At 42.2% G+C, this 115,343-nt stretch carries 115 protein-coding genes, 1 tRNA gene and 13 pseudogenes (2 of these 129 only partly in view); 81 read left to right on the top strand and 48 right to left on the bottom strand.

Annotated features, from left to right (window positions below; all coding sequences use genetic code 11):
* Positions 1–221, bottom strand: partial view of a DNA topoisomerase (ATP-hydrolyzing) subunit A gene (gyrA, locus tag WDV74_RS05700; protein ID WP_338885083.1) — the start only. It extends 2,398 nt beyond the left edge of the window; only the first 221 of its 2,619 coding nucleotides appear in the window; its start codon is at positions 219–221; the stop codon falls past the left edge of the window.
* 208 nt (positions 222–429) lie between these two features.
* On the opposite strand from gyrA, the gene ubiG reads away from it, so the two are divergent.
* The 6 genes from ubiG (at position 430) to WDV74_RS05730 (ending at position 7,918) form a co-directional block, all read left to right on the top strand.
* On the top strand, positions 430–1,164 hold the full coding sequence (ubiG, locus tag WDV74_RS05705) for a bifunctional 2-polyprenyl-6-hydroxyphenol methylase/3-demethylubiquinol 3-O-methyltransferase UbiG (RefSeq protein WP_189758196.1): 735 nt from the start codon (positions 430–432) through the stop codon (positions 1,162–1,164).
* Positions 1,165–1,592: 428 nt separating this feature from the next.
* Positions 1,593–3,884, top strand: coding sequence for a class 1a ribonucleoside-diphosphate reductase subunit alpha (gene nrdA, locus WDV74_RS05710; RefSeq protein ID WP_338885084.1), 2,292 nt, complete (start codon positions 1,593–1,595; stop codon positions 3,882–3,884).
* Positions 3,885–3,896: 12 nt separating this feature from the next.
* Complete coding sequence (gene nrdB / locus WDV74_RS05715; protein ID WP_189758198.1) at positions 3,897–5,027, top strand: class Ia ribonucleoside-diphosphate reductase subunit beta; 1,131 nt, start codon at positions 3,897–3,899, stop codon at positions 5,025–5,027.
* Position 5,028: 1 nt separating this feature from the next.
* Positions 5,029–5,295 (top strand): class I ribonucleotide reductase maintenance protein YfaE, encoded by a 267-nt coding sequence (yfaE, locus tag WDV74_RS05720; protein ID WP_273570365.1) that lies wholly within the window; start codon positions 5,029–5,031, stop codon positions 5,293–5,295.
* 185 nt (positions 5,296–5,480) lie between these two features.
* Entirely contained in the window at positions 5,481–6,254 is a 774-nt protein-coding gene (locus WDV74_RS05725; protein ID WP_338885546.1) for an N-acetylmuramoyl-L-alanine amidase, read from the top strand.
* Positions 6,255–7,483: 1,229 nt separating this feature from the next.
* Entirely contained in the window at positions 7,484–7,918 is a 435-nt protein-coding gene (locus WDV74_RS05730) for a lysozyme (RefSeq protein WP_338885086.1), read from the top strand.
* 221 nt (positions 7,919–8,139) lie between these two features.
* Here the strand turns inward: WDV74_RS05730 and WDV74_RS05735 are convergent, their stop codons facing one another.
* Positions 8,140–8,535: a VOC family protein gene (locus WDV74_RS05735; protein ID WP_338885087.1), complete on the bottom strand. Its 396-nt coding sequence runs from the start codon at positions 8,533–8,535 to the stop codon at positions 8,140–8,142.
* Positions 8,536–8,785: 250 nt separating this feature from the next.
* Positions 8,786–9,379 carry a lytic polysaccharide monooxygenase gene (locus WDV74_RS05740; protein ID WP_338885088.1) on the bottom strand — a complete coding sequence of 198 codons (594 nt, stop codon included), beginning with the start codon at positions 9,377–9,379 and terminating at the stop codon, positions 8,786–8,788.
* Between the two features lie 440 nt (positions 9,380–9,819).
* Here WDV74_RS05740 and aac(3) point away from each other — a divergent pair, with 440 nt between their 5' ends.
* From aac(3) to WDV74_RS05765, 5 genes and pseudogenes are all read left to right on the top strand, one after another.
* Positions 9,820–10,641 (top strand): aminoglycoside 3-N-acetyltransferase, encoded by an 822-nt coding sequence (aac(3), locus tag WDV74_RS05745; protein ID WP_338885089.1) that lies wholly within the window; start codon positions 9,820–9,822, stop codon positions 10,639–10,641.
* 157 nt (positions 10,642–10,798) lie between these two features.
* Positions 10,799–11,020, top strand: a pseudogene (locus WDV74_RS05750) (hypothetical protein); the annotation flags it as partial.
* Complete coding sequence (locus tag WDV74_RS05755) at positions 11,017–11,361, top strand: hypothetical protein (RefSeq protein WP_338885090.1); 345 nt, start codon at positions 11,017–11,019, stop codon at positions 11,359–11,361. The pseudogene WDV74_RS05750 and the gene WDV74_RS05755, both read left to right, overlap by 4 nt.
* Positions 11,315–11,761, top strand: a complete 447-nt coding sequence (locus WDV74_RS05760; RefSeq protein ID WP_338885091.1) for a hypothetical protein — start codon at positions 11,315–11,317, stop codon at positions 11,759–11,761. Before WDV74_RS05755 ends, WDV74_RS05760 begins: the two co-directional genes overlap by 47 nt.
* 135 nt (positions 11,762–11,896) lie before the next feature.
* A pseudogene (locus WDV74_RS05765) lies at positions 11,897–12,256 on the top strand (DUF2612 domain-containing protein); the annotation flags it as partial.
* 113 nt (positions 12,257–12,369) lie between these two features.
* Here the strand turns inward: WDV74_RS05765 and WDV74_RS05770 are convergent.
* Complete coding sequence (locus tag WDV74_RS05770; RefSeq protein WP_338885092.1) at positions 12,370–12,930, bottom strand: IS982 family transposase; 561 nt, start codon at positions 12,928–12,930, stop codon at positions 12,370–12,372.
* 437 nt (positions 12,931–13,367) lie between these two features.
* Here WDV74_RS05770 and WDV74_RS05775 point away from each other — a divergent pair, with 437 nt between their 5' ends.
* The 3 genes and pseudogenes from WDV74_RS05775 to WDV74_RS05785 all read left to right on the top strand — a co-directional run bounded on the left by WDV74_RS05775 (position 13,368) and on the right by WDV74_RS05785 (position 15,432).
* Positions 13,368–14,144, top strand: coding sequence for an MW1434 family type I TA system toxin (locus WDV74_RS05775; protein ID WP_338885093.1), 777 nt, complete (start codon positions 13,368–13,370; stop codon positions 14,142–14,144).
* 304 nt (positions 14,145–14,448) lie between these two features.
* A pseudogene (locus tag WDV74_RS05780) lies at positions 14,449–15,281 on the top strand (transposase).
* On the top strand, positions 15,199–15,432 hold the full coding sequence (locus WDV74_RS05785; protein ID WP_338885635.1) for a hypothetical protein: 234 nt from the start codon (positions 15,199–15,201) through the stop codon (positions 15,430–15,432). The pseudogene WDV74_RS05780 and the gene WDV74_RS05785 overlap by 83 nt, the downstream one beginning before the upstream one ends.
* Positions 15,433–15,434: 2 nt before the next feature.
* Here the strand turns inward: WDV74_RS05785 and WDV74_RS05790 are convergent, their stop codons facing one another.
* Both WDV74_RS05790 and WDV74_RS05795 read right to left on the bottom strand, forming a co-directional pair.
* Positions 15,435–15,809, bottom strand: coding sequence for a transcriptional regulator (locus WDV74_RS05790; protein ID WP_338885094.1), 375 nt, complete (start codon positions 15,807–15,809; stop codon positions 15,435–15,437).
* A 3-nt stretch (positions 15,810–15,812) separates the two neighbouring features.
* On the bottom strand, positions 15,813–16,115 hold the full coding sequence (locus tag WDV74_RS05795; protein ID WP_338885095.1) for a type II toxin-antitoxin system HigB family toxin: 303 nt from the start codon (positions 16,113–16,115) through the stop codon (positions 15,813–15,815).
* A gap of 86 nt (positions 16,116–16,201) precedes the next feature.
* Between WDV74_RS05795 and WDV74_RS05800 the strand changes: the two genes are divergently transcribed.
* From WDV74_RS05800 to WDV74_RS05825, 6 genes and pseudogenes are all read left to right on the top strand, one after another.
* Entirely contained in the window at positions 16,202–17,254 is a 1,053-nt protein-coding gene (locus tag WDV74_RS05800; RefSeq protein WP_338885096.1) for a DNA circularization N-terminal domain-containing protein, read from the top strand.
* Positions 17,235–17,576, top strand: a pseudogene (locus WDV74_RS05805) (phage tail protein); the annotation flags it as partial. The gene WDV74_RS05800 and the pseudogene WDV74_RS05805, both read left to right, overlap by 20 nt.
* A gap of 158 nt (positions 17,577–17,734) precedes the next feature.
* Positions 17,735–17,920, top strand: a complete 186-nt coding sequence (locus tag WDV74_RS05810; protein ID WP_338885097.1) for a hypothetical protein — start codon at positions 17,735–17,737, stop codon at positions 17,918–17,920.
* Positions 17,921–17,965: 45 nt separating this feature from the next.
* A complete protein-coding gene (locus tag WDV74_RS05815) occupies positions 17,966–18,172 on the top strand; it encodes a hypothetical protein (protein ID WP_338885636.1) in 207 nt (68 codons plus the stop codon).
* Positions 18,099–18,746, top strand: coding sequence for a hypothetical protein (locus WDV74_RS05820; protein WP_338885098.1), 648 nt, complete (start codon positions 18,099–18,101; stop codon positions 18,744–18,746). Before WDV74_RS05815 ends, WDV74_RS05820 begins: the two co-directional genes overlap by 74 nt.
* A gap of 125 nt (positions 18,747–18,871) precedes the next feature.
* A complete protein-coding gene (locus tag WDV74_RS05825) occupies positions 18,872–19,081 on the top strand; it encodes a tail fiber assembly protein (RefSeq protein WP_338885547.1) in 210 nt (69 codons plus the stop codon).
* Between the two features lie 48 nt (positions 19,082–19,129).
* Here the strand turns inward: WDV74_RS05825 and WDV74_RS05830 are convergent.
* The 3 genes and pseudogenes from WDV74_RS05830 to WDV74_RS05840 all read right to left on the bottom strand — a co-directional run.
* Positions 19,130–19,207: pseudogene (locus tag WDV74_RS05830) on the bottom strand (tail fiber assembly protein); the annotation flags it as partial.
* A 58-nt stretch (positions 19,208–19,265) separates the two neighbouring features.
* Positions 19,266–19,547 carry a helix-turn-helix domain-containing protein gene (locus WDV74_RS05835; protein WP_338885099.1) on the bottom strand — a complete coding sequence of 94 codons (282 nt, stop codon included), beginning with the start codon at positions 19,545–19,547 and terminating at the stop codon, positions 19,266–19,268.
* The gene (locus WDV74_RS05840; protein ID WP_338885100.1) at positions 19,544–19,864 is read right to left on the bottom strand and encodes a type II toxin-antitoxin system RelE/ParE family toxin; all 321 of its coding nucleotides are present in this window, start codon (positions 19,862–19,864) and stop codon (positions 19,544–19,546) included. The genes WDV74_RS05835 and WDV74_RS05840 overlap by 4 nt, the downstream gene beginning before the upstream one ends.
* Positions 19,865–20,242: 378 nt before the next feature.
* Between WDV74_RS05840 and WDV74_RS05845 the strand changes: the two genes are divergently transcribed.
* Entirely contained in the window at positions 20,243–20,476 is a 234-nt protein-coding gene (locus tag WDV74_RS05845) for a hypothetical protein (RefSeq protein ID WP_338885101.1), read from the top strand.
* On the opposite strand, the gene WDV74_RS05850 is transcribed toward WDV74_RS05845, so the two are convergent.
* The 3 genes from WDV74_RS05850 to WDV74_RS05860 form a co-directional block, all read right to left on the bottom strand.
* A tRNA-Pro gene (locus tag WDV74_RS05850) sits at positions 20,455–20,531 on the bottom strand. The two genes, WDV74_RS05845 and WDV74_RS05850, sit on opposite strands and share 22 nt — an antisense overlap.
* A 75-nt stretch (positions 20,532–20,606) precedes the next feature.
* The gene (yejM, locus tag WDV74_RS05855) at positions 20,607–22,346 is read right to left on the bottom strand and encodes an LPS biosynthesis-modulating metalloenzyme YejM (protein WP_338885102.1); all 1,740 of its coding nucleotides are present in this window, start codon (positions 22,344–22,346) and stop codon (positions 20,607–20,609) included.
* Positions 22,347–22,376: 30 nt separating this feature from the next.
* A complete protein-coding gene (locus WDV74_RS05860; protein WP_338885103.1) occupies positions 22,377–22,604 on the bottom strand; it encodes a YejL family protein in 228 nt (75 codons plus the stop codon).
* A 275-nt stretch (positions 22,605–22,879) separates the two neighbouring features.
* Here WDV74_RS05860 and yejK point away from each other — a divergent pair, with 275 nt between their 5' ends.
* Positions 22,880–23,884 carry a nucleoid-associated protein YejK gene (gene yejK, locus WDV74_RS05865; RefSeq protein ID WP_338885104.1) on the top strand — a complete coding sequence of 335 codons (1,005 nt, stop codon included), beginning with the start codon at positions 22,880–22,882 and terminating at the stop codon, positions 23,882–23,884.
* Between the two features lie 81 nt (positions 23,885–23,965).
* On the opposite strand, the gene rplY is transcribed toward yejK, so the two are convergent.
* Positions 23,966–24,247 (bottom strand): 50S ribosomal protein L25, encoded by a 282-nt coding sequence (gene rplY / locus WDV74_RS05870; protein ID WP_338885105.1) that lies wholly within the window; start codon positions 24,245–24,247, stop codon positions 23,966–23,968.
* 178 nt (positions 24,248–24,425) lie between these two features.
* Positions 24,426–26,183 carry a DEAD/DEAH box helicase gene (locus WDV74_RS05875; RefSeq protein ID WP_338885548.1) on the bottom strand — a complete coding sequence of 586 codons (1,758 nt, stop codon included), beginning with the start codon at positions 26,181–26,183 and terminating at the stop codon, positions 24,426–24,428.
* Between the two features lie 270 nt (positions 26,184–26,453).
* Here WDV74_RS05875 and rsuA point away from each other — a divergent pair, with 270 nt between their 5' ends.
* The 3 genes from rsuA to WDV74_RS05890 all read left to right on the top strand — a co-directional run bounded on the left by rsuA (position 26,454) and on the right by WDV74_RS05890 (position 29,347).
* A complete protein-coding gene (gene rsuA / locus WDV74_RS05880; RefSeq protein ID WP_338885106.1) occupies positions 26,454–27,161 on the top strand; it encodes a 16S rRNA pseudouridine(516) synthase RsuA in 708 nt (235 codons plus the stop codon).
* A 34-nt stretch (positions 27,162–27,195) separates the two neighbouring features.
* On the top strand, positions 27,196–28,386 hold the full coding sequence (locus tag WDV74_RS05885) for a Bcr/CflA family multidrug efflux MFS transporter (protein ID WP_338885107.1): 1,191 nt from the start codon (positions 27,196–27,198) through the stop codon (positions 28,384–28,386).
* Positions 28,387–29,002: 616 nt separating this feature from the next.
* The gene (locus tag WDV74_RS05890; RefSeq protein WP_193848728.1) at positions 29,003–29,347 is read left to right on the top strand and encodes a YejG family protein; all 345 of its coding nucleotides are present in this window, start codon (positions 29,003–29,005) and stop codon (positions 29,345–29,347) included.
* A gap of 95 nt (positions 29,348–29,442) precedes the next feature.
* Here the strand turns inward: WDV74_RS05890 and mepS are convergent, their stop codons facing one another.
* Positions 29,443–30,030 carry a bifunctional murein DD-endopeptidase/murein LD-carboxypeptidase gene (gene mepS / locus WDV74_RS05895; protein WP_338885108.1) on the bottom strand — a complete coding sequence of 196 codons (588 nt, stop codon included), beginning with the start codon at positions 30,028–30,030 and terminating at the stop codon, positions 29,443–29,445.
* A 344-nt stretch (positions 30,031–30,374) separates the two neighbouring features.
* Entirely contained in the window at positions 30,375–31,079 is a 705-nt protein-coding gene (locus WDV74_RS05900; protein ID WP_338885109.1) for a phosphatase PAP2 family protein, read from the bottom strand.
* Between the two features lie 556 nt (positions 31,080–31,635).
* Between WDV74_RS05900 and WDV74_RS05905 the strand changes: the two genes are divergently transcribed.
* Both WDV74_RS05905 and WDV74_RS05910 read left to right on the top strand, forming a co-directional pair.
* The gene (locus WDV74_RS05905; RefSeq protein WP_338885110.1) at positions 31,636–31,956 is read left to right on the top strand and encodes a type 1 fimbrial protein; all 321 of its coding nucleotides are present in this window, start codon (positions 31,636–31,638) and stop codon (positions 31,954–31,956) included.
* Positions 31,957–32,238: 282 nt separating this feature from the next.
* On the top strand, positions 32,239–32,550 hold the full coding sequence (locus WDV74_RS05910; protein ID WP_338885111.1) for a type 1 fimbrial protein: 312 nt from the start codon (positions 32,239–32,241) through the stop codon (positions 32,548–32,550).
* Between the two features lie 77 nt (positions 32,551–32,627).
* Here WDV74_RS05910 and yeiP read toward each other — a convergent pair whose 3' ends face one another.
* The 3 genes from yeiP to WDV74_RS05925 form a co-directional block, all read right to left on the bottom strand.
* Positions 32,628–33,200, bottom strand: coding sequence for an elongation factor P-like protein YeiP (gene yeiP, locus WDV74_RS05915; protein ID WP_338885112.1), 573 nt, complete (start codon positions 33,198–33,200; stop codon positions 32,628–32,630).
* Positions 33,201–33,330: 130 nt separating this feature from the next.
* Positions 33,331–34,575, bottom strand: coding sequence for a tryptophan permease (mtr, locus tag WDV74_RS05920; RefSeq protein ID WP_338885113.1), 1,245 nt, complete (start codon positions 34,573–34,575; stop codon positions 33,331–33,333).
* A gap of 141 nt (positions 34,576–34,716) precedes the next feature.
* Positions 34,717–35,136 (bottom strand): NUDIX domain-containing protein, encoded by a 420-nt coding sequence (locus tag WDV74_RS05925; protein ID WP_338885114.1) that lies wholly within the window; start codon positions 35,134–35,136, stop codon positions 34,717–34,719.
* 219 nt (positions 35,137–35,355) lie between these two features.
* On the opposite strand from WDV74_RS05925, the gene fruK reads away from it, so the two are divergent.
* Positions 35,356–36,294 (top strand): 1-phosphofructokinase, encoded by a 939-nt coding sequence (fruK, locus tag WDV74_RS05930; RefSeq protein ID WP_338885115.1) that lies wholly within the window; start codon positions 35,356–35,358, stop codon positions 36,292–36,294.
* On the opposite strand, the gene nfo is transcribed toward fruK, so the two are convergent.
* Together nfo and WDV74_RS05940 are read right to left on the bottom strand one after the other, a co-directional pair.
* Positions 36,295–37,137, bottom strand: a complete 843-nt coding sequence (gene nfo, locus WDV74_RS05935) for a deoxyribonuclease IV (RefSeq protein WP_338885116.1) — start codon at positions 37,135–37,137, stop codon at positions 36,295–36,297.
* Positions 37,138–37,232: 95 nt separating this feature from the next.
* Positions 37,233–38,315, bottom strand: coding sequence for a YeiH family protein (locus tag WDV74_RS05940; RefSeq protein WP_338885117.1), 1,083 nt, complete (start codon positions 38,313–38,315; stop codon positions 37,233–37,235).
* A gap of 188 nt (positions 38,316–38,503) precedes the next feature.
* Between WDV74_RS05940 and yieE the strand changes: the two genes are divergently transcribed.
* The 9 genes from yieE (at position 38,504) to dld (ending at position 50,427) form a co-directional block, all read left to right on the top strand.
* Positions 38,504–39,367 (top strand): DNA-binding transcriptional regulator YeiE, encoded by an 864-nt coding sequence (gene yieE / locus WDV74_RS05945; RefSeq protein ID WP_338885118.1) that lies wholly within the window; start codon positions 38,504–38,506, stop codon positions 39,365–39,367.
* A gap of 138 nt (positions 39,368–39,505) precedes the next feature.
* Entirely contained in the window at positions 39,506–40,993 is a 1,488-nt protein-coding gene (locus WDV74_RS05950) for an amino acid permease (RefSeq protein WP_338885119.1), read from the top strand.
* Positions 40,994–41,222: 229 nt separating this feature from the next.
* A complete protein-coding gene (locus tag WDV74_RS05955; RefSeq protein WP_338885120.1) occupies positions 41,223–42,356 on the top strand; it encodes an ABC transporter substrate-binding protein in 1,134 nt (377 codons plus the stop codon).
* A gap of 19 nt (positions 42,357–42,375) precedes the next feature.
* Positions 42,376–43,461 carry an iron ABC transporter permease gene (locus tag WDV74_RS05960; RefSeq protein WP_338885121.1) on the top strand — a complete coding sequence of 362 codons (1,086 nt, stop codon included), beginning with the start codon at positions 42,376–42,378 and terminating at the stop codon, positions 43,459–43,461.
* Positions 43,458–44,246: an ABC transporter ATP-binding protein gene (locus WDV74_RS05965; protein ID WP_338885122.1), complete on the top strand. Its 789-nt coding sequence runs from the start codon at positions 43,458–43,460 to the stop codon at positions 44,244–44,246. Before WDV74_RS05960 ends, WDV74_RS05965 begins: the two co-directional genes overlap by 4 nt.
* A gap of 259 nt (positions 44,247–44,505) precedes the next feature.
* Positions 44,506–46,464, top strand: a complete 1,959-nt coding sequence (locus WDV74_RS05970; protein ID WP_338885549.1) for a ligand-gated channel protein — start codon at positions 44,506–44,508, stop codon at positions 46,462–46,464.
* 457 nt (positions 46,465–46,921) lie between these two features.
* Entirely contained in the window at positions 46,922–47,134 is a 213-nt protein-coding gene (locus WDV74_RS05975; protein ID WP_338885123.1) for a hypothetical protein, read from the top strand.
* Positions 47,124–48,509, top strand: a complete 1,386-nt coding sequence (locus WDV74_RS05980; RefSeq protein WP_338885124.1) for an APC family permease — start codon at positions 47,124–47,126, stop codon at positions 48,507–48,509. Before WDV74_RS05975 ends, WDV74_RS05980 begins: the two co-directional genes overlap by 11 nt.
* A gap of 187 nt (positions 48,510–48,696) precedes the next feature.
* On the top strand, positions 48,697–50,427 hold the full coding sequence (gene dld / locus WDV74_RS05985) for a D-lactate dehydrogenase (protein ID WP_338885125.1): 1,731 nt from the start codon (positions 48,697–48,699) through the stop codon (positions 50,425–50,427).
* A 152-nt stretch (positions 50,428–50,579) separates the two neighbouring features.
* Here the strand turns inward: dld and sbcB are convergent, their stop codons facing one another.
* Positions 50,580–52,010, bottom strand: coding sequence for an exodeoxyribonuclease I (sbcB, locus tag WDV74_RS05990; protein WP_338885126.1), 1,431 nt, complete (start codon positions 52,008–52,010; stop codon positions 50,580–50,582).
* Between the two features lie 359 nt (positions 52,011–52,369).
* Here sbcB and tmaR point away from each other — a divergent pair, with 359 nt between their 5' ends.
* A complete protein-coding gene (gene tmaR / locus WDV74_RS05995) occupies positions 52,370–52,690 on the top strand; it encodes a PTS system regulator TmaR (RefSeq protein ID WP_074018717.1) in 321 nt (106 codons plus the stop codon).
* A 53-nt stretch (positions 52,691–52,743) separates the two neighbouring features.
* Here the strand turns inward: tmaR and WDV74_RS06000 are convergent, their stop codons facing one another.
* On the bottom strand, positions 52,744–53,376 hold the full coding sequence (locus WDV74_RS06000; RefSeq protein ID WP_338885127.1) for an NAD(P)-binding oxidoreductase: 633 nt from the start codon (positions 53,374–53,376) through the stop codon (positions 52,744–52,746).
* 171 nt (positions 53,377–53,547) lie between these two features.
* A complete protein-coding gene (rne, locus tag WDV74_RS06005) occupies positions 53,548–56,784 on the bottom strand; it encodes a ribonuclease E (protein ID WP_338885128.1) in 3,237 nt (1,078 codons plus the stop codon).
* A gap of 556 nt (positions 56,785–57,340) precedes the next feature.
* Here rne and rluC point away from each other — a divergent pair.
* Positions 57,341–58,297, top strand: coding sequence for a 23S rRNA pseudouridine(955/2504/2580) synthase RluC (rluC, locus tag WDV74_RS06010; protein WP_338885129.1), 957 nt, complete (start codon positions 57,341–57,343; stop codon positions 58,295–58,297).
* On the opposite strand, the gene WDV74_RS06015 is transcribed toward rluC, so the two are convergent.
* Complete coding sequence (locus WDV74_RS06015) at positions 58,291–58,884, bottom strand: nucleoside triphosphate pyrophosphatase (protein ID WP_338885550.1); 594 nt, start codon at positions 58,882–58,884, stop codon at positions 58,291–58,293. The two genes, rluC and WDV74_RS06015, sit on opposite strands and share 7 nt — an antisense overlap.
* A gap of 145 nt (positions 58,885–59,029) precedes the next feature.
* Here WDV74_RS06015 and yceD point away from each other — a divergent pair, with 145 nt between their 5' ends.
* The 19 genes from yceD (at position 59,030) to umoD (ending at position 75,394) form a co-directional block, all read left to right on the top strand.
* Entirely contained in the window at positions 59,030–59,554 is a 525-nt protein-coding gene (gene yceD / locus WDV74_RS06020; protein WP_338885130.1) for a 23S rRNA accumulation protein YceD, read from the top strand.
* Positions 59,555–59,566: 12 nt separating this feature from the next.
* Positions 59,567–59,737, top strand: a complete 171-nt coding sequence (rpmF, locus tag WDV74_RS06025) for a 50S ribosomal protein L32 (protein ID WP_004253223.1) — start codon at positions 59,567–59,569, stop codon at positions 59,735–59,737.
* A 29-nt stretch (positions 59,738–59,766) separates the two neighbouring features.
* Positions 59,767–60,819, top strand: a complete 1,053-nt coding sequence (plsX, locus tag WDV74_RS06030) for a phosphate acyltransferase PlsX (protein ID WP_338885131.1) — start codon at positions 59,767–59,769, stop codon at positions 60,817–60,819.
* Between the two features lie 6 nt (positions 60,820–60,825).
* Positions 60,826–61,779, top strand: coding sequence for a beta-ketoacyl-ACP synthase III (locus WDV74_RS06035; protein ID WP_338885132.1), 954 nt, complete (start codon positions 60,826–60,828; stop codon positions 61,777–61,779).
* An 18-nt stretch (positions 61,780–61,797) separates the two neighbouring features.
* Complete coding sequence (fabD, locus tag WDV74_RS06040) at positions 61,798–62,727, top strand: ACP S-malonyltransferase (protein ID WP_338885133.1); 930 nt, start codon at positions 61,798–61,800, stop codon at positions 62,725–62,727.
* Between the two features lie 11 nt (positions 62,728–62,738).
* Positions 62,739–63,473, top strand: coding sequence for a 3-oxoacyl-ACP reductase FabG (fabG, locus tag WDV74_RS06045; RefSeq protein ID WP_074018725.1), 735 nt, complete (start codon positions 62,739–62,741; stop codon positions 63,471–63,473).
* Positions 63,474–63,623: 150 nt separating this feature from the next.
* Entirely contained in the window at positions 63,624–63,860 is a 237-nt protein-coding gene (acpP, locus tag WDV74_RS06050; protein ID WP_012989255.1) for an acyl carrier protein, read from the top strand.
* A 74-nt stretch (positions 63,861–63,934) separates the two neighbouring features.
* Complete coding sequence (fabF, locus tag WDV74_RS06055) at positions 63,935–65,176, top strand: beta-ketoacyl-ACP synthase II (RefSeq protein WP_338885134.1); 1,242 nt, start codon at positions 63,935–63,937, stop codon at positions 65,174–65,176.
* Between the two features lie 68 nt (positions 65,177–65,244).
* Positions 65,245–66,072: an aminodeoxychorismate lyase gene (gene pabC, locus WDV74_RS06060; protein WP_338885135.1), complete on the top strand. Its 828-nt coding sequence runs from the start codon at positions 65,245–65,247 to the stop codon at positions 66,070–66,072.
* Between the two features lie 39 nt (positions 66,073–66,111).
* Positions 66,112–67,137, top strand: a complete 1,026-nt coding sequence (gene mltG / locus WDV74_RS06065; RefSeq protein WP_338885136.1) for an endolytic transglycosylase MltG — start codon at positions 66,112–66,114, stop codon at positions 67,135–67,137.
* Entirely contained in the window at positions 67,134–67,766 is a 633-nt protein-coding gene (gene tmk / locus WDV74_RS06070) for a dTMP kinase (protein ID WP_189758237.1), read from the top strand. Before mltG ends, tmk begins: the two co-directional genes overlap by 4 nt.
* A 19-nt stretch (positions 67,767–67,785) precedes the next feature.
* Complete coding sequence (gene holB / locus WDV74_RS06075; protein WP_338885137.1) at positions 67,786–68,775, top strand: DNA polymerase III subunit delta'; 990 nt, start codon at positions 67,786–67,788, stop codon at positions 68,773–68,775.
* Between the two features lie 22 nt (positions 68,776–68,797).
* A complete protein-coding gene (locus WDV74_RS06080; protein ID WP_338885138.1) occupies positions 68,798–69,583 on the top strand; it encodes a metal-dependent hydrolase in 786 nt (261 codons plus the stop codon).
* A gap of 53 nt (positions 69,584–69,636) precedes the next feature.
* The gene (hinT, locus tag WDV74_RS06085; protein WP_047767386.1) at positions 69,637–69,987 is read left to right on the top strand and encodes a purine nucleoside phosphoramidase; all 351 of its coding nucleotides are present in this window, start codon (positions 69,637–69,639) and stop codon (positions 69,985–69,987) included.
* 53 nt (positions 69,988–70,040) lie between these two features.
* Positions 70,041–70,610 carry a penicillin-binding protein activator LpoB gene (gene lpoB / locus WDV74_RS06090; RefSeq protein WP_338885139.1) on the top strand — a complete coding sequence of 190 codons (570 nt, stop codon included), beginning with the start codon at positions 70,041–70,043 and terminating at the stop codon, positions 70,608–70,610.
* A complete protein-coding gene (locus WDV74_RS06095; protein ID WP_338885140.1) occupies positions 70,594–71,469 on the top strand; it encodes a phosphotransferase in 876 nt (291 codons plus the stop codon). The genes lpoB and WDV74_RS06095 overlap by 17 nt, the downstream gene beginning before the upstream one ends.
* Before the next feature lie 39 nt (positions 71,470–71,508).
* The gene (nagZ, locus tag WDV74_RS06100; RefSeq protein WP_338885141.1) at positions 71,509–72,519 is read left to right on the top strand and encodes a beta-N-acetylhexosaminidase; all 1,011 of its coding nucleotides are present in this window, start codon (positions 71,509–71,511) and stop codon (positions 72,517–72,519) included.
* 200 nt (positions 72,520–72,719) lie between these two features.
* The gene (locus WDV74_RS06105; protein ID WP_338885142.1) at positions 72,720–74,024 is read left to right on the top strand and encodes an NAD(P)/FAD-dependent oxidoreductase; all 1,305 of its coding nucleotides are present in this window, start codon (positions 72,720–72,722) and stop codon (positions 74,022–74,024) included.
* A gap of 929 nt (positions 74,025–74,953) precedes the next feature.
* Positions 74,954–75,394: a UmoD family flagellar biogenesis regulator gene (umoD, locus tag WDV74_RS06110; RefSeq protein ID WP_338885143.1), complete on the top strand. Its 441-nt coding sequence runs from the start codon at positions 74,954–74,956 to the stop codon at positions 75,392–75,394.
* A gap of 132 nt (positions 75,395–75,526) precedes the next feature.
* Here the strand turns inward: umoD and mfd are convergent, their stop codons facing one another.
* On the bottom strand, positions 75,527–78,973 hold the full coding sequence (gene mfd / locus WDV74_RS06115; protein ID WP_338885144.1) for a transcription-repair coupling factor: 3,447 nt from the start codon (positions 78,971–78,973) through the stop codon (positions 75,527–75,529).
* Positions 78,974–79,170: 197 nt separating this feature from the next.
* Between mfd and lolC the strand changes: the two genes are divergently transcribed.
* The 5 genes from lolC to pepT all read left to right on the top strand — a co-directional run bounded on the left by lolC (position 79,171) and on the right by pepT (position 84,505).
* Positions 79,171–80,373 carry a lipoprotein-releasing ABC transporter permease subunit LolC gene (gene lolC / locus WDV74_RS06120; protein WP_338885145.1) on the top strand — a complete coding sequence of 401 codons (1,203 nt, stop codon included), beginning with the start codon at positions 79,171–79,173 and terminating at the stop codon, positions 80,371–80,373.
* The gene (gene lolD / locus WDV74_RS06125) at positions 80,366–81,070 is read left to right on the top strand and encodes a lipoprotein-releasing ABC transporter ATP-binding protein LolD (protein ID WP_338885146.1); all 705 of its coding nucleotides are present in this window, start codon (positions 80,366–80,368) and stop codon (positions 81,068–81,070) included. The genes lolC and lolD overlap by 8 nt, the downstream gene beginning before the upstream one ends.
* The gene (gene lolE, locus WDV74_RS06130; protein ID WP_338885147.1) at positions 81,070–82,317 is read left to right on the top strand and encodes a lipoprotein-releasing ABC transporter permease subunit LolE; all 1,248 of its coding nucleotides are present in this window, start codon (positions 81,070–81,072) and stop codon (positions 82,315–82,317) included. The genes lolD and lolE overlap by 1 nt, the downstream gene beginning before the upstream one ends.
* A gap of 56 nt (positions 82,318–82,373) precedes the next feature.
* Positions 82,374–83,204 (top strand): Sir2 family NAD+-dependent deacetylase, encoded by an 831-nt coding sequence (gene cobB / locus WDV74_RS06135; RefSeq protein ID WP_338885148.1) that lies wholly within the window; start codon positions 82,374–82,376, stop codon positions 83,202–83,204.
* 65 nt (positions 83,205–83,269) lie between these two features.
* Positions 83,270–84,505 (top strand): peptidase T, encoded by a 1,236-nt coding sequence (gene pepT / locus WDV74_RS06140; RefSeq protein WP_338885149.1) that lies wholly within the window; start codon positions 83,270–83,272, stop codon positions 84,503–84,505.
* A gap of 52 nt (positions 84,506–84,557) precedes the next feature.
* On the opposite strand, the gene WDV74_RS06145 is transcribed toward pepT, so the two are convergent.
* The gene (locus WDV74_RS06145) at positions 84,558–85,679 is read right to left on the bottom strand and encodes a cupin domain-containing protein (protein ID WP_338885150.1); all 1,122 of its coding nucleotides are present in this window, start codon (positions 85,677–85,679) and stop codon (positions 84,558–84,560) included.
* 160 nt (positions 85,680–85,839) lie between these two features.
* Between WDV74_RS06145 and WDV74_RS06150 the strand changes: the two are divergent.
* The 5 genes and pseudogenes from WDV74_RS06150 to WDV74_RS06170 all read left to right on the top strand — a co-directional run bounded on the left by WDV74_RS06150 (position 85,840) and on the right by WDV74_RS06170 (position 89,727).
* Positions 85,840–86,880, top strand: a pseudogene (locus tag WDV74_RS06150) (IS630 family transposase).
* Between the two features lie 41 nt (positions 86,881–86,921).
* A complete protein-coding gene (locus WDV74_RS06155) occupies positions 86,922–87,428 on the top strand; it encodes a hypothetical protein (protein WP_338885151.1) in 507 nt (168 codons plus the stop codon).
* Positions 87,429–87,438: 10 nt separating this feature from the next.
* Positions 87,439–88,412 (top strand): annotated as a pseudogene (locus tag WDV74_RS06160) (aldo/keto reductase).
* Positions 88,413–88,431: 19 nt separating this feature from the next.
* A complete protein-coding gene (locus WDV74_RS06165) occupies positions 88,432–89,391 on the top strand; it encodes an SDR family NAD(P)-dependent oxidoreductase (RefSeq protein WP_338885152.1) in 960 nt (319 codons plus the stop codon).
* Positions 89,392–89,598: 207 nt separating this feature from the next.
* Positions 89,599–89,727, top strand: a complete 129-nt coding sequence (locus WDV74_RS06170; protein ID WP_338885153.1) for a hypothetical protein — start codon at positions 89,599–89,601, stop codon at positions 89,725–89,727.
* Positions 89,728–89,814: 87 nt separating this feature from the next.
* On the opposite strand, the gene phoQ is transcribed toward WDV74_RS06170, so the two are convergent.
* The 7 genes from phoQ to rluE form a co-directional block, all read right to left on the bottom strand.
* A complete protein-coding gene (gene phoQ / locus WDV74_RS06175; RefSeq protein ID WP_338885154.1) occupies positions 89,815–91,317 on the bottom strand; it encodes a two-component system sensor histidine kinase PhoQ in 1,503 nt (500 codons plus the stop codon).
* On the bottom strand, positions 91,307–91,990 hold the full coding sequence (phoP, locus tag WDV74_RS06180; RefSeq protein ID WP_338885155.1) for a two-component system response regulator PhoP: 684 nt from the start codon (positions 91,988–91,990) through the stop codon (positions 91,307–91,309). The genes phoQ and phoP overlap by 11 nt, the downstream gene beginning before the upstream one ends.
* A gap of 443 nt (positions 91,991–92,433) precedes the next feature.
* A complete protein-coding gene (purB, locus tag WDV74_RS06185) occupies positions 92,434–93,804 on the bottom strand; it encodes an adenylosuccinate lyase (protein WP_273559980.1) in 1,371 nt (456 codons plus the stop codon).
* A gap of 82 nt (positions 93,805–93,886) precedes the next feature.
* A complete protein-coding gene (gene hflD, locus WDV74_RS06190; RefSeq protein WP_338885156.1) occupies positions 93,887–94,513 on the bottom strand; it encodes a high frequency lysogenization protein HflD in 627 nt (208 codons plus the stop codon).
* A 2-nt stretch (positions 94,514–94,515) separates the two neighbouring features.
* Positions 94,516–95,619, bottom strand: a complete 1,104-nt coding sequence (gene mnmA / locus WDV74_RS06195) for a tRNA 2-thiouridine(34) synthase MnmA (RefSeq protein WP_338885157.1) — start codon at positions 95,617–95,619, stop codon at positions 94,516–94,518.
* A 73-nt stretch (positions 95,620–95,692) separates the two neighbouring features.
* A complete protein-coding gene (locus tag WDV74_RS06200) occupies positions 95,693–96,145 on the bottom strand; it encodes an NUDIX hydrolase (RefSeq protein ID WP_338885158.1) in 453 nt (150 codons plus the stop codon).
* Positions 96,138–96,767, bottom strand: coding sequence for a 23S rRNA pseudouridine(2457) synthase RluE (gene rluE, locus WDV74_RS06205; protein ID WP_338885159.1), 630 nt, complete (start codon positions 96,765–96,767; stop codon positions 96,138–96,140). Before rluE ends, WDV74_RS06200 begins: the two co-directional genes overlap by 8 nt.
* A 140-nt stretch (positions 96,768–96,907) precedes the next feature.
* Here rluE and icd point away from each other — a divergent pair, with 140 nt between their 5' ends.
* On the top strand, positions 96,908–98,161 hold the full coding sequence (gene icd, locus WDV74_RS06210; protein WP_338885160.1) for an NADP-dependent isocitrate dehydrogenase: 1,254 nt from the start codon (positions 96,908–96,910) through the stop codon (positions 98,159–98,161).
* A 112-nt stretch (positions 98,162–98,273) separates the two neighbouring features.
* Here icd and WDV74_RS06215 read toward each other — a convergent pair.
* A pseudogene (locus WDV74_RS06215) lies at positions 98,274–98,999 on the bottom strand (tyrosine-type recombinase/integrase); the annotation flags it as partial.
* Between the two features lie 312 nt (positions 99,000–99,311).
* A pseudogene (locus WDV74_RS06220) lies at positions 99,312–99,605 on the bottom strand (transposase); the annotation flags it as partial.
* On the opposite strand from WDV74_RS06220, the pseudogene WDV74_RS06225 reads away from it, so the two are divergent.
* Positions 99,579–100,175 (top strand): annotated as a pseudogene (locus WDV74_RS06225) (IS110 family transposase); the annotation flags it as partial. The pseudogenes WDV74_RS06220 and WDV74_RS06225 sit on opposite strands and share 27 nt — an antisense overlap.
* A gap of 325 nt (positions 100,176–100,500) precedes the next feature.
* Here the strand turns inward: WDV74_RS06225 and WDV74_RS06230 are convergent.
* The 6 genes from WDV74_RS06230 to WDV74_RS06255 all read right to left on the bottom strand — a co-directional run bounded on the left by WDV74_RS06230 (position 100,501) and on the right by WDV74_RS06255 (position 103,710).
* Entirely contained in the window at positions 100,501–101,190 is a 690-nt protein-coding gene (locus tag WDV74_RS06230; protein ID WP_338885161.1) for a YqaJ viral recombinase family protein, read from the bottom strand.
* On the bottom strand, positions 101,180–101,947 hold the full coding sequence (locus WDV74_RS06235) for an ERF family protein (protein ID WP_338885162.1): 768 nt from the start codon (positions 101,945–101,947) through the stop codon (positions 101,180–101,182). Before WDV74_RS06235 ends, WDV74_RS06230 begins: the two co-directional genes overlap by 11 nt.
* Positions 101,944–102,219: a hypothetical protein gene (locus WDV74_RS06240; RefSeq protein ID WP_338885163.1), complete on the bottom strand. Its 276-nt coding sequence runs from the start codon at positions 102,217–102,219 to the stop codon at positions 101,944–101,946. The genes WDV74_RS06235 and WDV74_RS06240 overlap by 4 nt, the downstream gene beginning before the upstream one ends.
* Positions 102,216–102,560 carry a hypothetical protein gene (locus WDV74_RS06245; RefSeq protein WP_338885164.1) on the bottom strand — a complete coding sequence of 115 codons (345 nt, stop codon included), beginning with the start codon at positions 102,558–102,560 and terminating at the stop codon, positions 102,216–102,218. Before WDV74_RS06245 ends, WDV74_RS06240 begins: the two co-directional genes overlap by 4 nt.
* Positions 102,561–102,804: 244 nt before the next feature.
* Entirely contained in the window at positions 102,805–103,260 is a 456-nt protein-coding gene (gene tnpA / locus WDV74_RS06250) for an IS200/IS605 family transposase (protein WP_338882928.1), read from the bottom strand.
* 201 nt (positions 103,261–103,461) lie between these two features.
* A complete protein-coding gene (locus WDV74_RS06255; protein ID WP_338885165.1) occupies positions 103,462–103,710 on the bottom strand; it encodes a hypothetical protein in 249 nt (82 codons plus the stop codon).
* Positions 103,711–103,781: 71 nt separating this feature from the next.
* Here WDV74_RS06255 and WDV74_RS06260 point away from each other — a divergent pair, with 71 nt between their 5' ends.
* Positions 103,782–104,171 (top strand): hypothetical protein, encoded by a 390-nt coding sequence (locus WDV74_RS06260; RefSeq protein WP_338885166.1) that lies wholly within the window; start codon positions 103,782–103,784, stop codon positions 104,169–104,171.
* On the opposite strand, the gene WDV74_RS06265 is transcribed toward WDV74_RS06260, so the two are convergent.
* From WDV74_RS06265 to WDV74_RS06275, 3 genes are all read right to left on the bottom strand, one after another.
* Positions 104,168–104,533, bottom strand: coding sequence for a hypothetical protein (locus tag WDV74_RS06265; protein WP_338885167.1), 366 nt, complete (start codon positions 104,531–104,533; stop codon positions 104,168–104,170). The two genes, WDV74_RS06260 and WDV74_RS06265, sit on opposite strands and share 4 nt — an antisense overlap.
* Before the next feature lie 466 nt (positions 104,534–104,999).
* Positions 105,000–106,151, bottom strand: coding sequence for a type I restriction endonuclease (locus WDV74_RS06270; protein ID WP_338885168.1), 1,152 nt, complete (start codon positions 106,149–106,151; stop codon positions 105,000–105,002).
* Between the two features lie 9 nt (positions 106,152–106,160).
* Entirely contained in the window at positions 106,161–106,856 is a 696-nt protein-coding gene (locus WDV74_RS06275) for a S24 family peptidase (RefSeq protein ID WP_338885169.1), read from the bottom strand.
* 157 nt (positions 106,857–107,013) lie between these two features.
* Between WDV74_RS06275 and WDV74_RS06280 the strand changes: the two genes are divergently transcribed.
* The 9 genes and pseudogenes from WDV74_RS06280 to WDV74_RS06320 all read left to right on the top strand — a co-directional run bounded on the left by WDV74_RS06280 (position 107,014) and on the right by WDV74_RS06320 (position 111,664).
* Positions 107,014–107,154, top strand: coding sequence for a hypothetical protein (locus WDV74_RS06280; RefSeq protein ID WP_338885551.1), 141 nt, complete (start codon positions 107,014–107,016; stop codon positions 107,152–107,154).
* Positions 107,155–107,420: 266 nt separating this feature from the next.
* A pseudogene (locus tag WDV74_RS06285) lies at positions 107,421–107,764 on the top strand (helix-turn-helix domain-containing protein); the annotation flags it as partial.
* 200 nt (positions 107,765–107,964) lie between these two features.
* On the top strand, positions 107,965–108,465 hold the full coding sequence (locus WDV74_RS06290) for an ATP-binding protein (RefSeq protein ID WP_338885170.1): 501 nt from the start codon (positions 107,965–107,967) through the stop codon (positions 108,463–108,465).
* Positions 108,466–108,475: 10 nt separating this feature from the next.
* On the top strand, positions 108,476–108,865 hold the full coding sequence (locus WDV74_RS06295) for a recombination protein NinB (protein WP_338885171.1): 390 nt from the start codon (positions 108,476–108,478) through the stop codon (positions 108,863–108,865).
* Between the two features lie 49 nt (positions 108,866–108,914).
* The gene (locus WDV74_RS06300) at positions 108,915–109,163 is read left to right on the top strand and encodes a hypothetical protein (protein ID WP_338885172.1); all 249 of its coding nucleotides are present in this window, start codon (positions 108,915–108,917) and stop codon (positions 109,161–109,163) included.
* Positions 109,135–109,731: a recombination protein NinG gene (locus tag WDV74_RS06305; RefSeq protein ID WP_338885173.1), complete on the top strand. Its 597-nt coding sequence runs from the start codon at positions 109,135–109,137 to the stop codon at positions 109,729–109,731. The genes WDV74_RS06300 and WDV74_RS06305 overlap by 29 nt, the downstream gene beginning before the upstream one ends.
* The gene (locus WDV74_RS06310; protein ID WP_338882655.1) at positions 109,728–110,081 is read left to right on the top strand and encodes a hypothetical protein; all 354 of its coding nucleotides are present in this window, start codon (positions 109,728–109,730) and stop codon (positions 110,079–110,081) included. The genes WDV74_RS06305 and WDV74_RS06310 overlap by 4 nt, the downstream gene beginning before the upstream one ends.
* Positions 110,078–110,497, top strand: a pseudogene (locus tag WDV74_RS06315) (antiterminator Q family protein). Before WDV74_RS06310 ends, WDV74_RS06315 begins: the two are co-directional and overlap by 4 nt.
* A 399-nt stretch (positions 110,498–110,896) precedes the next feature.
* The gene (locus tag WDV74_RS06320; protein ID WP_338885174.1) at positions 110,897–111,664 is read left to right on the top strand and encodes an MW1434 family type I TA system toxin; all 768 of its coding nucleotides are present in this window, start codon (positions 110,897–110,899) and stop codon (positions 111,662–111,664) included.
* Between the two features lie 62 nt (positions 111,665–111,726).
* On the opposite strand, the gene WDV74_RS06325 is transcribed toward WDV74_RS06320, so the two are convergent.
* Positions 111,727–112,611, bottom strand: coding sequence for an IS982 family transposase (locus WDV74_RS06325; protein WP_338883561.1), 885 nt, complete (start codon positions 112,609–112,611; stop codon positions 111,727–111,729).
* Positions 112,612–112,952: 341 nt separating this feature from the next.
* Here WDV74_RS06325 and WDV74_RS06330 point away from each other — a divergent pair, with 341 nt between their 5' ends.
* Positions 112,953–113,714, top strand: coding sequence for an IS5 family transposase (locus tag WDV74_RS06330; RefSeq protein WP_338882689.1), 762 nt, complete (start codon positions 112,953–112,955; stop codon positions 113,712–113,714).
* Positions 113,715–114,083: 369 nt separating this feature from the next.
* On the opposite strand, the gene WDV74_RS06335 is transcribed toward WDV74_RS06330, so the two are convergent.
* Positions 114,084–115,109, bottom strand: a complete 1,026-nt coding sequence (locus tag WDV74_RS06335; protein WP_338885175.1) for an IS110 family transposase — start codon at positions 115,107–115,109, stop codon at positions 114,084–114,086.
* Positions 115,110–115,208: 99 nt separating this feature from the next.
* Positions 115,209–115,343 (bottom strand): annotated as a pseudogene (locus tag WDV74_RS06340) (tyrosine-type recombinase/integrase); its annotated part runs 705 nt beyond the window's last position; the annotation flags it as partial.

The following is a 115,343-nucleotide window of genomic DNA, read 5'->3' on the forward strand; positions in this document are numbered from 1 at the left end:
ATAACATCCCCAACAACGCGGGCAGATTTTTTATAAGGTTTATTCCAATCATTTCCCAATACATTCATTGCGAAAAGTACGCGGCGGTGTACTGGCTTCAGTCCATCACGAACATCTGGTAGTGCGCGTCCAACAATAACGGACATCGCATAATCCAAATACGAGCTTTTCAGCTCTTCTTCGATATTGACCGGTGTGATTTCTCTGGCAATGTCGCTCATGGAGCCACTGTCCCTCATACTCCGAATTCAAAGGCTTAAATTATACCATAAAATGGCAGTTTTATAAAAACCTGACACGGGTATTTCAAGGTTAAGGTATGTATAATAGTTTCCTATCACACATCCCCATAATACTGTTACATTTTCTGTGAATCAGTTTGCTGTGAACCAGTTTGCTGTGAAGCAGTGCCTAGGAGCAATATTGCTGATGAACGTCAAAACTCCCGATTCACACATTCAATCCCATGCCAATGTGGATCAGCAGGAAATCGAAAAATTTGAAGCCGTTGCCTCTCGTTGGTGGGATCTTGAAGGCGAATTTAAGCCATTGCACCGTATCAATCCACTGCGATTGAACTACATTTTGCAACATGCTGATGGCCTTTTTGGTAAAAAAGTGCTGGATGTTGGATGTGGTGGCGGTATCTTGTCGGAAAGCATGGCGCGTGAAGGTGCGACAGTGACAGGGTTGGATATGGGGTTTGAACCCCTGCAAGTTGCCCGTTTGCATGCATTGGAGTCCGGTGTTTCCGTTGCTTATGTTCAGGAAACGGTAGAAAGTCACGCAGAACAACACCAACATGCTTATGATGTCGTGACTTGCCTGGAAATGCTTGAACATGTGCCAGATCCAGAGTCTGTAGTCCATGCCTGTGCCAAATTAGTCAAACCTGGTGGTCATGTGTTCTTTTCAACGATTAACCGCAACCGCAAAGCCTGGTTGATGGCAGTTGTTGGCGCTGAATATATATTGAACATGGTGCCAAAAGGAACACATGATGCGAAAAAATTTATTCGACCTTCTGAACTGATCAGTTGGATTGATAAGACTACTCTGAAAGAGCAACATATTATTGGTTTACATTACAATCCGTTAACAGACAAATTTCGGCTTGGACATAATGTAGACGTGAATTATATGCTACATACTCGATCTGTCTGACAAAGACAGTTAAGGGATTAATAAAACAGCAACTAAATATTATTTTTAAGATTTTATTTTCCCTGTTTCGCCGATAGCCTTATGAAAGTAACATCAAGTAACTACGCAGGTTATCGGCTTTTTACCAAAATTAATCCTCAAGTTATCCACAAAACTTCTCGATCTTGTACACTTGATAAAACCCGAAAATAACATTATCTTGTTATTACCGTTTTAATTACCCCCTATATATTGTGTTTCTTGTCATCTTGTTGTAGCAACTTGTGATGTAGTCAGTATGTAGTAGCAAGTCGCAATAAGCAGTAGCAAAACAATAGTGAATTGTAGCTAAGCCCCAACTGGCCTTCAGCCATCTTGGGGGCATCGTGCTGTCAAGAGGTCAAGGAACAATATAGGTGGATACGAAAAGAGAGAAGGTGTATTTCCCCATGAACCAGAGTCTGCTAGTTACCAAACGTGATGGACATAAAGAACAAATTGATCTTGATAAAATTCACCGGGTTGTTGCCTGGGCTGCTGAAGGTCTGAAAAATGTCTCAGTGTCACAAGTAGAACTGCGTTCCCAGATTCAATTTTACGATGGCATCAAAACATCGGATATCCATGAAACTATGATCAAAGCTGCGGCTGACTTGATCTCCGGTGATGCTCCAGATTATCAGTATCTAGCGGCACGCCTGGCTATTTTTCACTTGCGTAAAAAAGCCTATGGTCAATTTGAGCCTCCTGCACTGTATGATCATGTCGTAAAAATGGTCAACCTGGGTAAATATGACAAACATTTGCTGGAAGACTATTCCAAAGAAGAGTTTGAGCAAATGGACAGTTTTATTGATCATTTGCGTGATATGGATTTCTCTTATGCAGCGGTCAAGCAACTGGAAGGGAAGTATTTAGTACAAAACCGTGTGACTGGCGAAATTTACGAAAGTGCCCAGTTCCTCTACATGCTGGTTGCTGCGTGCCTGTTTTCCACTTATCCGAAAGAAACGCGTTTGGATTATATCCGTCGTTTCTATGATGCAGTGTCTACTTTTAAAATTTCACTGCCAACGCCAATCATGGCGGGGGTTCGCACACCTACTCGCCAATTTAGCTCTTGCGTCCTGATTGAGTGTGGTGACAGCCTGGATTCTATCAATGCGACATCCAGCGCGATTGTTAAATATGTTTCCCAGCGTGCCGGCATTGGCGTAAATGCAGGTCGCATCCGTGCATTGGGTAGCCCAATTCGTGGTGGTGAAGCATTCCACACGGGGTGTATCCCATTCTACAAACATTTCCAGACTGCGGTGAAATCTTGTTCCCAGGGTGGTGTGCGTGGCGGTGCTGCAACACTGTTTTATCCACTTTGGCACCTGGAAGTTGAAAGCTTGCTGGTACTGAAGAACAACCGTGGTGTTGAAGGTAACCGTGTTCGTCATATGGACTACGGTGTACAAGTTAACAAACTGATGTATGAGCGCCTGATTAAAGGCGGAGATATTTCTCTGTTCAGCCCGTCTGATGTTCCGGGATTGTACGATGCATTCTTTGAAGATCAGGACGAATTTGAGCGTCTGTACACTCAATATGAAAATGACAGCAGCATCCGTAAAGAGAGCATTAAAGCGGTTGAATTGTTCTCTTTGATGATGCAAGAGCGCGCTTCAACAGGCCGCATTTACATCCAGAACGTTGACCACTGCAATACTCATAGCCCGTTTAATCCGGCTATTGCACCTGTACGTCAATCGAATCTGTGCTTGGAAATTGCACTGCCAACTAAGCCGTTGAACAATATTAACGATGAAAATGGCGAAATTGCGCTGTGTACGCTGTCTGCTTTCAATTTGGGCGCCATCGAAAATCTGAGTGAATTGGAAGAGTTGTCGGAGTTGGCCGTTCGTGCACTGGATGCCTTACTGGATTATCAAGATTATCCCATTATCGCCGCAAAACAAGGTTCAATGGGGCGTCGAACTCTGGGTATTGGCGTAATTAACTTCGCTTATTATCTGGCAAAACACGGCGTACGTTATTCCGATGGCAGTGCTAACAATCTGACTCACAAAACGTTTGAAGCGATTCAATATTACCTGCTAAGAGCCTCAAATGAATTGGCGAAAGAGAAAGGGGCTTGTCCGTGGTTTGGTGAAACCACTTATGCACAAGGTATTTTGCCGATTGATACTTATAAAAAGACACTGGATACCCTGACCAGCGAGCCTTTGCACATGGATTGGGAAGCTCTGCGCCGTGACATTCAACAATACGGCCTGCGTAACTCAACATTGTCTGCGTTGATGCCATCAGAGACTTCTTCGCAGATTTCTAATGCGACCAATGGCATTGAACCACCGCGTGGTTATATCAGTGTGAAAGCATCCAAAGACGGCATTTTGCGTCAGGTTGTACCAGATTACGAGCTTCTGAAAGGTGCTTACGAGCTGCTGTGGCAAATGCCGAGCAACGATGGTTACCTTCAGTTGGTAGGGATCATGCAGAAATTTATCGATCAGTCGATTTCGGCCAATACCAATTATGATCCGGCGCGTTTCCCTAATGGCAAGGTTCCGATGAACCAATTGCTGAAAGATTTGCTGCTTGCTTACAAATATGGTGTGAAAACATTGTATTACCACAACACCCGTGATGGGGCAGAAGACGTTCAAGGTGATCTGGAAGAAGTTGTTGAGTCAGCAGATTCCGATTGTGAAGGCGGCGCGTGTAAGATTTAATTTGAGGAAACTATGTCCTATACCACTTTTTCACAAGTAAAAAATGATCAGCTACAAGAACCGATGTTTTTCGGTCAGTCTGTTAATGTGGCGCGTTTTGATCAGCAAAAATATCCTATTTTTGAGAAGTTGATTGAAAAACAACTTTCCTTCTTCTGGCGTCCAGAAGAAGTGGATGTTTCCCGTGATCGCATTGACTATAACGCGCTGCCAGATCATGAAAAGCATATTTTTATTAGCAACCTAAAATACCAAACGCTATTGGATTCCATTCAAGGCCGTAGCCCGAATGTGGCTTTTCTGCCATTGATTTCCATTCCTGAATTGGAAACATGGGTTGAAACATGGTCGTTTTCAGAAACGATCCACTCGCGTTCTTACACGCATATTATCCGTAATATCGTGAACGATCCTGCTATCGTATTTGATGATATTGTGGAGAACGAACAGATTTTAAAACGCGCCAAAGACATTTCTGCGTATTACGATGATCTGATCGAAATGACTAACTATTACCATCTGTTTGGTGAAGGAACGCATGATGTTTCAGGTAAAACAATTACCGTTAATCTGCGTGAATTGAAAAAGCAACTTTACTTATGCTTGATGAGCGTTAACGCCCTGGAGGCCATCCGCTTCTATGTTAGTTTTGCTTGCTCGTTTGCTTTTGCCGAACGTGAATTGATGGAAGGTAATGCCAAAATTATCAAATTGATTGCTCGTGATGAAGCCTTGCATTTAACGGGAACACAACACATGTTGAACCTGTTGCGCTCTGGTCAGGATGATCCTGAAATGGCGGAAATTGCCAAAGAGTGTGAACAAGAGTGCTACGATCTGTTTGTACAGGCAGCAGAGCAGGAAAAAGAGTGGGCCGATTATTTGTTTAAAGATGGCTCTATGATCGGCCTGAACAAAGATATTCTGTGCCAGTATGTTGAATATATTACTAATATTCGTATGCAGGCGGTTGGCTTGAAGTTACCATTTGAAACCCGTTCTAACCCGATCCCTTGGATCAATTCATGGCTGGTTTCTGATAATGTTCAAGTGGCTCCACAGGAAGTTGAAGTCAGCTCTTACCTGGTTGGTCAGATTGATTCGGAAGTCAATACTGAGGATCTCAGCGGTTTCGAACTCTGATATGGCTGATTACAAAGTTACCCTGCCGTCACGGCAGGGTTTATATATCCATTACTCTTCAGGTTTGCACGACAATTTGTTGGAAGCATTGGAACACGGCAAAATTCAGCTTGAATACCAATGTCGGCAAGGATATTGCGGTTCTTGTCGTGTTCGTCTGGTGAAAGGGAAGGTTGGATATCCTTGTAAGCCACTGGCGTTTGTTAATGAAGGTGAGATTTTACCCTGTAGCTGTTATCCACTGACAGATATTGAAATTGAACCATAATTTTCTTTAATACTCTTGATTGTGGACATATCGCTCATCGCGACGGTATGTCCATATCCCCACTTGCCTTCTTCACGATATTCCGAAAATAAATAAACAAAACCTTTATTGCCATGTTTGTTCCTTTTATGCTGTTGGTAACAGCGGATTAGAACACACATCAAAACAAATGAAGGAGAACAATGATGTATAAAATTGATTATAATTCATATCGTTCAACCAAAAGTTTTAACAGACGCTCCCGCTTTTTAGTTATGCACTATACTGCTTTGAACTTTGAGAAATCTATTCAGGCATTGACTGGGGATCTTGTCAGTGCTCACTATCTCATCCCAAATCCAGATGATCCGACTTACCAGGCTGCTGGATTTGATAAAGTTCGCATATTCAATTTGGTTGATGAACTTGAAAGGGCCTGGCATGCAGGAATAAGTCGTTGGGATGGGCGAGAAGGGCTGAATGACACATCCATAGGTATTGAGATTGTGAATGAGGCGAGTGATGATGGCGGTGTTTTTACTTTCCCTCCTTATCATCCTGAGCAAATTACTGCAATCAAAGAACTAGCCACCAATATTTTACAACGTTACCCGGATATTAAACCGACTCATGTTGTAGGGCATTCAGATATTGCATGGCAAAGAAAGACCGATCCAGGCCCATATTTCCCGTGGAAAGAATTATATGATGCGGGGATTGGGGCATGGTATGACGAAGGAACTAAGCAAAAATATATTGAACAATTCGGGCATTGTCTGCCTGATGTTGCCAAGATTTTAGAAAAGTTCAAGCGTTATGGGTATGACATCACTGGGGCAGAAAAAGAAGAAAATTTTCAATCTTTAATTAAAGCATTTCAAATGCACTTCCGTTCGTCTTATTATGACGGTGTACCAGATATAGAAACCATCGCCATTTTATATGCCTTGGTTGAAAAATACGTTGATAATAAATCCTGATTTCTGATGGATATCAAATTGCAGCTCATTAATCGGGTTGCAATTTGGAAGATAAAGAAAATATAACTTAATTTAAAGCATATTTAGGGTTTTTTATAATCACAGGCATAAGAAAATTATGCCTGTGATTATGTCATCTGTCAGCGTTTATGCAGAGATCACACGTGTATGATTAATGCAATGCGCTATAATTTTATAAAGATAGACAAAATATAAAAGACCAAATGTAATAAAAGAGAGAATAGCCCAAATCACAACATATCCAATTATTTGGACTAAATTGATATCGCAATTTAATTTGCCTATAATTTGTCCGCTATCTCGATCGATAACATGTGTCTTACTAATGATAAATCGAGTCATATAGTAGGGAAACACGAAGGCACCTAACCCTAATGTAAATAAAATAATCAGGAACCAGATGACGAGATGTAAAATAATCTCAAGTATCCCTAATTCTGATTTTAACTTCAGACTACGAAAGTCTATCGAATTCATCGTATTCTCCTGATGTTTAAATAAATACGGCAAGCTAGTCAACATAGACATTTCATGAACACTATACCTTCATTTTGCCTTTACAAGTTGCTGCTTTGTTGGCTGTTCTTGCGCCTGATAACATATTCAATAAGTTGGCTATTATCTCAGCTGCTTAGGAATATTGTCTTGCCGCAGTATTACGACTTGAAATTTATTAGGCATATAAGACAAATTTTTCAGAACAGAAGTTCAATGAACAGTGTGTAAATAATGAAATAGGCAAGAAAGCATTTATCTTAGGGCTATAGTGACGATAAAAAAGCCAGTTTTCGGCTGGCTTGTTTTTTTATATTTTAGCAGCTCTTACATAAAACGAGTTGCTGATAACCGGATAACAACGCAGTGTACGTTTGAGAGGAAAGATTTTACAGATTTCATGATGATTTCCTTTGAGGAATTGAGGGTTATAAATTGTGATTTACTTCACGAAAATCTAAATTCTGAGGAGGATTTTATGCTCAAAAGCGAAAGAGTCAAGATATTTATTAAAATATTTTTTTAAAAATTAAAAAAATTTTGTAAAAAATAATAATTTGTTGATATTTAAAGTATTATTTTTTATTTTGTAGAGATTTCATCACTCAGTGTAATTGTAGCTTTTCTGATTGTTTTTTCATCTACACTTGATCTCAGGATTGTTTTTTAGACCAAAATAACTTTGATGCTCAATCTGGTAGTGGGAAAAATGAATGAAAATCAGTGAAGACGGCATTAATAAACTTAAAAGTTACGAAGGTTTGAAATTGAAAGCGTATCCAGATCCTGCCACTGGAGCAGAACCGTGGACAATTGGATATGGTCATACAAAAGGAGTAAAGCCTGGACAAGTGATAACTATGCAACAGGCTGAGGAATATTTGCATCAAGATCTTATCTCGGTTTATGCAGCCATTCAGCGATTAGTTAAGGTGCCTCTAACACAAGGACAATTTGATGCGTTATGCTCGTTTATTTTTAATTTAGGGATCGGTAATTTTGCTCATTCAACATTATTGAAAAAATTGAATACAGGTGATTACCAAAGTGCAGCAAAGGAATTTGTGAAATGGGATCGTGCCGATGGGAAAGCGTTGGCAGCTTTGCGTATGCGAAGGGAATCTGAGCAGAAAACATTCTTATCGTAACATGATCAAATAAACATGATGGTTATGGTGATTCTTTTAGGCTATCAGAAATAAAAAATATACTAATCTAAAAGATGCGTATGATTTCTCCCCGTTAAGCGGGGAGAAACCACGTTTCATATCGTGTAGTAAATTGCAACTTGAAGTTTAATGCGTATAGAAGTCTAATTAGATTATTACTAATAGCCTAATGAATAAATAATCAACCGTAAAATAAATAACTAAATCTCTGAAGTACCATGTTGTAATACAACACGATAACCATCGATATCTTCGAACGTTTTTCCGTTCTTATCCCAATAAGGATTATAAGAAGGAACGAGAATAAATCCGGCATTTTGCATTGATTTTATATGCTCTTGCCATTCAAATTCATCTTCTATATAAAATACTAATAAATTATCTTTAGTTGGGGCTTTACCAACATGTGTATTGTGGTGATGAGTGAATTCAAGATGCCAGGAATGGTTGGGATGTCCTAACATAATACCATCAAAACCATCGTGATCTTTAAATTCTCCTAGAGTGATAAAATCTAAGCCATGACAATACATTTCTGCAATTTTAGTAAGATTATCTGTTGGTCTGGCAATTCTAAGAATAGTTGATTTTTTCATATTTTCCTATTGAATAGCGCTGTGTTAGGTGAATATATCTTACCTGAAGAGTGTTTTAATTTTTTAGAAAAAAGTGCTGGACACTTTCCAGCACTTTTTGTGTTCATATAATATCTTATATACCAATCCAACTTCAAATTGCAGCTTGCAAATCAATGTGATTGTTTATATCTCCCCTTGTAGCGGGGAGATATAAGACGAATCTTGAAAGACGATTGGTATAAATAAAATGTCAGTTTAATTAAAAATATTATTTAATATCAACATCAATAACTTGATAGAAAGCATTGGTGGTATCAGCAATTGTCCATACACCGAGAATAACATGATAGCCTGAGCGATCAGGAATATCACAGTTCAATGAGACAGTTTGGCCTGGCCTTTTTCCATTATCAAAGCGCTCACAGAAGGGTTTTAGATCAAATTGAGCACGTGTTAGAGATTTGTTTGGATCCCAGTCAGGCTTGGTAATATAGAATTGCCATGAAGTGGTGCTATGCCGGGCTGTTATTGTCCATTTAAATTGGTTAATTCCTTTATTGATAGTGACGTGATGCCAGCGATCTGTACTTTGTTCATTGAGTTGTTTGAACTGACCAACACCAGCACTAGCGATTTGTCCGTCCGGTGGCCCTCCTTGAGGGAAGCCTTTGGGGCCTTCAACCGATTGTGGTTCATACGTGACAGGCCCACAGTTTTTATTGATGCTTTTTTTGCATAAAAGTGCCCTGCTTGGTGGTGTGTCGATATATCCATGATTGTAATCTGGGTCAGCAATACTAGAGAATGGGATAGCACCAAAGGCTGTCAATCCCACTAAAAGTAGAGACTTTTTAATATTCATAATGAATTTCCTATTTTTTCCTTACTTAACTGTAAAATAAGTGAATTTACTTTCTTATTATTATATTAATCATTAATGAAATTTAAATTTCTTATAAAGGAAGCGAACAGAAGTATTTATAACAAAATTAGTTAATTATAAATACTTAATTTATGATAGAGGTATTCCAGAAAGATATTGTTGAGAGATATCATTGCTATCATTGCCGTTGACCCTGATACGATTACAGATAGTAGGAAAATATTTTTTTATAAAATTTTCAACGACAAAAATCCCTCCCTGAATCCAGGGAGGGGAAGAGCGAAATAAGAAGCAAATGAGGGTGTACTAAATAAGTAGGATTTTAGTACACCTAAATAAGGTAGCCCTAAATGGAAGAATATGCAATAAACCAAACTTAAACAAAGAGTGAGGCAATAAATCAACATAGGATTAGATATATGATTAAAGTGGGTGAAGATCATTATTGGGTAAAATCGATGTTAGTTCAGCAGCTACAGAAGATAGGCATAAAACAAGGTGATGTGGTTATGGTCCATGTTGCTATGCGATCTGTTGGCAATTGTTTGAATGGTGCAGATGATCTTATCCAAGCTATTTTAACGGTCTTGGGCGTTGAAGGCGTATTATTGTGTTATACGAATTGGGAACAAAATTATGAAGATAGTTTGGACGTAAATGGTGATATCCCATCAGAATTAAAATCTGAAATCATGCCATATGATCGATCATGTTCACGAGCAAGCAAAGATCATGGTGTATTTGCTGAGTGTGTCAGGACAACCAAAGGAGCTATTAGAAGCCAAAACCCTGGTGCTTCCGTCGTCGCTATTGGAAATAATGCTGAGTATTTCGTAGAGAATCATTCATTAGATTATGGTTATGGTAATGATTCACCATTTGCAAAATTGGTAGAGCGTCAGGGAAAAATTCTTATGATTGGCGCTCCATATGAAACCATGAGCCTTTTGCATCATGCTGAACATTTGGTAAATATTCCCAACAAGCGTATTAGAAAAATGGAGATCCCATTATTGCAAAATGACCAAGTAGAATGGGTGGTATTAGAGGAGTTTGATACTGTAGATCCTGTTTGTGAACGATTTAATCAAGGTTATTTTAAAGATATTGTTGAACATTTTTGCCATGAGCATTCAGACGTTGTGATTGAAGGCACCATTGGATCTGCTAATACACTGCTTGTGCCTGCTAGAGAGATATTGGATTATGCAGTACATTGGATGGAGAATTATCGGTTTTGAAATCAATTCAAAAAAATATATCAATGCCTACAAACTCACCTGAAAACATCTTTTTTTGATCAAAAGCAGCGTCTTTTTGTTCTGAAAATGTATAGAAAAGAATAAATAAGCATTATTTTAATAAATTTTAATTTGAAATTTCCATCGACCATTTTTTTCGCTGCACAGCGATAAAGCGGTGCTGGACATGCCGAAATTGGAAGTGAACGCCCCAGAAACGATTTTCACCGGTAATGTCACCATCAATGGCAATCACTCCGTCAAGGGTAACAGCGAGTCGTCCAGTGGCACATTGCGCCATAATGGGCGTAATATCGGTGATACCCATCAGCACAGCGGCGTACAGACTGGCGAGGGTCACATAGGAGCGCCGTTATGATCACCTTTTCCGTGGATGCCAATAATGACCTGATGCTGGGCGATGATGGCAATTTGTCGCTATGCAAAAACGCCCAAGCGGTCAAAAATCTCTGTATTCACTACGCCCGTGCCCTGCGCGGGGAAATGCTGCACAACGTGGATAAAGGGCTACCGTACTGGAAAACCGTTTTCAGGCGACAGGCCGATATTCCGCTGTTTGAAGCGGCGTTTCGCGAGCGGATGCAGGAAGTCAATGGTGTTGAGGAAGTGGTGTCGTTTCAGGTGGAACTTCGGGATAACGAACTGCGTTATCTTGCGACGATCCACTCCGTTTACGGGAGTTTTACGTTCAATGGCTGATTATCACTACATTACCCGACAGGGTGTGATTGTACCGGACACGGCAGATTTGCGTCAGGGGGTGGAAAAGGACTTTTACGCCGCCTTCGGGCAGGACATCGATCTGTCACCAGAAACCCCACAAGGGGCGCTAGTGACGATGGAAATTGAAAACCGAGATGCGATGGTACGTAACAATGCGGAACTGGCGAACCAGATTAATCCTGATATTGCGGGCGGTATTTTTTTGGATGCAATCTGGGCGTTGATGGGGGCAGTTGTTTTGCGGCGATTCGCTCGATGCTTAGCAATGTGGAATTCGGCGGTGTGCCTGATACCGTTATTCCAAAAGGGTCACAGGCGTCCGGTTTTAAACGCTCAGCACGTTGATTATTGGCAAAGACGGCAAAACCACTGGTGATATGCAGGCGATTGAACCGGGTCACGTGGAATGCAAAACCGAACACTTTGAACGGATCGTCAGTTCGGTGTTGGGTTAGGAAACGATGCGAAATCCTACTCATGCCATGGTCGGGCGGGAAGTGTCACCGTTTGAAATTTCCGCCGAAACAGCGATTACACCCTGCACCTGACTACCGACCAGAAACGGCTGATTATTCGCATGCGTTACTTCAACTTGACGCAAAGCCCGACAGTCACGAATATTAACCACTTTTTACAACGCTTCTTCTGGCGTGACGACAGCAAAGTGTTTGTGCTCGATCCGCTCGACATGACCTTTATGTATTATGTCTTCAATTTCAAACCTGGCGAACAGTTACGGGTCTTACTCGAAAAATTCGATCTGATGCCACGCCCATCCGGAGTCGGCGTTAAATACCGCATCGTCACCAAAAAAGCCTTCGGTTTTGGCAGAAAACATACCAACTATTTACGCGGTAATTTTGGCACTTAAGTCAATGCGTCTGTGTTTCATTATGACCTGCTGCCAGAATAAATTTTGTTACTGCAAGACAGTCTGTTAAGTGCCATTCTCAGAAAACAAAAATGCAACAAGATGAATTAACCTCAACTTTGTTTAAGCATCACTATTTTCTTTACCGGCTGACGATCGTCAACATTTCCCGGTGTTAATTTAACGGATAAAATCTCACCGCAATCATCAATAATCAGATGGAGTTTAAAGCCATAGAACCACCCTGTGCTGGTTTTTCCTCGCTGCGCGACACCCTCAAAAACTTTATGACGAGAAATACGTAGGTTATGGCAAACCGCGATTTTAGTGGAATCGATAAAGGCAATGCCGTGTGATTTTTGTTGGCGTGAAGAAAGGAAAGCGCATAACGGAATAAGGGCTCTTTTCTTCAATGTTATTATTCGATTGTAGCCCACCAGACTGGGGAAACCTGCTTTGAGGTATTGCTGCACATACTCAGTATAAAACGCGTTAAAATGACGATAATGGCTCATGTGAAATAAAATGAGGAGAGTCATTATTTCGCTGAGAGACAGGGAAGTGGCGCGATGACGCTTGAGCTGATTATTCTCAATGAGCTGTTGTTCCCAAAGGGGAATAAATTTTTGGCAAAAGTCATCGACGCAACAGAAAAGTTCTTCTAAAGTAGTCATAGCCTGAGGATCCCCACGATTTTGTTTTCTAAGCAAAAACTTTGATCGTGCCTCAGGCACTTAGTTCCCTTTTGCCTTTCCTTTCTTAAGCGAAGTTTAGGTTTATTAGCTTTTCTCGACAGATGGGAAACAGTGACACAGTGTTATCATCTGGTTTGCTAATTTCAGACATTTTACCTCGCCATCGTGCGGGCTTTTTTATTGCCCTGTATTCAATAAAGGGTATTTATCAGCACTAAACTTCAAATTTACACCCCAACAGATTACTGACTTAGTGAATAGTTATATTTTATAATGCAATACCCTATATTAATGCGTATTAATCATTGTGATACTGCATCTCATTGAGATAAAAATCTGACTTAAGTAATATTAACTGGCTGGTTAGCAGTAGATGAAATGACCTTAAACTTTAACGATAAATAAGTGAGGAAATGATGTCTGACGTTAATAAGCTGGATAGTACACAGTGTTCGTTCGATCCTGAACAATACCAATATAAGAAGACGATTGATGTCGAAGTTGACAATGTGGCACCAGACGGTTCTTTTCCGTGGGCGTTAATTCAAGTATATGTCGGGAAATTAGTTCGCCGTAATGGTTGGGATGCACAAGTTGAATATATAAAACTCCTTCCTGCTTCAACAGAAAATAATACTCTGCCTCAGATCGAAGTGACAGATAAAGAAGGGACGACACCTTGGCAACCCATACAAGAAGACATGATAGCTTGTGATTGGAAGTTGCTAGAGTCAGTGTGTCCAGAAGATAATATGCTGGAGTTTGATCTTGAAATAGGGGTTGGTGGTAGTGATCTGAACTGGGGATATCTTGCTGACGATGAGTTTGTACCTACCGGTGAGCATCCTTTCGGTACATTGACTAACCTCCAAAATAAAACAGATATTAAGACATTTTCATATTTCGTAGGGTGGAATAATGATGAGCAATTAATTGATGTTAGAGTCTCTTCTGGTAACAATCAAGAAGGTTATCAGAAAATGAAGGAATTATTTGGAAAAGATCTCACTGTAATTGCCAATGGTGTACCTTATTCTCTTGGGCGTGCCACAGAAGGCAATCTACCTGGACAAAAAAAATACGAGTTTGTTGGGCGGTATTTTTACGGTAATGCCGGTAATGCAATAAAACTTAATACTCTCCTGAAACAAAACGTAGGTAATACATTGCATTTTTGCTTCCACTGGAAATAATCCCAAATCTACACCTTGAATTCAAGCCTCGCGAGTGCGAGGCTTTTTCATATCTACCAGTAGTCAACTCAGAGTTGACTACTAGATCGGGGTCAGGCAGCGCCTTGCATCATAGTTAAATCAGTGTGTTAGATGGGATTTTATTCAACTACCGAGGATTTTCAGGTAGTTCAAAATCCTGCACGTTCGGGATGTTTAGGGGAATATTTCAATTCCCCCGAATTCGAGGGAATCTAGTACTACAGCCGTGATCCGTATTGTGTCATGATGATTCTTTTCTTCCTCACACCAAGGGAGGTGTCCTATGACCTCACCTGTCAATCTCTGGAAACAGGAGCTACGAGGCCTGCATTCCCGTCTGGCTCCGCTGTTTCACTCTGTAGGCTCTCAACACCGTTGCCTGGCTTATCTTCGCGGACTGCTCAGTGAGCGACCCTCGATATCTTACGCGATGATGTGACTGAACATCTGGGTGATGAGCAAGGTATCCTCATCATCGATGAAACCGGTTTTGTCAAAAAAGGGCGCCACTCGGCCGGAATACAGCGTCAATACAGTGGTACTGCTGGGCGCATTGAAAACAGTCAGATAGGCGTCTTCCTGTGTTACGCCGGCAAGGGCGGCCATGCCTTTCTTGATCGAGCCTTATACCTGCCCGAACAGTGGGCTGAGGACCGGCCTCGCTGTGCGGCCGCGGGCATCCCTGACTCCAGTCTGACGCCTGACGATTGGGAAACCCAGTCCGCAGGGTTAGGGACAAAGGGAGAGCGTTGGTATGACTGGGCACGGATCCCGCTCTGGCGTCTGCAGATAAGTGAAGAGGAACGGCGTTATGGTCATTATCTGCTGGTCCGGCGTAGCCGGGATGAAAAGCAAGAACGGGCTGACTATGTGGTGTATGCCCGCAGAGACCAGGCTGACCTCAAGGCACTGGTTCAGGCGGCCGGACATCGTTGGGAAATTGAGAGCGGTTAAGGCGAGTGTGGGCTGGATCACTACGAAGTCCGGCAGTGGCAGAGTTGGTACTGGCATATTACGCTGTCGTTATTGGCCCATGCGGTCCTGGCTGTTTTGCGAATACAGGAGAAAAAAAACACCGGAGGAGCTGATAGCCCTGAGCGTATCGGAACTGCGTAATCTGCTGTCAAAACTGATGAAAAAGACAATGGAAACCGTCGAACAGATTTTATCTTGGTCAGATTGGCGACGACGACATCAGTACCGCGCACAACAATGTCATTATCGTCGCCGGGATAACCCTCTTATCCCAGAGCCATTACGGCTGTAGTACTAGGGGGCTATTTTGGTTGGCTTTATCAAAACATCTGCGGGAATACCGAACATGCAATGTAGGTTGCGGATCATGGGTAATGTCAGGTTACGCTTACGGTTCAAAACTTCATAAACGCGGTTCGATTTGCCGATAGCGGGTTCCAAATCTTTAACCGTCAGACCGGATTGCTCCATTCTGAACTTGATAGCCTCAATGGGGTCTGGCGGGTCTATTGGATAATGCTCGGATTCATAGGCTTCGATTAGCAGCATCATGACCTCCATAAAATCAAATTCAGGTGTGCCAATTTCGGGTTGGTTATCGAATAATGGCGCAATGACTTTCAGTGCGTCCTGATAGTCTTGCTCTGTTCTAATGGGTTTAATGTTCATTATTTACTCCGGCTCTACAGTGTTGGCATCTACAGCATCATATTGTTTATGTGTACCTATAAATTTGATGTACACCCAGCCCGCGGGATAAAAGATGGAAACTATCAGGCGGTAATCGTTCCCTTTGATGTTAAATACCACACGATTGTTTTTCAGTATGCTCGCATTGCGATATTGAGCCTTGATGTCAGCAGGTGTCTTCCAGGAGGCTTTTTTAGCCTCATCGAACCAAGCTCTTAGTGGTTGTTCTGCGTCGGGGTGTTTTTCCCAAAACGCTTTCAGTGATGCAACGGATATTATTTTCATAATTCAATCATAGTCCCGCTGTGGGACTTACGCAAGTGACAGTAAAATTTTTTATTCAAAGAGGGTTCATATGGCCTTTATTAAAGATGCCATTTCTTCCCTACTGGGGGGGCAGCGATACGTCATGGAACTGGGTTGAGTATTTGTGCCCAGCGTCATTTCGTGGTGTACCATTTGCCGTCATATCCGGTGAAAGTGTATTTGGTCGGCGTCAGGCTGTACATGAATATCCCTACCGCGATACAGCATGGATTGAAGATCTAGGTCGGGCAACCCGTAGGATTACTCTGCGTGGTTTTATTATTCAGGATAGCGTGATCTATAACGCACCGGATGTCATTACCCAACGTAAAAATCTGGTCGCGGCCTGTGAGACGGGTTCAACAGGCACGTTGGTACATCCGACGCTGGGCGAACTGACGGTCAGTGTGACGGAGAGCGGGTTACGCATGACGGAGAGCGTGGAATCAGGGCGGGTATTTGAGTTCACGTTGACGGTAATTGAATCCGGATTGATGGTTTTTGCTATTACTAATAGCACTAAATCCGCTACTGAGGTTTCAAAAAACTGGCTGCGAACGTTTACTACCACAGCAGCAAAATATATCGCGATGGTGAGGGGCGAGATTCGCTCGATAGTGCAGGGGGTTAATACCATCAAACAAACCATCAACCAGTGGATAGGTATGGTAACCGGTGTTATTGACGAAGTAACCAATTTCAGCGATATGCTGAAAAACACCTTTGGACTCAAACGGTATGGACGTTATCAGAGAGGGAAACTGGGTGGTACAGTATCGGGCGCAACAGGAATTCGCTCACTGGATGATGAACCTCGTAATGATGTGACGCTCATCAAAAAAAATACGGCTGAGATGGTGATGAGCCGTAAGGCCATTTTTGACAGCATTGAAAAATTAGCGACTGCGACGACCATAGAGGCAATCAGTGAATCGGTTGGTCAAGTGGTAAATGTGATTATCCAGTCCGCTGGTAGCACTGAGGGAAAAATTGCTATTTTTGAAAAACTCACTACGTTCAAAAACGCTCGTTATCATCAGGGGGCAGCCGAACAATATGTGACCGAAATGACGGTGTTGTTGTTAGTGACGTTGTCCGCGGGCGCAATATTTGGTTGATTGCTCAGCTAAATGGCCACAAAACGTCATTACCTCAGCGACGGCACTACAAATCGCCCAGAAACTGGCGAAATGGTACGGCATTGAGGTGACCTCCGACGTGACTGATATGAAATCCGTGCCGCAATTTACCCTGAACTGGGGGGAATCCTCGCAGGAAATCATTGATCGCATCACACGCTGGTCAGCTCTGCTCTATTACGACACGCCGGACGGTAATTTATTTTTGACTCGTGTCAGTGACAAATTGGCGGCCAGCGGTGTTGCGCAGGGAAAAAATATCGAATTAGCTGATTATCAGTCATCGATGAATGAACGGTTTTTCATTGCGGCAAAAATCCGTTGTTTCTAAATTGCTGCGAACGGGCGGCCAGTCGAATGAGTATTTTATTGGTTTAGCGGCTGAGCTGGGATTTAAAATAACGATCACCGAATTTAGGCAGGCGCGCGCGGGCATGTCCGCATGTGGGACTGCGATTAATGGCGATGACTAGCCGTTTGTCTGGCGTATTAATGCGCCAACAACAACAATTAATTACGCCGTTGCAGGTGGGAGTTATTGCGGTGACCCATTGCGTTCGTGGGGAAATAAAAAACTCGAATGCCAATTCCGAAAAATTAGTCCATCTCATACCATTCTACAATTTGGTTATAACCATTAATTAATAATCAACTCAATTTATTATCACCTTAACTGAATGAGGATTTTCTATGCAAAAAATAGGTGACGTGACAAACACCGCTGACAGCAATGGTGAATTCACGAATGGGAATGTGGCCGCAGGTGTACCACCGACGTTGTTAGAGGCACCGTGGTTTAATAGCGTCCAGCGAGAAATCATTAATGCATTGGCAGCGGCTGGCGGAAAATGCCTACCCCAAAACAGGCGGCATGGTGGGCGGCTCCGTCTCTGCTGAGGGTGAAATCACAGGAAACAATATCGTCCGCGCCAGCGGCAGTGCATCAACGGTTGAATTAAACGCATCGTACCCCCAACCACAGCTAACCAGCCGCGTTGGAAATAACGCGTGGTTTCACGCCCGTATTCCACAAAAAAACGGCACTCTGGCCTGTTTGGATGATATACCCGCACCAACCCGTATCGTGCAGTCAACTGGCACTGCAACAGATGTGGTGATGAGTCAAAAATCCACAACTGACGCCATTTTTGCTCATGGCGTCGGATACGCACAGTCGTGGGTTCATGTGACAACGAGTCGGGTGATTGGCGCGTGGTACGTCAATGATACAAACAGACCCATATTTGTTGTTATATCGGTATCCCGCGACGCTCGCGAGGGGACAGAACAGTCGACTGCGAACATTTCGTTTAAACAGGGCGGGGCTGTTATACATATTCCTCTGGTTAGAGGGGCCAATAGTGGCGGCGCTCAGCGCGGGGTAGGCAGTGCACTCATACCTGTCGGTGCGGCCTATTCAGTGATGACGGAATTTGGTAATAAAATTACAAATTGGCGGGAGTTGCGATAACAATGACAATGATGAAATATTTCAAATCAATTGATAATCAGGTATATGGATATACTGCAGACGGCTCTTAGGACGCGTGGGTTAAACCAGATTTAATTCCAATTACTGAGGCTGAGGCTATCGCCATCACCAATCCGCCTCCGACGCCAGAACAGCTACAGCAGCGGGCTGAATCGGAAAAACGTTATCGCATGTTACACGCTATAAACGCCATAGCCCCACTCCAATATGCTGTCGATCTCCAGATGGCAACGGATACGGAACAGAGCAAACTGACGGAATGGAAACGGTATTGTGTCCTCCTGAACCGCGTAGACTGTAGCACCAAACATTGACTGGCCTAAAGCGCCAGAATAACAATCAGGGGCTGTGTACCCCTACCATTATTTCGGCTGTTCCGGCCATGGGATATCGGGGGCGGTCGAGCAATCCACCCGATTGAGTAGCACCCGATATTTACGCCGATAAATTTTTAATGTAATTCCACGCTAGATTGACACATGAGCCGCGTAATGCGGCTTAACTATTGCGCCGGTAGCTGAAATCGAGCTGAAAACCGCAGGCTTTTGCATAATTTACCAGCGTGCTCAACGTTGGGTTGCTTTTTCCTTTTTCCAGTCGGGAAATGTTACTTTCTTTGGTTCCCATTCGATCAGCAACTTGCTGTTGAGTTAATTTCGCCTCAGTGCGCATACCAAGCAATGTGTTGATGAGTTCAAACTCATCATTTAACTCATCATAAGCCTGTTTCACTTCTGGGTTTTGTAATGCTTTAGCTTTAAGGGATTGTAATTGATTCATTTTTTCACCTCTTTCATACGGCTTTTGGCTAAGTCTAAATCTTTCTTAGGTGTTTTTTGGCTCTTCTTAACAAAAGCATGGAGAATGTAGATATTTGAGCCATCAAGGTAACAGAACAAGCCTCGACTAATTCCTTCCTGAGCTTTTGCTCGTACTTCAAACAAGCCATTACCCATAGGTTTAGTATGTGGAGATCCAAGGTTAGCACCATGTTGTTCCATTAATTCGAGCAGCTTTAGCATTCTTGCTTGAATCTTAGGAGGCATATCCAGAATGCTATCCATTACTCCATGGTAAAAATCAATATTCCAGCTCATGTCTGCCTTTTTGTATTTATCATATATGATAGATGTTCAGGGTTCAATATTGGCTTATCATTTATGATAAGATTTAACTTATCGTATATGATAGATTACATTGAGTCAACTTAGTGATGAAAACACTTGGTATGAAATAGGGATCGCTGCATCATGTTGTTTATAGATTGGCTTAAATCACTGTGTCGTTTTTGTGTCTCTGCTAACGACACACTAACGACAACCAAAGACATTGAAAGGCAATGAACGACACAAAACGCGATGCGAGCAAGGATAAATCTTTATATTTCAGAGTGATATTTTATGACTTACTTTCTTCTAAGCCGTAGGTCACAGGTTCGAATCCTGTAGGTGTCAAGGTCTATAGGGAAGATATCAATGAATATTTTTTCTAATGAATCTCAATCAGAAACTATCGAAAAAACAGCAAGAAAAAAGGTGCTTCAAACGCCTTTGAGCAATAACAAAACTCACTCCAGAGTTAGCCTGTGTTTATCATTTTTTGTCGGCCATTTTACCCCCATTTTACCCCAAGCAAATTTGGAGCATAAAAAAACCAACCCTAACAGGTTGGTTTTTCTAGGGAAATTTGGTCGGCATGATAGGATTTGAACCTACGACCCCCGACACCCCATGACGGTGCGCTACCAAGCTGCGCTACATGCCGATGACTTCTCGTATATTACCGTTTTTTATTTGCAAAGCAAGCCCCTAATTTAGTGAGTGCTTGATTTTTAAACGATTAGTTTGCTAAAAATCGTTTTACTTCCGTTAATATTTGTAACAATTGGGCAAGGTTTGGTTTGGCATCCTGAATTTCATTACCATCTAAATCATACAGATGATATTCTCCATTCTTGGAAAGATAGACAGTATGTTGGGCCATCGTAACAATTAATGAACCATTATCACCTGTAATAAGCCATGGATTTTCTCTTTGGGCATTAAAGAGATCTTCGCCTTGGGAATAATCTTCTGGAGAATTAGTAACGTGCAATAAACGGAGCATTAAGGTTGTCATGATATCTTGATGACTAGTCAATTTATCGATAGTTTGTGCCGGAGTGCCAGGCCATTGAATTATCAGGGGAACATGGATCTGTTCACGATTGAATTTGTCACCCGTAAACCATTTTGTTTTGTTACTTGTTGTGCCTTTACTCTGTTTAGCTGTAATCACAATGATTGTTTTATCTAAGTCACCTTTAGTTTCCAAGGCCTCTAAAACGTGGTTTATTTCAGTATCCAGCGCTTTCTTATCAAATTTTCCGGATGAAGGCATAAAGCCGTTAATATCTAGAAATGAGAACCATGGTGTGGAACCATTGCGCAGATCCAGCCATTGGCTCCATTGCGTCACCGTTAAGTTATCATTTTGCTTTTTAGTTTCTGGCAATGAATAGTCGGTCAGTATGGCCTGGCGATAAAGTGGTGTCTGAAATCCATCTGAAGAAAAAAGGCCAAATTGATACCCTTGATGTGTCAGAGCATCAATGAGCGCCGAGGATTTCCTGGCGTTAAGAATGCCGTCCAGATAACCCGATGATATGCCATAGAATAGACCAAACAATGCCGTGTCATCTTGAATGCCTGTGCTGAAATGTTGAGTGAACTGGATATTGTTTTTCGCGAAATGTTCCAGAGTTGGCATATCCTGGGTGATGTCTTGATAATCTAACCCATCCACGACAAGCAGAAGTAAGTTATAACCGCGCCCGGCATCCTGATAAGATAAATCGTTTAGCGGATAATTGACGCCCAAGGCTGTAGGATTACCTTGTTGGTTGATGCGGCGTTGAAATTCTTGCTTATCCAATAGGCCATGCTTTTCAAGGAACTTGCGGGCGGTCATTGGATAAGAAATAGGTAAGTTTGAGCGCTGCATAGTAATCGGGCGGTAGAAATTAGCATCTGCCCAGATGTACATGAGGTGCGAAGCGACAAAAGCAGTAATAAATACTGCGGCCAATGGCTTACCAAATCGTTGGCGGTTTAGGCTGCGTAACTTTTGCCAACTCCATGTACCAAAAAGCATCTGTATTAGAAAAATTAAAGGAATACAGATGAACATCAGTTGCCATTCCCTTGCTAACTCACCTTGTTCTGGGTTGGTGATTAAATCCCAAACCAATGGGGTTAAATGCAGGTGAAAGCGAATATAAACCGAGGAATCGAATATCAGTAGTGTTAAGCCTGCCGTTGCTAATGCGGCTGAAAGAAACCTCATTAGCCGTTGAGATATAACGATAAATGTCAGTGGGAATAGAATAAGTAAATAGATGGCAAAGACAATGAAACTGAAATGGCCGAGCCAACTGACCAGCGCGTAGATGCGACCAAACAGTGAACCCGGCCAGTCAGATGCAAATAGATAGCGACTGCCCAGCACAAGACTGAACATAATGTTGAACAGTGCGAACCAGTGTCCCCAACTGATCATCTGAGAAACTTTTTCGCGGTAATGCTGACAGCTAGTCACCATATTTTCTTTACGTCAACGTGTTAATGAAGATTAATGCGCTTTATCTTCGTTGATTGAAGATTGCAACGCGTGTGCGAACGAGTCTGCAATATGTCTGCGTTGTGCAGGAGTAATACTCGTATTGATCAAATTTGTGACCATATTACCCAAAACCATCAAGGTCAGGTCAGTTGGAGTATGGTCTTTCTCGAAAACATTTACTAATTCAGTTAATAAATGTTCAACTTTTTCATCGCTATAGCGAGATGACTGTGGCATAAATCATATCCTGGATGTACAAAGCCCCATATCTTACCGTATAGAGGGGGGATTTTCTGCTTTTTTTATGACAAATTACCTGTCTGCTGCCAGAGTTGTTGCAAATATTGAATATGTTGCATCATTTTATTCTTTGATATGTAGGATGTTGACAATTAAATGGCGAGTATTTTTCATCGCTTGGGTTTTTAGTTGCAGCAGAAAGATAACGATGTTTGAATACGCCGCTAACCGCGTGGCCCTATATGGCCAAAGCTGCAAAAGGAGTATAGATAATGAGCCTGGAAATTACCCAGATCGCGCTACATCGGTTGATTAAGCGTGATGAACAGACGTTGGAAGTGATTTTGCGTGATGCTTTGCTAGATACTAATCAAGTGGTTGAAGAGATGATGGTAGAGTTGCATCGTGTATATAGCGCGAAAAGTAAAGCTTACGGTTTGTTCAATGAAGAAAGTGAACTGGCGGGAGCACTCCGTCATCTACGTAAAGGAGATGACGACTTTCTCGGTTTTAGCCGGGCTGCAACTGTTCGCTTAAAAGATGAGCTGGCGAAGTATCCATTTGCAGAAGGGGGAACGGTATTGTTTTGCCAATATCGTTATCTTGCTGTGGAATATTTACTGATTGCTGTTCTTAACAGTTGTAACAGCACATCCGTCAACGATGAACTTGATGTAAATACAACGCAATATCTTGATATTCCTCATGCTGATATCATTGCAAGAATCGATCTAACTGAATGGGAAACCAATCCTGAATCCAGCCGTTATCTGACTTTTTTAAAAGGGCGGGTAGGGCGCAAGGTTTCTGACTTTTTTATGGATTTCCTGGCCGCCAGTGAAGGTATGAATGCCAAAGTTCAAAATAAAGGTTTGTTGCAGGCTTTAGATGATTATTGTGAATCGGCACAGTTAGATAAAAATGAACGCCAGGCTTATCGTCAGCAAGTTTATGGTTACTGTAATGAACAATTACAGGCAGGCGAGGAAATTAAGTTACAAGATTTAGCCCAAGAGTTACCCTCGTTAGATGGGCAAGATTTTCAGCAATTTTCGCAGGATAAGGGCTATGAATTGGAAGAGAGTTTTCCGGCTGATCGCGGAACATTGCGCCAATTAACGAAATTTGCCGGTAGTGGGGGAGGGTTAACCATTAATTTTGATGCCATGTTGATGGGAGAGCGAATTTTTTGGGACCCAGTCACAGATACATTGACGATTAAGGGAACGCCCCCGAATCTGCGTGATCAATTGCAACGTCATGGTGGTAATCGCTAGATTGGCCGCTGTAAAAATAAATAACGCCGCAATTGCGGCGTTATTTACTCGGCGTCCCGATAAAAGCTCGACTGTGGCTAATTAAGCACGCAGGAAATCGATGTGCGTCAGTTTAGGTTTAAACGGATGACGCTGTACTGCCTGCACTTTAACTTTAGTTTCTTTACCATCAACAACTAGGGTCAGAACTTCGTAAAATTCTGGCTTGCTTTCGTGGTTGATAACTGCATCGTGATCCAGTTCGATAGAAACTGGCTCTTGGTTACCACCATAGATGATTGCTGGAAACTTGTTAGCTTTACGCAGGCGGCGGCTCGCACCTTTGCCCTGCTCTTTACGTACTTCTGCATTAATAGTTAACATTATTTTTTCTCTGTAAAAGAAGAAAATAAACCCTGCTACAGGCGACCCAGCAGCAGGTTCGATACTTGGCTTAACATGTATTATTATGTTAGGCGGGCGGCATTCTAGCGAAAAACCGATATGACAGCAAATATAAATCTGTTTTCCAGTGAGTCAGTGGATGGTCTATCTGGCATATTTAATACAAGTCATCAGCCCGTCTAAATCGCCCTTGATAGTCAAAAATCTTTTCTCTAATTTGCCAAAATTGCTCTTTTTTACGTGCGACAACAAAATCAGGATGACGTAATAAAGAAAATTGATTAGCAACGTCTGCCGCTGCTCTCCAGTGAAAAACGGTTCCTGGTGCACGTTGATGTTGGCGAAGGAATTGCAGTTCAAACACTTTCTTTTGGGCTGAGGTTGATAAACGGAACAATTCAGATACGTCCGCACCATCTTCATCGTAATAGGTGATTTTTAACCATTCCCCTTTACTGTCGTGACCTGGTGTTAATTGCATACCACCACAACGTAGCACCAGGGCATCTTTTAGTTTTAAGGCTGCTTTCAGCATATCATCGGGATCGACGAGCACTTCTTCACAACGATGGCAGCGTCGAGCCGCGATATCGTTTTCTGCACCGCAATGAGGGCATGATTTAAAACGGAAACGGAAATCACATTGTTGACGTTTTCCATGTTCGTCTTCTTCCCAACCTTGGCAGCGTCGCCCAAAATGCTCAACGATCTCTCCATCTGTCGTGCATATCCCCCAGAAAGTATTCGCAAATTGACAGATAGGGCAAAATACTTGAACGGGTTGGCTTTGTGAGTTGGGTTTACTGTTACCGATTTCAGGCGTGTAAAGATCGTGGGGATTGCCTGCATAGTCCAAAATCAAGCAATCTTTTTTGTCAGGAAATAAACGTAAGCCGCGCCCGACGATCTGCTGATAAAGGCTGACCGATTCTGTTGGGCGCAATATGGCGATTAAATCGACATGAGGAGCATCGAATCCTGTTGTGAGTACGGCAACATTGACCATATAGCGAAGTTGCTGTTCTTTGAATGCCGTAATTAAGCGATCCCGTTCAGATGGTGGTGTCTCTGCGCTGACTAATGCGGCTTGTCCTGTAGGCAGCAATTGGAAGATTTCTTTGGCATGTTCGACTGTCGCGGCGAAAATCATCACACCTTTTCGATTTTGTGCATATTCAATGATCTGTCTAACGATATGAGGAGTGATACGCTTTTGGCGTTTAAGCTCCCGATTTAATTCCGCTTCATTGAATATCCCTTGCTGACTGGCTCGTACCTGACTGAAATCATATTGCATTATAGGCATGTCCAATCTTTCTGGAGAAACCAGAAAATGATGCTTAATCATATAACGCAATGGAAGATCATAAATACAATCGCGAAAAAAACTACGTTCATCACCACGGATCATGCCATGATAATGATAGTGATATATCCAGCCAGCACTAAGGCGATAAGGTGTTGCGGTTAAACCCAAGATGCGGATTTGGGGATTGTTTTTTCGAAGTTGTTGGATAATTTGTTGGTATTGGCTGTTCTCGTCATCACTGATACGGTGGCATTCATCGATGATTAACAGTGAAAAATGGTGGTCAAAGCAATCCAGGTTGCGGGCAATAGACTGAATACTGCCAAAAACCACTTTTCCTGTACTTTGTTTTTGATTTAGCCCTGCGGAAAAAATATCTGCATCCAATCCATAAGCACAATATTTGCTGTGATTCTGCGCAACAAGTTCTTTGACATGTGCCAGTACCAAAACACGGCCATGTGCCAGCTTTGCCAATTCCGCGATGACAAGGCTTTTACCTGCCCCTGTTGGTAAAACAATAACGGCGGGATCTCTGTGCTGGCGAAAATAGCGAATGGTCGCGTCTACCGCTTCTTGTTGATAAGGACGTAAAGTAAAAGTCATTTTTATGTTACTGTCACAAATATCAGGTAAAAGATAATTACGGTAGAGAATAACATTTTTCATTGAAGCCTGCCGTCGAGAAATCATTCATCATTATTTTTCTAGGATCAGGTGGGCTATAGCGTGTAACTTATTGTTGCTATAGTTACCGGCGTGATGATTTTTCTATAAATTATCTGTTTAATCTTGTATCCCAATAGTGGCCTTGAGGTTGTTCATAATATCAAGGGCATGTTCATCTGTGTTTATTTTTGTCAGGTACATCTATTCATGCGATTGGATAAATTTTTATCACAACAATTAGGTATTAGCCGCAACGATGTGGGGCGCGAATTGCGGGCAGGGCTAGTCACTGTCGATGATGAGATCATCAAAACAGGAGCCTATAAATTGAAGCCCGATCAGCAAGTTGCCTATGATGGTGCGATATTGCAACAACTCAATGGCCCTCGTTATTTTATGCTGAATAAACCCCAGGGATATGTATGTTCGACAGATGATCCGTCAAACCCGACAATTTTGTATTTTATCGACGAGCCTGTTGCCCATAAATTACATTCAGCAGGGCGTTTGGATATCGATACGACAGGGTTGGTTTTATTGACTGATGATGGTCAATGGTCACACCGTATTACATCCCCCAAACATCACTGCGAAAAAACGTATCTTGTGACGTTGGAACACCCTGTCTCTGGGGATACTGAGCAAAAGTTTCTGGCAGGGGTGCAGTTAAATGGAGAAAAAACACTGACAAAACCCGCACAAATGGAAATTATCGAGCCTCAACTTGTTCGTTTAACTATTAGCGAAGGACGTTATCACCAAGTAAAACGCATGTTTGCCGCAGTGGGGAATCATGTTGTTGCACTTCATCGGGAACGAATCGGCGAAATTTATCTCGATCCTGCCTTGGAGTCAGGAGAATATCGGGCGCTGACTGATAATGAAATCAACAGCATACAAATGCCAACCCCTTAATTTTTTATCCTTCAATTGATTCAGGAGTAACTGCGTGCAACAACAGCGTTCGTCCTATTTGGGATTAGTCTTGATCCTTGGTTTGCTTTCTATGTTAATGCCATTGGCAATTGATATGTATTTGCCGAGTATGCCAACGATTGCTGAGAATTTTGGTGTCAATGACGGTTTAGTTCAAATGACGCTGAGTAGCTATATTTTGGGCTTTGCTATTGGGCAAATGATTTATGGCCCAATGTCGGATAGTTTGGGACGTAAGCCCGTCATTTTGGGCGGTGTTATTGTCTTTGCTATCTCTTCTGCTGCATGTGCTTTAGCACAAGATATTGATACTTTTATTTCCATGCGCTTTTTACATGGATTTTCTGCTGCGGCTGCCGGTGTTGTCATCAACGCTTTGATGCGCGATAGATTCACAAAAGAGGAGTTTTCCCGCAGCATGTCTTTTGTGACATTGGTGATGATCATCGCCCCGTTATTGGCTCCCATGTTGGGTGGGATATTGATGGTATGGTTTAACTGGCATGCTATTTTCTGGTCGATTGCCCTGGTTGCAGTCATTACTGTTACCCTGGTGGCTCTCTTCATAGAAGAGACATTACCTAAAGAGAAAAGGCAAAAATTTAACTTAAAAACTACTGTAAGACAGTTCGTCATGCTGTTTCGGCAACGCCAGGTACTCTGTTACATCTTAGCGAGTGGTTTTTCCTTCGCGGGAATGTTTTCTTTTCTCAGTGTTGGTGCATTTGTATACATCAAACTGAACGGTGTACCTGCGCAGCATTTTGGTTACTATTTTGGGCTGAATATTATTTTTCTGTTCATCATGGCAACTATCAATAGCCAGTGCGTACGTAAATATGGTCCATTAAAAATGTTGCATATTGGCCTGTTTGTTCAATTTGTCATGGGCTTATGGTTGCTGTTTAGTACCCTGTTTGATTTGGGATTTATTTCTCTGGTGATGGGGGTTGCCATTTATATCAGCGGAATTTCCATGATTACGTCTAACACTATGGCTGTTGTGTTGGACGATTATCCCCATATGGCTGGAACAGTTTCTTCATTGGCCGGGACTATCCGTTTCGGTATTGCTGCATCGGTAGGTGCTATTTTGTCTTTATTGCCAGAAGAGAGTGCCTGGCCGATGGTAGGTTCAATGGCATTATGCGTGACATTAGCAATGATGCTGATTATCTATGCACGCGGTAAGTTGCATAAATAATCAGGGCATGTGCTGAGAATAATAATCTTAGATGTAAAATGGTTTTTAGGGGTCATCTGCCAGTATGGGATGGCCTTTTGTTTATTATCAGATGCTCTTTTTTTCGTATCAAAGAAAAAAGATATGTTTGTTTAAGTGTTTTTTCTAACGTGCTCTAAGCCTTTAAAGAGGTTATTGATTAAGCTGATAAACAGGAAATATCGAGCAATCATCAAACAAATATAGAAAACTATTCACTCTATCATATTCAATTGGTAGTTGAATGTTGGTTTTTTGTTAACATTTCATCATGGTTTTATAACTATGGAAGGTTATAGAACTATTCTTATCTAACCTGTTGTAAATAAAAAAATTATGCTTTTTTTGTCATTCAGTAACGTTTGAAAGAAACAAATATGTAAATAAATTTTGAACTAAAGGTTGCTTTTTTGAATAAAAATAAGTTGAATTTTTTACCTAAACAGTATAAATATATATAAAATGCGAGGTAGGTCGCACTTTTTTTGAAGTGGAAAGCGAAGTAAGTACGGTAACGTAATTTTTATTTTAACCTTTTGTTTACTTTTTTGTTGGGCGGTTATTCGGTTTTGACGAATCGATATGATAGGAATGATACGTGAATAATATCCAACTTTCGGTAGTACACAGACTGCCGCAAAGTTATCGGTGGTCAACTGGCTTCGTTGGTACAAAAGTTGAGATTTTACCAGCAGAAGAAACAGATTTAGGAAATAGCCTGATGGGGCTAAAATTATTAAGTCATGAAGGCGAAGAAGCACGAGAAATTTTGCATGTTATAAATCAGTCTATCGCTGATATGCAGATACCAAGTGCTGTGATTGAATGGGAAGGAGAACCATGTTTGTTTTTTGCTAAGGAAGATGAAAGTGCGGTGATATGTCGTCTGAAGACGTTAGGTGCTGCAATTGCGGAAAATATAACTGCGCTGTATCCACTATAATTTTATCCATTGATAAAAAACGCTTCTTCAAGAATGGAAGCGTTTTTTAATGTTTGCAAGGGAAAATTTCAGTTGTAAAACGTTTTAGGTGTTGGTTAAATCGAGGCTTTTATGTTATCTGATAACACTCGTCTTGCACCATAGTAACGTTTATTCCAGTAAGTATCGGTCAATTTAGAAACGACAACCCCATTACTGGTTGATGCATGGACAAATTGATTATTGCCGATGTAGATACCAACATGGCGCCTGCGAGCCCCTGTCTTGAACAGCACTAAGTCCCCCGCCCGTAATTTAGAGCGACTCACGGTTTGCCCTATATTCTGCTGTTCTGACGTGGAACGTGGTAACTCCATACCAAATTGATCATGAAAAGTACGTTGCACAAAAGCAGAACAATCAATGCCACGTTTGGTATTTCCACCAAGCCGATAGGCTACACCTTTCCAGTCTGCGTATTGGCTGAGTATTTTAGACTTGATATCTAACTTATTGACCAGATTTTCAAATTCATCCTGAGATGCTTGCAGTAAATAGTGCTTTCCAGTGTTTACTGCATGCACCTCAGTGTGGTTATTGCGTAGGTTAGAATCTGGTGAACTACATGCAGTCAGTGCTATTGTTGCTATAACTGCGGGTATTAGCCGCAAGATGTATCTCAGCATGGGTTTCGATTTAACCATTTATTGATGTTCCCTTGCAGTCCTTACAGTGACTTATCACTATCATGAAAACATTGAATGTTTTAAAGCCTAGTCAGAATAGGGCGAATTAACAAATTTTCTGTCTATAAAATGTGCGAAGTAACGCATTTTATTATTATCTTTACAAAACATATTATTTTAATAGACAGAACGCAGGAAAGATTACTGAAATCATGAATAAAAAGCGAGAGACAAAAAGAGTTCTTTACAAAAAATTAGATTAGGAACTAATAGGTTAGAATGGGTTGTTGCTATTTTATACTGTTTTGATGAATATGAGGTGATATTGAGGAGTTAACGGATATCTCCTCAATATGACAAGTTTAATTATTACGTTTAATATGCGGTAATTTCTTGTCTAGCCATATTGCCATCATATCACTTAATGGGGTTAGCAATACCCAGCTCATGCCGATCAGCGTTAAAGATAAAGAGCCTACTGCAATGTCTGTAAACCAGTGGGCTCCTGCCATAATACGGGGAAGAGCAAAAACAATCATAATCAGTAGAGCAATGCAAAATGCACTGCGGGAGATATAACGCAGAATGAAGCTGCTGAAAATTAAGAGCATTAACCCGTGATCACCAGGAAAACTGTCTTTGGATGCATCTTTGGTATGCCAGCTTGTCATTTCGTTTATGCGATTCACATTTTCAAATGTCAACGTTGGGCTTGGGCGGCTGACAGGGATTTTATGGCCTATTTGATTAATGATAATGGCAGATATCAGCATGACTAATCCAATCATGAAAAGTCGGCGCTTGCCGGCATAATTCTGTTTGCGAAATGCACTATAATAAAGTAATCCCATGCATAAAAGTGATATAACATCGAATGCTCTAATATTCGCGATAGCGACAAATAGGGAAAATTTCGAATCTGGCAGTAATTTTTCATTAAAAAAATAAAAAATAGCAGAATCAATATGGAACCAAAAGCCGTGGTTCTCAGGCAAATACCATGAGAGAAACAGGGCAATACCAAGGATATTGAGAATGAGTATAGCGAATGAGTGACTGCGAGTCATGAGATACCTATTTAACACATAATATGGGGTTAACTAGGGAAGGGACTATAACAAAATTTATGGGAAAGCGTAATAACCATCGAATACTGTGATCAAGGTGTAGTTGTATCAGAATATTTGTATCCTTACTAAGTTTTGTCGTTATTAAAGATGTATACCAATCTAACGTTAAGATGCGTGTGATTTCTCCCCGCGAAGCGGGGAGAAATCAGGTTTCATAGCGTGTTGTAAATTGCAACTTGAAGTTTAATGCGTATAACTAGTTTTGTGATATCGAAAAAATAGCTAAATCTCTATTGCAGTACCGCTAATATATATTTGATGCAATATTGGTGTCTGACTATCATTATATAACCATCAACTGATTTTATCATATCCTAAATTATTAGCGCATTATATCGAATTGTGGTTGTAGTTAATAAATAATTAAAGAAAAAGTTTCATTTGACGTTATATCGTTATAGAGCAGAGCGTTACACCATTATCTGGTTTTCAAATTGGCGCGGGGCTAAAGTTGGAAAAAGATAACAACACTTGTAGTGGAGGTTGAATGCTTATGTTACGAAAAATGACGACTTTTTTGTTCATGTCTTTATCTTATTCTCCTGTAATGGCGAATTCTCCATCAACTTCCAGTTCTAGAACTATTTATTTTCATGGTGCTATTGTTGAATCCCCATGCCAACTGAGTTGGGATAAAAAGTATGCTGAGATAATCTGTTGGTATAATGGTAAGCAATTAATTAAAGAGAAAATGATAGAATATCAAAAAGATAGAAAATCCCCGTTATTGATTGAAAAACACATCGGAAAAGACGAAATAAAATGGGTGGGAAAAAATAAGGAATTGGGGATTGTTACTATAACTTATCATTAAATGTTACATAAAAGTATAATAATTATTTATTCTAGCTAAATAATATAATATAAAATCAATAAACTTATCCGTGATTTAGTTCAAATAATGGCTATTAATAACAGTTTTTTTAATTAATCAGTAATAATAGTGTGCCTATTTTTTAATTAAAAAATGACTTTTGATATTTATCAATAAAAGTTCTCAATGTCGTATTTTTCTTACATGAAATAGTTATTATGGAGATGAAGGAATAAAAGGTAGCTGAGTTTTAGTTAATGGAAAAACGAAAGTGAGGTCACCATGAAAAATTATCTTAAGCTGTTAATGAGTTGTTTATTAGTTTCATGGCTTTCTTATGGATATGCCGAATCTAACGGAGGAATCATTCGGTTTTCAGGTGCGATTGTTGATCCAGGATGTCAAGTTGTTATAACAAACACTCAAGCCAATATCTCTTGCTATCGATTAGGTAAAAATCTCACTGTTAAACACATCATTTCAACTCACAAAACGAAAGGCGATGTCATGCTTCCTGGTAACATAGGTGTTTCCAGAGTGAAGTGGACTGATAATCAGAAACGTGTGGCAATTGTTAATGTGGATTACTTCTAACTTCAAAAACCATGAGTTGCTCTTTTGACGAGAATAACGTGCGATACAAAGAGCAACTCATATTTCAGGATAAAGAATTAGTCACAACGTCCCATATAACGACGCTCTGCAATATGAATGCGGATTTTTTCACCAGAACTCAAATATTCAGGAACTTGAATCGTCAATCCTGTACTCATTTTAGCCGGTTTAGTGCGAGCACTCGCTGATGCTCCTTTAATACCTGGTGATGTTTCCTCAATGACCATATCAACAGTTTGAGGCAATTCAAGCGCTAACAATTGCCCATCCATTGTCAGAACCTGCATTCCTGGTAGACCTTCTTCGGGGATAAATAGCAGTTCTTCTTCGATTTGATCTTTTTTGAAGTGATAAGGGGTGAAATCTTCGTCATCCATAAAGATATATTCATCACCATCAATATAAGAAAAACTGACACCACGGCGGGTCAATGTAATGGTTTCAAGAATGTCATCGCCTTTGAAACGTTCTTCCACTTTTTGACCAGTACGAATATCAGTAAAACGCATCTTATATAGCGTGCTGGCACCGCGTGCGCTGGGTGATTGAATGTCGATGTCTTTAACTAATAATAGTTTTCCATTGTAGCTGATTGCGGCGCCGCGCTTAATTTCATTGGCTTTAGCCATAGATACCTTCCGTAAAAACAAGGAAATAGTGGAATGAATATTTAAGTGGCGACAAAATTACTCGCAGTTGTCCTATTAGGCAAGAAGTGAATGAATGCCCCAGTAAAAATACTGGGGTGGAAGGAAAACATTAACGATAAACTGGCAGCAAACCAAACAAAGAGAGAATGTGTGCTAGCATATTTATCAAACCGAATAGGATAACAAAAATAATCAAAAATTTACCGCCCGGTGCCCGATAGCTGGATGTTGGATAACGTTTACGGCTAGCTCGTGCCATTAAAGCCGGAACAATAACTGCCCAAATAGTTGCAGCCAGGCCAGCAAAACCGATTGCATATAGGAAACCGTTTGGAAAAAATAGTGACAATGCAGTTGGGGGAACGAATGTAATCAGCGCTGTTTTAAAACGACCATTGCGAGAGTCGCTGAATTTAAAATAGTCCGCCAGATAGTCAAACAATCCTAATGATACACCTAAGAATGAACTCGCTAAAGCCATATATGAGAAGGTATTTAAGAATTGGGTTATTGTCGTATTATCAGAGGTATTATTCATTTGTTGTAATAAGTTACCAATATTACCGCCATCAGCAATAATTTGCTTGAAGGCTCCACGTGGAATATTTCCCTGAATGACGTACTGCCATAAAATGTAAATCGCTAATGTTATTAATGTCCCGTACAGCAAGCTGTGTGTAACGGCTTTGCTGTCTTTATGGTAATACTTAACTAGCCCCGGAACGTTACCGTGATAGCCAAATGAAGCTAGTAAATAAGGCAAAGAGACTAAAGCATAAGGTAAATAGTCTGAATTGGTATTAGCTTGATCAAATAAAATGGCTGACTTAACTTCGGTAAACATACCGCCGACAGACATAATAAAGGTGATTATCATGCCACCTATTAAGATAGTGCTTAAGCGATCTACGGCTTTAGTCGATAACCAAACAATGAAGGCAACAATAAAGGCAAAACATAACCCAGATATTGATTGAGGTAGCGGGATAATACTCGCGATATTGTGAGAAAGAATTGAGCCACCTGCTGAAATATAAGCATAAGTTAAGATATATAGAACAAAAGCGATGGATAAATCATTGAGAGAACTCCAACCTTTGCCTAGCAAGTCCTTGGTAACGGTATGAAAACTGGAACCAACTGGGTAATTCATATTGGCTTCCAGAATCATCAGGCCAGAGAAATACATACATGCACAGGTATACAACAGCAAAATTATTGATCCTGTAAACCAGACACCTGATGTGACAATAGGAATGGAAAACATACCTGCACCGACAGCTGTACCGGCAATGATCATAGCACCCCCAAATATAGAGGGGCGTTTTAAATTTTGTGTTACCTCAATGGTCATATAGACTCCCTGATGAATGCTGTCACCTTGTACTAGCGCAACGATACATAAATCCACTATATGTGTAAACAAATAATTAAGAAAATATATACAAAGGTAAGACAGGCTATCTAAGAAAACCTGCCAGAAGGGAGTTTGGTATTAATTTGCGAAATAGAATTGCGCTTTTTGCCATAATTTTATGGCGTTACGGCTGGCCTCAAAATGAGGTTCGGGAAGGTGGTTAGGATCACACCACATTAATTGTTCACACTTCTCAGGTTCCATTAATTGCGGCTCACCTCCGGTATACTGTGCCAGCAAACAGACTGAAACTGTGTGCTTTCCTTCCTCGCGGTAAGTTTTGAGATTATTGCAAATACCATAAACTTTGGGATCTTGGATTGTTAGGCCAATTTCTTCTTTGATTTCACGGATCGCGCACTCTTCAAAGGATTCGCCGGGATCAACATGACCACCGAAGATTGACCAGTATGGCGCATGTTGGCTGGTACGTTTTCCCAGTAAAATTTCGCCTTTATCATTGATGATGATGACACCCACTCCGACAACGACTGACACTAATATATTCCTCCATCCAGTGACCACTTACTTTGGTTCTGATTGATTTTAGTCATCTAATAAGAAATTATTCCGTTGCATATTCTGACTTTTAGCTTGCGTTAACACAATGATCAAACGGGCTATAATTTTAACTGAAACGATTCAATTTTGATGTTATAAATAACAGATAAAACTTAATGTGACTTATGACTGTTTATTCAGGAGATATCGGGCAAGATGAGCCGCCGAGTTGCCACAATTACCTTAAATCCAGCTTATGATTTAGTTGGCTTATGCCCAGATATTGTTAAGGGAAATGTTAACCGTGTACAGACGGCAGGGCTTCACGCTGCTGGTAAAGGAAACAATGTTGCGAAGGTACTGCGTGATTTAGGTATTGATGTTACGGTCAGTGGTTTTCTCGGACGAGAGAATCAGGAAGGATTTCAGCAGTTTTTTAGCGAAAACAGGATGGTAAATCGTTTTCATCTCGTCTCTGGGCGAACGCGTATTAATGTCAAGCTGACGGAAAAACACGGCGAAGTGACGGATTTCAATTTTTCAGGTTTCTATGTAACAGAAGAAGAATGGAATCGATTTGTCAGTGATTCTCTGACATGGTTAGGGCAGTTCGATATGGTTGTTGTCAGCGGTAGTTTGCCCGAAGGGATCAAATCAGAATCATTTGCGAATTGGATGATACAATTACGACAGTCTTGTCCCTGTGTTATTTTCGACAGTAGCCGTGAAGCCCTTGTTGCAGGTCTTAAGGCATTACCTTGGCTGGTAAAACCTAATCGCTATGAATTGGAGATTTGGGCAGGTAAACCATTACCGGATTTGGACAGTGTTATTGACGTAGCTCATGAATTGCGCAATAGAGGGATCGCCCACGTTGTTATTTCACTGGGAGAAGAGGGAGCATTATGGGTCAATGCCTCTGGTGCATGGTTGGCAAAACCACCACATTGTGAAGTAGTCAGCACGGTTGGAGCCGGGGACTCTATGGTGGGTGGATTGGTCTATGGTTTGCTAATGAGGGAATCCAGCGAACACACATTGCGTCTGGCAACCGCGGTTTCTGCACTTACGGTTAGCCAGCCAAATGTTGGGATTAAAAGTCGCACTGAACTTGCATCAATGATGGCAAAGATTGAATTAATTTCTGTCAGGTAATTAATTTTGCTGGGATTTTAGCCAGGCGATTTCTTCAGCCCAAATATCTGGATTGATCGTTTCAAGAACCAAGGGAATACCATTGAAACGGTCATCTTTCATGATGTAGCTGAAAGGTGTTTTACCGATATTGCCTTCACCAAGGCTATGATGTCGGTCAACACGGCTGGAAAATTCACTTTTGGCATCATTTAGATGCATGGCTTTAAGATATTTGAATCCAACAATTTCATCGAATGCCTTGAAAGTCGCATTGCAATCTTTTTCAGTACGTAAGTCGTAACCAGCCGCAAAAGCGTGGCAGGTGTCAATACAAACGCCAACGCGGGTTTTGTCTTCGACACCGTCAATAATTGCCGCCAGTTGTTCGAATGTAAAACCAAGGTTAGTACCTTGTCCGGCGGTATTTTCGATAACGGCAGTAACGCCTTGGGTTTTATTCAACGTAATATTAATGGATTCCGCAATACGGGCGAGGCATCTATCAATATCAATTTTGTTGAGATGGCTGCCCGGATGGAAGTTCAGCAGATCAATGCCTAATTGTTCACAGCGCTGCATTTCATCAAGGAACGCTGCGCGAGATTTTTCCAGGCCGTCTGTTTCAGGATGACCAAGGTTAATTAGGTAGCTGTCATGAGGAAGAATTTGTCGGCTACCATAACCGTAACGTTCACAGTTTGCTTTGAATTGATCAATAACATTTGTCGATAACGGTGGGGCGTGCCATTGGCGCTGGTTTTTCGTGAATAGGGCAAATGCAGTTGCATTTAATTCATGGGCACGGATCACTGCCTGATCAACACCGCCCGCAGCGCTTACATGGGCTCCAACAAATTTCATCTTATTTTCTCCTGTGTTTTCCTCATTATGGCATTGTTCACCTGATTGATAAAATCTTGGCCGCAAAAGTCAATTTAATATTCTCTCGTTCTGCCTTAGCGCAATAAATGATGGATGCCTTGATTGACGATTAATCCACCTACGACTAGCCAGATAAACAAAATAAGTGCCAACAAGATGGGTTTAATCCCAGCCTGGCGAATAGCACTGATGTGGGTGGTTAGCCCTAAAGCAACCATGGCCGTTGCTAGCAGGATGGTATCAATGGCAATAATATGGTGAACAAAGGATTCAGGTAAGAGATGAAAAGAGTTGAAACCCGCAGTGGCAATAAAAAATACAGCAAACCACGGAATAGTGATTGGCGATTTTTGGGGATGGGCATGACAATTTTTAACTTTCGCGCGACTGAGGTAGCCGGAAAGCAGTAATAGAAAAGGGGCTAATAACATAACGCGGATCATTTTACTGATAACCGCTGCATTTTCAGCCTCGTTTCCTAACGTATGTCCAATGGCAACAACCTGGGCTACTTCATGCACAGTTGAACCCGAAAAAATACCAAATGTTTCCTGAGTGAAATTAAGCCACGGGTAGTGGGTATTGAATTGATAAATCCACGGATAAATAAAGATTGCCAGTGTACCAAAAATAACTACTGTAGAGATGGCGACTGCAACTTTGCTGGCAGGGGCTTTGACAATGGGTTCTGTTGCCATAACCGCAGCAGCGCCACAAATACTGCTTCCTGCACCAATTAAGATCACGGTTTGGCTATCCAGTTGAAAAAAAGTACGTCCAATCCATAATGCCATAAAAAATGTTGATGAAAGCATGATGATATCGATCAATATTCCAGTTGCACCAACTTCTGTGATTTGTTGGAATGTCAGACGAAATCCATAAAGAATGATGCCTGCTCGCAATAGATAGTGTTTGGAAAAATGGATACCGCTATTGCAGGTAGATTTTAAAAAAGGATACAGCGTATTGCCGATAATAATTCCCAATAAGATGGCCAGAGTCAGGACGCCTAATCCCATATTTATAAACCAAGGAATAGTCCCGATATAGATTGCAATTGCTGTCAGGACTGTGGCTAATAGGATACCCGGAATTAATTTTAATGCGGCATTCTGGTGGAATTGGGTAAATTCCCCTACTTGATTTTCAGACATAGTGGTGGCTCTATTATCTTATGCATTTTAGGAATAAGCATATAGAAGAATTTAAAATCAATAAAATTGATAATATTTATATATATAAACAATAAAATAGATTAATTAAGGGTAACTTTTGTTAAGTTGCGTAATACTGTCTAAAATCAAGACTATCTTCCTTCTTATTTTGCTTCCCGTGAGGCCATATGCGTATCACTCTGAGACAGCTGGAGATTTTTGCAGAAGTTCTGAAAAGTGGTTCAACGACACAGGCTTCTCAGCAATTAGCATTATCACAATCTGCGGTGAGTGCTTCACTGACAGATCTCGAAGGGCAGTTAGGAGTACAACTGTTTGACAGAGTCGGGAAACGCCTGGTCACCAATGAACATGGGCGTTTGCTCTATCCCAAGGCATTGGCATTACTTGAACAGGCTGGTGAAGTGGAACAGCTTTTCAAACTTGAATTGGGCGCATTACGATTGGCGGCCAGCAGTACGATTGGCAATTATATGTTGCCTGAAATGCTGGCGAGATATCGTCAGGATTATCCTGAGACGCCATTGGAATTGAATATCAGTAATACTGGGGACGTAATCAAAGCAGTTGTTGAGTTTCGTGTTGATTTGGGATTGATTGAAGGATTGTGTCACGATCCTGAGTTGATCACACAACCATGGATGAAAGATGAGTTGATCGTTTTTTCCTCTCCAGAAAGTCCCTTGTTGCAACGTGAATTGAGCGTGGAAGATTTGATCCAAGCCCCTTGGATATTAAGAGAAAAAGGTTCAGGAACAAGGGAGGTTTTGGAACATCTTTTATTCTCACAAATGTCGAGATTCAATATTGCGATGGAGTTGGGTAATTCGGAAGCCATTAAACATGCTGTTCAATATGGAATGGGGATCAGTTGTCTTTCACGGCGAGTTGTTCAGGAACAGCTGAAAAATGGCACATTATCTGAACTTGTTATTCCCGGACTTAGCCTCAATCGCACCTTGTACCTGATTTACCATCGTCAGAAACATATATCCAATGCGTTACAGAAGTTACTGAGTTATTGTAACTAATATTAAGAATATAATCATGTAGCTAATAATTGGCTGTGGATTATGAAGGTATCTTATAACCACGAATCGTTGCTATTCTGGAGACGAGGATTTGTTACAATCCCGCGTTAAATTCATTTCAAATGATATAGGAATAGAATGTCTCGAGAAGAAAGCATGCCACGGGATCAGGCTCCCAACACCCTGCGCCGTGAATTAAAAGCACGACATATGGCAATGATTGCCATAGGTGGATCAATTGGCACAGGATTATTTGTTGCTTCTGGCGCAACCATTTCTCAGGCTGGCCCAGGTGGGGCTTTACTTTCCTATGCATTAATTGGCTTAATGGTCTACTTCTTGATGACCAGTTTAGGTGAATTGGCCGCGTTCATGCCAGTTTCAGGGTCGTTTTCAACTTATGGTTCCAAATATGTTGATGAAGGTTTTGGCTTCGCATTGGGATGGAATTATTGGTACAACTGGGCGGTGACGATTGCGGTTGACCTTGTTGCTGCGCAATTGGTGATGGGATATTGGTTTAATGATGTTCCTGGTTGGGTATGGAGTGCGTTGTTTCTTGCCCTGATTTTTCTGCTGAACTTCGTTTCCGTCAAAGGTTTTGGTGAAGCAGAATATTGGTTCTCCTTGATCAAAGTTTCCACGGTTATTGTGTTCATTGCCGTTGGCATTTTAATGATTGTCGGCATCATGAAAGGTGCTGAAGGTGCAGGTTGGCATAATTGGGCCGTTGATGACGCTCCTTTTGCGGGTGGTTTTGCCGCCATGATCGGGGTGGCAATGATTGTCGGTTTCTCCTTTCAAGGGACAGAGCTGATAGGTATTACCGCAGGGGAGTCGAAAGATCCGGCGAAAAATATCCCTCGTGCGGTGCGTAAGGTATTCTGGCGTATCTTATTGTTCTACGTATTTGCGATTTTAATCATCAGCCTGATCATCCCTTATACTGATCCTAATTTGTTGCGCAATGGTGTGAAAGATATCAGTGTGAGTCCATTTACGCTGGTATTTGAAAACGCTGGCTTATTATCAGCGGCTGCAATAATGAATGCGGTGATATTGACGGCTGTTCTGTCAGCGGGAAATTCAGGGATGTATGCTTCTACCCGTATGCTATTCACCCTGGCAAAAGAGGGGAAAGCACCGAGAATTTTTAGTCATTTGTCTAAAGGTGGTGTTCCGCGTAATGCGCTTTATGCTACGACTGTGGTAGCAGGGCTGTGTTTCCTTAGCTCCATGTTTGGTAATCAAACAGTCTATTTGTGGTTATTGAATACTTCAGGTATGACTGGATTTATTGCATGGCTCGGCATTGCAATCAGCCATTACCGTTTTCGCAAAGGCTATGTCGCCCAAGGTTTGGATCTCAATGATCTGCCATATCGCTCAGGTTTCTTCCCGATTGGGCCGATTTTTGCCTTTATCTTATGCCTGGTTATTACGTTGGGCCAAAATTATCAGGCATTTTTGCAAGATAAGATCGATTGGTACGGAGTGACCGCGACCTACATTGGCATTCCGTTATTTCTGCTCATTTGGCTTAGTTACAAGCTGAAAAAGAAAACTCGCTTTGTTAAATACAGTGAGATGGAATTTCCAGCATTCAAATATACCGATAAAGAATGATTTGTTAACCAATTATCAATAACCTGATAATTGTTAATTAAATTATTATTGATTTTGCTTTACAAAAAACTGCCTGTTCTGTGATGGAATTGGCAGTTTTTATTTTTCAAGGGATTAGGAAAGGAATAACGATGGTAAATTTCGGCTATACCACCCCAATCGCATTGATAAGTATTCTTATTTGCTTTATTGTTAGCAGCATAATTGTTGCATGAAGAGGCTAACTAAAGTGAAGTTTGTATTTCGAACAGTCGTGAAAAATGTGAGTATCAGTCTAATAGCGGGTTCTGCCATGATGGCAAGTTTTGCATCTTGGGCTGAAACAGTCACTGATATTGCTGGACGTACTGTTGAAGTGCCAGAGAAAGTTAATCGTATCTTGTTGGGTGAAGGTCGTCTGTTCCATTCTGTCGCTATATTGGAAGGAGATAAACCTCTGGCGCGTATCGCTGGTTGGCAAGGTGATTTCCGTAAACTGGACCCACAAACTTACGCTATTTATAAAGCTAAATTTCCTGAAATCGATAATATCCCTCTGATTGGTAATACCAGCGCGGATAGCGTCAGCTCTGAGAAAGTGCTGACACTCAATCCTGACGTTGCCATTTTTGGTCTGTCTGGACATGGCCCAGGCAAAAACAGTGAGTTGGTGAAACAGTTAGAAAAAGCGGGTGTACCTGTTGTTTTTGTCGATTTTCGCAATGATCCCCTGAAAAATACATTACCTAGCATCCGTATGCTGGGCAAAATCTTGCATCGTGAAGATCAGGCTAATGCTTATGCTAATTTTTATGAAAAAAATCTTAAATTAGTGACTGATATTACAGATCGCATACCCGATGCTGAGAAACCTTCCGTCTTTATTGAATTAAGGGCTGGTTCTAGTGAAGACTGCTGTGGTACGGCAGGTAACGGCAATATGGGGAATTTCATTGATTTGGCGGGTGGCAAAAATATCGCTAAAGAAGTATTGCCTTCTCCATTGGGCACAATGAATCTGGAAAAAGTTATTGCTGAAGATCCTTATATTTACATCGCAAGCGGTGCGCAAGATCCAGGTGACAAAGGTGACGGGATCAAAATGGGAGCCCAAATTTCTGCCGATACTGCCCGTGCTGGCTTGAAAGAAATCACAGAACGTAAAGGTATCAATAACTTAACCGCCGTGAAGGAAGGGCGTAGCTATGCTATTTGGCATCACTACTATAATTCTCCTTATAATGTTGTTGTTACCCAAGTTTTTGCTAAATGGTTCTATCCTGAAAAATTCGCTGATTTAGATCCGCAACAAACATTGAAAGAACTTCACAATCAATTCTTGGCTATTGAACCGGTAGGTACATATTGGGTCAGCGAGAAATAAGCAGTAACAGGTAATAAGAATGAGCGTCACTACCGAGCCTATGCCAATGGTAAAAAAACAATTGAATGAGTGCGATATAAAAGCACATTATCGTCATATCCTGTACCGACGTATTGCATGGATATTATTCATCGTCCTGGCAATTGGCATTTCTGTTGTACTGGATTTTACCTTGGGGCCATCAGGGTTATCGCTGCAAGCCCTCTGGCAAACCCTGTTTTCACCAGAGAGTGTTAACGCAGCAACACGGGTGATTGTTTGGGATATCCGATTGCCCTATGCTCTGATGGCGGTAGTGATCGGCTTATCACTGGGACTGGCCGGTGCTGAAATGCAGACGATTTTAAATAACCCGCTAGCTAGCCCATTCACGTTGGGCGTTTCCCATGCGGCTTCTTTTGGCGCGGCATTAGCTATTGTGCTTGGCATTGGTATTCCGGGAATACCGGATCAGTGGTTTATTTCTGCAAACGCTTTTCTCTTTGCATTATTGGCTGCTTTAATGCTTGATGGCATTACCCGTTGGACGAGAGTTGCAACCTCTGGTGTTGTGTTGTTTGGGATTGCAATGGTATTTACCTTCGATGCGTTAGTTGCGATGATGCAATTTATCGCTACGGAAGATACCTTACAGGGATTGGTTTTCTGGACAATGGGTAGCCTCGCCAGGGCGACATGGGAAAAACTGGGTATTATGGTGTTAGTTTTCTCTGTCATTATGCCTTTCTCATTGAGCAATTCTTGGAAATTGACCGCATTGCGTTTGGGAGAAGATCGGGCTACCAGTTTTGGAATCAATATTAGCCGCCTTCGTTTGGGAACATTGTTGCGTATCAGTATCCTGACCGCATCGGCAGTTGCATTTGTTGGTCCTATTGCTTTTATTGGATTGGTGGCTCCTCATATCGCCAGAATAACGTTTGGTGAAGATCACCGTTTCTTCTTGCCGGCAAGTGCGCTGATTGGTGCACTAGTTTTGTCCATGTCTTCCATTGCGTCTAAGAATCTGATACCGGGTATTATTATCCCAGTTGGAATAGTGACTTCATTGGTTGGTGTGCCTTTCTTCCTGAGTATCGTTTTACGCCATAGGGGGAATGTATGAGTCAGGGATTAAAAATCAATTGCCTGACGGCGGGGTATCCAAAGCACTCTGTGATTGAAAAGCTGGATATCAGTGCATTGCCACGTGGTCAAATTACTGTATTGTTGGGACCGAATGGTTGTGGTAAATCTACACTTCTGCGTTCGCTGGCGGGATTGAATAAAGCCAGAGGTGAACTGCTGTTGGATGGGCAGGATCTGATGAAGATGAATTTTGCCCAACGTGCCCAAAATGTCGTTTATTTGCCTCAATCATTACCAGCAGGTGTGCATCTTCATGTATTAGAATCGGTGATTGTTGCTCAACGAGCATCAGGGGGAGTGAGCAATAGCCAATGTGAACAGGAAGTCATGGAACTATTACGCCAGCTTGGTATTGAACATTTGGCGTTTAGCTATTTGGATCAACTATCTGGTGGTCAAAAGCAGTTAGTTGGATTAGCCCAATCATTAATCCGTCGTCCGACATTATTATTATTAGATGAACCATTAAGTGCACTGGATTTAAATTACCAATACCATGTAATGGATTTAGTTGCACGTGAAACGCGCCGTCGTAATATTATTACGATTGTTGTTGTTCACGATATTAATATTGCATTGCGTCATGGTGACCATGTGCTAATGCTAAAAAAAGGTAAATTAATTTCTGAAGGTAAACCTGAGCAGGTTATTACACCAACTAGTTTGGCTGAAGTTTATGGCATTAGGGGCCGAATTGAACGTTGTTCTCAGGGAATACCGCAAGTATTAATTGATGGCTTAGTGACAGAATTAATCAGTTAGAATAATAAAAGTTATATACCAACCTAACTTCAAGATGCATGTGATTTCTCTCCCGCTTTGCGGGGAGAAATCAGGTTTCATATCGTGTTGCAAATTGCAACTTGAAGTTTAATGCGTATAGATTACTTTAATAGAATTAAAGTTTAATTTAATTAATATAACACTGGCAGGAATAAATTAATTATTCCTGTATTGAGGTTGTGTGTCGATTTTTTATATTAATTTAAATAATTCTATTCTACCTTTTGGAGAATTGGGAATGGTTGTTTTTGCAAAGAAAAAAATTGTATTAGGTATTATTGCTGCTATTTCATCCAGCGCAGTTTTTGCTGCTAATAATAGCGAAGATAAAATTGTTGTAACTACTGCGGCGGGTTTCCAGCAAAAGATCGAAGATGCACCTGCGTCTATTTCAGTTGTTAGCCGCGAACAATTGGAAACAAAAGCCTACCGTGATGTAACGGATGCATTGAAAGATGTGCCGGGAGTGGTTGTTACTGGTGGTGGTAGTAGCAGTGATATCAGCATTCGTGGTATGGCTTCTAAATATACCATGATCTTAGTTGACGGTAGACGTGTTGATACACGTAGCACCCGTCCAAATAGTGATGGTTCGGGAATTGAACAAGGATGGTTACCACCATTAGCCGCTATTGAGCGTATTGAAGTGGTGCGGGGACCAATGTCTTCTCTATATGGTTCTGATGCTATGGGGGGAGTGATCAATGTTATTACTCGTAAAGCTCAGAAAGAATGGCATTTAACTCTGAAAGCAGATTCTACTCTGACTGAGAATAAAAATTCTGGTAACAGCTATCAGAACAGTATTTATACTGCAGGGCCAATAATTGATGGATTATTGGGATTAAGAGTGAGTGGTTTATATTCTCATCGCAATGAAGATAAATTTTTAGGCGGATTTAGAGAGCAGGAAATGCGCAATGGTGCAGTAGAGTTCTCTTTAACCCCAGATGAGAAAAATACTTTCACTTTTGAGGCTGGCCGCTATGAACAAGATCGCGATTCAACTATTGGTAAGACGCGTGACTGTCAGCCAAGATCTTGTGAAGATGATATAAGTCGTTATAAACGTAATAATTACGCTATTACACATCATGGTGTTTATGATTTTGGTACGATGACGTCTTATATTCAAAGAGACGAATCGCGTAATCCTGAACGTAAAATGACAAACAATGATACGGTATTGAATAATCATACGGCATTTGTATTCGATGACCACACAGTAAGTGTTGGTGGACAATACCGTTATGAAGATTTACGAGATAATAGCAATAAGTTACCTTCAGCTAAAGATGTTAATAAGTTAACCCGCTGGAGTTGGGCATTAGTCTTAGAAGACGAATGGCAAATGGTTAATGATTTTGCTCTTACTAGTGGAGTACGGTTAGATAAAGATCAAAATTTTGGAACGCATTGGACACCTCGTCTATATGGGGTATGGCACGCTGATGAACAATGGACGATTAAGGGTGGAATTTCTACCGGCTATCGCTCTCCTGATATAAGGCAAGTTGCTCCTAATTGGGGGCAGACAACAGGTGGGCGGTTTAAAAATGGGATGATTTTAGGGAACCCAGATCTCAAGCCAGAGAAAAGTGTCAATGAAGAAATTAGTATTATCTGGAATAATTTAGAGAACTTTAATATTGGTGTAACTGTCTTTAATACTGCTTTTAAAGATAAAATTACTGAAATTGGGGATTGCGAGAAGGGTTGTAAGCTCGGTGGTGAAGTTTATGATTTTATTAACAAGCGTATAAATGTTGATAAAGCTAATATTCGAGGTATTGAAACCACCATGAATTGGAACATTGTTGAAAGTTTATCACTGGCAGCAAACTATACTTATACCGATTCTGAGCAAAAAAGTGGTAAATTCAAAGGTCAACCATTAAACAAAATGCCAACACATATGGCAAATGCAACTTTAAATTGGCAACCATTACCTGAATTAGATACATGGACACGTATTAATTTCCGTAGTAAAACAAAGAATTATCAGTACCGCTCTAGTATGAGAGAGGGAACGCCTTCTTATACTTTTGTCGATCTAGGGGTAACTTATAATTTAAATAAAAATCTACGCTTATTAGGTGGGGTTTATAATATTCTTGACAAAAGAGTAACTGAACAAACTTATGATGCAGTCCTGGATGGTCGCCGTTACCACATTGGTATTAATTATGATTTTTAATTAATATCTTTCTTTTTTATAAATATTAATCATTATACTTAACATCTGGACATCCTATAGAATCATCCCGTCATTAATTTTGTCATGATGGGATGATTTTTTTGCTATCAGAAAAGCATAATTAAATGGCAAATAGTTTTTCTCTGTGCTAAAAACTTATCAAAAGCCAATTGGCTCTGTTGGCATTAGGTTGCACACTAACTCAGTAAGAGCCTACTCCATAAGGCTCTGTAGTGTCGTAAAAAATAATAAATTTTTAGTGTTATCGCGCTTGCTATTTCTGGACTTGAAGTGCAAAATGCGTGCACTAAAAATAACTGGTGCGTAAATATGCATCAGTTATTTTTTTTGCTTTGAATTATTTTTTACAACACCAAGAGGCCGGATCCGTTCCGGATCGATATTGACCACAAGCAACCATAATTGAAATGGGGTTGCTGTACTGAGGAATGCAAATATGGAGCAATTATTCTCTTTTGCACTTGTGCCAATTGGCGCTCGTTGCTGCAACGATGACTATGGGGCACGGCCCTCTGTCAATTTACCGTTCACCAATTCTTCTTTCTTTTCTGTTTATAGACAGAAGCGAAGTCTGCCCAGTAACTATCGATTAAGTAGTTGTATCAGTACCCAAATCGAAGTTATGGGAGGTTTCGCTCATGTTGCATAATACCACCACTCCTACTGCACTTGGTATCAACCAAGCCAGTGCTGACAACCGCGTTCAACTAAGAAGAACATTGACTCTGTTTCAAGTCGTCATGATGGGGCTTGCCTATCTGCAGCCAATGACTATTTTTGATACATTTGGCATTGTTTCTGGTTTGACTGGTGGGCATGTTGCGACATCTTATGCTATTGCATTAACTGCGATTTTATTTACAGCGCTAAGTTATGGAAAATTAATAAAGCGTTTTCCATCGGCGGGTTCTGCTTATACTTACGTACAAAAATCAATGAGCCCCCATCTTGGATTTATGGTGGGTTGGTCTTCTTTACTGGATTATATGTTGATGCCGATGATCAATGTATTATTGGCAAAGATTTACCTACAGGCTTTGTTCCCTGGTATTGAACCATGGATCTTTGTAGTCATGTTGACTGCACTTATGACAATCATCAATCTGAGTGGTATCAATGTCGTTGCTAATATCAATAGCATCGTGGTTATTGTCCAGATTGCTGTTATGGTGATACTCGTTGGGTTAATGATCCGTGGTGTTCATAATGGAGAAGGCGCAGGAACGTTACTGAGTATTCAGCCATTTACATCAGAGGAAGCACAATTAATTCCGATGATTACTGGCGCGACAATACTTTGCTTCTCATTTCTTGGGTTTGATGGCATTAGCTCTTTGTCGGAAGAAACACCAAATGCAGGTAAAGTTGTCCCTAAAGCGATTTTCTTGACGGCGTTAATTGGTGGTATAATTTTCATTGCTGTATCTTATTTCTTACAGCTTTATTTCCCAGATATTTCTCGGTTTAAAAACCCAGATGCTTCCCAGCCAGAAATTATTCTTTATGTCGCTGGTGCGTTATTCCAGTATGTAATTCTCATATTTTCCAGTGTCACGGTAATGGCTTCTGGCATGGCTGCACATGCGGGTGTATCTCGTCTGCTCTATGTTATGGGACGTGATGGCGTATTGCCTGAAAAAATATTTGCGTATATTCACCCTAAATGGCGTACTCCGGCCATTAATGTGATATTGGTTGGTATTATCGCCTTATCAGCATGTTGGTTGGATCTGGTGACTGCGACGGCACTGATCAATTTTGGGGCGTTGGTTGCCTTTACGTTCGTTAATTTATCGGTGATTTCTCAATTCTACATCCGTGAACGTCGTAATAATACTTTGAATGACACCCTGAACTTCTTGATCTTGCCACTTCTTGGTGCTGCAGCAGTGGGTGTTTTATGGATGAATTTAGAATCAGATTCAATGGAGTTAGGCTTGATCTGGGGAGGCATTGGTCTTATTTACATGTTTTTCCTGACTCGTAGCTTCCGCCAACCAATGCCACAGTTTACGGAATCATAATCAGAAAACATTTCAGTATTCTGTTCTAAAAAAACAGCATCTGACGATGCTGTTTTTTTATCTGGGATAACAAAAGAGAACATAAATCATACAAATCTTATCAAAAAGCATCATATAATAACAAAATTTGCCGTGCCTGATTTCACTAAGAGTCTGTCTGTTTGGCTCCAATAAGGTAAGAGACGATATGAATGATGCTATAAACCCCCAAAATCAGCGATTAATTGCCACTCTCACGAATATTGTTGGATCTTCTCATATTCTCACTGAACCTCGAAAAACAGAACGTTACCGCAAAGGCTTTCGTTCTGGACAAGGGGATGCCCTTGCCGTTGTATTTCCGGGTTCATTATTAGAACAGTGGAAAGTATTTAAAACCTGTGTTGAAGCCGACAAAATTATTTTGATGCAGGCAGCCAATACTGGATTAACGGAAGGATCTACACCGAGTGGCAATGATTATGATCGCGATATCATTATTATTAGTACTTTACGAATGGATAAAATTCAGGTTCTTCCATCAACAAACCAAGTTATTGCATTTCCTGGCAGTACATTGTGGCATTTAGAAAAAGTATTAAAGCCATTAGGACGTGAACCACACTCAGTTATCGGTTCGTCCTGTATCGGTGCATCCGTTATTGGGGGGATTTGCAATAACTCAGGGGGATCTTTGGTTCAGCGTGGGCCAGCTTATACTGAAATGGCTCTATATGGCAGGGTTAATGAGCAGGGAGAAGCTGAACTGGTTAACCATTTGGGAATATCGTTGGGTGATCAACCTGAAGATATCTTGACTTGTCTGGAAGAGCAACGTTATCGAACCGAAGATATTCAGCATAGTGACAAAGTTGCTTCTGATCATGAATATTCACAGCGCGTGCGGGATGTTGATGCAGACACGCCATCACGGTTTAATGCTGATGAACGTAGGCTGTTTGAAGCCTCTGGTTGTGCGGGTAAGTTGGTTGTCTTTGCTGTTCGACTTGATACTTTTCCGGCAGAGCCATCTTCACAGGTTTTTTATATCGGCACTAACCAACCCGAAGTGTTGACAGAATTACGGCGTCATATTCTATCAAATTTTCAGCATTTGCCAGTCGCGGGCGAGTATATGCATCGGGATATCTTTGATATCGCAGAAATATATGGAAAAGACACCTTTGTTATGATTGATAAACTAGGCACAGATAAAATGCCAATGTTTTTTGATTTGAAAGGACGGATGGACACTATTTTGGGTAAGGTGCCATTTTTACCGGCACATTTAACAGATCGTGTCATGCAGGGATTGAGTCGTTTATTACCCTCCCATTTACCGACTCGCTTGAAAGAATACAGAAATCGTTTTGAACATCACTTAATGCTGAAAATGTCAGGTGAAGGTATAAAAGAGGCGAATGAATGGCTGGAAAATTACTTTAAGCAGGCGGATGGAGCGTATTTTGCTTGTACTCCAGAAGAAGGGGCGAAGGCATTTTTGCATCGTTTTGCAGCCGCAGGAGCCGCTATTCGCTACCAGGCTGTTCACAGCGATGAAGTGGAAGATATTTTGGCATTGGACATTGCTTTGCGGCGTAATGATCATGAATGGCTTGAAACTTTGCCAGCCGAAATCAATGAAGCATTAGTCCATCGGCTATATTACGGGCACTTTATGTGCTATGTATTCCACCAGGACTATATTGTTAAAAAGGGGACAGATATCCACGCCTTGAAAACAAAAATGCTGGAAATTTTGCATCAGCGTGGCGCTGAATACCCTGCCGAACATAACGTTGGTCACTTGTATAAAGCTAAACCACAGCTTAAGCATTTCTATCAAGCGATTGATCCAACTAATACCTTAAATCCGGGAATTGGGAAAACCTCCAAGCTGAAAAATTGGGGGATTACCACAGGGCGTTCACATGATTAGTGTATTTTGCTGATGGAGTAAGAGTAGAAAAAGACAACACTTTGGTGTTTGTCTTTTTCTTTATCTATATCTATTGGGTAGCTGTATATACGCATTAAACTTCAAGTTGTAATTTACCACACGCATCTTGAAGTTAGATTGGTATAAAGGTTTTATCCGGCTATTTGGATTGCATAATCAACCAGTGCTTTTAACTGGCGACACTTTTCTTCATCAGATTGATATTCAATAAAAAGTTCTTCAATGACTGCAAGATATTGGCTGATGTTTTCCTGGGTTAATGTATCCTGCCGATGACGTAACCAACGTTGTTGCTCGTCATAATCCAATGTCGCTGGATAGTTTCTCGCACGATAGCGGAATAACAACGGCATAATGCGGGCATCCTGGAATGTTAAATCCAAGGCAGGCAAGTTTTGGGGAGACGTTTCTCGGATGATTTCCATTGCCGTTTTGTCGGCATCGCTGAAAAAGCCGCTATAGAGCTTAGTATCGACATTATCAGATTCTGGAAACGTTTCTGGATGAGAAAACAGTTCAACGACTTTCTCCCTGATTTGCGGATTGTTGCGCAAGATAGCCAGATTTTGCTCACATTGGTTGCGATCTAATCCCACTCGCTCTGCGTCTTCTGGTCGCAAGGTATTTTCTGGCGCAATGATTGGGCATTTATTAATGTGTACGAGTTTAATGGGGACTGGGCTTTGATCTGGCTGTAATTCGTCCCGTCGGGTATACAAGCGCTCGCGTAATTCATCTGCGCTGAGTTCCAAAAGTGGGGTGATATCACCAGCCAGATCGCACATGATAACCGCATTACGGTTACTTGGATGCCACGCCAAAGGAGCGACAAGGCTAACATTGCTGCGCATAACCCCAAACATGCCAGATACATGAACCAGAGGTTTCATTTGGGGGATATCAATTTGATGACTGACTTTCTGTTTATTTCTTAACTGGAAAAAATAATCAAACAATTTAGGTTGAGCTTTTTTCACCAGCTTTGCCATTGCGATAGTGGCATAAACATCGGACATGGCATCATGGGCATGAGTATGCTCAACGCCATTGGCTTTTGTCAGATGCTCTAATTTGAAACTGGGTAACCCATCTTCATTATCTGGCCAGACAATGCCTTCTGGACGCAAGGCATAGCAGGCACGTAATACGTCGAGTAAATCCCAGCGAGAGTTGCCTTTTTGCCAGCTATAGGCGTAAGGATCGTAAAAGTTACGATAAAAGATATTTCGGCTGACTTCGTCATCAAAACGAATGTTGTTATACCCAAGAATACATGTATTGGGTTTGCTGAATGCTTCATGGATTTGTTGGGCAAATTGGGCCTCATTAACGCCTTTTTTCAATGCCAACTGGGGAGTAATTCCTGTGATCATGACAGCTTCAGGATCGGGAAGATAATCGTCAGCAGGAGCACAATACACCACCAAAGGTTCTTCAATGATATTGAAATCACTGTCAGTGCGAACTCCTGCAAATTGTGCGGGGCGATCTAAGGCCGGATGTTTACCAAAAGTTTCATAATCATGAAAGTAGAAACTTTGGTTTTCTTTACTGGTATTCAAGGTTGTGTATTCTCCGTTATCGCCAATTTAATTACGACTAATCAATAAATTAAGTTTCCATTGGTGTCACATTTATCTCGTTCACACCAAAAACGATTATTCTCGATGACGTTAAATTACGTTGTCATACATGGTAAACCATAACAAGATTTGAGCGAAGTAGTTCGTATGGCTATCCAAACCCAAACTTACCGTGGCAGTAGTGGTTATTGTTCGGGAAAAGGAATTTGATTAAGAAATGTATCTGAAAGGGAGTTTGTATCAATAAATTGTCGAAACTGACTTGTCTATGCGCCACTTGAAATTGTATTGTGTAGTTAGCATAAGAAATTATCGGTCTGATTAAAAAGGTGTAAAAAATGGACAACACAAATAAACCAACATTCCAAAATGTACTGGAGTTTGTGCGTATATTTCGGCGTAAAAATAAATTACAGCGCGAAATTGTAGATAACGAGAAAAAGATCCGAGATAACCAAAAACGTGTACTTCTGCTTGATAACCTGAGTGACTACATAAAACCAGGAATGTCGATTGAAGATATTCAAGGCATTATTGCTCATATGCGCAGTGATTATGAAGAGCGTGTTGATGAATATATCATCAAAAATGCCGAGCTATCTAAAGAACGCCGTGAGTTATCCAAAAAACTTAAGGCAATGGATGGTGGAGTTAAGTAGTTTTAGTTGTTTGAATAAAGTGATAGACCACGCCTTATGGCGTGGTTGTTTTTTTAGTTTGAGTTCCAATGTGGCTTGAGTTCAGGATCAATTAAGGCATAGGTTTGATAGTGAGTTCGTTCATCTTCGGCCATTTGTGCTAATTGTTTTGCTACATCTTCTCGGCTTACCATGCCATGAACTTCCTCTTGATAACGTTTGCAATGTCCAGTGCCAGGTTGATCGGTAAGACCACCGGGACGGATAATTGTAAAATTCAGTGTGCTGGTTTGCAGGTAACTTTCAGCCAATGACTTGTGTCTGACAGATTGCCCGAATAATGATTTAGCCCGTGCTGATAATGTCTTCCAACTTTCACCACACCCAATGGATGTCACCAATAACATGCGAGAAATTTGGGCTTGTTCCAATGCATCTATTATTGCCATGTTTCCATGGTGATCAGCATTGCCTCCGCCAATTGTTGAGAAAACAACGGGATTTTCTCCCGCCTGCGCAATCGCTTTTTCTATACTGTCTTTGTCACAAGCGTCGCCGAGTATTACAGTAACGCCTGCCGCGCTGAGTTCGGCAGCTTGTTGTGCATTACGAATTAAGGCTGTGACAGGGCGGTTTTGTTTTAGCGCAATAGTGACCAAATGGCGTCCAACACCTTTTCCAGCACCAAAAATCAACCAGGGTTTCATAGACGGGAAGCTCTCCATAAAATTAACCATCTTAAATGATAATAATAACCATCCAAGTTTATTGGAATCGATGATTGAAAGGAATGAGGGTAATTCGTTTTTGTTGTGGGTAAGGTAAAAAAAATGGCTCCCAATCCAGGGGAGCCATTTAACTCAAATCACAGTATCCAATTATTCGAATGGTTGTGGCTTAGACATAGCAGAAGTTGCAATACTTGTTGCAGAATGTCCACCCGCACCACCTTTACCTTTGAATGGATAAGCAGGGCGTTGCCATTCAGTGATAATCACAGGCTGGGTCATCATGTCCGGTGCTGGTGCCTTCGTCATTGGGGAGTAAGCGTGATGATTTTTTTCCACGATAATCGAAGACTCAACAACTGTTTTCTTTTCCGCTTTAACTTCCTCTGCCTTAAGGCACATTTCCGTTGCGACAGTTGGCTGTTCTTCATGATGTTCCTGTTTAACAATCGACGTCATAATGATGGGTTCTACCGTATGGCGCATTTTTTCAGCATCATGTGAAACTAGGATATGTGGTTCTTCATTCCCTAAAATTTCTGACCACTGTTTTTCACCATGATTGATGACAGCTTCCACGTTTTCCGGTTCCGAAACGTTAGGTTTTTCTAATTCCGGTTCTAGTGGTGTGGCAATGGAAACGCTATCAACAACAAGTTTCACCTTGTCATCATGAGTGAGGCTGTCTTGTTGTTCTGCTATTTCGACGTGAGGTACTGTTGTCGTTGGTGCTGATTCTGTGATTGATGGCACCAGAATAACTTTTTCCTGTTGTACAGGTAGTGTTTTTTCTTCAACCGTTTCATTAATCACATCAACAGAAGCAAGGGTTTGAGGTTCAGTCATAGTCACAGGTGCAACAGGATAACGAACCCATACTTTGCCTGATGCCAGTTCTGGCGATACGACAGCCATGTTCAATGGTACTGGTGATTGAGACAGATTACGTTCATCACGGTAACGGCGACGACGCTGACCACTGACACGCAAGTGGCGTGGGGAGCGGCGGGAACGACGCGGCATGATGTTGTCTTGCTGCTCATTATTGGGTTGTGAAACGGCTGCTTGTGGTGCAGAGTTTTGTGAATCTGCATTTTGCGGCATTTCAGGTTGGTTAGCGGCTTCAACATGGGTATCAATAACGGCCGGTATAGACGCTTTTGCCTCTTTATGAGCGTTTTCTGATACAGATTCAGGCATCACAGCGGGTAAGGCCACGATGTTAGTGTCTGGTTTCAGTTCGTCAGTGATCCGTATTTTTTGCTCAAGCTGGCGGCGCTGACGGCGAGGCATGACTGGCTGACGCTCTTCAACTTCTTCTTCGACAATGTCAGGTCGATTGATGGTCTGCTGAGCCTGTTGCTGCCGTTTTTCTTCCTGACGACGACGTTGACGTTCGGCACGTTGTTCACGGCGTTGCTGCTGCTGTGCTTCACGCGCTTCGTTATCCAGCACAGTGCTATCCTGAACATTGTTTTTCTGCTGGGTATTACGCCCTTTACGCTGTTCATCACGTTCACGGTTATTACGTGCTTCACTTTCGCGACGTTGATTCTGACGGCGTGGGTTGCGACGTTCTGATGAGCGACGATTATCATTGCCAGCCGGTTTTTTGCCCTTTTCTTGGGTTTGTTTCTCTTCTTCACCACTGAACATTTTTTTCAGGGCACTGAAGAATCGGCTGAACAAACCTGGTTTTTCTGTTTGTTGCGGGTTATTAGCGACTACTTTTTTTTCTTTTGTTTTTACTTTTGCTGTTGCCGGTGCAGCGGCTTCTGCTGCTGGCAGATCAAAAGTTGAAATGGCCGGTTGCTCTGGACGTTTGCGTTCATGCTGGGCATCGTCTTGAACATTTGTCATTTCCGCTTCATGCAGCTGTGGCAGCAAATAACTTAAAGTTGAAATTTCTTCGCCTTTACGTACACGTAAGACAGAAAAATGTGGCGTTTGCATTTGATCATTTGGAACAATAACAACACCCACACCACCTTGACGATGCTCAATATCGCTGACTGCCCGCCGTTTTTCATTCAGTAAGTAAGAAGCGATCTGTACAGGGACAATGGCATGAACCTGATGTGTGTTTTCTTTCAGTGCTTCTTCTTCGATTAAACGCAGAATTGACAGGGACAGTGATTCATTATCACGAATAGTTCCGGTGCCGCTACAACGCGGGCAGACATGGTGGCTGGATTCACCCAGGGAGGGGCTTAAACGCTGGCGCGACATCTCCAGTAAGCCAAAGCGGGAAATTCGGCCAATTTGAATACGAGCGCGATCTTGTCGCACAGCGTCACGCAGCCGGTTTTCAACTTCACGCTGATGACGCACTGGTGTCATATCAATGAAATCGATAACAATAAGACCACCGAGGTCACGCAGACGCAATTGGCGTGCAATTTCGTCAGCTGCTTCCAGGTTGGTATTAAATGCTGTTTCTTCAATATCACCACCACGAGTTGAACGAGATGAGTTGATATCGATAGCCGTTAAAGCTTCCGTCGTATCAATGACCACAGAGCCGCCGGAAGGTAACCGAACTTCACGCTGGAAGGCCGATTCGATTTGCGATTCTATTTGATAATGGCTAAACAGCGGGACTTCACCACTGTACAGTTTGATTTTACTGGCAAAATCAGGGCGTCCCAGCGCAGTGATATGCTGGCGTGCCAAATCAAGGATTTTAGGGTTGTCAATCAAGATTTCCCCAATATCTGGACGCAGATAATCACGGAATGCGCGCACGATAACATTGCTTTCCTGGTGGATCAGGAAAGGAGCGGGATGGCTGTCTGCGGCTTTTTTGATCGCTTCCCAATGTCTCAGGCGGAAGTTCAAGTCACCTTGCAAAGCTTCAGCCGATTTACCTACACCGGCGGTGCGAACGATAAGCCCCATACCCTCTGGAACTTCAAGAGAAGAAAGCGCTTCTTTTAATTCGATGCGATCATCACCCTCAATGCGGCGAGAAATTCCACCTGCCCTTGGGTTATTCGGCATCAGGACTAAATAACTGCCAGCCAAACTAATAAAGGTTGTTAAAGCTGCCCCTTTGTTACCTCGTTCTTCTTTATCAACCTGGACGATAACTTCCTGGCCTTCTTTAAGGATATCCTTAATGTTAGGGCGGCCATGGGAGTGATAATTACTTGGAAAATATTCGCGAGCAATTTCTTTTATGGGTAGGAAACCATGACGTTCTGCTCCGTAATCAACAAAAGCAGCTTCCAGGCTAGGTTCAATTCGGGTAATTTTCCCTTTATATATATTTGCCTTTTTCTGCTCGTGTCCAGGGCTTTCAATATCCAAATCATAAAGACGTTGCCCATCAACAAGGGCAACACGCAACTCTTCCTGCTGGGTTGCGTTGATTAACATTCTTTTCATTCTAACTTACTCATTATTTTTTACATGAATATAGAGCTGCGAGTAAAAAAAGAGGCGAGCTACTAGTTACCGATGGCCTCGTGTCTTTTACAAAACCGCCAGCCTCACGGCTATCGTTTGTATAGAGGCGCCTATTTGTCGGCGAGTCTGAATTTCATTTGAACACAGTACTCTTTATTGGGATGCTGTAATAAATAGGTACAGATTTTGCCCAATCCAGTAAGCTGCCACCCGCAGCCCATAAATTATTTGATCGAACATTACGTCTTATGCCATTGCTGCGTTTTTGCTCAATCAAACAGATAACAAACAATTTTAATCTTGCCATTCATAGTTTAGTAAACCGTGGCCAGAAAGCATTATTCCATTGCTATTGGGGTGATAGCAAGGTGACTTTATCGCTTTACGGTTTTTTTATTAGGAAATAGTGATAAGTTGTTAATATTTGGTCTTTACCCTAAATCATTTGGAACAATGAAGTAGGGAAAATGGTTGTTATTTAGACATAGTTAAAAATGAGTGGCGCTCTGTTGGTTGGATTATTAGAATCTTGCCCATGAAAACAGATAATCAAATTGTACAGTTTGTCACGGTTGATGACGAATATGCCGGTCAGCGAGTTGATAACTTTTTGCTGGCCCGTTTAAAGGGTGTACCTAAGAGCCTGATCTATCGGATCTTGCGTAAAGGTGAAGTGCGAGTCAACAAAGGAAGAATCAAGCCTGAATATAAATTGATAGCAGGTGATGTCATCAGGATCCCGCCGATTAGAGTCGCAGAAAAACAAGAAACGCCTGTATCTGTCAAGCTGGATAAGGTTGCTGCTCTGGCGGGATGTATTTTGTATGAAGATGACCATATTTTAGTCATCAACAAACCATCAGGAACTGCAGTGCATGGGGGCAGTGGCCTGAGTTTTGGTGTGATAGAAGGATTACGGGCTTTGCGGCCTGAAGCCCGTTTTCTTGAACTGGTGCATCGGCTTGACCGCGATACATCCGGTATTTTGTTGATTGCGAAAAAACGTTCTGCATTGCGGGCACTGCACGAGCAATTACGCTTGAAACAGATGCAAAAAGACTATTTGGCGCTAGTGCGTGGGCAATGGCAATCCCATTGTAAAGTCGTAGAAGCGCCTTTGTTAAAAAACATCCTGCAAAGTGGGGAAAGGGTGGTGAAAGTCAGTCGAGAAGGCAAACCATCTGAAACACGTTTTAAAGTTGAAGAACGATATGCGTTTGCGACATTGGTGCGAGCAAGCCCTGTGACAGGGCGAACTCATCAGATCCGAGTGCACACTTTACACGCTGGCCATCCCATTGCGTTTGATGATCGTTATGGTGACAGAACATTTGATGCTCAGCTGGCAGAAACAGGACTTAATCGCTTGTTCTTACATGCTAGCTCATTAAAGTTTACCCATCCATCCACGGGGGAAACGCTGCGTTTCGAAGCTCCAATGGATGATGGGTTGCGGAAATGTTTAAAAATATTGCGGCATAATAATCATTGAGAACATACCGTCAGTGGGTTTATCCCCTGGCGGATCAGCATTTCTGTCAACGTTATTAATGGTAAGCCGATAAGTGTGTTTGGATCTTTGCCGTCAAGTTTTTCGAATAATGTAATTCCTAAACCTTCGCTTTTAAAACTACCAGCACAATTGAAGGGTTTTTCTTTGTTTAGATAATAAATAATTTCTGTTTCTGTCAGATTTCTGAAATAAACATAGAATAACTCACAACGAGTATCAACCACTTCTGTTTTACTATTGAATAAGGTAATGCCAGTATAAAAAGTGACACATTTTCCACTGGCTTTTTTCAATTGTAAGAAAGCATTCTCAAAATTATGGGGTTTGCCGGTAATTTCGTCATCCAAAACACAAACTTGATCTGAAGCTATAATGAAGTGGCTAGAATACTCCCGCTGTAAAGTGCGAGCTTTTGCCTGTGACAACCGCATTACCAATTGTTTTGGACTTTCGTTTTCCAGCGGGCTTTCATCAATATTGGGAGAAGCACAGGTAAAAGGTAATCCCAGCTTTTCTAGCAATAGGCGGCGATATTCGGAAGTTGACGATAAAACAATCGGAAGCATCTTTTTTTCCATAAAATACGTAGAGAAATATTTGCAGGCATTTTAAACTATACGCCGCTTAATAAGCGAATATTTGACGGAAAGGCGCAGATGTGTGGCCTTTTTCTTTGACTATGTCTCATTACAAAGATAATATGCGCGCCTTATGCAAAAGGTAAAATTACCCCTGACCATCGATGCACTTCGAGCAGCCCAGAAAAGATTGGATTACTACGGTAGTTATTCTGCTGGGCAAGTTTCTCGTCTTGCAGAAACAGTGGTCAGTGTGGATGGTGATGTAGATAGCTCATTATCATTTGAAATTGATAATCAGCGTCTGGCAGTCGTAAAAGGGCATTCTGAAGTGGATGTTACGCTTGCCTGTCAGCGCTGTGGCAGTAATTTCAGTCATCATGTTCACACTACGTATTGTTTTAGCCCGGTCGTCAATGATGAGCAGGCTGAGGCATTACCGGAAGAGTATGAGCCAATAAACGTTAACGAATTTGGCGAAATAGATTTGCTGGCAATGATTGAAGATGAAATAATTCTATCTCTGCCGGTAGTTCCGGTACATGATTCTGAACACTGTGAAGTGTCCGACGCGGACATGGTGTTTGGTACGCTGCCTCCTGAAGCAGAAAAACCAAACCCGTTTGCCGTATTAGCCAGTTTAAAGAAAAGTACTTAAGGAGTAAGGTCAATGGCCGTACAACAGAATAAACCAACTCGTTCTAAGCGTGGTATGCGTCGTTCTCATGACGCACTGACTGCAACACTTGTCTCTGTAGACAAAACTTCTGGTGAAACTCACCTGCGTCATCACGTGACTGCTGATGGCTACTACCGTGGTCGCAAGGTAATCAACAAGTAATTTCAGCTAACCATTAGCAAGTTGATATCTTGGCTAATCTAACCTTAGCGTTAGATGCTATGGGTGGGGACTTTGGTCCTCGCGTTACGGTGCCTGCTGCATTGCAGGCACTGGCATCTAATCCACAACTGAAGCTATTGTTGGTCGGCAATCCCGAAACCATCTCTCCTTTGCTTGCAAATCAAAATGCTGAGCTGCTGAGTCGTTTGCAAATTATTCCTGCGGAACATGCCGTTTCCAATGATGCAAGGCCATCTCAGGCCATCCGTTCCAGTCACGGTACTTCCATGCGTATAGCCTTGGACTTAGTTAAGTCGGGCGAAGCACAGGCTTGTGTCAGTGCGGGAAATACAGGGGCTTTGATGGGATTGGCTAAATTGATGCTGAAATCCATTGAAGGAATTGAACGGCCTGCATTGATGACGGTGATACCTAATCTAAAACAACAGAAGACAGTCGTATTAGATTTAGGCGCTAATATTAATTGTAATAGCGGCATGTTAGTTCAGTTTGCAATTATGGGCGCTGTCATGGCGGAGTATGTTGCTGGTGTGGATAATCCACGTGTTGCGTTACTCAACATCGGGGAAGAGGAATCCAAAGGGCTGGATAATATCCGCGAAGCCGCTATAACCTTGCGTAATATCCCAACGATTAATTATATCGGGTATGTGGAAGGAAATGAGTTACTGACGGGAAAAACAGATGTGCTCGTATGTGACGGCTTCGCAGGTAATGTTACGCTGAAGACGATGGAAGGTGCGATCAGAGTGATCTTATCTCTGGTAAAGTCACCGGATGGTCAGCAAAAAAAATCATCTTGGTTGATGAAACTATTCAAGATGAAGATAGTTAAAAAATGGTTACTAAGACAGGTAACTAAACGGTTCGGCCATCTAAACCCTGACCAGTATAACGGAGCAACGTTATTAGGCTTGCGTGGCATCGTCATAAAAAGTCACGGTGCTGCTAATGAACATGCTTTCAAGGCGGCTATTGATCAAGCTATTCAAGCTACAGAGAAGCAGGTTCCAGACAGAATCGCTGCCCGGCTGGATGCAGTATTACCCAAGAGTGAATAAACATAAATGTATACAAAGATCTTAGGTACGGGCAGTTATTTGCCTGCGCAGGTGCGTACTAACGCAGATTTAGAAAAAATGGTAGAGACGTCTGACGAGTGGATTGTTACTCGGACGGGCATTCGTGAACGCCGTATCGCGGCTGAAGATGAAAATGTTGCCATTTTGGGTTTCAAAGCTGCTGAAAAGGCCATTGAAATGGCGGGCATCGATAAAGCACAAATTGACTTAATCGTTGTTGCCACAACAAGCTCAACGCACGCCTTTCCAAGCGCAGCTTGCCAAATTCAGCAATTGCTGGGCCTTCCAGGTGTTGCGGCTTTTGACGTTGCAGCGGCATGTGCCGGCTTTACTTATGCGTTGAGTGTTGTCGATAAATTTATTAAAACGGGTGCGGCTAAATATGCACTGGTGATCGGTTCTGATATTATTTCAAGAGTTGTCGATCCTAAAGATCGCAGCACAGTGATTCTTTTCGGCGATGCAGCAGGAGCGATGGTCGTCGGGGCTTCAGAGGAACCAGGCATCTTATCTACTCATCTTCATGCTGATGGCCGTTATGGTGATTTACTGTCATTGCCTCATCAAAGCCGGGTAAAATGTGATACGCCAGAATATGTCACTATGGCTGGTAATGAAGTCTTTAAAGTTGCCGTGCGTGAATTAGCTAATATTGTTGATGAAACTTTAGAAGCTAACAACTTGCCTCATTCTCAGCTTGATTGGTTGGTTCCTCATCAAGCGAATTTGCGTATCATTGCGGCAACAGCCAAGAAATTAGATATGACAATGGATAAGGTGGTTGTGACTTTGGATCGTCATGGCAACACCTCGGCTGCATCTGTTCCGACTGCATTCGATGAGGCTGTCCGTGATGGAAGGATCCAACGTGGCCAACTTATTTTACTTGAAGCATTTGGCGGTGGCTTTACCTGGGGCTCAGCGCTGGTACGTTTTTAATTTAACAGGAAAATAAACATGTCTGATTTTGCAATGGTGTTTCCCGGTCAAGGTTCTCAATCTCTGGGTATGTTAGCTGATTTAGCCGCAGAATTTCCATTGGTTGAGCAAACGTTCGCAGAGGCTTCTGCGGTTTTGGGATATGATTTATGGGCGTTGGTTCAGCAAGGCCCTATAGAAGAACTGAATAAAACCTGGAAAACGCAACCTGCATTGTTGGCAGCTTCAGTAGCGATTTGGCGTGTATGGCAGGAGAAAGGTGGTAAAGCACCTTCCATAATGGCAGGGCATAGCCTTGGCGAATATTCTGCGCTGGTCTGTGCTGGCGTGATTGATTTCCAGCAAGCTATTAAACTTGTTGAATTGCGTGGGAAGTTGATGCAGGAAGCCGTACCAGAAGGGCAGGGAGCCATGTATGCCATTATTGGTTTAGATAATGAGTCCATTACAAAGGCATGTGAAGAGTCAGCGCAAGGTCAGATTGTTACGCCGGTTAATTTTAATTCACCTGGGCAGGTGGTTATCGCTGGTGAAAAAGAGGCTGTAGAGCGTGCGGGAGCGGCGTGTAAAGCGGCGGGCGCAAAACGAGCGTTGCCATTATCCGTTAGTGTGCCTTCGCACTGTGCACTGATGAAACCCGCAGCCGAACAACTGGCAGTTGCATTGAAAGACGTTGAATTTAACCAGCCACAATTCCCTGTCGTGAATAACGTCGATGTAAAAGTAGAAAAATCTGCTGATGCTCTTCGAGACGCGTTGGTCCGTCAGTTGTATAATCCTGTACGCTGGACAGAATCAGTAGAATATATTGCAGAACTTGGGGTCGAACAATTGCTGGAAATTGGGCCAGGTAAAGTCCTCACTGGGTTAACGAAACGTATTGTTGATACTTTAAGTGCTGTAGCAGTAAATGATGTATCATCACTCACAGTTGCTCTGAACAAATAACTGGGGAAAACATGAGCTTTGATGGAAAAATTGCACTGGTCACTGGCGCGAGCCGTGGTATAGGTCGCGCGATTGCAGAATTATTGGTTGAACGTGGTGCACGTGTTGTTGGCACCGCAACCAGTGAGAAGGGAGCTGAAGCAATCAGTGCCTTCCTGGGTGATAAGGGCAAAGGTTTTGTACTAAATGTCACAGATTCAGAATCCATTGAAAATGCACTATCGAATATTCGTGCTGAATTTGGTGAAATAGACATTTTAGTTAATAATGCAGGCATCACTCGTGATAACTTGTTGATGCGCATGAAAGATGATGAGTGGCAAGATATTATTGACACGAATCTTTCTTCGATTTTTCGTCTGTCAAAAGCAGTAATGCGTTCTATGATGAAAAAACGTTATGGACGTATTATTTCCATTGGCTCTGTTGTTGGAACAATGGGAAATGCGGGGCAGGCGAATTACGCGGCAGCGAAAGCAGGAGTTATTGGTTTTAGTAAATCATTGGCTCGTGAAGTCGCTTCCCGTGGCATCACTGTTAACGTTGTTGCACCTGGTTTTATCGAAACGGATATGACCAAAGCGTTGACAGACGAACAACGTGCAGGCATTGCTGCTGGAATACCTGCTAATCGTCTTGGTGATGCAAAGGAAATTGCCAGTGCTGTAGCGTTTCTTGCTTCTGACGAGGCCGCTTACATCACGGGTGAAACATTGCATGTCAATGGTGGCATGTACATGATCTAAAAATGAGCGAACTCACTGTTTTTGATGTATTTTTTATACAAAAAAAGCAGATTGTGGTTCGACCAGCCGGGATTTGGTTGCATCTTTTCCTGTATTTTATAAACTACGAAAACCATCGCAAAAGCGAGTTTTGATAGGAAATTTAATAGTATGAGCACTATCGACGAACGCGTTAAGAAAATCATCGTTGAACAACTGGGTGTTAAAGAGGAAGAAGTTGTGAACACAGCTTCATTTGTTGATGACTTGGGCGCTGATTCTCTTGACACAGTTGAACTGGTAATGGCTCTGGAAGAAGAGTTCGATATCGAGATCCCAGACGAAGAAGCTGAGAAAATCACTACAGTTCAAGCTGCTATTGACTACGTTGAAAACGCAGGTAAATAAGCACACATGCCTAGGCGGTCGTTCGACCGCCTATGTTTTTCGTCCCAAATTTTTTCCCTCCCTGGAGGATAACCGTGTCTAAGCGTCGAGTAGTCGTGACCGGACTAGGCATGTTATCTCCTGTCGGCAATACAGTAGCATCTTCTTGGAGTGCTGTTTGTGCCGGACAGAGTGGTATCGGCCTTATCGAACATTTTGATACCTCTAACCATGCAACGAAGTTTGCAGGTTTAGTGAAGAATTTTAATCATGAAGATTTCAATATTTCGCGCAAAGAAGCACGGAAGATGGATCTCTTCATCCAGTATGGTATTGCTGCGGGCAAACAAGCTATTGAAGATGCAGGAATCGAAGTAACAGAAGCCAATGCTAGCCGCTTTGGTGCTGCTATTGGTTCTGGTATTGGTGGATTGGGTCTGATCGAAGAAAATCATAGTACACTGTTATCGGCAGGGCCTCGTAAGGTCAGCCCATTCTTTGTACCTTCGACCATCATCAATATGGTGGCGGGCCATTTGAGCATCCTTTATGGTCTTCGTGGTCCGAGCATTTCTATTGCAACTGCCTGTACATCTGGCGTACATAACATCGGTCATGCAGCTCGCATTATTGCCTATAATGATGCTGACATTATGCTGGCGGGCGGTGCAGAAAAAGCGAGTACTGAGTTTGGGGTTGCTGGGTTCGGGGCTGCACGTGCATTGTCAACGCGTAATGACGATCCTCAAGGTGCAAGTCGTCCTTGGGATAAAGATCGTGATGGCTTTGTTCTGGGTGATGGCGCAGGTGTTGTCGTACTGGAAGAGTATGAGCACGCGAAAAAACGCGGTGCGAAAATCTATGCTGAAGTTGTTGGCTTTGGCATGAGCAGTGATGCTTACCACATGACGTCACCTCCTGAAGATGGCGCAGGCGCTGCTTTGGCGATGCAAAATGCCCTGAAAGATGCGGGAATTTCACCAGAGCAAGTGGGTTATATCAATGCTCATGGTACTTCAACGTCAGTTGGTGATATCGCAGAAGCACGCGCAGTGGAGTCTGTTTTTGGTGAAGGTACGAAAGTATTGGTGAGTTCAACCAAATCAATGACAGGCCATTTGTTGGGAGCAGCGGGCGCGATTGAATCTATTTTCACTATTCTTTCTCTGCGTGATCAGATTATTCCTCCAACCATTAACTTGGAGAATCAGGATGAGAATTGTCGTCTGGATTTAGTTCCGGGTAAAGCGCGCAACGTTGAAGGGATGGAATACGCATTGTGTAACTCTTTTGGTTTCGGTGGCACCAATGGGTCATTGATTTTCCGCAAGATCTAAAATCACTTTGTGTTTATAAAAAGCCCCAACAAATGTTGGGGCTTTTTTATCAAAAATAAGAAGTTAACATGACGTATTGGATTAATGGTAATCAGTGCGATCATATACCTGTTAATGATCGTGCGGTGCAGTTTGGTGACGGCTGTTTTACCACAATAAGGGTTGAGCAAGGGATACCGGCTTTGCTACCTTTGCACATAAAACGGTTGCAGAAAGGTGTTGAAAAACTCTTCATGCCAGCACCGGATTGGTTCCAACTTGAGAACCATATTAACCAGGTAGTGAAAGGGTATGATTCCGGCGTGTTGAAAATCATTCTTTCCAGGGGGATGGGAGGCCGTGGCTATGGCTTTGATGACACAATTGAGCCTACACAGATCTTATCTTTGGGTTCATATCCTGAACGATATATTACTCAGCGTCAAAAAGGTGTGTCATTGACTCTTAGCCCCATTTCGATGGGAATTAATCCCTACCTGGCGGGTATTAAGCATTTAAATCGTTTGGAGCAGGTTTTGATCAAACGATTCATTGAACAATCTGGAGCAGACGAAGCGCTGGTACTTGATAGTGATGGTTTATTAGTTGAATGCGGTGCGGCTAATATCTTCTGGCGAAAAGGAAAAAATGTTTATACACCTGATCTCAGCCAGAGTGGAGTGGAAGGGGTCATGCGACGGAAGATCATCGAATTGTTGGCGAAAAGTGATTATAGCTTATCATGTGTTATGCGCTATCCTGAAGCTTTGGCGTATGCAGACGAAGTGATTATCTGTAATTCCTTAATGCCAGTGTTGCCAGTAAGTCAAATTCAAGCGCATAAAAATCAACCGGCGTGGAAATATCAATCAAGAGAGTTGCATGAATATTTATTACCTGAATGTTTAAAACCTTAGCGAGTCAGTATTCAGAAGCCCAAATAAAGTGATTACCGGATGAAACTAAAAAAGCGCATTTTCATTCTGCCCGGCTTGCTTATTGCAATCGCTGTGATCGTATTTTTTTCTTTTATGAAGAAAATAGAGGACTTTGCTGCCCAAGATATTAATCTTAGCCAGGAGCTTATATTTACTGTACCGGCGGGAACGGGTCGTGCTGGACTGCAAGCCTTATTGGCTCAGCATAAATTGATTGAAGATAGCCAATTACTGCCATGGTTATTTCGCTTTAAACCAGAGTTAGCAAAGTTTAAGGCTGGAACTTACCGTTTGCAAAAAGGTATGTCTTTGCAGTCTGTCTTGCAACTGTTTGCCAGTGGCAAAGAAACTCAGTTTACTATTCGTTTTGTTGAAGGTAGTCGCTTTTCTGATTGGGCAAAAATATTGCAGAATGCGCCATACTTAAAACATGACATAGAAAATAAGACACCGAAAGGGCTGCTTGATGCTTTAGGCATGAAAGAAGATGAGTCACTGGAAGGTTGGTTTTATCCTGATACCTATTTGTATACAGCAGGCACGAGTGATCTGGAGTTGCTTAAACGAGCCTATAACAAAATGAAAACAATCGTCGGGCAGGAATGGGAAAACAGGGAAAAAAACCTACCATATAACAGTGCTTATGAAATGTTGATCATGGCCTCTATCATTGAAAAAGAGACCGCAATTGAATCTGAGCGAACCAAAGTTGCCTCTGTATTTGTGAATCGTCTGCGGTTAAAGATGAAACTGCAAACTGATCCAACCGTCATTTATGGATTGGGAGATAAATATACGGGTACGATTTTTCGCAGCAATCTCAACACATTTACACCATACAATACGTATATGATTGATGGGTTGCCACCCACTCCTATCGCTATGCCAGGTTTGGCTTCAATTAAGGCGGCAGCACATCCTGCCGTCACAGAATATTTGTATTTTGTGGCGAATGGCGATGGAGGGCACACATTCACCACCAATCTGGTAGCACATAATAAGGCAGTAAGCCTTTATCGCCAAAGGTTAAAGCAGGATAAATGAGTAGCAAATTTATTGTAATTGAAGGGCTTGAGGGTGCTGGAAAAACAACAGCAATCCAGACAGTGGTTGAAACCTTGAAGCAGCAGGGTATTTTTGATTTGGTGCTTACCCGTGAACCTGGTGGGACACCGTTAGCAGAAAAACTCCGTGAGCTGATCAAACAAGGGGTTGAAGGAGAATCACTGACAGATAAAGCAGAACTATTAATGTTATATGCTGCCAGAGTTCAACTGGTGGAAAATATTATCAAGCCAGCATTGGCAAAGGGAACCTGGGTCATTGGTGATCGTCATGATCTCTCTTCCCAGGCTTATCAGGGAGGAGGCCGAGGTATCGATCAGCAGTTGATGGCATCACTACGCAATGCTGCATTAGGGGATTTTTCGCCAGATTTAACGCTTTACCTTGATGTACCACCAGAAATGGGCTTACAACGTGCTCTTGAACGCGGTGAATTAGATCGGATTGAAAAGGAGTCCTTAGATTTCTTCCATCGCACCCGTACGAAATATCTCGAACTTATGGCGAAAGATGACAGTATCAAAAAGATTGATGCCACCCAACCACTGGAAAAAGTGCAGGATGATATTCGCCATACCTTACTTGCCTGGTTAAAGAACATTGACTAAAAGCACAGGAAATTCAGACATGAACTGGTATCCGTGGCTCAATCATGCATACCGTCAGTTAGTTGAACTCCACCAACAGGGGCGTGGTCACCATGCTATTTTGCTTCATGCTCATGCCGGAATGGGGGCTGATGCATTATTGTATGGTTTGAGTCGTTGGTTAATGTGTCAGAATAAACAGGGCATTAAAAGCTGTGGCGAATGCCACGGCTGTCATTTGATGTTAGCGGAAACGCATTCTGACTGGCATGTTCTTGCGCCTGAAAAGGGAAAAAATGTTATTGGGGTAGACGCAGTACGTCGGCTCAGTGAGAAGCTCTATGAATATTCTCAGCAAGGGGGTGCCAAAATTGCCTGGATCACATCCGCAGAATCCCTGACTGATGCAGCTTCTAACGCCTTATTGAAAACGTTGGAAGAGCCACCGCAAAACACCTACTTTTTGTTGCAATGTCAAAACCCTATAAATTTGCTGGCAACACTACGTAGCCGCTGTTTTCACTATTTTATTTCAGTGCCTGAACCTTCGATAGGACTTTATTGGCTCCAAAAACAGCTTCCTGCGATCTCCTCTTTAGATGCACAAACAGCATTGAAACTTTCTCAGGGAGCACCATTGGCCGCGGAGCAATTACTCCAGACGGAGAAATGGCAGCAGAGGAATTCACTTTGCCAGGCGATTGAACAGGCGTTGCATAAATGTGATACCCTGTCACTTTTACCCTTACTGAATCGTGATGATGTGCAGCAATCTTTACATTGGTTGATCAGCTTATTATCCGATGCAGTGAAATGGCGGCAGCAGGCGCAGAATTACTGTATTAACCAGGATCAGCAGGCTCTGATTCATTATCTTGCTGCTAGCCAAAGTGTAGAAACATTATTAAAGACAGTTAATGATTGGGTGCATTGTCGTCATCAATTATTATCTGTGGTGGGAGTCAATCGGGAATTGTTGCTAACGGAACAATTACTCAATTGGGAAAGGCAATTTTGTCCTGCACAATAACTTAGTTAGATACGAGCATATTATGTTTTTAGTTGATTCGCATTGTCATCTCGATTGCCTTGATTATGAAACGTTGCACCAAAGTGTAGATGATGTTGTGGTGAAAGCGGCCGAACGGGATGTGAAATATATGCTGGCGGTGGCAACCACGTTGCCTGGTTTTCAGCAAATGAAGGCACTGATTGGTAAACGGGAAAACGTAGCGTATTCCTGCGGCATCCATCCATTGAATTTGGATGAAGGTTACGATTTCGAAGAACTTGCCCGACTGGCTGCGGATGAAGACGTTGTCGCAATGGGGGAAACTGGCCTGGATTATTATTATCAGCAAGAAAATGCTGAACTCCAGAGAACTTCATTTCGCGAGCATATTCGCATTGGCCGTGAATTAAATAAGCCAGTGATTGTGCATACCCGTGACGCAAGAGACGATACGTTGATGGTTTTGCGGGAAGAAAAAGTCCAGGATTGTGGGGGCGTATTGCATTGTTTCACGGAAGATAAAGAAACGGCAAAGGCTCTGCTGGATTTGGGTTTTTATATCTCTTTTTCTGGTATTGTCACTTTCCGCAATGCCGAGCAGATCCGTGAAGCGGCAAGATATGTGCCACTCGATCGCATTCTGGTCGAAACCGATTCACCTTATCTGGCACCGGTTCCCCATCGAGGCAAACAGAATCAGCCAGCTTATGTACGTGATGTTGCTGAATATATGGCAGTATTGAAAGGCGTCAATATTGAAGAATTGGCAGCGGTGACAACCAGAAATTTTTGTGAACTGTTTCATATCAATATTAAAGAAAACTAAGTTAGTCGTGTCACACGGTGTTTTTAGGCCTCACAATAAACAGGAGAAGTAAAATGGCAGAAGAAACTATTTTTAGTAAAATCATCCGTCGAGAAATTCCTTCTGATATTATTTATCAGGATGATTTGGTCACTGCATTTCGCGACATTTCCCCGCAGGCACCAACCCACGTTTTGATCGTACCCAATGTATTGATCCCAACCGTTAATGATGTTACCGCTGATCATGAACTTGCTTTGGGACGTCTGTTTACTGTCGCAGCCAAAATAGCAAAAGAGGAAGGCATTGCAGAAGATGGTTATCGCTTGATCATGAACTGTAATCGCCATTCTGGACAGGAAGTTTTCCATATCCACATGCACTTAGTGGGTGGACGTCCATTGGGGCCGCTGTTAGCAAAATAATAACCTAATTTATGTATATCGGTACAAAGTAGTGATGTAACTGGAGTAGATTAATGAAAAGAATTCTCTTTGTTATATTATCGGCAATGTTGCTGGCGAGTTGTGTTGTTCCAGAAACACAAAAGCCTGCTCCTGTTACACCGGTGAAGCCAGAGAAAAAACCGGAACCGTCGGTAGGACCATCAGAAAAAGTTCCCCAGCCCCCTAAAATTCAATCTATTAATTGGGATAGCATTGTTCAGCCGTTAGTGGATCAGATGGTTAATGCTGATGGTGTGGAAACGGGAAAATTACTGCTTGTCGATTCTGTCAAGAATAATACGAATGGCTCATTGCGAACCCTGAAAGCTACAGATGCAATTACGAATGTCATCAGCAATAAACACACTTTTCAGGTTGTACCGAAATCCCAAGTCTATTCAGCCAGACAGGCACTAGGGTTATCATCGGAAGATAGCCTGGGGTTGCGCAGTAAGTCCATTGGATTGGCTCGTTATTTAAATGCCGATTATGTTCTCTATTCCGTTGTTTCCAATAATCATGGACAGCGTGATCTGGAGATGCAGTTAATGCTGGTTAAAACCGGCGAAATACTCTGGTCGGGTCGTGGTGACGTTAACTAATGGCGACGCTTTGCTCAGGGTGTTGTGTCAGTTATGGCCTGATATTCCCGCAGGCTCTTGGGAAATTAGGCCATTAACGGGTTTGACACAGGGAAGTTACTCTATTGCTAATACAGTGACAAATGAAGTGCGTCAGATGGTCGGACGCGTACAAACACCGCATAGTGAAATGCTTGGTGTGGATCGTCAACGAGAAAATCGGATTTTGCGGCGGTTATCTTCCATCGGTATTGCGCCTAAAGTCGTGTCTATGCATGGAACTTGGTTATTGCTTGAGTGGCTTACTGGTGCAAAAGTAAAACCCGATACACTGGGCCAGTCAGCTTTACAGCAGCCATTAGCCCAACTGCTTGCTCTTCTTCATAACCATTCTCCATTGGGTTATCCCTTTCAATTAAAAAAACAAATTGCATTCCAATGGCAGCAGATTGACAGAAAACGTTTATCTCCTCGTTGGTTACGCCTGCACAAATTTTTTATAACAAGTAGGATGCCCACTGCACTAAAAATCGCTCCGGCTCATATGGATGTTCACCCTGATAATCTATTAATGACGGAAAAAGGGTTAAAATTGATTGATTGGGAGTACGCTGCGGATGTCGATATTGGTTTTTCGCTGGCTGTACTATTCAAGGGAAATCAATGGGATGAAGTGCAGCAAAAAACTTTTTTAGATTATTATTGTACCCAGGCATCAGGATATTCAGATATCCACTTACTGCAGCAACAAATTAAGCAATGGGAGCCGTGGGTCAGTTATATGATGTTAATGTGGTATGAAGTGCGTTGGCAGCAGACAAGAGAACAACAATTTTTATCGCTGGCACATCCCTTACGCCAGGCTTTTAACCTGGCGTAGTGAATCTAATAACCAATTTAAAGAGAAGTGAGGAAGGCTATGGGGCCAGTAATGTTAGATGTTGTTGGCTATGAATTGGATAACGAAGAGCGTGAAATTTTACAGCATCCATTAGTGGGTGGCTTAATTTTATTTACCCGCAACTTCCACGATACAGCACAATTACGTGAATTGGTGCGCCAAATTCGCGCAGCTTCCCGCCATCGATTGGTGGTTGCTGTTGATCAGGAAGGTGGACGTGTTCAGCGTTTTCATGAAGGGTTTACGCGTTTACCTGCGGCACAATCTTTTGCTTGTGTACATGACATGCTTATGGGAGCACATCTGGCAAAAGAGTCTGGTTGGTTAATGGCATCAGAAATGATTGCAATGGATATTGATATCAGCTTTGCGCCAGTATTGGATTTAGGGCATAAGTGCATAGCCATTGGTGAACGTTCATTCCATGAAGAACTTGAACCTGCGATGGCAATGGCGGAAAAATTTATTCAAGGAATGCATTCTGCGGGCATGAAATCGACAGGGAAACATTTTCCGGGACATGGTGCCGTGACAGCAGATTCCCATAAAGAAACCCCACGGGATAATCGTCCTATGGATGCCATTAGTTGTCATGATATGGTGATTTTCCGCGATTTTATCCAACGTAATCTGTTGGATGCCATTATGCCTGCTCACGTGATTTATCCGCAGATAGATCACCGTCCTGCAAGTGGTTCACCCTATTGGTTGAAATCCATACTTCGTCAGCAATTAGGATTTACAGGGGTTATTTTTTCTGATGATTTGTCGATGGAAGGCGCCGCAGTGATGGGCGGTTATGCTGAACGGGCTAAAGCCTCATTAGATGCCGGTTGTGACATGATTTTAGTGTGCAACAATCGAGAAGGGGCAGTCAGTGTGCTGGATAACTTACCGATCATTGAATCACCTAAAGTCAAACAGTTATACCATCAAGGCAAACAATTTAGTTTGGAAGAATTACAGCAATCTGAACGTTGGCAAAAGGCTAATCGGGTGTTACAGGGTTTGTGTGAACAATTTTTGTGATTGATGTCTAATTAATCAAAAGAATTTAGTTGTGATTATTTTTGGTATGACCAACTGACCGGCCATGATATTCTGGAGATATTTTCAATATGAAATTTGTTTAGCTTGAAGTTATTTAAGGACGTTATTCAAGGTTTTTACGCAAAGAAACGAACTTAGCGCCTTACATAACATTATGTTGTATTTTCAGTGGGGTATTCATGACAACGCCAAAGACAAGAATTGTCATCATTGGTGGGGGCGCTGGTGGTTTAGAGCTGGCAACGCGTTTGGGACACAAATTAGGGCGTAAGAAAAAAGCCGAAATTACTTTGGTGGATCGCAATAATAGCCATTTATGGAAACCACTATTGCATGAAGTTGCCACGGGTTCTCTGGATGATGGTGTTGATGCATTGAGTTATTTGGCTCATGCAAGCAACCATTATTTCAATTTCCAGCTAGGCACACTCACGAATATTAATCGTGAAGGGAAGAAAATTACTCTGGCTGGGATCCGTAATGAAGATGGTGATTTGTTAGTACCAGAGCGTGAACTGGCTTACGACATTCTTGTTATGGCATTGGGCAGCCAATCTAACGATTTTGGCACGGCAGGTGTGAAGGAAAATTGTATTTTCCTTGATAACCCGCAACAGGCACATCGTTTCCACAATGAAATGTTGAACCTGTTCCTGAAATATTCTGCAAATCACAGTGCAGAAGAAAAAGTGAATATCGCGATTGTTGGTGGTGGTGCGACGGGCGTAGAGCTTTCCGCGGAACTTTATAATGCGGTGAAGCAACTTAACAGCTATGGCTTTGAAAGCCTGAATTCAGATGCACTTAACGTGACGTTGGTTGAGGCAGGGGAGCGTATCCTGCCTGCATTGCCGACACGTATTTCCAGTGCTGCTCATCAAGAGTTGACTAAGCTGGGTGTTAAGGTATTAACCAAGACAATGGTGACCAGTGCAGATGAGCATGGGTTGAATACCAAAGAGGGTGAGCAGATCAAAGCCTCCTTGATGGTTTGGGCTGCGGGAATTAAAGCGCCTGACTTTATGAAAGATATCGGTGGATTGGAAACCAACCGTATCAATCAATTGGTTGTAAAACCCACTTTGCAAACCACACGGGATGATCGTATTTTTGCCATTGGGGATTGTGCATCATGCCCGAAAAAAGAGGGGGGTTTTGTTCCTCCTCGTGCGCAGTCTGCTCACCAGATGGCAAGCCGTTGTTATGACAATATCCTGGCATTGTTGAATGAAAAACCATTGAAAGAGTATGCTTACAAAGATCATGGTTCATTGGTTTCATTATCCAAGTTCAGTACTGTTGGTAGCCTGATGGGGAACTTGATGCGTGGTTCAATGATGGTTGAAGGCCGTATTGCTCGTATGGTTTATATCTCTTTGTATCGTATGCATCAGGTAGCTCTGCATGGGTATATTAAAACAGGTTTGATGATGTTGGTTGGAGGAATTAACCGCGTTATTCGTCCACGCCTGAAGTTGCATTAATTAGCCCAAAAATGGCTCATCTTAAAGTAATTAGTTAAGGTGAGTCATTTACCTATTTATTATATTTATTATTATACATATCATAATTATTCTTCTCTAAAGTTAACTTGGTTATTTACTATAATGAATAAAACTGTATTTGAATAAAATTCAGGCTTCATTTTAATTTATTATTGTTATATACCAATCCTAACTTCAAGATGCATGTGATTTTTCCCCGCAAAGCGGGGAAAAATCGGGTTCCATATCGTGTTGCAAATTGCAACTTGAAGTTTAATGCGTATAGGTGATAATTTTTATAAATAATGAGCCATAATTATATTGATATGTTATACAAGAGTCATTTAATTGACTGAGTTATGTATATCTACCTAATAGATAATAAAATAATTTATCATTAGATTTAATTAATCGTTATAATAGAGCCTATTTTAGTTAGGTTACCTTGGTATTAGAATTTTGCGATAGCTTGTAGGATTAAGGCCCTGATAGGTATATCTTTTGTTTTTTTATTGTATGTGCTTTTTATATGGCAACTTTCATTGTGACAATTTATTATGTACTAACTCTTAATGAAATAGGTATATACGCATTAAACTTCAAGTTGCAACACGATATGAAACCTGATTTCTCTCCCGCTTTGCGGGGAAAAATCACATGCATCTTGAAGTTAGGTTGGTATAGAAGCTGTTTTTTCGTAAAGTCAACACTGAAACTATTCACAATAATAAATAATTACATGGATAAGTGCCTAATAATTTGCTGATTTAATGGAATAGGATTTTTCTCAATAATTAACTTGGCGCATTTTTAGCTTATTTAAAATAGTTGCGAAATATTCTTTTAATCAAATTGTGTGGAAAATTATTAATATATCAAGGTGCTATGTGGTTAAGCTAACGATAAGACAGTATGTAATGAGTTTTATAATGACTATTATCGCTATTGCCATCATTGGCATAGCCGCAACGTTTTATTTTGAACCTCCACGCCCCAGCGTTGCACATGTATTATCTGCGAAACCTATCCGATCAACAGTTGCTTTTCGTCAATCCTATTGTCATATTGCCATATTTCCCATTCCTTTTACCGTAAAAAATAGTGTGCATAATCATTTGATTAAATATGAATATCGGATTTTAACCCTCATTAATCATTTGAAAATTAATAGAAAATATCCTGCGCTAATCCACTCGGTGTTAAAAAACTGTATAGAGTTTCATTTTAAGAAACCACGTGTTGTTGCTTATGACGTAAATTATGTTATTGGTGAGCAACCAGGAAAAATCAGGATAGAATACAAACCTGATGACACTATTCCTTTAAATGAGAAAGGACAATTGATCCTGAAATCACATCCACAACAATGAGTTTTTCTAACTATTTAGTGGAGAGTAAAAACAGATTGCACTGTTTCTCGGTTAGTTCGCATTAAGGGGTAATTTGGCGAACTGGAAAAATAGTGCAATCGTGACATGACTTTTATCGCTTAAGTGGCTTGATTAGGCATCACTTTTGTGTAAATCGAAATTTTCTAATAATTGCTGGATAAACGATAAACGAGTGGCTCGTTCGGTTAACTCAGTAATAAATTTCAATTTATAAGCGCCATCCAAGCGGTAAATATGGGGCTGCGTTTGTAACAAATTAATGAGATAATTCGGATCGACTTTACTATGATGACCAAACTCAATAAAACCCCCTTTTTCATGTGCTTCAATACGTTTAATACCGAGTTGTCGGGCGATCAGGCGGATAGAAGCAGATTGCAGCAGTTGGCGTCCTGAATCGGGTAGAATACCAAATCGGTCAATAAGTTCGACTTTCAACTCATCCAATTCGGGATTATTTTGTGCGCTGGCAATGCGCTTATAGAAAGATAAGCGTATGTTGACATCTGGAATATAGTCATCAGGTAACAGCACAGGCATACGCAATTCTATCTCAGTCTGGTTATTGGTGAGATCTTCAAGCGAAGGTTCTCGCCCATTTTTCAGGGCATCAACGGCATTTTCCAATAACTCCATATAGAGAGTAAAACCAATGCTGGTCATCTGCCCACTCTGGTCTTCACCCAACAATTCGCCAGCTCCCCTAATTTCCAAATCGTGGGTAGCCAATGCAAAACCAGCCCCCAGATCTTCGAGAGATGCAATAGCCTCCAGCCGTTTTTGTGCATCGTTGGTCATGGCTTTTGGATGCGGTGTCAGCAAATAAGCATAAGCCTGATGATGGGAGCGCCCGACACGTCCACGTAATTGGTGTAATTGGGCCAGGCCAAAATGATCGGCACGTTCGATGATGATGGTATTGGCGCTGGGAATATCGATGCCCGTTTCGATGATAGTGGTACACACCAGAACGTTAAAGCGTTGGTGATGGAAATCCGTCATAACGCGTTCCAGATCACGCTCACGCATTTGCCCATGCCCTACAACAATTCTGGCTTCGGGAACCAACTCTTCCAGTCGGGTTTTTGCCTTTTCGATGTTTTCAACATCGTTATACAGATAGTAAACTTGTCCACCACGCAAAATTTCACGCAGGATAGATTCACGTACCACCAGGCTATCATATTCACGTACAAACGTTTTTACTGCCAGACGGCGGGCTGGGGGAGTAGCGATAATGGAGAGATCGCGCATACCACTCATTGCCATATTGAGCGTACGAGGAATTGGGGTGGCGGTGAGTGTCAGGACATCAACATTTGCCCGAATAGCTTTGATACGTTCTTTATGACGAACGCCGAAACGATGTTCCTCATCGACGATCAACAAACCGAGATCTTTCCAGCGCAGATCACTTTGCAGCAGTTTATGGGTGCCAATAATGATATCCACTTTACCTTCCGCCGCCATATCAATGACCTGTTGTTGCTCTTTTGCACTACGAAAACGAGACATAACTTCAATGTGCACAGGCCAATTGGCAAAACGATCACGGAAATTATCATAATGCTGTTGTGCTAATAAGGTGGTTGGCACAAGCACTGCGACTTGCTTATTGTTGATGACGGAGAGGAATGCGGCACGCATTGCGACTTCTGTTTTCCCAAACCCGACATCGCCACAGACTAGCCTATCCATAGCAATAGGTTCGCACATATCATCAAGGACTGCATTGATGGCTTGTTCTTGATCTGGCGTTGTGTCAAAGGGAAAACTTTGGCAGAACAGTTGGTACTGTTCGCGATCGTTCTTGAAAGCAAAACCCGGTTTCACGGCCCGTTGTGCGTAAACATCCAGGAGTTCGGCTGCAACGTCACGTACTTTTTCAGCTGCTTTCTGGCGCGCTTTATTCCATGCCTCTCCGCCCAATTTATGCAAGGGCGCACTCTCCTCAGCACCACCCGCATAGCGGCTGATGAGATGAAGGGAAGAGACTGGTACATACAACTTGTCTTCTCCGGCATAAGTCAGGATAAGATATTCTGCCTTAATGCCACCCGCTTCTAATGTTATCAGTCCCTGATAGCGGCCAACGCCATGTTCAAGGTGAACAACAGGTTGTCCATGCCGCAATTCAGCGAGATTGCGGATCAATGTATCGGTATTAATTGTGCGTCGGTTATCCTGACGACGACGGCTGACACGTTCGCCCAGCATGTCACTTTCACAAATCAGGGCGAGATTGTTATCTTCATCAATAAAACCATGCTCTGCGGCACCCACCATCAAATAATGGCCGAGATTATTGGCGTCAGTGAGCTGGTTTATTTTTTCCGGTTTGACTTTAATTCGGAACAACAATTCTCTTATGGATTCTCGGCGCCCTTCACTTTCCACTGAAAACACGATCTTGCCGCTGAATTGCTCTATGAAACGGCGTAATTTATCCAATGGCTCTTTTTGCTGTGCGGCAACCGATAAATCAGGCAGAGCCTGATAGGCTAAATTGGTATTCCTTGCTTTTTGGGGAAGGGGGGCATTATCAACTTCAATCCGAGGCCAATTTTTCAATTCCGAGAATAGTGTATTGACAGGTAACCAGAGCTGTTCGGGAGCGAGTAACGGGCGCATGGGATCAACTTTGCGGCTTTCAAAACGTTGTTTCGTATCTTGCCAGAAACGCTCCGCTGCACTGACCAAATTTTGGGTAATCAGCAGGGTATTTTCGGGCAGATATTCAAAGATGGCGGGTAAGGGGTGTTCAAAGAACAAGGGTTGCCAATATTCGATGCCGGCAGGGAGCATTTTTTTACTGACCTGCTGATAAATATGTTCAGCATCACGACGGACTTCGAACTGTTCGCGCCATTGGCTGCGAAACAGCTCAATCGCATCCTGGTCGGTTGGAAACTCATGGGCTGGCAATAAATTGATTTTTTCCACTTCGGCCAAGGTGCGCTGACTATCCACATCAAACGTGCGCAGGCTGTCTATCTCATCATCAAAAAAATCAATACGATAAGGATACTCACTGCCCATAGGGAAGAGATCAAACAAGGCACCACGTGTAGCAAATTCGCCATGTTCAAGTACCTGTTCAACACTGCGATAACCTGCTTGTTCCAGTTCTGCCCGCAGTTTATCACGTGAAAGACGCTGCCCCTTGTGCATGACCAATGCATGTCCTTTGAGATAATCGTGAGGGCAGACACGTTGCATCAAGGTGTTGACGGGAAGGATTAATGCCCCTTTCGTCATAAATGGTAAGTGATAAAGCGTGGACAGGCGGTTGGAGATAATTTCTTGGTGAGGAGAAAAACTATCGTAGGGCAAAGTTTCCCAATCTGACATCGTATTTATTGGTGCGTCGGTGAACTGTTGAATTTCATCACGCAATCGTAGGGCATTTTGCATATCTTTGGTCACCAGCAGTATTGGCCCTGGATGACGTTCAATGATTTCAGCACATTCAACGGCACAAGCGGCACCCGTCAAATGGCCTAAGTAGCGGGTATCGCCGCGGCTTTCAGGAAGTTGATAACGATATTTTGCTGACATAAGCGTTTGATGTGTTCTCTAAGATTCAGTCCATTCCCAACACATTTTTGCCCCAGTGGCCTTACAATAAATACGCTGGTAGGTTGAGAGAAAGTAAAAAAAACCACAGAACCGGGATACGGGTGGTTCCATAAAATATTGCTACCCTTTATTATCCCCGAACACTTTGCTTTGGCAACAGGGGCGTAACAGATTTCATGTTTCAATCGGTCTCATTATTTATAGGATTGCGCTATATGCGCGGGCGGGCGGTCGATAAATTTGGCCGTTTTGTTTCATGGTTGTCAGCGATTGGCATTACGCTAGGCGTCGCGGCCTTGATTACGGTATTGTCAGTCATGAACGGTTTTGAGCGTTCATTAGAAAGTAGCATCCTGGGCTTTATGCCGCAGGCTATCATTACATCGGAAAAAGGCGCTATCAATCCGGTTGAACATCCGGTTAGCCAGCTGGTGGGATTAAAGGGGGTTAATCGCATCACCTCTATCGTACAAGGAGATGTGGTGCTACAGAGTCACCACAATGTAGGTGTTGGTGTCATGTTAGGTATTAACCAGGACGAATATGCGCCATTGGCAGAACATCTTGTTAATGTCAATCGAAGCCAACTACAACCCGGAGGTTATTTTGTCATTTTGGGAGAAAAATTGGCGGCTAAATTAGGGGTAAAACGGGGCGATAAAATCCGTATTATCGTGCCGAGTGCCAGTCAGTTAACGCCAATGGGCCGAATTCCCAGCCAGCGTTTATTCACGGTAGCGGGTACATTCTTCGCCAATAGTGAAGCCGATGGTACGGAAATGTTAGTTAATCAACAGGATGCGGCCAGATTGTTGCGCTATCCCATAGGTAATATTACCGGCTGGCGTTTGTTTCTCAATGAGCCACTCACCGTAGATGCCTTGAGCCAGCAAACCTTGCCAAAAGGGCTGATATGGAAAGATTGGCGTGAACGCAAAGGGGAATTTTTTCAGGCGGTTCGCATGGAGAAAAACATGATGGGATTATTGCTGAGCCTGATTATAGCTGTTGCTGCTTTTAACATTATTACCTCTCTCTCTTTATTGGTGATGGAAAAACAGGGTGAAATCGCTATCTTGCAGACGCAAGGTCTGACCCGACGTCAAGTGATGGCCATCTTTATGATCCAGGGCGCGGGAGCCGGCATTATTGGTGCTGTATTGGGAACAGGGTTGGGAATATTGCTTTCCAGTCAGTTAAATAATCTCATGCCAATTATCGGATTGCTGTCTGAGGGCATTCAGTTACCTGTTGCAATTGATACTACGCAAGTAATGCTGATTGCCATCAGTGCCATGTTGATCTCCTTAATCTCGACGCTGTACCCTTCCTGGCGCGCGGCGACCACCCAACCTGCTGAGGCTTTACGTTATGAGTAAACACCCTTTATTACTGTGTCACCAACTGTGCAAAAAATATCAGGAAGGAAAAATTTCTACAGAAGTATTAAAGAATGTCACTTTTTCCATGCAACAGGGTGAAATAATGGCCATTGTCGGGAGTTCTGGCTCTGGCAAAAGTACCCTCTTGCACTTGCTTGGTGGTTTGGATTCACCTACGTCTGGTGAAGTCCGGTTCAAAGGGCAATCACTCAACCAAATGTCTTCGTCCGCGCGGGCAGAATTACGTAACAGTGAAATTGGTTTCATTTATCAGTTTCACCATTTATTACCTGATTTTACGGCATTGGAAAATGTTGCGATGCCGCTCCTGATTGGCGGACAAAAACGCCATTCTCAACAAAAAGCGCTGGATATGCTGGCGGCGGTTGGGTTGGAGCATCGGGCGCATCATCGGCCATCTGAGCTGTCAGGGGGAGAACGTCAACGTGTTGCCATTGCCCGGGCGCTGGTAAATGAACCGTCATTGGTGTTGGCGGATGAACCAACGGGTAACCTTGATCAACGAAATGCAGACAGTGTGTTTCAGCTTTTGCAAGAATTGAACCAACAGCAAGGTACTGCGTTTCTTGTTGTCACCCATGATCTGAAATTAGCTAAGAAACTGGCACGTCAGGTAGAAATGCGTGATGGGTATTTGCAGGATGAATTAACCCTGGCGGCGGGGGAGATGTAATGGTAAACCTGCCTCTTGCACTATTTACCGCATTACGATTTAGTCGTGGCCGACGTCGTTCAGGCATGGTTTCCCTGATCTCTGTCATTTCAACGCTGGGTATCATGTTGGGTGTGGCGGTGCTGATTATTGGCTTGAGTGCCATGAACGGTTTTGAACGAGAGTTGAACAATCGGATACTTTCCGTTGTGCCACATGGACAAATTTATGCTGTGGAGCAGCCTTTCCAGGATTGGGAAACCGCCCTTAAGCGGGTAAGACAGACACCAGGTATTGCCGGAGCCTCTCCCTATATTGAGTTCACTGGCCTGATGGAGCGCGGTGAAAAACTTCATGCTATACAGGTACGTGGAGTCGATCTGGATACCGAGATGGATGTGAGTACCTTACCTCAGTTTGTGCGTAACGGGGCATGGAAAACGTTCAGGGCAGGAAAAAATCAGGTGATTTTAGGGCAGGGGGTGGCTAATTCACTGCACGTGAAACAGGGTGATTGGGTGACAGTCATGATCCCCAATAATGATGCGAGCCTGAAACTTTTGCAGCCTAAACGCATCCGTTTACAGGTTGCGGGTATTTTCCAGTTGAGTGGCATGTTAGATCACAGTTTGGCTCTTGTTCCTTTGCCTGATGCCCAGAACTATCTGGATTACGGTAATGCAATCACCGGTATTGCCATTAAAGCCGATAATGTTTTTGCCGCAGAGCAACGTGTGTGGGATGCAGGTAACGCGACAGGAAAGTATGTCTATATCAGCACCTGGACAAAAGATTACGGTTATATGTACAACGATATCCAGATGGTACGTAGCATTATGTACCTGGCGATGGTACTGGTTATTGGTGTTGCTTGCTTTAATATTATTTCAACACTGATTATGGCGGTGAAGGATAAAAGCAGTGACATCGCTATCTTGCGTACTTTGGGAGCAAAGGATAGCCATATTAGGGCAATTTTTTTATGGTATGGATTACTAACAGGCATGATAGGGAGCATAATTGGTGTCGTTGTCGGGATTTTCACATCATTAAATTTGACGGCTATCATTAAAGGGTTAGAAAAGCTGCTTGGACACCAACTCCTTTCAGGAGATATCTATTTTATCGACTTTTTGCCATCAGAATTGCATGTTATGGATGTGCTTTATGTTCTGTTAACGGCATTAGTATTAAGTTTGTTGGCGAGTTGGTATCCTGCTCGTCGGGCCAGTAAACTTGATCCAGCGCGAATTTTGAGTGGACAATAGGATATCGGGGTATCAACGCGTATCTAAGCACGCTATCGTATACAAGGAAATAATCTATGCGGGTTCTTCATCGGCACAGTAAATTTTACCGAACCAAGCGATTACGGCGACAGCGATCACATAGACAAAACTTTTACAGGGATATCCGATTGGCAAATAAAATACAAAAACCTTATGTGGTGATCCTGACAGGAGCAGGAATTTCGGCTGAGTCAGGTATTCAAACATTTCGCTCTGCCGATGGCCTGTGGGAAGAGCATCGTGTCGAAGATGTTGCGACTCCGGAAGGTTTTCAGCGTGATCCTGATCTGGTTCAGGCATTTTATAATGCCCGCCGCAAGCAGTTACAACAACCGGATATCCAGCCTAATGCCGCACATCATGCCTTGGCGGAACTCGAACAGGAGCTTGGTGACCATTTTTTATTGGTGACACAGAATATTGATGATCTGCATGAACGTGCGGGAAGTCGTCGTGTTCTGCATATGCACGGTGAATTACTGAAAGTTCGGTGTTGTCAATCTGGGCAAGTCGTTGAGTGGACAAATGATCTCACTATGGAAGATCGTTGCCATTGTTGCCAATTCCCGTCGCCATTACGTCCTCATGTAGTATGGTTTGGGGAAATGCCATTGGGTATGGAGCAGATTTATTCTGCTTTAGCTGATGCAGATATCTTTATTGCTATTGGAACATCGGGTCACGTTTATCCGGCAGCGGGGTTTGTGCATGAGGCTAAATTGTCTGGGGCGCACACTATTGAGCTGAATCTTGAACCTAGCCAGGTCGAGAATTTGTTTGATGAAAAACATTACGGTTATGCCAGTAAAATAGTTACGCAATATGTTCAATCCTTAATTCAGCAGATGAAGACGGATAAAAGCTGACTTGACGCAATGCCTACGCTATCCATCTTTTTCATAATAAATCCACATGAACTCGGGAGAAGAAGATGGATAGATTATTAGAGCGTTTTTTTAAATATATTGCATTTAATACGCAATCAAAACCATCCGCTAAAACCATTCCCAGTAGTAACGGTCAACTGGATCTTGCCAAGGTATTATACGAAGAGTTGATCCAGCTTGGTTTTGCCGATGTCACTCTCAATGAACGGGGATGTGTGATGGCAACATTGCCAAAAAATGTTGCAACGCCTGTTCCTGTCATTGGTTTTATTGCCCACCTCGATACCTCCCCGGATTTTTCCGGTAAGCATGTTAATCCCCAGATTGTGGAAAATTATCGTGGTGGTGATATTGCGTTAGGGATGGGAGATGACGTGTTATCTCCCGTCATGTTCCCTGTATTACATAGCTTACTGGGGAAAACATTAATTACGACCGATGGCAAAACACTGTTGGGTGCTGATGATAAAGCCGGGATCGCTGAAATCATTACCGCGATGGTGCGCTTGAAACAGAGAAATATTCCACATGGTGATATTCGGATTGCGTTCACGCCAGATGAGGAAATTGGCAGGGGAGCACACTATTTTGATCTAGCGGCTTTCGGCGCAGAATGGGCCTATACCGTTGATGGCGGCGGAGTGGGGGAATTGGAATTTGAAAATTTCAATGCCGCATCCGTGGTCATCAAGATTGTGGGGAATATGGCTCATCCGGGCAGTGCCAAAGGAGTTATGGTTAACGCATTGACATTAGCCATGCGCATTCATCATGCTTTACCGGCTGAAGAAACGCCTGAACAGACCGAAGGTTATGAAGGTTTTTATCATCTGCATAGCATAAAAGGGACTGTTGAGCGTGCCGAGATGCACTATATCATCCGGGATTTTGACAGGGCTAATTTTGCAAAACGTAAAAAAAATCTCATTGCTATTGCGGAAACTATCGGAGAAGGATTACATCCAGACTGCTATATTGAGCTGGCGATTGATGATGATTATTACAACATGCATAGCGAGGTGCTTAAATATCCTCATGTTATTGCCATTGCTAAACAAGCGATGCTCGATTGTCATATTGAACCAATAATCCAGCCGATACGTGGGGGGACTGATGGTGCAGAGTTATCTTATCGCGGCCTCCCTTGCCCGAATATTTTTACGGGCGGATATAATTATCACAGCAAGCACGAATTTATTTCACTGGAAGGCATGGAACAAGCCGTTAATGTGATTATGCGGATTGCTGAATTGACGGTAAGTCATGTCTCGCCCGAATAACCGCCACCTATTTAGTAAACAAGGGGCAACTTATCTTGCCCCTTGGCTTGGATTAATCATTAAAATACCAATAACCGCTATTGACCAAAGCCGTAAGCAGACTGACAAATCGGACGTCGTCGATAGCATCGCCCAGCAGTTCAGCATTCACTTTGTCATATTGGCAAAGGGCGTTAGCAGCCTGGATATGAGGAGTATCCATCAATTCCCCATTGACGAAACATTGATCACCAACCCGCAGGACGCGCAGGCCACTCAAGCGATTTAACGCTTCGCCTTGTTTCAGCAAATCATAAATCTCATCGCTCTCATAAGGCGGTTCAGGTGGTGCCAGATCTAATTCATGGCGCGATTGAGAGATGAATTCGCCAAACCAGTTTTGGAAAGTTTCTGGTTGTTCCAACAATTCACGCATCATGGAACGCAGTGTGTCCAGTTCGTTTGTCTGGATCAGGGCTGGGTTGTCACGAAATGTTAATCCAGGATCGCTGTAGCGATGGCTTCCCAGCTCGTTTGCCAGAATATAGTCAGCAAATCCACTGAATAATTCACGGGCATTGGGGGCACGGAATCCCACTGAATAGTTCAGTGAATCCTCAATAGCATAGCCTTCGTGTGGAAAACCTGGTGGAATATAGAGTATATCGCCCGGTAACATCTCTTCATCAATAATTGCCTCAAAAGGTTCAACCTGCAACAAATCAGGGTGAGGGCAATGTTGTTTCATGGGAATTTTTTCACCTACCCGCCAACGTCTGCGCCCTTTTCCTTGAATGATAAAAACGTCATATTGGTCAAGATGCGGGCCGACACCACCGCCGGGTACGGAGAACGAGATCATCAAGTCATCCATGCGCCAGTCAGACAGTACACGGAATGGCTTCATCAGTGCAGAAGAAGGGAGATGCCAATGGTCAACGGCTTGTACAAGCAAAGACCAGTTTTTTTCGTCTAAATGGTCGTAGGTTTCAAATGGTCCGTGGGAAACTTCCCAGCGCCCATTTTTCTGACTAACCAAACGGCTATCGATTTCATTTTCCATCGCCAGACCCGCCAGCTCATCGGGGGAAAGAGGATCAATAAACTGATGGAAACCCTGTTTAATCAGCAATGGTCGTTTTTGCCAATGGTTTTGCAAAAACGCCTGCCAGTCCAGATTTAGCTGATAGTCCATGGTGACATCCTGAAGTGAGAAGTGAATTTCACGCTATTATAACGAATAGTCAATGACGATATATAACTTTTCAAAATGGTAGGAGTATCAAAGAAATTCAGTCCAAATTTTGCAAACTTTGATTTTCCACAAACAAAAATGCAAAAAAGAGGACTGAGTTATGCTTATCTTACCACCCACTTTCCGCATTGAACGCCGCCTGATGAAAAAAATTGCCCAAAAAACGCAAGATAAAGGATATGCTATCCGGGTTATGGCCATGCTCTCACTTTATCGGAATGAATCAGTTCCTTTCGTCTCTGAAAAATTTTGTGTCGCGCTGTCTTCTGTCTGGCGTTGGATCAAACGTTTTAGAACATATGGTTGGATAGGATTAAAAAGCCAGCCCGCGGGCCGCCCTCGGCAATGGAATTTGACTGTTCTTTTACCTTTTATTCATTATTTACTCGAACTTTCACCATAACAGTTCAATCATGTCCGTTCTCGCTGGAGTCTTGAACTTTTCATTATTCAAATCAATGAAATAATGCATGTGAAATTTTCGCTCAGTACACTTTACCGTTTTCTCTGTAAAAACAAGATCGTCTGGCGACGATCAGCCCCCACGGTACATAAGCCCGACCCTCAATATGAAGATGAAGAAAAAATGGCACGTATTAATCAAGCATTATCGCAGGTATCAAAAGAAAATCCCGTATGTTATGAGGATGATGTGGATATTAATTTCAACCCTAAAATAGGTTCAGATTGGTATTTCAAAGGGCAGCAAAAAAGGATTCTTACACCGGGAAAAAATCAAAAATATTACCTTGCAGGTTGTTTTGATATTCAAACCGGAAAAATTTTCTATAGGGGTTCCGGTAGAAAAAATTCTCAATTACTCATCAATATGTTAGAAGAATTAAAACGCCACCACCGTCATGCGAAAACGTTAACAGTCATTTTAGACAATTACAGCATTCATACCAGCCAACGAGTCAAGGCTTGGTTGAAGCAAAATCCAACAGTAACCCTGTTATTTCTCCCCGTTTATTCTCCATGGCTGAATAAAATAGAACGGTTATGGCAATCATTGCATGAAACGGTGACACGAAATCATTGTTGCCAATATATGTGGCAGCTCATCAAAAGAGTTAAGATTTTCTTGAATACCGCTTCAGCAACCTGTTGGAAAGGAATAGGAAATATGAAACTCTCATAATTATGAAAAATTATATAGTCAAACTACCTGAAGTTCAGGATATGACACAAGAACAACTGAATGTATATGAAAAGTTCCCTTCAAACTTGACTCGAGGTTTGCTTTTAACCAAATGTTCTGCCGGACCTCATTTATCCTTAGGGGGTGCTTTGACGAAAGGATATCTGAATGACTATGAGCGTGAAATTATTGTCATGCGTGTAGCTAAACTGGTTAACAGCGAGTTCGAACGGCTTATTCATTATCCGCTTGCGATTAAGGCTGGTCTGACAGAGCAGGAAATTAGCGATATCGAGAGTGGAAACTATGAGGCGATGGATTCACGCAGAAGAGCTATGGTGAAATATATTACAGAGTGCATTCTTGAAGGCAGAGCTTCAGTATCATCATTTCGCAGTTTAAATGAATTTTATTCACAAGGTGAGATCGCTGATGCTACCCATCTCGCAGGGCATTGCTGGATGACAGCTATGTATTTGGCAAGTCTCGATATACCATTTGATGAACAAGAAACTTCGTGGTCCAGACTCACAGAGCTCAATAATTGAGGAGGGGAATTTGCAATATTGCCATTTAGGAAAATCAAGGCTAATTGTGTCTAGGCTTGCTCTGGGATGTATGTCATTTGGAGATTCAACTAAAGGGGCACACACATGGACTCTGGACTATACCCAAAGCGAGAAGATTATTACTAAGTCATTAGATTTAGGAATAAATTTTTTTGATACAGCTAATGTTTATTCACTTGGTTCAAGTGAAGAAATCGTGGGAGCCTGTTTGAAAAAATATGCTAAGCGTGAGGATGTGGTCATAGCCACAAAAGTTTATGAGAAAATGACTGATTCTCCTTTATCGGGGGGCTGTCACGTAAAGAAATATTTACGCAAGTTAATGCCAGCCTAAAAAGACTTCAAACCGATTATATTGACCTTTATATAATTCATCGATGGGATGATAACACACCGATCGAAGAGACAATGCTTGCTCTGAATGACTTAATTCAGTCAGGCAAGGTTCGATATATTGGTGCTTCGTCAATGAGAACTTGGCAATTCATCAAAGCGCAATTCGTTGCCAGAATGAACGGATGGACTCAGTTCATTAGTATGCAAAATCATTACAATCTCATCAATCGTGAAGAGGAAAGAGAAATGCTGCCTTATTGTGTTTCCGAGGGGATTGGTGTTACGCCATGGAGTCCATTGGCCAGAGGTAAACTTGCAAAGAATACTGATACTATTCGTACAAAATCTGACAATGTATTGTCATGGCTATATGAATCCGCAAAACAGAGTGATGAAAAAATAATTTCTGTTCTAAATGAGATCTCAGCAAGTAAAAAATGTAAGCCTGCACATGTAGCTTTAGCTTGGTTGTTATCTAAACCAGCAATCGCTTCACCAATCGTTGGTGTGACATCAGTGGAGCAACTTATAGATAATATTTGTTGCATGAATGTATCTCTTAGTAATGATGAAATTGCTGCACTGGAGGAGTTCTATACTCCGCATTTGAGAGCCGAATTATCTTAAAATAGTTATTGGGGGATTTATGCGAGTACAAAGACCGATCAATTCAGGATTTGGCGCGTCATCAACAGTCTCGGATGTACTTAAGGGTGTTGATATTAAAGGTAAGACTGCTCTTATTACAGGTGGATATTCTGGATTGGGATATGAGGCTACTAAAGCGCTATCAGAAGCAGGTGTTCATGTGGTAGTGGGAGCGAGGGATATAGGAAATGCATCTAATGCTTTAAGTGAGCTAACCAATATTACCATTCTTCCACTTGATCTTTCGGACATAAATTCTGTTAGGACATTGGCGGCTTATGTCAATGCTAATAGATATATCTTTGATTATGTGATTTGTAATGCTGGCGTCATGGCTTCTCCAGAAAAACGGGTTGGTCCAGGATGGGAATCGCAGTTTGCTACAAATCATATTGGCCATTATGTACTGGTGAATCTCATATGGAACAATATCCGATCTGGAGGGAGGGTAGTATGTGTTTCATCTGCTGGACATCATAATTCTCCAATTCGATGGGATGACATTCAGTTTATCCGTGGTTATGACAAGTGGCTGGCATATGCACAGTCTAAAACTGCTAATGTGCTTTTTGCATTGCAATTGGATACATATGGAAAAAACAAGAACATCAGAGCATTTTCTTTGCATCCCGGTAAAATATTTACTCCACTCCAACGGTATTTGTCTTATGAAGAAATGGCAAACGAAGGATGGATGGATAGAGATGGTAATCCGATTGACCCCACCTTTAAATCTCCGGCACAAGGGGCTGCAACTGGGGTATGGGCAGCAACAAGCCCGACCCTGAATGGACAAGGAGGACTTTATTGTGAAGATTGTGACATTGCCAGCCTTGCATCAGATTATGAAGAACCTTTTGTCGGTGTTTGTGAATACGCGATTGATCCATCTGAAGCTTTAAGATTGTGGAATTTCACAGCTAATCTTACAGGTGTAAATGTATTTGCAGCTAACTAGATCGCAAGTAGTCTCGTTACAACCCAAGATTCCAAGCAGCATATTATTTTTATGGTATTAGGAAGTTTAATCCATTGTATTTTCCCCGTTGAAGGAGAATTGAGACAAAAATGGAGAAGACCATATACGAAGCTCAGGTTCAGGTGGTAGAGCCCCGCTGGGAAATCGAAAGCGGTTTTGAGGAGACAAGAGAGAAGTGGCTGGATCATGACGAAGAACGGCGAGAGAAAATTTGGTACGGCATATAACCTTGTCGTTACTGGCCCATGCAGTTCTGGCTGTCTTGCAAATACAGGAGAAAAAACCAATAGCCTTAAGTGTATCGGTACTGCGTAAGCTGCTGCCAAAAAACGAGCACAACAATGTCATTATTGCCATCGGACTCTCTGATTACAGAACAATTCGGCTGTGTAGTGCTAGCAATCACCTAATCGTGATGCGTGGTGCTCGCATTGTGTTGGCTGCTTTGTGTTGGGGATTATGCTGGGCGCGAAATACGACACTCACTCTGGCGCCACCAAGGGGGCTATCCTCTATGTTGATATCACCATCATATTGCTCGACAATTTCAGATGCTATCGATAATCCAAGACCCTGGCCTGATCGTAATGTGTCAGCGCGTAAGCCACGCTGAAAAATCATTTCTCGCTTATCAAGGGGAACCCCTAACCCATCATCATCGACAATAATAGTGACTGAGTTTTCTCCCATTGTGGCGGTGATTTTGACCTGTTTCCGGCAGTATTTACAGGCATTATCCAGAATGTTTCCCATCACTTCCAGAAAATCATTTTTTTCCCCTAGCCATGTCACTTCAGGAGAGACATCTAGCATCATTTTGATGCCCTTATGTTGATATACCTTGGTTAGGGCACTGATTAGGCCATCTAGCAAGATTGGGACGGAAGAAATTTGTCTCAGGAGTAAGCTATGGTCGCTGCGTATATTGGCTCTATGCAAATAGTAGCCAATCTGTTGCGATATCCGGTCAATTTGTTCAAGCATAATAGGTTCAGCTTGTTCAATGGTCAGCTTTTGTGGGGGACGCAGAGAGCGCAGGGTTGATTGCAATACTGCTAGCGGTGTTTTCAGGCTATGTGTCAAATCCGAGAGTGTCGTGTGATATTTGGCATAACGTTTACGTTCATTGGATAGCAAATTGTTTAAATTTCTGACCAGCCCTTTTAATTCAGTAGGCGGGTTTTCCTCCAGTTCTTTCCTTTCCCCATTTTCTAATGAACTGATCTGGGTAATTAAAGATTTTATTGGCCTAAGACTCCAGTCAGCGGCCAGCCAGATTAATGGAATGATTAAAAGTAAGTTAGCAATTAACACATATCCAAACCATTCCCATACTTTTGCTGATTCCTGCACATCTTGTGGAATGGTATCAATGATAACAATAGTCATGGCAGGCAATTTGTCAGTGGCAGGATAAATATTTACAGCAACCGAGTAGGTTAATAATACTTCCTCACTATTTTTTGCCTTTTTTGTATTATCTTGGTTTGGTGTCGCTGTTGGATTATAGAAAAAATCCCCTTTTTCTTTAAAATACGCTTCTAGAGTATATAAACCATCTTTTTTCAGCCAATCGGGATCAATCATTCTTTCCAATTCAGGTACATTATTCTGGCGCCAAAGAATATTCCCATCATTATCATAGATCAGTGCTAATGAGCGATAATTCATGGAAAAATCCTTGGGAACAAGAATTTCTAGCTTGTTATTTTCCCATCTGGCTAAGGTGAAAAATAGATTACTTTGGCTACGGAGTATGGAATAGCTTGTTTTATCAAAACTAACTAAATATCCGGCGATAGCAACAATGCCATATGATAGTGTCAATGCAAGAATAATCGCAGCCGTAGCCATGAGAAACCGTGTTCTCAAAGAAAAAGGTGTTTCTGAGAACTTAAGCATCATAAGATTTCACATCGAAGCGATACCCTTGACCACGAACAGTGACAATGACCTCTTCCGGCCATTCATTCAATATTTTTTTCCTCAAACGCCCCATTAATACATCAATTGTATGACTTTCACGTAATTCAGCATCTGGATACAATTGGCGCATTAACGTTTCTTTACTGACAACCTTGCCATTATTGCGCATTAAGGTTTCGATAATAATGTATTCAAAAGCAGTTAACTTAATATTGGTTTCATTGATAGAAAACTCCTTTCTTGAAAGATTGATTAAAAATGGTGATATCTCAACTAATTGTGATGCCAAACCACTATTGCGTCGCATTAATGCTTGTATGCGGGCATTAATTTCCTCCAGATGAAAGGGCTTGGTAACATAATCATCTGCGCCCGCATTTAGCACGTTGACTTTTTCTTGCCAGCTCTCACGGGCGGTGAGAACAAGGATAGGTAAATTAATTTGCTCACTGCGCCAGCGCCGTAACATGCTAAGGCCATCTTCTCCCGGTAACCCTAAATCGACGATAGCAATATCAGGGTGACTTTCTTTAAGATAATAATCTGCTTCTTTAGCATTCTCTGCAGCATCAACTTGATGTCCGACATCCCGTAATTGTACGGTTAAGTGATGGCGAAGTAATGCGTTATCTTCAACGATCAATATCCGCATAATGATTCCTTATGCTAATCAGTAATTAATGTTTATCAAATAAATTTAAAATAGCTAAGTAATCAATTTCGTCAATAAAGATTAAATAAAATTATAGGTGTATGATTATGAATAAACTAAGTATAGTAACTATTTGGCTTTTGTTGGTATATTAATGATTGGTGCATTTGAAAACAAATGGTTAGGTTGAAATAGTCAATAAATTTACAATTTATTTAACTTCTATATATAACAATCTAACTTCAAGATGAATGTGATTTCCCTCCGTTTCGCGGGGAGAAATCAGGTTTCATATCGTGTTGTAAATTACAGCTTGAAGTTTAATGCGTATAAGTTCATATACTCAATAACATTCAGATTGTCACGTAGTGGCAGGGATGCTGTTGGTGTAAAATTGCACATGGGCGGAATAGAATCCGCCCATTGATATGGATAAACACAGATTATTTTAACTGGTCAACCAGTGAAGTCGCGTATCCAATGTAATTTGCTGGCGTCATGGATTTGAGGCGCTCTTTCTCTGCTTCAGGAAGTTCAAGGCCATCAATAAATGCTTTCATACCTTCAGCATCAACACGTTTACCACGCGTTAGTTCTTTTAGTTTTTCATACGGTTTTTCAATGCCATAACGGCGCATAACAGTCTGGATAGGCTCAGCCAATACTTCCCAATTGCCATCCAGTTCATTCAGTAAGTGCTGTTCATTGACTTCCAGCTTATTCAATCCCTTCATCGTGGATTGATAAGCAATCAATGCATATCCCAGACCAACGCCTAGATTACGCAATACTGTTGAATCTGTCAGGTCGCGCTGCCAGCGAGAAACAGGCAGTTTGCTGGCCAGATGTCCCAAGACCGCATTTGCCAGACCCAGGTTACCTTCTGAGTTTTCGAAATCAATTGGATTGACTTTATGTGGCATAGTAGACGAACCAATTTCCCCGGCAATGGTTTTTTGCTTGAAATGGTTCAAGGCAATATAGCCCCAGATATCGCGATCAAAATCGATTAGGATGGTATTAAAACGAGCCACACAATCAAACAGTTCTGCAATGTAATCATGAGGCTCAATCTGAGTGGTATATGGGTTCCACTGAATACCCAAAGAAGTCACAAATGACTCACTAAATTGGTGCCAGTCAACTTGTGGATAGGCTGACAAGTGTGCATTGTAGTTACCAACCGCCCCATTGATTTTGCCTAGCACTTCTACCTGCTCAAGCTGACGGAATTGGCGTTTCATACGGTAGGCCACGTTAGCAAATTCTTTGCCGACAGTGGAAGGGGTGGCGGGTTGACCGTGTGTGCGCGATAGCAGTGGCAGATCGCGATAATCATGTGCCATGCGTGTGATGGTATCGATTATTTGGCGCCATTGGGGCAGCAAAACTTCCTCACGGGCTGTTTTAAGCATCAATGCATGTGACAGGTTATTAATATCTTCTGATGTGCAGGCAAAATGAATAAATTCTGCAACCTGATGCAGGGCAGGGATATGCGCGACTTTTTCTTTCAGAAAATACTCAACAGCCTTAACGTCGTGATTGGTGGTGCGCTCAATTTCTTTAATACGCAGTGCATCCTGCTCATTGAAATTTACAATAATTTCATCAAGGTAAGCGTTTGCGTCGGCGTCAAAAGCAGGAACTTCCTGGATTTCTGTGGTTGCAGCCAGTTTTTGCAGCCAACGTACTTCGACTTGCACACGGAATTTTAGTAAGCCGAACTCACTAAAAATAGCGCGTAGTGCGCTGACTTTATCGCCGTAACGGCCATCAATTGGAGAAACAGCGGTCAGTGAGGATAATTCCATTGGTAGCAACTCCCGGATTTTATTTAACAATGTATGTTTAACAGCTTAGATTTAACAGTTTTTCGCTAACAGTCTTTATCATCTAACAGTTAGCAAGGATCTCTTTTGCCTGTCGGATCAGGCGCTGACGAGAAAACATGATTTGCAGGCGGTTACCGCCAACTTGTTGCCATAAAACGGCACTGCGGATACCGGCCAGTAACACTGATCTGACTTTTGCCTGAATCAATGAATTACGTAATACGTCAGGTGAACCGGTCACCTGAATACGTGGCCCCAGCGGACTGATAACATCGACATAAATTCCAGCCAGGGCGTTGAGCATTCCTTCTGACATCGGTTCAAAATAGGCTTGCTGACGTCCTAACTGTTCAATACGATTTGCCAATTGATTGACAGCTGATGGGTTTTTATTCAAGCGGCGTTCCAGTGCCACTAAACTCAGCATATAGCGGGTAAGATCGGCAGAAACGCCACTATGTGAACCGTTGAACATACCCAACATAGCGTCAAGGCCAACACGCAGGTTGCCGGCGTTATTGCCGAAGACATCCAGCGTAGAGGTTGGATTCATGTTCAGGACGCTATTGATCATGATCTCAAAAGCATCCGTATCACACTGGCCTTCATGGGCAAGTTTTTGGACCAGACGGCCTGACTGGCAGATACCTGCCAGAGCCAGTGTAATATCGTAATAATTTTTAGCCACAACTACTCCTGTATACGTTGTTCGATCACGCCACCACCGAGACAAACTTCACCTTGATAAAACACGGCTGATTGACCAGGTGTGACAGCGGCAACAGGGCTATCAAAACGAACTTCAATTTTATCTTCACCCAGAGGGACGACAGTGCAGGGAATATCATGCTGACGGTAGCGTGTTTTGACTACACAGCGCATTTCTGCTTGTAGTGATTGACGATCAACCCAATGTAGTTGCTGGGCGATCAAACCGACAGACATCAGGCGAGGATGTTCATGGCCTTGGGCAACAATCAGTATGTTATTGTCGACATCTTTATCAACAACATACCAAGGTTCTTCACTACCCTCTTTCGTTCCCCCAATTCCTAGTCCTTTGCGCTGGCCGAGTGTATGGTACATCAAGCCAGTATGTTGGCCGATGGTCTGTCCATCCACAGTCATAATTGGGCCAGGCTGGGCGGGTAAATAACGCCCAAGGAAATCACGGAACTTACGCTCACCAATAAAGCAGATACCTGTCGAATCTTTTTTCTTTGCGGTGACCAGGCCAATTTCTTCGGCAATGCGGCGTACTTCGGGTTTTTCCAATTCCCCAACTGGAAACAGACTCTTGGCAACTTGCTGGTGGCTTAAGGTATATAAGAAATAGCTTTGATCTTTGTTGTCATCCAGGCCACGGAGCAATTGGCTTATGCCGTTCACATCCCGACGGCGGACATAATGCCCGGTTGCGATATAGTCAGCCCCTAAATCCTCTGCGGCAAACTCTAAAAATGCTTTGAATTTGATTTCTTTATTACAAAGAATGTCCGGGTTTGGGGTTCTGCCGGCTTTATATTCAGCAAGAAAATGTTCGAATACATTATCCCAATACTCGGCTGCAAAATTGATGGTATGCAATTCTATGCCCAGTTTGTCACAAACGGCCTGAGCATCAGCAAGATCGGTAGCCGCTGAGCAATACTCTTCACTATCGTCTTCTTCCCAGTTTTTCATGAACAGGCCAGCTACCTGGTAGCCCTGCTGTTGCAGAAGGTAGGCGGAAACGGATGAATCAACACCGCCGGACATGCCGACAATGACTTTTTTCTGGCTGTTATCTGACATGGATATATCTCACTGCGGAAAAAAACAAACGCAATACTTTAGCACGTTGGCAACCAAGGTGCACCAAACGTCTTCATTTGGCGAAGGGTGAACCATAATAATCCAGTATCGAGAGTGGATAAGTTCTGTGCTCAAGGTAGCAAAGAAGACTTTCGGCAACCAGAGGAGAACGTAATTGTGAACTGCTAAGGATTTCTTCTGCACTTAACCAATGGCAGCAATGGATATCGTTATCGTGTGGGTGGGTGTCCATGATTTTTTCCATTTCAACCAAGAATAGAAAACGGATAAATGGGGTTTTGTCCGGCGCAACCCATTGGTGCAGTTTTAAAAATGCTTGTGGTTGTGCACGAATTCCGGTTTCTTCCCATAATTCCCGTTCAACGGCTTCCAGTAATGTTTCATCAGCTTCAAGATGGCCTGCTGGTTGATTCCAGAGAGGTTTGCCGTTGATAAACTCTTCAACAACCAAAAACTTATTTTCTGCATGAACAATGCAGGCAACCGTGACGTGTGGACTAAACAAGATTAATTTCTCTCCATTCTCCAGGGGATAATGAGCCTAATTGTATTGAACCCATACTAAAACGGATTAGGCGCAGTGTAGGGTATCCCACATGGGCAGTCATTCTGCGTACCTGCCGATTACGCCCTTCATATAACGTAATTTTAAGCCAACTTACCGGAATACTTTTTCGTTCCCGAATAGGGGGAATTCTCTCCCAAAGCCACTCAGGCTCTTCCACTAATTCAGTGTCGGCGGGTAAGGTTGGGCCATCTTTTAATAAAACGCCGTTACGAAGTTGATTCAGAGCCGTTTCATCAGGAATGCCCTCGACTTGAACATAATAAACTTTAGCGGTTTTTTTATTAGGTTGAGTCAATCTAGCCTGTAATTTGCCATCATTGGTTAACACCAGTAAACCTTCACTATCACGATCCAGACGACCCGCGGCATAAATATCAGTAAACGGGATAAAATCTTTTAACGTTGTTCTGCCCATGTCATCGGTGAATTGGGGTAAGACATCATAAGGTTTGTTAAAAATCAATACCCGACGAGGGCCGATTGTTTTTTTTATGGCTCTATTATTTTTTCTTTGGCTGAATCGGTTAAGTTGGCGTTTTTTAAAAGCGATATTTGTCATGATAAGCCATTGTTTAAAATTAGGGGGCGTATTATACCTTAAATCTGTGAGCGTTGGCGTTTGCAGAATATTCAAGTAGTATTGACACGTCCCTTACAAAAAATTAACAAGGCATTGCGCTTATTTGAAAGGAGAGGTTAATGGAAAGCAAAGTAGTTGTTCCGGCGGAAGGTAAAAAAATTACTATTGATGCCAAAGGTAAATTAAGTGTTCCGAATAACCCTATTATCCCTTATATCGAAGGGGATGGCATTGGTGTTGATGTTACGCCGGTCATGCTAAAAGTTGTTGATGCTGCGGTTCAGAAAGCGTATAGCGGTGAGCGCAAAATTTCCTGGATGGAAATCTACACAGGTGAAAAATCCACGCATGTCTATGGTAAAGATGTTTGGTTGCCAGATGAAACGCTAGATTTAATCCGTGAATACCGTGTTGCTATTAAAGGCCCTCTGACAACACCAGTAGGTGGTGGTATCCGTTCGCTGAACGTCGCATTGCGTCAGCAATTGGATCTGTATGTCTGCCTGCGTCCGGTTCGTTACTACCAAGGTACGCCAAGCCCTGTTAAGCAGCCTGAATTGACCGATATGGTTATTTTCCGCGAAAACGCTGAAGATATTTATGCAGGCATTGAATGGAAAGCGGGTTCAGCGGAAGCGGACAAAGTGATTAAATTCCTGCAAGATGAAATGGGTGTTAATAAGATCCGTTTCCCTCAACAGTGCGGTATTGGTGTCAAACCTTGCTCAGAAGAAGGCACTAAACGTTTAGTACGTGCCGCGATTGAATATGCCATTGATAATGACCGTGAATCAGTCACTCTGGTTCATAAAGGCAATATCATGAAATTCACTGAAGGTGCTTTCAAAGACTGGGGTTATGAACTAGCTCGCACTGAATTCGGCGGAGAATTGTTAGATGGTGGTCCGTGGGTTAAGATCAAGAATCCTAAAAATGGCAAAGATATCATCATTAAGGATGTGATTGCAGATGCTTTCTTGCAACAGATCCTGCTGCGTCCAGCAGAGTATGATGTCATTGCGTGTATGAACCTGAATGGTGACTACATTTCTGATGCTTTAGCTGCTCAGGTGGGTGGTATCGGTATTGCCCCAGGTGCAAACATTGGTGACGAATGCGCATTGTTCGAAGCGACACACGGTACTGCGCCTAAGTATGCAGGCCAGGATAAAGTCAACCCGGGTTCGGTGATCCTTTCCGCTGAAATGATGCTGCGCCACATGGGATGGTTTGAAGCTGCTGATCTAATCGTTAAGGGAATGGAAGGTGCGATTGCCTCGAAGACCGTGACTTACGATTTTGAACGCCTGATGGAAGGTGCTAAGCTGCTGAAATGTAGCGAATTCGGTGATGCAATTATTACACATATGTAATTAATTGTGTAGCTGGATAGATAACGGGGGCTTAATGGTTCCCGTTGTTTTATTATCACGGAAGAAACGGTTATCAAAACAAGTTATCAAAACCCAGTAAATTTTAAACGCGTCAGATCACAATTTTTATCCAATCCTTACCTCGGTCATCGTGATATTTATCGGTCTGTTGTTGCGTTTTGTGTCCTAATAAATTCTTCGTATTAATGCCTTGCTCACGATATAGACGCTCTGATAATGAACGCTGTTCATGGAAAGTGGCTGGAGTTCCTTCGCCCCAGTTAATGTCTGTTTTGTCACGTGCTTTTTTGAAATTTGTTGTTAGTGTATTGGCTGTTACTTTTCCCCCGCGCTTAGATTGCGATGTGGTGTGAAAATAGTGAACTAGATAGGGGCTAACAACACGATCACGACATCGCGCTACCACCTCCCTAAGAGAGATATTCAGTGCATTGCAGCGTAACGCCAGTGGAATAGCTAACCTGACACCTGTCTTTTCTTGAGAAACATGAAGGTGATCATCCCAAACATCACTAAATTTCATTTCAGATATATCACCTAATCTTTGCCCTATTACGATAGCTAACAGCATTGCGTTACCCATGTATTTGTGCTGATTATCAGCAATTGCAAATATTTTTTGCCATTCTTCAAGATTTAAACGTTGACGAGAGACTTTTCTCTTCGATTGCTTAGTGGCTAATGCAGGGTTATAGCCCGGAGGGACTTCACCGGCATGCTGAGCTTCTTTAAATACATCAATCAAAACAGAGCGGACAACCTGAGCCATGCGAGGCTGACCAGCGACTTTATATTCATCTAATATTCCAGCTATATTTCATCGCGGGTCCATTCATCATTGGGTAAAAATTCAGGGTGAGTCCAGTGGCCTAATTGGTCGTGTTCTGGTTGCATTTGTTGAATAGTCACAATAATCCTCCCGCCGCATAGCAGCGTAGTGATAGGGTTGGGGGTTACAGGGTTCTATCTGGATTGCCGAGCACGGTCACTCGGTGTTGGAAATCGGTGGTCGGGAGGGGCTTTTTCGCTGGTTTTTTCTCAACTTTCTTTACATACTTTCCTTGATTCTCATTGGACAGTATTCGCCTACACACAACACACCTACGGTAATGAGCAACTGTCTTTCGCTTTAAACCGTGTGGAAAGATTCATCCCACGGTTTATTTGTTTTTATCATTGCATTGAGAATGACCAGTAACTTACGCATACAAGCAACGATAGCGACTTTATTTGGCTTGCCTGCTTCGGTTAATCTCTTGTAGAAAGCGCAGAGAACGGGGTTAAATCTAATGGCTGTTAACGTAGCCATATAAAGCATTCGACGCACCATTGCTCTTCCTCCAAAAATTATTCGTTTTCCCCGGAAGAACCCAGGATCCCGATTAAACGGTGCAACACCAACCAGATGCAGGCTTTCCTGCTTGAATTTGGTATCAGCATGCCCAAGGGGATTGCCGTGATAAAACGGCTCTCTGCTGTGCTGGCTGAACATGAACTTCCCCCTTATTTGGTGCAGGTATTACTGCGGTTACAGGCACATTATCACTATCTGGTTGAGCAAATCACCGAGATTGAAACTGCCCTGTCACAGGAGGTTGCTCAGGATGATACCGGACAACGGCTGATGACGATCCCCGGCATTGGCCCCATCACGGCGAGTGTGCTTTCCTCACAACTGGGCGATGGAAAACAATATTCTCGCAGCCGGGATTTTGCGGCCTCGACGGGTTTGGTTCCCCGCCAGTACAGCACCGGGGGAAGGACGACCTTATTGGGTATCAGTAAACGGGGTAATAAGACGCTCCGGCAACTGTTGGTACTCTGCGCCCGGTCATTCATGCAACAGATTGAGCATCGGCAGGGAAAACTGGCTGACTGGGTTAAGCAGCAGCTTGAACGAAAGCACTCTAATATCGTGGCCTGTGCATTGGCTAATAAACTCGCCCGGATAGCGTGGGCCATTACGACACAACACACGGTATTTGTCGCCTAAAGCTGGCGTCATTGTGAACCTATTTAAATGTTACCCCACTGGTTTTGCGAAGACTGATTATTGATGACATGAACGGCCTACCGGCCTGATGAGAAACCTAACATAAAAAATGGCTCTTTCAAGCCGACACGGTTTTAAGGTTCATCAGGCGCGGAACTCATCGAGGCGCAGGCTCCTTGCCTACAGTGACGCCGGATAGATTTAAGCAAGCCAAAAATTCATCAAAAATTAGTGTTGCAAAAAAGAGGGGAACCATAGATTTTTATGTAGCGCAGCGTGTGTCCATAGGGGCACGATTTACCGTAAAAATATTTACTCTTGGCCATTACTCCCTCCATTGATCGCCAAATTTAAATCCTATTTCCTTTAGTGATTCATCCATTTTATCTATGAATTCCGGTATTAGCTCATCGAATTGCTGCATAAATTTTTTATCCCGTTCTACAACAACATAATAAATTCCCTCTCGTGTCATATGTGGGTCATACTTGGCGAAGTACCCCTGTTCCTTTCCAGTAACCCACATGGAATATTGAACCTGAGCCAGGTAATCCGATTTAATAGCATCAAAACCACCTAATCTGAATTTCATAAATGCAGCAGTAGTAAACGGGCATTTCAGCTCCAAACCAAATCCATTGCTACATAATCCATCTGGTGAACATGCTGTTCTGAGTGACTCATCCCTGAATAAAATTGGTGCTTCCATTACATCAACACCAGATACAAACTCAAATGTTGCTCGTGCTGATTCTTCGTATTCCTTGCCCCATGCCAGTGATTTTGCATTTACCTCTGCTGCATTCCCTGTGCATACCTCACCAAGTAACGTATAAAAATACGTCATTTTGGTATCTGTCCATTTTTTCCCATCCTTTGATTTTGACAAAACTTTTCTGGCATCCGATGCAGTGATTACCCCTAATCTCAATTTATGCCAGTCAAACGATCCTTGCTCCACGACGTTGTGCAAATCAATCCCTGTTTTTGCGAGAATTGATTCATTACTGACCATTGTTTTTTACCTTTTTAGAGAGGAAATCTTTTGCTTTATTAACTTCTAATTCTGATAAATCATAGGGGGAATTGATTTCTCGCTTGAATATCTTTGAGCATAACGGTAATAAATCATCATCCCATGTTTTATCCATCTCAATAAGCCTAGAGTTAATACGTTCCATTGTCTTGGCACTTACTCCATTTGATGAGGCAGAACTTTCTAATCGGCCATCTATATCTTCATCTGCTGCAGCAATACCTAAAGCACCTGTTAATGTGTAACGTCGTAGATATGTGATAGCAGATGCTGATTGTTGAATATTATTTTTCCCGCCAGATTGATCGGGAGTAGACATCATTTCACAGAATTCTTGATGTCCTGATTTGTGGCTAACAATGCACCTAACAGTAATTACACCGTTTTCCATTTTTTGTTCAAACCGATAAGATAAGCCGAATTGTTGTAAGAAAGGTTTTATTTGCTCCGAAATATCATCTAGTGATGCATATTTATATTTAGCTTTCCCCGCTCCAAAATTAGCCTCTTTCAATTTCTTAATGGTAGGCAGAGCACTTTGAAATGCCGCCATAGCGTCCAAATATTCTTTCCTTGACTGCCCAGCCTCCCATTTTGTTTGCAGTTCCAGCAGGCGCTCTAATTTGTCTATGTCTGCATTAGATGAAACCGCCATTTCAATTAACTTCATTGGAGCCACTGTATTCCCTGTGGCTATTGATTTCTGGTCATGAATAACTATTTCTTGTGTACTCATACTGTTTCTCTCCTCTGCACCTGGCACAAACATAATTTGCGTAGCAGGTCATTAACCATCTCATCGACCTCATCACCCATATCAAACAATTCGCCGAATATCTCGTTTATCCGTGGTGAGAAAATCGCATTTGTTCCCTCTGGTAATGAGTTATATAACCGATGAGCATCTTTTCCCTGACGCTCTAGAATTTTCTCTTCCTGAGTATCTTGTATTGATAGTTGTTCCTGCCGCTCATCCTGAGCACCATAGGGGTTGTAATCGAATCTCATGCCGCCTCCCGATGTAATTGCCTGTTCAATTCCATTGATATTTTGCGCCCCATCCCTGATTTGATAATCGCCTCAACCAAACTCACCTCATCACAGTTATTCACGAGATGAGTTATTATTTCGCTAGGATCTGGATTGGAGCGTTTGGTGAACTCTGAGAATGTCATGTCAATTTGCAGGTCTGCGAGGTCTTTGAATACTACCTGCGTGCGTCCATGCTGCGTCCTACTGATTGTTTCCGCGTAGGTATAACTGAGCGTGATTGGATACATGATTACCTCCGTTAAGCCGGAATAAATACGAATGATGAGATAATGAGTAGTGCAATTCGGCGCTTCCATGCGCGCCGGTTCCTAACTGCTTGCGGTTTTGTGGGTACGACCGCACACCCGTCGAACATGTTGTTACGCATGTAACAGTCCCTCGTTAGTGAAAACGATTTGTGATTTTCGAGTTTATATTCAGGTAATCATAACCACCCGCATAGCGGGTGGTTTGCTCTAGCCCTATAAGGGCATGTTACCGACTGCGCCTAAATGACGCGGCTTTCTCTTCGTTCAAGCTAAGTGTCTTTGCTTCTTTGGCTTACCCCTTGAAGGGGTCGTTATACTCTCGTGTACTTAATTTATCTTGAAGTAAATCTGACTTTTCTTGCTCTCTGATATAGTTACGGATTGTGGCTTCATTCAGCCCCACTGTGCTGACGTAGTATCCTTCCGACCAAAACTTCCGGTTGCCAAATTTGTATTTTAAATTGGCATGTTTATCAAATATCATCAACGAGCTTTTACCTTTTAAGTACCCCATAAAACTGGAAACACTTATTTTCGGGGGGATACTCACCAGCATATGAACATGATCTGGCATTAAATGCCCTTCGATTATTTCGACTCCTTTGTACTTACAAAGGTTTCGTAGAATCTCACCTATACTTGAACGGATACTATTGAAGATGACTTTTCGTCTATATTTCGGCGAAAAGACGATATGGTATTTACACAGCCACTTTGTATGCGCTGAGCTTTGTGCTTTAATTCCCATAAACACCTTTCCTTATTTAAGTTACGGATATTAGCTTGAACATCTATATCGTAACGGAAAGGTGTTTTTCTTGGTATAACCCTTGAACTCCACCCGCATAGCGGGTGGTTTTATGTTTAAGCAGCTGATGCTACTTAAACTGGCTAAAGCCATAATAAAAAGCCCCGCATTGGCGAGGCTGGTGTTTATTGGTTTAATTATTTAGTCAATTGATGGTGGGAAAACTCCAAAATTGAATGAAATAAATGGAGCTGATAACGGACCTAATACCAGTGGCAATAAAAATAACAGAGCGCATGCTGAATATATGATCTTTCCAACTTTACCTGCTCTCTTTCTGCTGGCCATAAATATAAAAATCATTCCTATTGGAATAGTGATATACCAAAAAATCCAACTAAATACACCCAGCCACATTATATAAAAAGGTATATCCTCTAGTGGTAACATACATATTCCCTCATGAATCCATTGTCGAATTCATGAATATATCAGAGTAACTCACCACAGCCCACTCGGAAATGGGCTGGGATCAATTAGCTGCTGACACCAATTATTTAATGCGTATTGGCTTAGTTGAACCGAAAGCTGTTGTTTTTGGTATTGATGGTCACTATGTATTTAACACTAATTGTATGGCGTTAACGGCTAAAGGATTCGACTACGCTAACGTTGATACTATTGGCAGTGAATTAAATGCCGTGACTATCAAAATTCACAAAAATACCATAGAGCAGATTGAAACTATTATCATGTCTGCCAATTTACCTGAGTCAGAAAAGAAAACGCTTTTGCAATTGGTGAAAGAAAAAGGCGCTGAATCCGTTGTAGGTAAATGCGTTGATACGTTATTTGCTAACGCAGGTGCTGCAACACAAGTGCTTTCTGAGTTGGCGAAAAGTGTATTCTAAACCCTCGCACTGACCCCGCCCAACGCCGATCTACGGCGGGACTTGGTTTTAGTTGAATAAAGTGCGACTTCGGGTAAAACGCAGTTATTGAAACTCGGCTCCTGTGATTCATCGCCTTTAACCTGAACAATCAGGCTGGCTATTACATTCGCACTGTCGTTCTGGTTACGTTTGAATGTTAATACCTTGCGCGGTTCGGTTTCTATTCCAAACGCCTGATCAATAATGTTCGATAAGACCTTTTCTTCATGCTGGCGAATATGCTCTTCTAAACGGTGACTGGTTATCAAATCACCACGCTCCAAATGACGGCGCATTTTAGAGTTCAGACGGCCAGTTTTAGGCAAAACAGTGATATTCATGATTACCCCCATTAGTAATTTTTGGGGCGCAGTTAATACGCTAATGAGACTGTTTGAAATTTGTGCTCAACTAAAAGAGGAGCGCAAACCAGACTCACTGCGTCTATCCTTAGACTCTGCTAACCACGCCCCAAAAATCGCTTTTGGGAAGGAACTCTCCACACGGGCGGAGCATTCATTGTAGGTACTGCTTAGATTTATCGAATCATCCAGTTCTTCATATGCTACTGGCGGCTACTTCGTGGGCGTCCTGCCTGTTCGATGATTAAAACACACAAGCATTGCTTTATAAAAACAAGTAAAGCCTGTTTAAAAGGATGAGGAAAATGACTATAAACTTTATATTTACTTGTTATTAAAGGATATTATTTCTTATGATTTATGTGAAATGTGAATACTATGGCATTTTAGGTGAGAGAGTTCATGACGAAACAAACAGAAAGCCACCGAACGGTGGCTTGAGTGATTATTGTGCTTTCTTCCGAAAATTGTCGTCATTCTTCACGAACTCAAAGGCATCAAGGATAATACCTGTGATCCTCAATATATCTTCTGGGACTTCTATAAATATCCGTGAATTGTTGGCTGATAGCCCGGCTCTATTGATTTCATTCAACAGTATATCAGTGAGTTCAATTGGGATTTGGATATAGGATCTGTTTTTCTTATCAAAGTACCTTACCAGCCATCTATTTGATTTTCCTTGATAAAGAACACCAAAATAAGATTCTGTATCCTTGTATTGCAAATCACCGTCGTCTCCGACGATTGACTTAACTCTTTCGAATAGCGTTAGCTCATTTTTAGTAGTGATGATGTTGGGGTTGTCTGGATCGACTATGTCTTCAAATTCTTTCGGGCTTTCTTGATGCTCTATTTCATCTTGAGTTCCATCAATTGGGGTAAATTTATTCGAAAGACCGGAAACTACCATTGCACTAACAGATTTTTCGACAGCCTGCTTCACTAACGGCGTGATTGATTCAATGAAGCGTTGATTTAACTGACGCTCAACATTGGAACGACTGGCAACATATCGTACAAACTCACTATCAATATCCCTCAAGCTAGCACTGATAGTTTTAGTAAATGCGGATAGATAAACACTTTCCTCCGCAAGCGTCCTTAAAGCCTCTGGTTTGAATTTATCGTGTCTAAAGCGAAAGAGTTGGCTGGCATCTGCATCACTAACTTCATCCATTCTAATGCGCAAAAACGGCGCAGGGTCCATGACATTTTTTTGTTTTAAATCAGTAAAGAAGCGCCATTCTAACCCATTTGTAATAGCAGAAATAGTAACTTCTGGAGTCGAGTTAAAGTATCTGGACAATTGAGGACAATGGTTATCCAGCTTCTCGCTGTACCCTTTTGCCTCGATAAACATCACGGGAACACCCTGACAGAATAAAGCATAATCAACACGTTCATTTGCTTTGACTCCAGGGAAATCAGCTCCGTATTCTGCTTTAACCTTTTGCGGATCATACGGGCTAAATCCAAGAATATCCAAAAAAGGCAGTATTAATGCCTGCTTAGTTGTTTCTTCGGTGGTGCAGTGTTGACCTACGTTATTAACGTGCTCAACATGATGTTTTAATTTTATCTTAAAATTATCCATGCCATATCCTTAGTAATCTAAAACGGAATACCAGAACATTCTCCCGATAATGAACACCTGATCTTCACCCGCAATTTCATCTTCGTATTCATTACGGTTGTAGCTTCTGATAAGTATTTTTCCACTCGGACGCCGATAGAGGCACTTAAGGCGTTTTAATCCATCCTGTTCAATTGCATATACTTTTCCATCAATGATTTTTTTATTCAAAGAATCAATGCCTATGGTAGCTCCGTCTGGAATAACCGGTTCCATGCTGTTACCCTTTGCAGGGAAACAAAGAATCGAAGAGCCATCACTTGGCGCCCCGATTCTTCTCAATGTAGCCTTAGAAAATCTCAATCTAAGGCTGTTAAAATTCGCACTAATGTTTTTCCCGCTGCTGGGGATTAATTCAATATCGCTCAAGAGAGGGACGTATACTTCCTCATTATCCGAAGATGTATCACTATCCCACGACGTAATATCCAGCCATGTTTTTTCAAGTGAATCCCGGCGATTTACATCATTATTTTGCGTATCACCGAATAGAAGCCAGTTCACATCAACATCAAGAAGGGACGCTAAAGCAGTCAATCTCGCCTTTCTTGGTTCGGTGCTTGACTCCCATTGTTGTACAGATTGCGGAGTAACACCGAGCCGTTCAGCCAGTTCAGCTTGAGTTAATTTATTGGCAAGTCGAGCTTGCTTGATTCTTTCGTGCATCGTTTTCATGCCTTTAAATATACAAGCGATGCTTTTTCTTTTATAGCAAGCGAAACTTTATTTTTTAAAGTATCTCTTGTGTTTTGTTTTGTATGTTAGTGAAAAAGGAAAATTCATATGAGTGTATTGGAGGCAACAATCAAAAAAAGCTGGCGGCGTGCCGGCGTTAGCTAAGAAACTAAATATAAAGGATCAGGCCATTCGGCAATGGATTAAAAAAGGGTGCATCCCCCCTGCGAGGTATGCACAAATTCATGAGCAATTTGGTATTCCTTTAGCTGACTTAATTAAAAAATAGCTCTTTAACAGTGGCTTGAATTCTGCTGTTTCTACAATGAATGCTCCGCCCGTGTGGAGAGTCCCTATCAACCACCTATTGGTAGGCTAAATCATCATAACTATCCGAATCTCGGATCAGTTCTTGTCTATATACAATATCCCTATTTCATCATAGTGGATGCACACTATTTATTCTTAAACGAGACCTAATCGAAATTTTACTTTAGGAATTTTGCGCACCTGAATGACAAGCCTTGGTGAAAGTAGCAATCAAGGAATAAGAAAATGAGTATGATCTTAATGGCCAAGGCCATGCAAATGAAGGTCGGTAATCCGTTAAGGAAACTGGTATTACTTAAACTGGCAGATAATGCCAACGATAAAGGCGAGTGCTTTCCCTCTTACCAATATATCGCCGATCAGTGTGAAATAAGCCGCAGGAGTGTAATTAATCACATTGATGATTTATGTAAACAGGGTCTGGTGAAAAAAGTTTACCGGACGGGTGAAAAAGGCAATTCATCGAATATTTATATTTTAGATTTAGATGGTGAAAAATTTTCACCCCTAGTGAAATATCTGCACCCAGAACCAGTCACTCTTTTGAACCAGTCAATGAACCTATAAAAACAATAGCGAAAGTCGCTAACGCTCCTCGTGGGAAAAGTAAACATGTTTTCAGTGGAGAGGTCATAAAACTTAACCAAAAGGACTATGACAACTGGAAAAAGATTTTCCCTCACATCGATCTGGATACCCAACTGCAACGACTGGATATCGAGTTTCAGGCTGAGAGACCGAAGAACTGGTTATTACCACTAGTCAAAAATTGACGTCTGAGCAGCAACGGGCATTAGCACGGGCACGTCAGTATGCAGAGAGTTTTGGTAATTCATTTGGCGGATTTATTTTCAGTGGTAATCCGGGCGCGGGGAAAAATCACCTCGCGGCAGCCATTGGCAATCACATCATCAAGAACGGTAATAGCATCCTGATAGCTACTCTGCCTGATTTGATGATGCGGGTGAGGGAAACCTACCAGAAAGAGACGAAAATCAGTGAATCAGCACTGGTTGATGATTTGTGTGCTGTCGATTTGCTGGTGCTCGATGATGTCGGTGTGCAGCGTAATAACCTGAATGAGGATTTAATTATTTTTCAGGTGGTAGATCGGCGTCTGGCAAACAAAAAACCGGTTTGCGTGCTGACGAATTTAGATTTTGAGCAACTGACCGCTGTTTTGGGTGAATGGGTTATTGATCGCCTAAGAATGGGTACACCTACCAGCATTAATTTCAATTGGCAGAGTTACCGCCGCCAAGTCAAATAACGGAGGCTGGATGGAATGTAATTTTCTATTCCATGAATCGACCAAACAATCTGCATGGCAACAACTCAAAGAAGTTCTCGCAACAAATCAACCTCATCACATCATCATCAAACCGTGGAAAAACACCCGATCGCTATCTCAGAACGCAACCATGCATATGTGGTTTGGCGAGATTAGCCGTTTTCTGAAATCCAACGGGGCGAAATATTCACCAGATGAAGTCAAAGAAATGATGAAACACACATTTTTGGGCTACGAGGTTGTGGAGCGGATTGATGCAGAACGCAGGAGCCGGAGCGCGTCAGGACACTACGTCAGACATCTGAACTGGACACGGGCGAGATGTTTCGGTTCATGGAGCAGATTGAGTAATGGGCTGTGGGTATTGGTTGTTTCGTGACAGTGCCAGCTGACAGCGAGTACATGAAACTCAAACAGGAGCAAGAGCGGTGAACGAAATCAGAAAACCGGCGGATAAATTACCACGCAATTACGGATGGAACAGATTAAAGCTGGCTCAACATAGTTACGCAGATTTAGAGCGACTCCGAATTGACGTTGAGGAAAACCATGCGTGTCAGGATGGTATCCATCTCATTGATACGAAAGGCCGGAAAAAGCTGGATGCAATAGATTGGGCGATATACAACAAACAAAAGGCGGAAAGGGATGAAAAAACTAAGACAACGGAAATGTAAAGAATGCGCCGCGCGGTATGAACCAGAACGGCAATTACAAAACACCTGCTCAATCCAATGTGCAATAGCCAGAGGTAGGAAACAAGAGCAGAAAAAACGAGAGGAACTGGAACGACGACAAAAGAAAGACAATGAAATTAAGCAGAAGATAGCCCGCGACAAACTCAAAGCAAGACGCCTAGCAGTAAAACCCCGCAGTTATTGGATTCAACAAGCCCAACGCGCTGTAAATGCCTATATCAGAGAACGAGACCGCGACTTACCGTGTGTTTCCTGTGGTACGCATACATCTGCTCAATGGGATGCGGGTCATTACCGGACAACGTCAGCAGCGCCTCAATTGAGATTTGATGAACGGAATATCCATCGCCAGTGTGTTGTCTGTAACCAGCATAAATCGGGGAATCTGGTTCCGTACAGGGTGGAGTTAATCCAGCGCATCGGTCAGGCAGCGGTGGATGCTATTGAGTCCAATCATGATCGGCACCGTTGGACGATTGAGGAATGCAGGGCAATCAGGGATGAGTATCGTGAGAAGTTAAAAAATCTGAGGCAGGAGGCCGCATGACATTCGACAATTTCGATGAGGCAATGGCCTGTGCCAGACAGCGGAGAATGGAGGATAAAAAGCACTATGCTATTCGTCAGCGCAAAGAGCGTTTGTATGTCACCCGATTAGCAGACTGTAGGCATCCGGCATGGTCAACACTGGATGATTTTAGGTTCGAATGTTACGGAGTAACACAACATCGAATTCAGAAACTAGAGCCGTCTGATACACCGTTAATTATTGGGTTACTGGCATCTGGCCTCTCTCAGAGAGTGGTAACCCATAAATTTGATGTCACGCGTGGAGCAATAAGACGATTAATCAACAGGGTAAAACAACAACAGACAGTGGCGGGGATAAACCGATGACAAATATTCAACTGGTCATGGAGCGTTGGGGGGCATGGGTGGCGGACAACCAGGAGGGCGTTTACTGGTCATCTATTGCGGCGGGTTTCAAGGGGTTGATCCCCAATAGAATCAAGTCACGCCCGCAGTGTTGTGAGGGTGATGCGATGGTTATTTCTAGTTGTATGGCAAAGCTGAACCAGCAAAATAGTGATGCGCATGATTTGTTGTTTGACTATTACGTGTTCGGTAAGACGTTTATGTAGTTGGCGTATGAGCATCATTGTTCTGACGGGTACATTGGGAAGAAATTACAAAAAGCCGAGGGGGTCATTGAAGGGATGCTAATGATGCTGGATGTCTCACTGGAGATGGATAAATACGTCCAGAAAGAGCCAATGAATATCAGCGCGCATCAATTATGCAGTAATTTTTAAAAATAACTTTACGTACGTAAAAACGATGCTATTGTGATAAGAGTGATAGCTATGTCACGTAGCTTATTAGCTTTTCTCGACAGATGGAAAACAGTGACACAGTGTTATCATCTGGTTTGCTAATTTCAGACATTTTACCTCGCCATCGAGCGGGGTTTTTTATTGCCCCACATTCAGTAAAGGATATTTATCAGCACTAAACTTCAAATTTACACCCCAACAGATTACTGACTTAGTGAATAGTCATATTTTATAATGCAATATCCTATATTAATTCGTATTAATCATTGTTAGGCTGCATCTCATTGAGATAAAAATCTGACCTAAGTAATATTAACTGGCTAGTTAGCAGCAGGATGAAGTGACCTTAAACTTTAACGATAAATAAGTGAGGAAATGATGTCTGACGTTAATAAGCTGGATAATAAACAATGTCCGTTTGATCCTGAACAATACAAAAGTAATGATGTAGTTGCACCAGTTGGTACTTCTCCGTGGGCGTTAATTCAGGTGTATTTAGGAAATAAAGTGCACCGTAAAGACTGGGATGCGCCTGATGAATACATACACCTAGTTCCTGGTAGTGGTAATGATGAGCCAGAAATTAAAAAACGCGATAAACATGGCGGAATGACATCATGGCAGCCAGCACAAGAAGACTTAATGGCGTGTGACTGGAGTTTATTGAAATCAGAACCGAAACCCAAACCAGAAGATTGCATGTTGTCTTTTGATCTTGTATCAGGGGCTCATAAATATACTGATTATGATATTTCAGAGTTTCAACGATGGGGATATTTAGATGGAAATGAAAGTCAGAAAGGCTGGGGAGGGTATAGTTTTGGTACTTTGACTAGGCTTAGAACTACCACAGATATTGAAAATGTCCTATTACTATTCCTCGATACAAGAAATGATGCGAGCGATACACTGTATTTTGAGGTGTCTGTTAACCAAAATAATCGCCAGACAGTGATAGAATTACTCAGTAAAAACCTTTACATTTCTGTTGAAAATAAAACCTATAATCTTGGTACTGCAGCCCTCCAAGATTATGCTGATAATACACTCAGTGCCAATTATACTGGTGAAGAAGCTAATAAACTAGGCGAAATATTGAAACAAACAGATCAACCACCAAAACATTTCGTTTTCGAGTGGAAATAACCCCCAATCTACACACCGAATCCAGGGCTGCGCTATTTGCGTGACCCTTTTACTATCTAACCTCAACTTTGTTTAAGCATCACTATTTCATGGTCACGTAAACCTAAGCTCGGCTTTTTCGGCTGGAATGTATAAGCAATCAGTCCTGATACGATTTCCAGTAAAAAGCCGATTATGCTTCGGTGCCTTGAATGTTCTATCTGAGAAATATTTTTCAATTGGTCATTCACCGTTTCTATCAAAAACCGTTTTCTTAACATGGCCTTGTCCCAAAGCGATAAAAATTGGGCTTTCATATTACGGCGAACATTCGTGATTAACGTAAGCCCTTCCTCTTTCAGTTCATCGCATAACACTTGGGATAAATAGCCTTTGTCACCATAGAGATGCCCGGTTAAACCTTTGACTAATTCCTTTACCGGCTGACGATCGTCAACATTTCCCGGTGTTAATTTAACGGATAAAATCTCACCGCAATCATCAATAATCAGATGGAGTTTAAAGCCATAGAACCATCCTGTGCTGGTTTTTCCTCGCTGCGCGACACCCTCAAAAACTTTATGACGAGAAATACGTAGGTTATGACAAACCGCGATTTTAGTGGAATCGATAAAGGCAATGCCGTGTGATTTTTGTTGGCGTGAAGAAAGGAAAGCGCATAACGGAATAAGGACTCTTTTCTTCAATGTTATTATTCGATTGTAGCTCACCAGACTGGGGAAATCTGCTTTGAGGTATTGCTGTACATACTCAGTATAAAACGCTTTAAAATGACGATAATGGCTCATGTGAAATAAAATGAGGAGAGTCATTATTTCGCTGAGAGACAGGGAAGTGGCGCGATGACGCTTGAGCTGATTATTCTCAATGAGCTGTTGTTCCCAAAGGGGAATAAATTTTTGGCAAAAGTCATCGACGCAACAGAAAAGTTCATCTAAAGTAGTCATAGCCTGAGGATCCCCACGATTTTGTTTTCTAAGCAAAAACTTTGATCGTGCCTCAGGCACTTAGTTCCCTTTTGCCTTTCCTTTCTTAAGCGAAGTTCAGGTTATCTACTAGTAGTCAACTCAGGCAATGCCTCATGCAAGGTGAATTCGACGGCTTTATTCAACTACTGAAAAATTTGCAGTAGTTCGAAATCCTGCACGTTCGGGATGTTTAGGGGAATATTTCAATTCCCCCGAATTCGAGGGAATCTAGGGACTGTTGACGTTTTGCGAGGGATTATTAGACAGCATGATGATTTGGTATAATTACTTTCGCCAAAAAACAACCAGACCTCACCATCATGCCGCGAACTATGTTAACAGATCTCTATTGGAATAAGCTATCTGCATTAATGCAACATACCGGTTGGGTTTATGACAAACCTGAACACCGTTTGACCTTCGAAGGGATCCTTTACCGAATGAGAACGAGCATCCCCTGGCGCGATTTACCGACAAAATTCGGTAAATGGAATAGCGTCTTTTCACGTTTTAATGCCTGGTCGAAGAAAGGTGTTTTACAGCTTATTTTCAAATGGTTATCTGATATTGCGGATACAGAATGGTTGTTTATTGATGGAACTCTTGTTCGTGCTCACCAGCAGAGTGCCGGAGCCGCTTCAGATAACGATGAGGCGATTGGTAAAAGTCGTGGCGGGCGTTCAACCAAGATCCATTTAGCGGTAGACAGCGGAGGGTTGCCCGTTCATTTTGAACTCTCCGGAGGACAGGTTCACGATAGTGTTCACGCAGAAAGTCTTGTCTCTGAGTCCCCCTCATCCGAAGTCGTTATCGCTGACAAAGGATATGACAGCCAGCGTTTCAGAACATTTATTGAACAACGAGAAGCCGCCCCGGTGATCCCTTACCGCAAAAATAGTCGAAAAGCAGGCCAACATATTGATAACTGTTTATACCGTTACCGCCACGTGGTGGAAAATGTGTTTGCCAGGATTAAACATTTCCGAGCAATAGCAACAAGATACGATAAACTTGAACGGAATTATGCCAGCATGGTGGCACTGGCATTTATCATTGTTTGGTTGCCGATGTGGGGTGATTGAATTATGACCTTAAAACATCAACAGCCCCTAGTATAAAGCATGAGAGTTACCTCTTAGTCTTTGATTATGGATTCATCACCTTTAATCAAAGTCGGTAACTCTCTTCTTTTCAAACCGAAGTGTCATATATGGACGTCCCATAATATTCAACTTTTTTAGTGACTCAGTGTATTGCTAATTTCGGTTCACGGTCATATATCCGGCGTCTGGCAATCATTTAAATTTGCTGCGCCATGGTGAAGTCCGAACCTTGCCTCCTCATCAGATCAACGGATTAAAAATCCTCGACAGTCTCAGGTTTTTGCAAGGCCGGATAACCGTTTAGCTCATCAACTGTAGTCAACTCTATTGAAAATGAAACCGGTTTATTTAAGCAAAGGCTTTGCTCATCTGGAACGCATCTTTATTAACCATAATTGACCAGCATATCCTGGCACATTTATTGGCATAAGCGACACACGCCTTATTAAATCCCCGTCGGTTAACCAAAGACTGCATCCAATCACCGAGTGCATCATGCCGTAACGCTCTGCGTTGTATAGCAGCTCTGGCGCCATGAATTAAAATCCCGCGTAGGTACCGATTACCCTTTTTAGTGATTTTGCCTAATTGTGTTTTCCCACCACTGCTGGCCTGTCGAGGAACGAGTCCTAACCAAGCGGCCATTTGCCTGCCGTTATTAAATTGTTTTCCATCACCAATATACGCGACCATTGCGGAGGCAATCAGGGGGCCAATACCGGGAATAGATTGGAGTTGCTGCCACTGAGCCGTTTGCGATGATAGCGACTTGAGGGTTTCTTCTATTTCCTCTGTCTGCTGGATCAGCTTCAGCCATTCTTCATAGAGTTGTTTCAGAACCCTGCGTGCAATCATCGTTAATCCATTATCGGCATCTTCAAGTGCCTCGTACAGTGACTCTCTAAGAGCCGCAGAGCGTTGCGGAAAAATAATGCCATATTCTGCTGCCAGTCCTCTGATTTGATTAGAGAGAGCAACGCGTTTTTGAACTAATGACTGCCGGACATTATGGAGAACACAGAGGTCTTGTTGATACAGATTTTTGACCGGAACAAAATGCATACCCGGCCGATTCGCAGCTTCACATATTGCCAACGCATCATTGGCATCATTTTTATGGTGTTTAACGAAAGCTTTCACATGCTGAGGGGGAATAAGGCAAACTTTAAAACCTAGATTTTCAATCGTTCGTGCCCAATAGTGGGCGGTACTACAAGCCTCCATAGCAATCAAAGTCCCGGATTCCATTTGTCTAACAGCATCCAGTAATCGACTTCGGGTCATTTTTTTATTAAATATAATGTGATTATCGTTAAGCAAACAAAGCTGAAAAACAGATTTAGCGAGATCAATACCGAGAATTTTATGATACATGATGGACGCTCCCATAAAATGAATATGCTTATTTCATTTTGGTACAATTGACGCCATACGGGACGTCCATCTCATCAGATCTAGTCTGAACTAATACAATTAATGATATCTTTCCCCATGCTCCAAAGAATTCATAAAATCAGCGTACCATTGAAGCATTTCTTTGCGTCCATCTAGATAAAGGGCATGGTTATACGTGCCCCTGATACTATTTTTATCAACATGAGCAAGCTG

This window comes from Xenorhabdus sp. TH1, assembly GCF_037260955.1.
In the GTDB taxonomy this organism is placed as follows: Bacteria; Pseudomonadota; Gammaproteobacteria; order Enterobacterales; family Enterobacteriaceae; genus Xenorhabdus; species Xenorhabdus griffiniae.

Coding starts and splice junctions, on each gene's coding strand:
- pabC (WP_338885135.1), top strand. CDS start 65,245: ATGACGTATTGGATTAATGGTAATCAGTGCGATCATATACCTGTTAAT.
- phoP (WP_338885155.1), bottom strand. CDS start 91,990: ATGCGGATATTGATCGTTGAAGATAACGCATTACTTCGCCATCACTTA.
- WDV74_RS05775 (WP_338885093.1), top strand. CDS start 13,368: ATGTCTGACGTTAATAAGCTGGATAGTACACAGTGTTCGTTCGATCCT.
- WDV74_RS06230 (WP_338885161.1), bottom strand. CDS start 101,190: ATGGTCAGTAATGAATCAATTCTCGCAAAAACAGGGATTGATTTGCAC.
- WDV74_RS06245 (WP_338885164.1), bottom strand. CDS start 102,560: ATGGAAGCGCCGAATTGCACTACTCATTATCTCATCATTCGTATTTAT.
- WDV74_RS06000 (WP_338885127.1), bottom strand. CDS start 53,376: ATGAAACCCTGGTTGATTTTTGGTGCTGGAAAAGGTGTTGGACGCCAT.
- WDV74_RS05905 (WP_338885110.1), top strand. CDS start 31,636: ATGTTACGAAAAATGACGACTTTTTTGTTCATGTCTTTATCTTATTCT.
- WDV74_RS06240 (WP_338885163.1), bottom strand. CDS start 102,219: ATGAGATTCGATTACAACCCCTATGGTGCTCAGGATGAGCGGCAGGAA.
- lolE (WP_338885147.1), top strand. CDS start 81,070: ATGGTAAACCTGCCTCTTGCACTATTTACCGCATTACGATTTAGTCGT.
- ubiG (WP_189758196.1), top strand. CDS start 430: ATGAACGTCAAAACTCCCGATTCACACATTCAATCCCATGCCAATGTG.
- WDV74_RS06310 (WP_338882655.1), top strand. CDS start 109,728: ATGACATTCGACAATTTCGATGAGGCAATGGCCTGTGCCAGACAGCGG.
- rplY (WP_338885105.1), bottom strand. CDS start 24,247: ATGTTAACTATTAATGCAGAAGTACGTAAAGAGCAGGGCAAAGGTGCG.
- mfd (WP_338885144.1), bottom strand. CDS start 78,973: ATGTCAGCAAAATATCGTTATCAACTTCCTGAAAGCCGCGGCGATACC.
- tmaR (WP_074018717.1), top strand. CDS start 52,370: ATGGACAACACAAATAAACCAACATTCCAAAATGTACTGGAGTTTGTG.
- WDV74_RS06270 (WP_338885168.1), bottom strand. CDS start 106,151: ATGGATAATTTTAAGATAAAATTAAAACATCATGTTGAGCACGTTAAT.
- WDV74_RS05790 (WP_338885094.1), bottom strand. CDS start 15,809: ATGAACATTAAACCCATTAGAACAGAGCAAGACTATCAGGACGCACTG.
- WDV74_RS06330 (WP_338882689.1), top strand. CDS start 112,953: ATGCCGCGAACTATGTTAACAGATCTCTATTGGAATAAGCTATCTGCA.
- WDV74_RS05725 (WP_338885546.1), top strand. CDS start 5,481: ATGTATAAAATTGATTATAATTCATATCGTTCAACCAAAAGTTTTAAC.
- holB (WP_338885137.1), top strand. CDS start 67,786: ATGAACTGGTATCCGTGGCTCAATCATGCATACCGTCAGTTAGTTGAA.
- WDV74_RS05980 (WP_338885124.1), top strand. CDS start 47,124: ATGTTGCATAATACCACCACTCCTACTGCACTTGGTATCAACCAAGCC.
- WDV74_RS05950 (WP_338885119.1), top strand. CDS start 39,506: ATGTCTCGAGAAGAAAGCATGCCACGGGATCAGGCTCCCAACACCCTG.
- rluE (WP_338885159.1), bottom strand. CDS start 96,767: ATGACAAATATCGCTTTTAAAAAACGCCAACTTAACCGATTCAGCCAA.
- WDV74_RS06320 (WP_338885174.1), top strand. CDS start 110,897: ATGTCTGACGTTAATAAGCTGGATAATAAACAATGTCCGTTTGATCCT.
- umoD (WP_338885143.1), top strand. CDS start 74,954: ATGACTATTATCGCTATTGCCATCATTGGCATAGCCGCAACGTTTTAT.
- WDV74_RS05965 (WP_338885122.1), top strand. CDS start 43,458: ATGAGTCAGGGATTAAAAATCAATTGCCTGACGGCGGGGTATCCAAAG.
- WDV74_RS05740 (WP_338885088.1), bottom strand. CDS start 9,379: ATGAATATTAAAAAGTCTCTACTTTTAGTGGGATTGACAGCCTTTGGT.
- rne (WP_338885128.1), bottom strand. CDS start 56,784: ATGAAAAGAATGTTAATCAACGCAACCCAGCAGGAAGAGTTGCGTGTT.
- WDV74_RS06235 (WP_338885162.1), bottom strand. CDS start 101,947: ATGAGTACACAAGAAATAGTTATTCATGACCAGAAATCAATAGCCACA.
- WDV74_RS06035 (WP_338885132.1), top strand. CDS start 60,826: ATGTATACAAAGATCTTAGGTACGGGCAGTTATTTGCCTGCGCAGGTG.
- rluC (WP_338885129.1), top strand. CDS start 57,341: ATGAAAACAGATAATCAAATTGTACAGTTTGTCACGGTTGATGACGAA.
- WDV74_RS05975 (WP_338885123.1), top strand. CDS start 46,922: ATGGAGCAATTATTCTCTTTTGCACTTGTGCCAATTGGCGCTCGTTGC.
- rsuA (WP_338885106.1), top strand. CDS start 26,454: ATGCGATTGGATAAATTTTTATCACAACAATTAGGTATTAGCCGCAAC.
- nagZ (WP_338885141.1), top strand. CDS start 71,509: ATGGGGCCAGTAATGTTAGATGTTGTTGGCTATGAATTGGATAACGAA.
- WDV74_RS05820 (WP_338885098.1), top strand. CDS start 18,099: ATGCATTGGCAGCGGCTGGCGGAAAATGCCTACCCCAAAACAGGCGGC.
- WDV74_RS06145 (WP_338885150.1), bottom strand. CDS start 85,679: ATGGACTATCAGCTAAATCTGGACTGGCAGGCGTTTTTGCAAAACCAT.
- mtr (WP_338885113.1), bottom strand. CDS start 34,575: ATGACCATTGAGGTAACACAAAATTTAAAACGCCCCTCTATATTTGGG.
- yfaE (WP_273570365.1), top strand. CDS start 5,029: ATGGCTGATTACAAAGTTACCCTGCCGTCACGGCAGGGTTTATATATC.
- WDV74_RS05845 (WP_338885101.1), top strand. CDS start 20,243: ATGAATATTTTTTCTAATGAATCTCAATCAGAAACTATCGAAAAAACA.
- mepS (WP_338885108.1), bottom strand. CDS start 30,030: ATGGTTAAATCGAAACCCATGCTGAGATACATCTTGCGGCTAATACCC.
- WDV74_RS06105 (WP_338885142.1), top strand. CDS start 72,720: ATGACAACGCCAAAGACAAGAATTGTCATCATTGGTGGGGGCGCTGGT.
- WDV74_RS06015 (WP_338885550.1), bottom strand. CDS start 58,884: ATGCTTCCGATTGTTTTATCGTCAACTTCCGAATATCGCCGCCTATTG.
- purB (WP_273559980.1), bottom strand. CDS start 93,804: ATGGAATTATCCTCACTGACCGCTGTTTCTCCAATTGATGGCCGTTAC.
- WDV74_RS05800 (WP_338885096.1), top strand. CDS start 16,202: ATGCCATTTCTTCCCTACTGGGGGGGCAGCGATACGTCATGGAACTGG.
- WDV74_RS06265 (WP_338885167.1), bottom strand. CDS start 104,533: ATGAATATCACTGTTTTGCCTAAAACTGGCCGTCTGAACTCTAAAATG.
- WDV74_RS05815 (WP_338885636.1), top strand. CDS start 17,966: ATGCAAAAAATAGGTGACGTGACAAACACCGCTGACAGCAATGGTGAA.
- WDV74_RS05795 (WP_338885095.1), bottom strand. CDS start 16,115: ATGAAAATAATATCCGTTGCATCACTGAAAGCGTTTTGGGAAAAACAC.
- rpmF (WP_004253223.1), top strand. CDS start 59,567: ATGGCCGTACAACAGAATAAACCAACTCGTTCTAAGCGTGGTATGCGT.
- yejK (WP_338885104.1), top strand. CDS start 22,880: ATGAGCCTGGAAATTACCCAGATCGCGCTACATCGGTTGATTAAGCGT.
- WDV74_RS05900 (WP_338885109.1), bottom strand. CDS start 31,079: ATGACTCGCAGTCACTCATTCGCTATACTCATTCTCAATATCCTTGGT.
- nrdB (WP_189758198.1), top strand. CDS start 3,897: ATGTCCTATACCACTTTTTCACAAGTAAAAAATGATCAGCTACAAGAA.
- WDV74_RS06295 (WP_338885171.1), top strand. CDS start 108,476: ATGGAATGTAATTTTCTATTCCATGAATCGACCAAACAATCTGCATGG.
- WDV74_RS06165 (WP_338885152.1), top strand. CDS start 88,432: ATGCGAGTACAAAGACCGATCAATTCAGGATTTGGCGCGTCATCAACA.
- WDV74_RS05960 (WP_338885121.1), top strand. CDS start 42,376: ATGAGCGTCACTACCGAGCCTATGCCAATGGTAAAAAAACAATTGAAT.
- lolC (WP_338885145.1), top strand. CDS start 79,171: ATGTTTCAATCGGTCTCATTATTTATAGGATTGCGCTATATGCGCGGG.
- WDV74_RS06305 (WP_338885173.1), top strand. CDS start 109,135: ATGAAAAAACTAAGACAACGGAAATGTAAAGAATGCGCCGCGCGGTAT.
- mnmA (WP_338885157.1), bottom strand. CDS start 95,619: ATGTCAGATAACAGCCAGAAAAAAGTCATTGTCGGCATGTCCGGCGGT.
- WDV74_RS05755 (WP_338885090.1), top strand. CDS start 11,017: ATGATCACCTTTTCCGTGGATGCCAATAATGACCTGATGCTGGGCGAT.
- WDV74_RS05810 (WP_338885097.1), top strand. CDS start 17,735: ATGGCGATGACTAGCCGTTTGTCTGGCGTATTAATGCGCCAACAACAA.
- WDV74_RS05730 (WP_338885086.1), top strand. CDS start 7,484: ATGAAAATCAGTGAAGACGGCATTAATAAACTTAAAAGTTACGAAGGT.
- yieE (WP_338885118.1), top strand. CDS start 38,504: ATGCGTATCACTCTGAGACAGCTGGAGATTTTTGCAGAAGTTCTGAAA.
- acpP (WP_012989255.1), top strand. CDS start 63,624: ATGAGCACTATCGACGAACGCGTTAAGAAAATCATCGTTGAACAACTG.
- nrdA (WP_338885084.1), top strand. CDS start 1,593: ATGAACCAGAGTCTGCTAGTTACCAAACGTGATGGACATAAAGAACAA.
- WDV74_RS05735 (WP_338885087.1), bottom strand. CDS start 8,535: ATGAAAAAATCAACTATTCTTAGAATTGCCAGACCAACAGATAATCTT.
- lolD (WP_338885146.1), top strand. CDS start 80,366: ATGAGTAAACACCCTTTATTACTGTGTCACCAACTGTGCAAAAAATAT.
- WDV74_RS05860 (WP_338885103.1), bottom strand. CDS start 22,604: ATGCCACAGTCATCTCGCTATAGCGATGAAAAAGTTGAACATTTATTA.
- mltG (WP_338885136.1), top strand. CDS start 66,112: ATGAAACTAAAAAAGCGCATTTTCATTCTGCCCGGCTTGCTTATTGCA.
- WDV74_RS06260 (WP_338885166.1), top strand. CDS start 103,782: ATGGGCTGGGATCAATTAGCTGCTGACACCAATTATTTAATGCGTATT.
- lpoB (WP_338885139.1), top strand. CDS start 70,041: ATGAAAAGAATTCTCTTTGTTATATTATCGGCAATGTTGCTGGCGAGT.
- tnpA (WP_338882928.1), bottom strand. CDS start 103,260: ATGGGAATTAAAGCACAAAGCTCAGCGCATACAAAGTGGCTGTGTAAA.
- pepT (WP_338885149.1), top strand. CDS start 83,270: ATGGATAGATTATTAGAGCGTTTTTTTAAATATATTGCATTTAATACG.
- WDV74_RS05875 (WP_338885548.1), bottom strand. CDS start 26,183: ATGACTTTTACTTTACGTCCTTATCAACAAGAAGCGGTAGACGCGACC.
- WDV74_RS06255 (WP_338885165.1), bottom strand. CDS start 103,710: ATGTTACCACTAGAGGATATACCTTTTTATATAATGTGGCTGGGTGTA.
- WDV74_RS05910 (WP_338885111.1), top strand. CDS start 32,239: ATGAAAAATTATCTTAAGCTGTTAATGAGTTGTTTATTAGTTTCATGG.
- yejM (WP_338885102.1), bottom strand. CDS start 22,346: ATGGTGACTAGCTGTCAGCATTACCGCGAAAAAGTTTCTCAGATGATC.
- WDV74_RS05840 (WP_338885100.1), bottom strand. CDS start 19,864: ATGAGCTGGAATATTGATTTTTACCATGGAGTAATGGATAGCATTCTG.
- dld (WP_338885125.1), top strand. CDS start 48,697: ATGAATGATGCTATAAACCCCCAAAATCAGCGATTAATTGCCACTCTC.
- WDV74_RS05940 (WP_338885117.1), bottom strand. CDS start 38,315: ATGTCTGAAAATCAAGTAGGGGAATTTACCCAATTCCACCAGAATGCC.
- fruK (WP_338885115.1), top strand. CDS start 35,356: ATGAGCCGCCGAGTTGCCACAATTACCTTAAATCCAGCTTATGATTTA.
- WDV74_RS06335 (WP_338885175.1), bottom strand. CDS start 115,109: ATGTATCATAAAATTCTCGGTATTGATCTCGCTAAATCTGTTTTTCAG.
- WDV74_RS05835 (WP_338885099.1), bottom strand. CDS start 19,547: ATGAATCAATTACAATCCCTTAAAGCTAAAGCATTACAAAACCCAGAA.
- icd (WP_338885160.1), top strand. CDS start 96,908: ATGGAAAGCAAAGTAGTTGTTCCGGCGGAAGGTAAAAAAATTACTATT.
- WDV74_RS06325 (WP_338883561.1), bottom strand. CDS start 112,611: ATGACTACTTTAGATGAACTTTTCTGTTGCGTCGATGACTTTTGCCAA.
- nfo (WP_338885116.1), bottom strand. CDS start 37,137: ATGAAATTTGTTGGAGCCCATGTAAGCGCTGCGGGCGGTGTTGATCAG.
- fabD (WP_338885133.1), top strand. CDS start 61,798: ATGTCTGATTTTGCAATGGTGTTTCCCGGTCAAGGTTCTCAATCTCTG.
- WDV74_RS05970 (WP_338885549.1), top strand. CDS start 44,506: ATGGTTGTTTTTGCAAAGAAAAAAATTGTATTAGGTATTATTGCTGCT.
- WDV74_RS06275 (WP_338885169.1), bottom strand. CDS start 106,856: ATGCACGAAAGAATCAAGCAAGCTCGACTTGCCAATAAATTAACTCAA.
- yceD (WP_338885130.1), top strand. CDS start 59,030: ATGCAAAAGGTAAAATTACCCCTGACCATCGATGCACTTCGAGCAGCC.
- WDV74_RS06080 (WP_338885138.1), top strand. CDS start 68,798: ATGTTTTTAGTTGATTCGCATTGTCATCTCGATTGCCTTGATTATGAA.
- tmk (WP_189758237.1), top strand. CDS start 67,134: ATGAGTAGCAAATTTATTGTAATTGAAGGGCTTGAGGGTGCTGGAAAA.
- yeiP (WP_338885112.1), bottom strand. CDS start 33,200: ATGGCTAAAGCCAATGAAATTAAGCGCGGCGCCGCAATCAGCTACAAT.
- cobB (WP_338885148.1), top strand. CDS start 82,374: ATGCGGGTTCTTCATCGGCACAGTAAATTTTACCGAACCAAGCGATTA.
- WDV74_RS05785 (WP_338885635.1), top strand. CDS start 15,199: ATGCGGTCCTGGCTGTTTTGCGAATACAGGAGAAAAAAAACACCGGAG.
- WDV74_RS06170 (WP_338885153.1), top strand. CDS start 89,599: ATGACGAAGAACGGCGAGAGAAAATTTGGTACGGCATATAACCTTGTC.
- hinT (WP_047767386.1), top strand. CDS start 69,637: ATGGCAGAAGAAACTATTTTTAGTAAAATCATCCGTCGAGAAATTCCT.
- WDV74_RS06155 (WP_338885151.1), top strand. CDS start 86,922: ATGACACAAGAACAACTGAATGTATATGAAAAGTTCCCTTCAAACTTG.
- fabG (WP_074018725.1), top strand. CDS start 62,739: ATGAGCTTTGATGGAAAAATTGCACTGGTCACTGGCGCGAGCCGTGGT.
- WDV74_RS05770 (WP_338885092.1), bottom strand. CDS start 12,930: ATGACTACTTTAGAAGAACTTTTCTGTTGCGTCGATGACTTTTGCCAA.
- phoQ (WP_338885154.1), bottom strand. CDS start 91,317: ATGATGCTTAAGTTCTCAGAAACACCTTTTTCTTTGAGAACACGGTTT.